Source organism: Schumannella soli (assembly GCF_006517435.1).
Taxonomy (GTDB): domain Bacteria; phylum Actinomycetota; class Actinomycetes; order Actinomycetales; family Microbacteriaceae; genus Schumannella; species Schumannella soli.
In genome coordinates this window covers 115,387-230,231 of record NZ_VHQG01000005.1, presented here as the reverse complement: position 1 = coordinate 230,231, position 114,845 = coordinate 115,387, and the positions used below count along the sequence as shown (strand labels likewise).

The 114,845-nt window shown below is 72.4% G+C and carries 99 protein-coding genes, 1 tRNA gene and 1 riboswitch (2 of these 101 only partly in view); of the genes, 46 read left to right on the top strand and 54 right to left on the bottom strand.

Annotated elements, in window-relative coordinates; all coding sequences use genetic code 11:
- Together FJ657_RS16085 and FJ657_RS16080 are read right to left on the bottom strand one after the other, a co-directional pair.
- Positions 1-908 carry the 5' portion of an ABC transporter permease gene (locus tag FJ657_RS16085; protein WP_141164731.1) on the bottom strand. The gene continues 124 nt to the left of window position 1, outside the view, so 908 of the gene's 1,032 nt are visible here — the first part of the coding sequence; it begins with the start codon at positions 906-908; the stop codon falls past the left edge of the window.
- Complete coding sequence (locus FJ657_RS16080) at positions 905-2,380, bottom strand: sugar ABC transporter ATP-binding protein (protein ID WP_255447425.1); 1,476 nt, start codon at positions 2,378-2,380, stop codon at positions 905-907. The genes FJ657_RS16085 and FJ657_RS16080 overlap by 4 nt, the downstream gene beginning before the upstream one ends.
- Before the next feature lie 291 nt (positions 2,381-2,671).
- On the opposite strand from FJ657_RS16080, the gene FJ657_RS16075 reads away from it, so the two are divergent.
- Positions 2,672-3,706 (top strand): LacI family DNA-binding transcriptional regulator, encoded by a 1,035-nt coding sequence (locus FJ657_RS16075; protein ID WP_141164730.1) that lies wholly within the window; start codon positions 2,672-2,674, stop codon positions 3,704-3,706.
- Here FJ657_RS16075 and FJ657_RS16070 read toward each other — a convergent pair.
- Positions 3,685-4,581 (bottom strand): NmrA family NAD(P)-binding protein, encoded by an 897-nt coding sequence (locus FJ657_RS16070; RefSeq protein ID WP_141164729.1) that lies wholly within the window; start codon positions 4,579-4,581, stop codon positions 3,685-3,687. The genes FJ657_RS16075 and FJ657_RS16070 overlap by 22 nt on opposite strands.
- Before the next feature lie 147 nt (positions 4,582-4,728).
- Between FJ657_RS16070 and FJ657_RS16065 the strand changes: the two genes are divergently transcribed.
- The 3 genes from FJ657_RS16065 (at position 4,729) to FJ657_RS16055 (ending at position 7,599) form a co-directional block, all read left to right on the top strand.
- The gene (locus FJ657_RS16065; RefSeq protein WP_141164728.1) at positions 4,729-5,817 is read left to right on the top strand and encodes a methionine ABC transporter ATP-binding protein; all 1,089 of its coding nucleotides are present in this window, start codon (positions 4,729-4,731) and stop codon (positions 5,815-5,817) included.
- Entirely contained in the window at positions 5,814-6,545 is a 732-nt protein-coding gene (locus FJ657_RS16060) for a methionine ABC transporter permease (RefSeq protein ID WP_255447395.1), read from the top strand. Before FJ657_RS16065 ends, FJ657_RS16060 begins: the two co-directional genes overlap by 4 nt.
- 100 nt (positions 6,546-6,645) lie before the next feature.
- Entirely contained in the window at positions 6,646-7,599 is a 954-nt protein-coding gene (locus FJ657_RS16055) for a MetQ/NlpA family ABC transporter substrate-binding protein (protein ID WP_141164727.1), read from the top strand.
- A 427-nt stretch (positions 7,600-8,026) separates the two neighbouring features.
- Here FJ657_RS16055 and FJ657_RS16050 read toward each other — a convergent pair whose 3' ends face one another.
- Positions 8,027-9,052, bottom strand: coding sequence for a LacI family DNA-binding transcriptional regulator (locus FJ657_RS16050; protein ID WP_141164726.1), 1,026 nt, complete (start codon positions 9,050-9,052; stop codon positions 8,027-8,029).
- 436 nt (positions 9,053-9,488) lie between these two features.
- On the opposite strand from FJ657_RS16050, the gene FJ657_RS16045 reads away from it, so the two are divergent.
- Together FJ657_RS16045 and FJ657_RS16040 are read left to right on the top strand one after the other, a co-directional pair.
- The gene (locus tag FJ657_RS16045; protein ID WP_141164725.1) at positions 9,489-11,111 is read left to right on the top strand and encodes an L-serine ammonia-lyase; all 1,623 of its coding nucleotides are present in this window, start codon (positions 9,489-9,491) and stop codon (positions 11,109-11,111) included.
- A 325-nt stretch (positions 11,112-11,436) separates the two neighbouring features.
- Complete coding sequence (locus FJ657_RS16040; RefSeq protein ID WP_255447394.1) at positions 11,437-17,325, top strand: GH92 family glycosyl hydrolase; 5,889 nt, start codon at positions 11,437-11,439, stop codon at positions 17,323-17,325.
- A gap of 108 nt (positions 17,326-17,433) precedes the next feature.
- Here the strand turns inward: FJ657_RS16040 and FJ657_RS16035 are convergent, their stop codons facing one another.
- From FJ657_RS16035 to FJ657_RS16015, 4 genes are all read right to left on the bottom strand, one after another.
- Positions 17,434-18,510 carry an FUSC family protein gene (locus FJ657_RS16035; RefSeq protein WP_141164724.1) on the bottom strand — a complete coding sequence of 359 codons (1,077 nt, stop codon included), beginning with the start codon at positions 18,508-18,510 and terminating at the stop codon, positions 17,434-17,436.
- A 138-nt stretch (positions 18,511-18,648) separates the two neighbouring features.
- Complete coding sequence (locus FJ657_RS16030; protein WP_181409013.1) at positions 18,649-19,599, bottom strand: M23 family metallopeptidase; 951 nt, start codon at positions 19,597-19,599, stop codon at positions 18,649-18,651.
- Between the two features lie 319 nt (positions 19,600-19,918).
- The gene (locus FJ657_RS16020; protein WP_141164722.1) at positions 19,919-20,824 is read right to left on the bottom strand and encodes an inositol monophosphatase family protein; all 906 of its coding nucleotides are present in this window, start codon (positions 20,822-20,824) and stop codon (positions 19,919-19,921) included.
- Positions 20,825-20,915: 91 nt separating this feature from the next.
- On the bottom strand, positions 20,916-21,560 hold the full coding sequence (locus FJ657_RS16015) for a GrpB family protein (protein ID WP_141164721.1): 645 nt from the start codon (positions 21,558-21,560) through the stop codon (positions 20,916-20,918).
- A 117-nt stretch (positions 21,561-21,677) separates the two neighbouring features.
- Between FJ657_RS16015 and FJ657_RS16010 the strand changes: the two genes are divergently transcribed.
- Entirely contained in the window at positions 21,678-22,361 is a 684-nt protein-coding gene (locus FJ657_RS16010) for a cupin domain-containing protein (protein ID WP_141164720.1), read from the top strand.
- Positions 22,362-22,540: 179 nt separating this feature from the next.
- Here FJ657_RS16010 and FJ657_RS16005 read toward each other — a convergent pair whose 3' ends face one another.
- Positions 22,541-23,692, bottom strand: a complete 1,152-nt coding sequence (locus FJ657_RS16005) for an FAD-dependent oxidoreductase (RefSeq protein WP_255447393.1) — start codon at positions 23,690-23,692, stop codon at positions 22,541-22,543.
- Positions 23,693-23,916: 224 nt separating this feature from the next.
- Between FJ657_RS16005 and FJ657_RS16000 the strand changes: the two genes are divergently transcribed.
- Entirely contained in the window at positions 23,917-24,411 is a 495-nt protein-coding gene (locus FJ657_RS16000; RefSeq protein ID WP_141164719.1) for a VOC family protein, read from the top strand.
- A gap of 38 nt (positions 24,412-24,449) precedes the next feature.
- On the opposite strand, the gene FJ657_RS15995 is transcribed toward FJ657_RS16000, so the two are convergent.
- Together FJ657_RS15995 and FJ657_RS15990 are read right to left on the bottom strand one after the other, a co-directional pair.
- Positions 24,450-24,992 (bottom strand): GNAT family N-acetyltransferase, encoded by a 543-nt coding sequence (locus tag FJ657_RS15995; RefSeq protein WP_439653947.1) that lies wholly within the window; start codon positions 24,990-24,992, stop codon positions 24,450-24,452.
- A gap of 165 nt (positions 24,993-25,157) precedes the next feature.
- A tRNA-Tyr gene (locus FJ657_RS15990) sits at positions 25,158-25,239 on the bottom strand.
- A 132-nt stretch (positions 25,240-25,371) separates the two neighbouring features.
- On the opposite strand from FJ657_RS15990, the gene FJ657_RS15985 reads away from it, so the two are divergent.
- From FJ657_RS15985 to FJ657_RS17460, 7 genes are all read left to right on the top strand, one after another.
- Positions 25,372-25,863, top strand: coding sequence for a YajQ family cyclic di-GMP-binding protein (locus FJ657_RS15985; protein WP_141164717.1), 492 nt, complete (start codon positions 25,372-25,374; stop codon positions 25,861-25,863).
- Between the two features lie 159 nt (positions 25,864-26,022).
- Positions 26,023-26,967, top strand: coding sequence for an N-acetylglucosamine kinase (locus FJ657_RS15980; protein WP_141164716.1), 945 nt, complete (start codon positions 26,023-26,025; stop codon positions 26,965-26,967).
- Positions 26,968-27,435: 468 nt separating this feature from the next.
- Positions 27,436-27,530: riboswitch (TPP riboswitch) on the top strand.
- On the top strand, positions 27,522-28,364 hold the full coding sequence (gene thiM, locus FJ657_RS15975; RefSeq protein WP_181409012.1) for a hydroxyethylthiazole kinase: 843 nt from the start codon (positions 27,522-27,524) through the stop codon (positions 28,362-28,364). Its footprint overlaps the riboswitch before it by 9 nt.
- Positions 28,361-29,203 carry a thiamine phosphate synthase gene (gene thiE / locus FJ657_RS15970; RefSeq protein ID WP_141164715.1) on the top strand — a complete coding sequence of 281 codons (843 nt, stop codon included), beginning with the start codon at positions 28,361-28,363 and terminating at the stop codon, positions 29,201-29,203. The genes thiM and thiE overlap by 4 nt, the downstream gene beginning before the upstream one ends.
- Positions 29,200-30,906: a bifunctional hydroxymethylpyrimidine kinase/phosphomethylpyrimidine kinase gene (locus tag FJ657_RS15965; protein WP_141164714.1), complete on the top strand. Its 1,707-nt coding sequence runs from the start codon at positions 29,200-29,202 to the stop codon at positions 30,904-30,906. Before thiE ends, FJ657_RS15965 begins: the two co-directional genes overlap by 4 nt.
- Positions 30,907-31,050: 144 nt before the next feature.
- Positions 31,051-32,520 carry a cardiolipin synthase gene (gene cls / locus FJ657_RS15960; protein ID WP_141164713.1) on the top strand — a complete coding sequence of 490 codons (1,470 nt, stop codon included), beginning with the start codon at positions 31,051-31,053 and terminating at the stop codon, positions 32,518-32,520.
- 8 nt (positions 32,521-32,528) lie between these two features.
- Positions 32,529-32,654: a hypothetical protein gene (locus FJ657_RS17460; RefSeq protein ID WP_255447391.1), complete on the top strand. Its 126-nt coding sequence runs from the start codon at positions 32,529-32,531 to the stop codon at positions 32,652-32,654.
- 76 nt (positions 32,655-32,730) lie between these two features.
- Here the strand turns inward: FJ657_RS17460 and FJ657_RS15955 are convergent, their stop codons facing one another.
- Positions 32,731-33,279 (bottom strand): hypothetical protein, encoded by a 549-nt coding sequence (locus FJ657_RS15955; RefSeq protein WP_141164712.1) that lies wholly within the window; start codon positions 33,277-33,279, stop codon positions 32,731-32,733.
- Positions 33,280-33,371: 92 nt separating this feature from the next.
- Entirely contained in the window at positions 33,372-33,563 is a 192-nt protein-coding gene (locus tag FJ657_RS15950; protein ID WP_141164711.1) for a hypothetical protein, read from the bottom strand.
- 241 nt (positions 33,564-33,804) lie between these two features.
- On the opposite strand from FJ657_RS15950, the gene FJ657_RS15945 reads away from it, so the two are divergent.
- The gene (locus FJ657_RS15945; RefSeq protein ID WP_141164710.1) at positions 33,805-34,851 is read left to right on the top strand and encodes an endonuclease/exonuclease/phosphatase family protein; all 1,047 of its coding nucleotides are present in this window, start codon (positions 33,805-33,807) and stop codon (positions 34,849-34,851) included.
- 350 nt (positions 34,852-35,201) lie between these two features.
- On the opposite strand, the gene FJ657_RS15940 is transcribed toward FJ657_RS15945, so the two are convergent.
- From FJ657_RS15940 to FJ657_RS15930, 3 genes are all read right to left on the bottom strand, one after another.
- Positions 35,202-36,557: an FAD-dependent oxidoreductase gene (locus FJ657_RS15940; protein WP_141164709.1), complete on the bottom strand. Its 1,356-nt coding sequence runs from the start codon at positions 36,555-36,557 to the stop codon at positions 35,202-35,204.
- 51 nt (positions 36,558-36,608) lie between these two features.
- Positions 36,609-37,673, bottom strand: a complete 1,065-nt coding sequence (locus FJ657_RS15935) for a polyprenyl synthetase family protein (RefSeq protein WP_141164708.1) — start codon at positions 37,671-37,673, stop codon at positions 36,609-36,611.
- Between the two features lie 67 nt (positions 37,674-37,740).
- The gene (locus FJ657_RS15930; protein WP_255447390.1) at positions 37,741-38,502 is read right to left on the bottom strand and encodes a class I SAM-dependent methyltransferase; all 762 of its coding nucleotides are present in this window, start codon (positions 38,500-38,502) and stop codon (positions 37,741-37,743) included.
- 107 nt (positions 38,503-38,609) lie between these two features.
- Here FJ657_RS15930 and FJ657_RS15925 point away from each other — a divergent pair, with 107 nt between their 5' ends.
- Positions 38,610-39,845: an isochorismate synthase gene (locus FJ657_RS15925; protein ID WP_181409011.1), complete on the top strand. Its 1,236-nt coding sequence runs from the start codon at positions 38,610-38,612 to the stop codon at positions 39,843-39,845.
- A 17-nt stretch (positions 39,846-39,862) separates the two neighbouring features.
- On the opposite strand, the gene FJ657_RS15920 is transcribed toward FJ657_RS15925, so the two are convergent.
- The 5 genes from FJ657_RS15920 to FJ657_RS15900 all read right to left on the bottom strand — a co-directional run bounded on the left by FJ657_RS15920 (position 39,863) and on the right by FJ657_RS15900 (position 50,638).
- Entirely contained in the window at positions 39,863-40,702 is an 840-nt protein-coding gene (locus tag FJ657_RS15920) for a polyphosphate kinase 2 family protein (RefSeq protein ID WP_141164707.1), read from the bottom strand.
- Positions 40,703-40,762: 60 nt separating this feature from the next.
- Positions 40,763-41,263, bottom strand: coding sequence for a GNAT family N-acetyltransferase (locus tag FJ657_RS15915; RefSeq protein WP_141164706.1), 501 nt, complete (start codon positions 41,261-41,263; stop codon positions 40,763-40,765).
- Between the two features lie 227 nt (positions 41,264-41,490).
- Positions 41,491-48,009: a tandem-95 repeat protein gene (locus tag FJ657_RS15910; protein WP_141164705.1), complete on the bottom strand. Its 6,519-nt coding sequence runs from the start codon at positions 48,007-48,009 to the stop codon at positions 41,491-41,493.
- 420 nt (positions 48,010-48,429) lie between these two features.
- Entirely contained in the window at positions 48,430-50,277 is a 1,848-nt protein-coding gene (menD, locus tag FJ657_RS15905; protein ID WP_141164704.1) for a 2-succinyl-5-enolpyruvyl-6-hydroxy-3-cyclohexene-1-carboxylic-acid synthase, read from the bottom strand.
- Positions 50,255-50,638 carry a PLD nuclease N-terminal domain-containing protein gene (locus FJ657_RS15900; RefSeq protein ID WP_141164703.1) on the bottom strand — a complete coding sequence of 128 codons (384 nt, stop codon included), beginning with the start codon at positions 50,636-50,638 and terminating at the stop codon, positions 50,255-50,257. Before FJ657_RS15900 ends, menD begins: the two co-directional genes overlap by 23 nt.
- A gap of 136 nt (positions 50,639-50,774) precedes the next feature.
- On the opposite strand from FJ657_RS15900, the gene FJ657_RS15895 reads away from it, so the two are divergent.
- Positions 50,775-51,128 (top strand): DUF4229 domain-containing protein, encoded by a 354-nt coding sequence (locus tag FJ657_RS15895; RefSeq protein ID WP_141164702.1) that lies wholly within the window; start codon positions 50,775-50,777, stop codon positions 51,126-51,128.
- Here the strand turns inward: FJ657_RS15895 and FJ657_RS15890 are convergent.
- The 4 genes from FJ657_RS15890 to FJ657_RS15875 form a co-directional block, all read right to left on the bottom strand.
- On the bottom strand, positions 51,084-52,268 hold the full coding sequence (locus tag FJ657_RS15890) for a 1,4-dihydroxy-2-naphthoate polyprenyltransferase (RefSeq protein WP_255447389.1): 1,185 nt from the start codon (positions 52,266-52,268) through the stop codon (positions 51,084-51,086). The genes FJ657_RS15895 and FJ657_RS15890 overlap by 45 nt on opposite strands.
- A 147-nt stretch (positions 52,269-52,415) precedes the next feature.
- A complete protein-coding gene (locus FJ657_RS15885) occupies positions 52,416-53,678 on the bottom strand; it encodes an AMP-binding protein (RefSeq protein WP_141164701.1) in 1,263 nt (420 codons plus the stop codon).
- 76 nt (positions 53,679-53,754) lie between these two features.
- A complete protein-coding gene (locus tag FJ657_RS15880) occupies positions 53,755-54,765 on the bottom strand; it encodes a 1,4-dihydroxy-2-naphthoyl-CoA synthase (protein ID WP_141164700.1) in 1,011 nt (336 codons plus the stop codon).
- Positions 54,765-55,736, bottom strand: a complete 972-nt coding sequence (locus FJ657_RS15875; protein ID WP_141164699.1) for a hypothetical protein — start codon at positions 55,734-55,736, stop codon at positions 54,765-54,767. Before FJ657_RS15875 ends, FJ657_RS15880 begins: the two co-directional genes overlap by 1 nt.
- A gap of 91 nt (positions 55,737-55,827) precedes the next feature.
- Here FJ657_RS15875 and FJ657_RS15870 point away from each other — a divergent pair, with 91 nt between their 5' ends.
- Positions 55,828-56,985 carry an o-succinylbenzoate synthase gene (locus FJ657_RS15870; RefSeq protein WP_141164698.1) on the top strand — a complete coding sequence of 386 codons (1,158 nt, stop codon included), beginning with the start codon at positions 55,828-55,830 and terminating at the stop codon, positions 56,983-56,985.
- A complete protein-coding gene (locus FJ657_RS15865; RefSeq protein ID WP_141164697.1) occupies positions 56,982-57,206 on the top strand; it encodes a hypothetical protein in 225 nt (74 codons plus the stop codon). Before FJ657_RS15870 ends, FJ657_RS15865 begins: the two co-directional genes overlap by 4 nt.
- Before the next feature lie 156 nt (positions 57,207-57,362).
- On the opposite strand, the gene ccsB is transcribed toward FJ657_RS15865, so the two are convergent.
- The 6 genes from ccsB to FJ657_RS15835 all read right to left on the bottom strand — a co-directional run bounded on the left by ccsB (position 57,363) and on the right by FJ657_RS15835 (position 63,903).
- Positions 57,363-58,430, bottom strand: a complete 1,068-nt coding sequence (gene ccsB, locus FJ657_RS15860) for a c-type cytochrome biogenesis protein CcsB (RefSeq protein ID WP_141164696.1) — start codon at positions 58,428-58,430, stop codon at positions 57,363-57,365.
- Positions 58,431-58,469: 39 nt separating this feature from the next.
- A complete protein-coding gene (gene resB, locus FJ657_RS15855; RefSeq protein ID WP_255447388.1) occupies positions 58,470-60,251 on the bottom strand; it encodes a cytochrome c biogenesis protein ResB in 1,782 nt (593 codons plus the stop codon).
- 16 nt (positions 60,252-60,267) lie between these two features.
- Positions 60,268-61,005 carry a cytochrome c biogenesis CcdA family protein gene (locus FJ657_RS15850; RefSeq protein WP_141164694.1) on the bottom strand — a complete coding sequence of 246 codons (738 nt, stop codon included), beginning with the start codon at positions 61,003-61,005 and terminating at the stop codon, positions 60,268-60,270.
- The gene (locus FJ657_RS15845; RefSeq protein ID WP_181409010.1) at positions 61,005-61,643 is read right to left on the bottom strand and encodes a TlpA family protein disulfide reductase; all 639 of its coding nucleotides are present in this window, start codon (positions 61,641-61,643) and stop codon (positions 61,005-61,007) included. Before FJ657_RS15845 ends, FJ657_RS15850 begins: the two co-directional genes overlap by 1 nt.
- Entirely contained in the window at positions 61,640-62,269 is a 630-nt protein-coding gene (locus FJ657_RS15840) for a histidine phosphatase family protein (protein ID WP_141164692.1), read from the bottom strand. The genes FJ657_RS15845 and FJ657_RS15840 overlap by 4 nt, the downstream gene beginning before the upstream one ends.
- Positions 62,270-62,337: 68 nt before the next feature.
- Entirely contained in the window at positions 62,338-63,903 is a 1,566-nt protein-coding gene (locus FJ657_RS15835; RefSeq protein WP_141164691.1) for a SulP family inorganic anion transporter, read from the bottom strand.
- Positions 63,904-63,994: 91 nt separating this feature from the next.
- Here FJ657_RS15835 and FJ657_RS15830 point away from each other — a divergent pair, with 91 nt between their 5' ends.
- Entirely contained in the window at positions 63,995-64,435 is a 441-nt protein-coding gene (locus FJ657_RS15830) for a MerR family transcriptional regulator (RefSeq protein WP_141164690.1), read from the top strand.
- Positions 64,436-64,519: 84 nt separating this feature from the next.
- The gene (gene aspS, locus FJ657_RS15825; protein ID WP_141164689.1) at positions 64,520-65,845 is read left to right on the top strand and encodes an aspartate--tRNA(Asn) ligase; all 1,326 of its coding nucleotides are present in this window, start codon (positions 64,520-64,522) and stop codon (positions 65,843-65,845) included.
- Positions 65,846-65,984: 139 nt separating this feature from the next.
- Here aspS and FJ657_RS15820 read toward each other — a convergent pair whose 3' ends face one another.
- The 3 genes from FJ657_RS15820 to FJ657_RS15810 all read right to left on the bottom strand — a co-directional run bounded on the left by FJ657_RS15820 (position 65,985) and on the right by FJ657_RS15810 (position 68,281).
- The gene (locus tag FJ657_RS15820) at positions 65,985-67,259 is read right to left on the bottom strand and encodes an amidohydrolase (RefSeq protein ID WP_141164688.1); all 1,275 of its coding nucleotides are present in this window, start codon (positions 67,257-67,259) and stop codon (positions 65,985-65,987) included.
- A gap of 90 nt (positions 67,260-67,349) precedes the next feature.
- The gene (locus tag FJ657_RS15815; RefSeq protein WP_141164687.1) at positions 67,350-67,604 is read right to left on the bottom strand and encodes a hypothetical protein; all 255 of its coding nucleotides are present in this window, start codon (positions 67,602-67,604) and stop codon (positions 67,350-67,352) included.
- 431 nt (positions 67,605-68,035) lie between these two features.
- Entirely contained in the window at positions 68,036-68,281 is a 246-nt protein-coding gene (locus tag FJ657_RS15810) for a glutaredoxin family protein (protein WP_141164686.1), read from the bottom strand.
- 20 nt (positions 68,282-68,301) lie between these two features.
- On the opposite strand from FJ657_RS15810, the gene FJ657_RS15805 reads away from it, so the two are divergent.
- Positions 68,302-69,156 (top strand): HAD family hydrolase, encoded by an 855-nt coding sequence (locus FJ657_RS15805; protein ID WP_141164685.1) that lies wholly within the window; start codon positions 68,302-68,304, stop codon positions 69,154-69,156.
- An 84-nt stretch (positions 69,157-69,240) separates the two neighbouring features.
- On the opposite strand, the gene FJ657_RS15800 is transcribed toward FJ657_RS15805, so the two are convergent.
- The 3 genes from FJ657_RS15800 to FJ657_RS15790 all read right to left on the bottom strand — a co-directional run bounded on the left by FJ657_RS15800 (position 69,241) and on the right by FJ657_RS15790 (position 70,316).
- Positions 69,241-69,339: a 30S ribosomal protein bS22 gene (locus FJ657_RS15800; protein ID WP_003792170.1), complete on the bottom strand. Its 99-nt coding sequence runs from the start codon at positions 69,337-69,339 to the stop codon at positions 69,241-69,243.
- Between the two features lie 104 nt (positions 69,340-69,443).
- Positions 69,444-69,638: a helix-turn-helix domain-containing protein gene (locus FJ657_RS15795; protein ID WP_141164684.1), complete on the bottom strand. Its 195-nt coding sequence runs from the start codon at positions 69,636-69,638 to the stop codon at positions 69,444-69,446.
- Positions 69,639-69,851: 213 nt separating this feature from the next.
- Positions 69,852-70,316 carry an ArsR/SmtB family transcription factor gene (locus tag FJ657_RS15790; protein ID WP_141164683.1) on the bottom strand — a complete coding sequence of 155 codons (465 nt, stop codon included), beginning with the start codon at positions 70,314-70,316 and terminating at the stop codon, positions 69,852-69,854.
- Positions 70,317-70,402: 86 nt separating this feature from the next.
- Between FJ657_RS15790 and FJ657_RS15785 the strand changes: the two genes are divergently transcribed.
- Both FJ657_RS15785 and FJ657_RS15780 read left to right on the top strand, forming a co-directional pair.
- Positions 70,403-71,830, top strand: a complete 1,428-nt coding sequence (locus tag FJ657_RS15785; protein WP_141164682.1) for a TrkH family potassium uptake protein — start codon at positions 70,403-70,405, stop codon at positions 71,828-71,830.
- Positions 71,823-72,491 carry a potassium channel family protein gene (locus FJ657_RS15780; RefSeq protein WP_141164681.1) on the top strand — a complete coding sequence of 223 codons (669 nt, stop codon included), beginning with the start codon at positions 71,823-71,825 and terminating at the stop codon, positions 72,489-72,491. The genes FJ657_RS15785 and FJ657_RS15780 overlap by 8 nt, the downstream gene beginning before the upstream one ends.
- 39 nt (positions 72,492-72,530) lie before the next feature.
- On the opposite strand, the gene proC is transcribed toward FJ657_RS15780, so the two are convergent.
- Positions 72,531-73,364 carry a pyrroline-5-carboxylate reductase gene (gene proC, locus FJ657_RS15775; RefSeq protein WP_255447387.1) on the bottom strand — a complete coding sequence of 278 codons (834 nt, stop codon included), beginning with the start codon at positions 73,362-73,364 and terminating at the stop codon, positions 72,531-72,533.
- A 52-nt stretch (positions 73,365-73,416) separates the two neighbouring features.
- On the opposite strand from proC, the gene FJ657_RS15770 reads away from it, so the two are divergent.
- Together FJ657_RS15770 and FJ657_RS15765 are read left to right on the top strand one after the other, a co-directional pair.
- A complete protein-coding gene (locus tag FJ657_RS15770; RefSeq protein WP_141164679.1) occupies positions 73,417-74,379 on the top strand; it encodes a cation diffusion facilitator family transporter in 963 nt (320 codons plus the stop codon).
- Positions 74,380-74,503: 124 nt separating this feature from the next.
- Complete coding sequence (locus FJ657_RS15765) at positions 74,504-75,772, top strand: LCP family protein (protein ID WP_141164678.1); 1,269 nt, start codon at positions 74,504-74,506, stop codon at positions 75,770-75,772.
- A 29-nt stretch (positions 75,773-75,801) separates the two neighbouring features.
- Here FJ657_RS15765 and tadA read toward each other — a convergent pair whose 3' ends face one another.
- On the bottom strand, positions 75,802-76,233 hold the full coding sequence (gene tadA / locus FJ657_RS15760) for a tRNA adenosine(34) deaminase TadA (RefSeq protein WP_141164871.1): 432 nt from the start codon (positions 76,231-76,233) through the stop codon (positions 75,802-75,804).
- A gap of 134 nt (positions 76,234-76,367) precedes the next feature.
- Here tadA and upp point away from each other — a divergent pair, with 134 nt between their 5' ends.
- The 14 genes from upp to FJ657_RS15690 all read left to right on the top strand — a co-directional run bounded on the left by upp (position 76,368) and on the right by FJ657_RS15690 (position 89,262).
- Positions 76,368-77,000, top strand: coding sequence for a uracil phosphoribosyltransferase (upp, locus tag FJ657_RS15755; protein WP_141164677.1), 633 nt, complete (start codon positions 76,368-76,370; stop codon positions 76,998-77,000).
- Between the two features lie 432 nt (positions 77,001-77,432).
- Positions 77,433-78,155 (top strand): winged helix-turn-helix domain-containing protein, encoded by a 723-nt coding sequence (locus tag FJ657_RS15750; RefSeq protein WP_141164676.1) that lies wholly within the window; start codon positions 77,433-77,435, stop codon positions 78,153-78,155.
- 87 nt (positions 78,156-78,242) lie between these two features.
- Positions 78,243-78,581, top strand: a complete 339-nt coding sequence (locus FJ657_RS15745; protein WP_141164675.1) for a hypothetical protein — start codon at positions 78,243-78,245, stop codon at positions 78,579-78,581.
- Between the two features lie 66 nt (positions 78,582-78,647).
- Positions 78,648-79,595 carry an NADP-dependent oxidoreductase gene (locus FJ657_RS15740; protein WP_141164674.1) on the top strand — a complete coding sequence of 316 codons (948 nt, stop codon included), beginning with the start codon at positions 78,648-78,650 and terminating at the stop codon, positions 79,593-79,595.
- Between the two features lie 121 nt (positions 79,596-79,716).
- Positions 79,717-80,160 (top strand): hypothetical protein, encoded by a 444-nt coding sequence (locus tag FJ657_RS15735; protein WP_141164673.1) that lies wholly within the window; start codon positions 79,717-79,719, stop codon positions 80,158-80,160.
- A 92-nt stretch (positions 80,161-80,252) separates the two neighbouring features.
- Positions 80,253-81,392: a mevalonate kinase gene (gene mvk / locus FJ657_RS15730; RefSeq protein WP_141164672.1), complete on the top strand. Its 1,140-nt coding sequence runs from the start codon at positions 80,253-80,255 to the stop codon at positions 81,390-81,392.
- Complete coding sequence (mvaD, locus tag FJ657_RS15725; RefSeq protein WP_141164671.1) at positions 81,389-82,366, top strand: diphosphomevalonate decarboxylase; 978 nt, start codon at positions 81,389-81,391, stop codon at positions 82,364-82,366. The genes mvk and mvaD overlap by 4 nt, the downstream gene beginning before the upstream one ends.
- Complete coding sequence (locus FJ657_RS15720) at positions 82,363-83,472, top strand: phosphomevalonate kinase (RefSeq protein WP_141164670.1); 1,110 nt, start codon at positions 82,363-82,365, stop codon at positions 83,470-83,472. The genes mvaD and FJ657_RS15720 overlap by 4 nt, the downstream gene beginning before the upstream one ends.
- On the top strand, positions 83,462-84,562 hold the full coding sequence (locus FJ657_RS15715; protein WP_141164669.1) for a hydroxymethylglutaryl-coenzyme A reductase family protein: 1,101 nt from the start codon (positions 83,462-83,464) through the stop codon (positions 84,560-84,562). Before FJ657_RS15720 ends, FJ657_RS15715 begins: the two co-directional genes overlap by 11 nt.
- The gene (locus tag FJ657_RS15710) at positions 84,559-85,764 is read left to right on the top strand and encodes a hydroxymethylglutaryl-CoA synthase (protein ID WP_255447386.1); all 1,206 of its coding nucleotides are present in this window, start codon (positions 84,559-84,561) and stop codon (positions 85,762-85,764) included. Before FJ657_RS15715 ends, FJ657_RS15710 begins: the two co-directional genes overlap by 4 nt.
- A gap of 38 nt (positions 85,765-85,802) precedes the next feature.
- Positions 85,803-86,219, top strand: a complete 417-nt coding sequence (locus FJ657_RS15705; RefSeq protein ID WP_141164668.1) for a pyridoxamine 5'-phosphate oxidase family protein — start codon at positions 85,803-85,805, stop codon at positions 86,217-86,219.
- A gap of 301 nt (positions 86,220-86,520) precedes the next feature.
- Complete coding sequence (locus FJ657_RS15700; RefSeq protein WP_141164667.1) at positions 86,521-86,946, top strand: hypothetical protein; 426 nt, start codon at positions 86,521-86,523, stop codon at positions 86,944-86,946.
- Between the two features lie 325 nt (positions 86,947-87,271).
- The gene (locus FJ657_RS15695; protein ID WP_369407414.1) at positions 87,272-87,910 is read left to right on the top strand and encodes a MarR family winged helix-turn-helix transcriptional regulator; all 639 of its coding nucleotides are present in this window, start codon (positions 87,272-87,274) and stop codon (positions 87,908-87,910) included.
- On the top strand, positions 87,907-89,262 hold the full coding sequence (locus FJ657_RS15690) for a cryptochrome/photolyase family protein (RefSeq protein ID WP_141164666.1): 1,356 nt from the start codon (positions 87,907-87,909) through the stop codon (positions 89,260-89,262). Before FJ657_RS15695 ends, FJ657_RS15690 begins: the two co-directional genes overlap by 4 nt.
- A gap of 142 nt (positions 89,263-89,404) precedes the next feature.
- Here FJ657_RS15690 and FJ657_RS15685 read toward each other — a convergent pair whose 3' ends face one another.
- The 5 genes from FJ657_RS15685 to FJ657_RS15665 form a co-directional block, all read right to left on the bottom strand.
- The gene (locus FJ657_RS15685; protein ID WP_255447385.1) at positions 89,405-91,162 is read right to left on the bottom strand and encodes a pectate lyase-like domain-containing protein; all 1,758 of its coding nucleotides are present in this window, start codon (positions 91,160-91,162) and stop codon (positions 89,405-89,407) included.
- Positions 91,163-91,386: 224 nt separating this feature from the next.
- Entirely contained in the window at positions 91,387-92,280 is an 894-nt protein-coding gene (locus FJ657_RS15680; RefSeq protein ID WP_141164665.1) for a carbohydrate kinase family protein, read from the bottom strand.
- Between the two features lie 191 nt (positions 92,281-92,471).
- On the bottom strand, positions 92,472-94,139 hold the full coding sequence (locus FJ657_RS15675; protein WP_141164664.1) for an FAD-binding oxidoreductase: 1,668 nt from the start codon (positions 94,137-94,139) through the stop codon (positions 92,472-92,474).
- Positions 94,136-94,978, bottom strand: coding sequence for a lysophospholipid acyltransferase family protein (locus FJ657_RS15670; RefSeq protein WP_141164663.1), 843 nt, complete (start codon positions 94,976-94,978; stop codon positions 94,136-94,138). The genes FJ657_RS15675 and FJ657_RS15670 overlap by 4 nt, the downstream gene beginning before the upstream one ends.
- A gap of 43 nt (positions 94,979-95,021) precedes the next feature.
- A complete protein-coding gene (locus FJ657_RS15665; protein ID WP_141164662.1) occupies positions 95,022-95,801 on the bottom strand; it encodes an SDR family NAD(P)-dependent oxidoreductase in 780 nt (259 codons plus the stop codon).
- A 68-nt stretch (positions 95,802-95,869) separates the two neighbouring features.
- Here FJ657_RS15665 and FJ657_RS15660 point away from each other — a divergent pair, with 68 nt between their 5' ends.
- Genes FJ657_RS15660 through FJ657_RS15650 form a run of 3 tightly spaced genes read left to right on the top strand, consistent with a single transcriptional unit; the run spans position 95,870 to position 99,946 of the window.
- Complete coding sequence (locus FJ657_RS15660; protein ID WP_141164661.1) at positions 95,870-96,694, top strand: hypothetical protein; 825 nt, start codon at positions 95,870-95,872, stop codon at positions 96,692-96,694.
- Positions 96,691-99,093, top strand: a complete 2,403-nt coding sequence (locus FJ657_RS15655) for an SDR family oxidoreductase (protein ID WP_141164660.1) — start codon at positions 96,691-96,693, stop codon at positions 99,091-99,093. The genes FJ657_RS15660 and FJ657_RS15655 overlap by 4 nt, the downstream gene beginning before the upstream one ends.
- Positions 99,094-99,109: 16 nt before the next feature.
- Positions 99,110-99,946 (top strand): ferritin family protein, encoded by an 837-nt coding sequence (locus tag FJ657_RS15650; protein ID WP_141164659.1) that lies wholly within the window; start codon positions 99,110-99,112, stop codon positions 99,944-99,946.
- A gap of 91 nt (positions 99,947-100,037) precedes the next feature.
- Here the strand turns inward: FJ657_RS15650 and FJ657_RS15645 are convergent, their stop codons facing one another.
- Positions 100,038-100,490: a hypothetical protein gene (locus FJ657_RS15645; protein WP_141164658.1), complete on the bottom strand. Its 453-nt coding sequence runs from the start codon at positions 100,488-100,490 to the stop codon at positions 100,038-100,040.
- Positions 100,491-100,919: 429 nt separating this feature from the next.
- Here FJ657_RS15645 and FJ657_RS15640 point away from each other — a divergent pair, with 429 nt between their 5' ends.
- Positions 100,920-101,648, top strand: coding sequence for a glutamine amidotransferase (locus FJ657_RS15640; RefSeq protein ID WP_141164657.1), 729 nt, complete (start codon positions 100,920-100,922; stop codon positions 101,646-101,648).
- Positions 101,649-101,745: 97 nt separating this feature from the next.
- On the opposite strand, the gene msuE is transcribed toward FJ657_RS15640, so the two are convergent.
- From msuE to FJ657_RS15605, 7 genes are all read right to left on the bottom strand, one after another.
- Entirely contained in the window at positions 101,746-102,330 is a 585-nt protein-coding gene (gene msuE / locus FJ657_RS15635; RefSeq protein WP_141164656.1) for an FMN reductase, read from the bottom strand.
- 46 nt (positions 102,331-102,376) lie between these two features.
- Positions 102,377-103,828: an LLM class flavin-dependent oxidoreductase gene (locus FJ657_RS15630; RefSeq protein ID WP_141164655.1), complete on the bottom strand. Its 1,452-nt coding sequence runs from the start codon at positions 103,826-103,828 to the stop codon at positions 102,377-102,379.
- A 136-nt stretch (positions 103,829-103,964) separates the two neighbouring features.
- On the bottom strand, positions 103,965-105,998 hold the full coding sequence (acs, locus tag FJ657_RS15625) for an acetate--CoA ligase (RefSeq protein WP_141164654.1): 2,034 nt from the start codon (positions 105,996-105,998) through the stop codon (positions 103,965-103,967).
- 72 nt (positions 105,999-106,070) lie between these two features.
- Positions 106,071-106,355, bottom strand: a complete 285-nt coding sequence (locus FJ657_RS15620; protein ID WP_141164653.1) for a hypothetical protein — start codon at positions 106,353-106,355, stop codon at positions 106,071-106,073.
- 4 nt (positions 106,356-106,359) lie between these two features.
- Complete coding sequence (locus FJ657_RS15615; protein ID WP_141164652.1) at positions 106,360-108,297, bottom strand: M3 family metallopeptidase; 1,938 nt, start codon at positions 108,295-108,297, stop codon at positions 106,360-106,362.
- A gap of 109 nt (positions 108,298-108,406) precedes the next feature.
- A complete protein-coding gene (locus FJ657_RS15610) occupies positions 108,407-109,648 on the bottom strand; it encodes a methyltransferase domain-containing protein (protein WP_141164651.1) in 1,242 nt (413 codons plus the stop codon).
- 45 nt (positions 109,649-109,693) lie between these two features.
- Positions 109,694-110,155: a MarR family winged helix-turn-helix transcriptional regulator gene (locus tag FJ657_RS15605; RefSeq protein WP_141164650.1), complete on the bottom strand. Its 462-nt coding sequence runs from the start codon at positions 110,153-110,155 to the stop codon at positions 109,694-109,696.
- A gap of 61 nt (positions 110,156-110,216) precedes the next feature.
- Between FJ657_RS15605 and FJ657_RS15600 the strand changes: the two genes are divergently transcribed.
- A complete protein-coding gene (locus FJ657_RS15600; RefSeq protein ID WP_141164649.1) occupies positions 110,217-111,452 on the top strand; it encodes an FAD-dependent monooxygenase in 1,236 nt (411 codons plus the stop codon).
- A 21-nt stretch (positions 111,453-111,473) separates the two neighbouring features.
- On the opposite strand, the gene FJ657_RS15595 is transcribed toward FJ657_RS15600, so the two are convergent.
- Positions 111,474-113,288, bottom strand: a complete 1,815-nt coding sequence (locus FJ657_RS15595; protein ID WP_141164648.1) for a YhgE/Pip family protein — start codon at positions 113,286-113,288, stop codon at positions 111,474-111,476.
- 106 nt (positions 113,289-113,394) lie between these two features.
- Positions 113,395-114,845, bottom strand: the end of a protein-coding gene (locus FJ657_RS15590) for an MMPL family transporter (RefSeq protein WP_141164647.1). Its footprint extends 1,759 nt past the window's final position; only the last 1,451 of its 3,210 coding nucleotides appear in the window; the start codon falls outside the window, past its right edge; the stop codon is at positions 113,395-113,397.

Below are 114,845 nucleotides of genomic sequence, written 5' to 3'. Positions count from 1 at the left end.
CCGAGCACCGGCAGCGCCCGGTTGATCGTGAGCAGCAGCACCGCGCCGAGGGCGGCGCCGCCGACCGAGCCGCTGCCGCCGAAGATCGCGACGCCGCCGATGACGGCCGCGCCGACGGCCTGCAGCTCGAGGCCGTAGCCGGCCTGCGAGTCGACCGTGCCGTAGCGCGCGGTGTAGAGCACGCCGGCGAGTCCGGCGAGGGTGCCGCTCGCGACGAAGGCCCAGAGCACGCGGCGCCCGACCTTGAGGCCGTAGAGGTGCGCGGCGTCGGGGTCGGATCCGATCGCGTAGAGCTCGCGCCCGCTGCGCGAGCTGCGCAGCACGAGGGCGGCGATCACGAGGACGACCACGGCGATGAGCGTGATCACGGGCAGGACCCACAGTTTCGCGGTGCCGATCGCGAGGAAGTCGCGGGGCATGTCCGAGGCGTTGATGCGGTTGCTGCCCGTCCAGACGACGTTGATGCCGCGATAGGCATACAGAGTTCCGAGCGTGATGACGAGCGACGGCACCTTGGCCACCGAGACGAGCACGCCGTTGACGAGACCGAGGCCCGCGCCGAACAGCACAGCCAGCAGCATGACGACCGGGATGGGCAGCCCGGGGTTGTACTTGAACAGCACGCCGGTGAGGTAGGCGGTCAGGCCGATGATCGAGCCGACCGAGAGGTCGACGTTGCGGGTGATGATGACGATCGCCTGGCCGACGGCGATGAGCACGAGCGTCGAGGGCGTCAGCAGCAGGTCGCGGAAGCCGTCGGCGCTGAACAGGAAGCTCGGGCTCTTCGCCGTCGTGACGACGAGCACGAGCACGAGCGCGAGGAAGATGCCGGTCTCGCGGGCGGCGGCGAGCGCACTGAGACGACCCAGCACGCCGCGGCGGGCGAAGGAGGTGGTGGCGGCGCTCACGCGGCGGCCCCCGCTCCGGTCGCGGCGCTCATGACCGACTCGGGGTTCGCATCCGCTCGGCTCAGCTCGGCCGTGACGCGGCCTTCGCGCATGACGATGACGCGGTCGGCCATGCCGAGCACCTCGGGCAGCTCCGACGAGATCATGAGGATGCCGAGCCCCTGACCGGCGAGCTCGCTCAGCAGGCGGTGCACCTCGCTCTTCGTGCCGACGTCGATGCCGCGCGTGGGCTCGTCGACGATGAGCACCTTGGGGTTCGTGGCCAGCCACTTGGCCAGCACGACCTTCTGCTGGTTGCCGCCGCTGAAGGTGCCGACCTCGGCGTCGAGTGCACTCGACTTCACCTCGAGCCGGCTGGCCCAGACGCGGGCGGCCTGGTTCTCGGCGGCGCGGGTGAGGATGCCGGCCTTCGTGAGCTTCGAGCGGATCGCCATGGTCAGGTTGCGGGCCACGGTCGTGCCGAGCACGAGCCCCTGGGCGCGGCGGTCTTCGGGCACGAGCGCGAGGCCGGCGCGCATGGCGGCGGTCGGGTCGTGCGGCGCGAGAGCGCGTCCCTCGACGGTGACGGTGCCCGAGTCGTAGCGATCGACGCCGAAGACGGCGCGCACGACCTCGCTGCGTCCGGCGCCGACGAGGCCGGCGAGCCCGACGATCTCGCCCGAGCGCACGCTGAGGTCGACGTCGGCGAACAGCGGGGAGGTCAGTCCTTCGACCCGCAGCAGCTCGTCGCCGATCACGGCCTCCTGCTTCGGGAACAGCTCGGCGACATCCCGGCCGACCATCTGCCGCACGAGCTTGGCGGTGTCGGTCTCGGCGATCGGCTGGGTCGCGATGTAGGCGCCGTCGCGCATGACGGTGACGGTGTCGCAGAGGGCGAACACCTCGTCGAAGCGGTGCGAGATGAAGAGCAGGGCCCGTCCCTCGTCGCGCAGCGCGCGGGCGACGGCGAAGAGCCGATCGACCTCGACGCCGCTGAGGGCCGCGGTCGGCTCGTCCATGACGAGCACGCGGGCGTCGAGCGAGATGGCCTTGGCGATCTCGATGATCTGCTGGTCGGCGATCGAGAGGCCGCGCGCGGGACGGTCGGGGTGGATGCGCACGCCGAGCCGCTGGAACAGGCCGAGCGCCTGCTCGCGCATGGCCGCGCGATCGATGCGGCGCAGTCCCTTGAGCGGCTGACGCCCCATGAAGATGTTCTCGGTCACGCTGAGGTCGGGGAAGAGCGTGGGCTCCTGGTAGATGACGGCGATGCCGGCCGCCTTCGACTCGGCGGTGGAGCGGAAGTCGACGCTCTCGCCGCCGAGCAGGAACTCGCCCGCGTCGCGCTGGTAGAGCCCGGCGATGATCTTGACGAGCGTCGACTTGCCGGCGCCGTTCTCGCCGATGAGGGCGTGGATGCTGCCCGACTCGAGGCGCAGAGTGCCCGAGCGCAGGGCGATCACCTGGCCGAAGGCCTTGGAGATGTCGCGCAGCTCGAGCGCGGCGGGGGCGCTCGGCGCTGCCGGCGCGGTGGATGCGGCGGCTCCGCTCGGGGCGCCGGCGGACGGCGTGCTGCCGGTCGCGGGCGCGGCGGGTGGGATGTCGTCGGGCACGACCGGCCTCCTCGTCGAGGGTCTCGTCTGGGTCGTCTCGGAGTTGCTTTGAAACGATTCAGATGCGGTGTCGTGTCACTGTAGACGCGTCGCGCCGTCGAGCGCAAGCCGTCGTCGCCGAACCGTGATTCACACGATTCATTCCGGCCCGTCAGGCTCTAGTCTGTGCGCATGACCGTGAGCGTGAAAGAGGTCGCCCAGCGCGCGGGCGTCTCGGTCGGCACGGTCTCGAACGTGCTCAACCACCCCGAGCGCGTCAGCGAGGCGGCCCGCCGCAAGGTGACCGACGCCATCCGCGACCTCGGCTTCGTGCGCAACGACGCCGCGCGCCAGCTGCGCGCCGGCCGCAGCACCACGCTCGGCCTCGTCGTGCTCGACGTGCGCAACCCCTTCTTCACCGACGTCGCACTCGGCGCCGAAGACGCGGCCGCCGCCGCCGGGCTGAGCGTGCTGCTCGGCAACAGCGACGAGAACCCCGAACGCGAGTCGACCTACCTCGACCTCTTCGAGGAGCAGCGCGTCTTCGGCGTGCTCATCTCCCCCGTCGGCGACGTCGGCGAGCGCCTGCACCGCCTGCGTGAACGCGGCACCCCGGCCGTGCTCGTCGACCGCGTCAGCGCCGACGAGACCACCAGCTCGGTGTCGGTCGACGACGTCGAAGGCGGCCGCGTCGCCGTCGAGCACCTCATCGCCCAGGGGCGTCGCCGCATCGCCTACGTCGGCGGACCGTTCGCGATCCGGCAGGTCACCGACCGGCTCGAGGGCGCCCAGCGCGCGATCGACGCGAGCCCCGACGCGGCCCTCGAGGTGCTCACAACCCACGGACTCACCGTGCTCGAAGGTCGCCGCATCGGCGAGCAGATCGCCGCCCGCCCCGCCGCACGCCGGCCCGACGCGGTGTTCGCGGCGAACGATCTGCTCGCGATGGGCCTGCTGCAGGCGCTCGTCATGCAGGGACGCGTGCGCGTGCCCGACGACGTGGCGCTCATCGGCTTCGACGACATCGACTTCATGACCGCGGCCGTCGTGCCGATCTCGTCGGTACGTCAGCCCAGCCGCCTCATCGGCGAGACGGCCGTCAGGCTGCTGCTCGCCGAGAGCGAGGATCCGAGCGTCGAGCGTCAGCGCATCGAGTTCACGCCCGAGCTCGTGGCGCGAGCCTCGACCGGAGTCGTCGCCGAGGATCAGCGGAACAGCGGCGCGTAGTCGCGCGCGAACGCCGCGAACGGCAGGGCCGGGTGCCCGAGGATGCGGGGCACCGCATCCGACACCCGCTCGGCCGCGCCCCCGGCATCATGGGCGAAGTCTTCGAGCGTCGCCTCGACCTGCCAGGCGGGCAGCGCGACCCGCAGCGCCGCCGCGAAGATCTGCGGCGGCGCGTCGAGGAACCGGATCGGCCGGCCGAGCGCGGCGCCGAGCTGCTCGGCGACGACCGGGAAGCCCAGCGCCTCGGGGCCGGTCAGGTCGATCGCGCCGAGCGGACGTGCGGCGAGCAGCGCCGTCGCGGCGACCGCCGCGAGGTCGCGCACGTCGAGCAGACTCACCCGGGCTCCGGCGACCGGGGCCGCGAGCAGCCCCTGACCGCGCACGACCGGGGCGAGCGCGAGCAGCGCCTGCGCGAGCAGGTTCGCGCGCAGCACGGTCGCCCCGAGACCCGACGCGGCCAGCGCCGACTCGACGGCCGCATGGGCGCGGCGGTTGCGTGCCGGGGAGTCGTCGGACGCATCCAGCTGCGACAGCAGCACGACATGCTCGACGCCGGCCTCGGCCGCGAGCTCGATGAACCGGATGCGCTGCTCGGCCGACCGCTCGGTCGGGGGCGCGGCCAGGTAGACCGCGTGCACCCCGTCGAGCGCGCGCCTCAGCGCCTCGACGTCGTCGAGTGAGGCCAGCACCCGCTCGACGCCGTCGGGCAGCGCGGCCCGCGGTGCTGTCGTCAGCGCGCGGATGCGGTGCGAAGGCGGGGCGGGCTCTCCGGCCGGACCGGCGTCGGACACGGCGGCCGCGCCGGCCGCGAGGGAGGCGAGCACGGCGGCTCCGGTCGCTCCGGACGCATCGGTGATGAGCAGGCGCGCGGTCATGCGCCCATCCTGTCGCGGCGCGGCGACGAGCGCCCGATCATCGACAGCTGTCGCGCAGATCGTCATATGACGACACCCGACGTCACGTGTCGTCGCATGCCGACACCTGTCATCGGCGTCGGCCCCGCATCCGCCTATCGTCGCCGCATGATCCGCCTCGACCAGCTCAGCAAGGTGTACGGCACCGCACCCGACGCCGTCACCGTGCTCGACCGGCTCGACCTCGCCGTCGACACCGGTCGCGTCTTCGCCGTCGTCGGCCCCTCCGGCGCCGGCAAGTCGACGCTCGCGCAGTGCGTGACGCTGCTCGAGAAGCCCACCTCGGGTCGCGTCGTCGTCAACGGCGACGACCTCACCGCCCTCGGCGCCCAGGACCTGCGCGTCGCGCGCCGGCGCATCGGCACGATCTTCCAGCAGGACGGCCTCTTCTCGCGCCGCACCGCCGCCGACAACGTCGCCCTGCCGCTGCAGTACCTCGGCGTGACGAAAGCCGAGACCCGCGCCCGCGTCGCCGAGCTGCTCGACCGCGTCGGGCTCGCCGACAAGGCCAAGCACTACCCGCACCAGCTCTCCGGCGGTCAGCGGCAGCGCGTCGGCATCGCCCGCGCCCTCGCCCTGCGCCCCAGCGTGCTGCTCAGCGACGAGGCCACCTCCGGTCTCGACCCCGACTCGACCGCGTCGATCGTGCGCCTGCTGCGCGAGCTGCGCGACGACCTCGGCCTCTCGATCCTGTTCATCACCCACGAGATGGACACCGTGCTGCAGGTCGCCGACTCGGTCGCGCGCCTCGACCACGGCCGCATCGTCGAGCAGGGCGAGCTGACCGCGCTGCTGCGCGACCCCGACTCCGCCCTCGGCGCCCAGCTGCGCCCCGAGCGGCTCGCCCTCCCCGCCACCGCGGGCGACCGCGTCTGGTCGGTCGCCTACGCCGGCGACGTGCCCGGCGACTGGGTCCTGCGGCTGGCCACCCGCCTCGACGCGCCCGTCGCCCTGCTCGGCGCGAGCGTGGAGCAGATCGACGGCGCCGCCATCGGGCGGGCGACCCTCGGCATCCCCCAGACCGTGGATGAGGCGGGCGTCGACGCCGCGCTGCGCGAGCTCGGTCTCGCGGTGCGCGGGGCGGCGATCCCGGCTTCGGCTGCCGCCGCTTCCGCCGCCGCCGACGACGCCGCCGCTGCCGCCTCGGACATCCGCGATTCCGACGACCTCCCCGAGCTGATCGGAGCCCGCCCGTGAGCCTGCACAGCAGCAACCTCGTGCCGCTGCCCGACATCCCCGCGCTCGTGTTCCCGGCACTCGGCGACACGCTCATCATGGTCGGCGTCACGATGGCGATCGTGGTCGTCGTCGGCATCCCGCTCGGCGCGATCGTGCACAACCTCGGGCCCGACGGACTGTTCCCGCACCGCGTCGGGCACCAGGTGCTCAGCTGGGTCATCAGCGTCGGACGCTCGCTGCCGTTCCTCGTGCTGATGGCGTCGATCATCCCGTTCACGCGGCTGCTGACCGGCACCAACATCGGCATCCCGGCCGCCGTCGTGCCGATGTCGATCGCCGGCATCGCCTTCTTCACCCGCATCGTCGAGAACTCGCTGCGCAGCGTGCCCCGCGACTACGCCAAGGTCGCGATCGCCTCCGGCGCCTCGACGTTCCAGGCGATCGTCACCGCGCAGCTCGCCGAAGCGGTGCCGTCGATCATCGGCGGACTCACGATCAACACGATCGCGATGATCGAGTACTCGGCCATCGCCGGCACGATCGGCGCCGGCGGCATCGGCTACGTCGCCGTCACCTACGGCTACCAGCGCTTCGACCACGCCGTGATGATCGCGACCATCGTCATCCTCATCGCGACCGTCGCCGCCACCCAGCTGCTCGGCGACCGCGTCGCCCGCGCGCTCACGCCCGCCTCGCGGGATCGGCGCCGCAGCGCTCGCGCCGCGCGCGTTCCGGTCGCCGCCTAGCGCCGACTCGGCCGCGCGTCCGGATCGCTCCCCCTCCGCACCACACCGCACCTTCCGCCCTGCCCTGCCCGCACTGCACAGCACCCTGGAGAGATCACTCATGTCCGACTCCGAGAACACCGCCCCGGCGGCCGACTCCGCAGCCGCCACGACCGCCGCATCCACGGCCGCCGCCTCCGATCACGGCTTCACCGTGAAGAAGCGCCGCCGCTGGCCCTGGGTCGCCGGCGCCGTCGTCGTCGTGCTCGGCATCGCCGCCGCGATCGTCGTGCCGCGCTTCGCCGCCCCGGCCTCCGCCAACGACACCGAGGGCGCCACCCTCACGGTCGTCACGGCCGAGGGCAACGCGACCGAGGAGGCGCTGGTGAAGTTCGTCGGCGAGAAGGTCGCGCCGAAGTACGGCATCAAGGTCGAGTTCAAGGGACTCAGCGACAGCACCACCCTCAACCGCGCCGTCAGCGAGGGCGAGGTCGCCGCGACCGTCTACCAGCACAAGCTCTGGCTCAGCCAGGTGCTCGAGGCGAACCCCGACTTCGAAGAGACCGCGGCGACGCCCGTGTTCCGCTGGGGCTTCGGGCTCTGGAGCGACAAGTACAGCTCGGTCGACCAGATCCCCGACGGCGCGAACATCTCGCTCTACTCCGACCCGGCCAATGAGGCCCAGGGTCTGTGGATCCTCGAGCGCGCCGGGCTCATCACCCTCAAGGACGGCGTCGACAAGGCGAAGGCCACGCAGAACGACATCGCGACGAACCCGAAGCACCTGAAGTTCACGCTGCTCGACTTCGCCGCCCAGTCCCGTTCGCTGCCCGACCTCGACGCGGCCGTCGGCTACACGGAGTACTACCTCGCCGCCGGCATCCCGATCGAGAAGCAGATCTTCGCGCCCGCGGCGCCCGACGAGTTCGCCGGCCAGCTGACGGTCGGAACGAAGTACCTCAAGAGCAAGAACATCCAGCAGCTCATCAAGGCCTTCAAGGACCCGGCCGTGCAGGAGTTCCTGGCCACGAACAAGGACGTGAAGAACATCCTGCTGCCGCTCGACGCGAAGTAGGCCCTCGGCCGGCGGGAGGGCGGCCGGCTGCGCTTCGCCGCGGCCGCTCTCCCGCCGGCCATCCTCCTCGCGGCTCTTCCGCCCGGGAAGGTCTCCTGAGTTGCCCGCTTCCGCGGTGTGTCCCCGACGACATGCCGCGGAGGCGGGCAACTCGCGTGTGCGGGTCAACGAGTTGCCCACTTCTGCCGGGTCACGCGCCCCGAACCCGACCGAAGTGGGCAACTCAGCGCGCAGCACCGGCACCCGCGCTCGAGTGGATGCCTGACTTGCCCACTTCCGCGGTGTGTCCCCCGCGACATGCCGCGGAAGCGGGCAACTCGCGTGTCCGGATGGGTGCGCTCGACAGCGCGACGGGTGCGCTCAGTCGGCGGATTCGGGGCGCCAGGTGCGCGGACGGTCGCGCGTCAGGTGCGCAGGACGGGCGCGCTCAGGCGCGCGGCGCGCGCTCGCCCGAGCCGCGGGTCACGAGCCGCGTCGGCAGGCGCACGAGCTCCGTGTCGCGGCGGGGGTCGGCGAGACGCTCGACCACGAGCCGCGCGGCCTGCGCGCCCATCGCCCGGGCGTCGTGCGCGACGACCGTGACGCCGAGCACCTCGGCGAGGTCGAAGTCGTCGAAGCCGACGAGGGCGGTCGTCGTGTCGCCGCGGCGGGCGAGCTCGCGCAGCACGCCGAGCGTCGCCCGGTTGTTGCTCGCGAAGATCGCGGTCGGCGGGTTCGCGGCGTCGAGCAGCTCCCCCGTCACGCGGGCCGCGACCTCGGGGTCGTGGGCTCCCTCGCGCACGAGCTCACGCCATCCGGCGTCGACCGCGCCGGTTGCCGCATCCATCGCCGCCGTGAAGCCGTCGAGACGCTCGCGGTAGGTGGGCAGACGCTCGAAGTCGCCGAGGAAGGCGATGCGGCGGTGGCCGCCGGCGAGCAGATGCTCGGCCGCGGCGCGGGCTCCGCCGGCGTTGTCGAGCACGATCGAATCGGCATCGAGGTCGGTCGGCGCGCGGTCGACGAAGACGACGGGCACGCCGCGACGCTGCAGCGCCGCGTAGGGCGCGTGCGAGGTCATCGCCGACGCCGCGATGACGGCGCGCACCGATCGGCGGGCGAGCTCGTCGACGAGCACCTCCTCCTGCGCGGATGACTCGTCGGAGCTGCCGAGGGTGACGCTGAGCTGGTGCGCGCGCAGCTCGCTCGCCGCGCCCTGCGCGAGCATGGCGTAGAAGGGGTTGGCGAGGTCGCCGGTGACGACGCCGACGAAGCTGGATGCGATGCCGCGCGCGAGCAGGCTCGCCGAGGAGTTGAGCTGGAAGCCGAGATCGCTCGCGGCCGAGAGCACCTTCGCCCGGGTCTCCTCGCGCACGTGCTGCTCGCCGTTGACGGCTCGCGATGCCGTCTTGAGGCTCACGCCCGCGCGCGCGGCCACGTCGGCGAGCGTCGTCGCGCCCGAGGCGGGAATACCCACGGTGTCCTTCTCTCGATCTTCCCGACGCGGTGCGTCGCGCCCGTCGCGAGCATCCTCGCCTGATTCGAGGATGCGTCACGCGTGCACTCGGGCGGCCCAAGTCTGCCACCGCGGTGACAACGCTGTCACCGAACGCGCTGAGCGGGCCGCGCTCCGGTCACGACCGAGGATCGTGCTTTCGCGTCGGCATGGCGGCGTCATAGCGACGCGACGGCACGATCCTCGGCTCCGCAGCGGCTCCTCAATGGCTCCGCGGCGGCTCCGCGAACGAATGCCCGACGGACTCCGCGACGCCACGGGACGCGCACGCCTCGGGCGGGTAGCCTTCCCCTGCGACGACGCCACCAGCGTCATCGCCGCCATGGTCGCCCCGCCGGAGCCGCCGCGGCGTCACCGCGCCGCGCATCCCTGCGGCGTCCGGCGACGAGGCCAGCCCATGCACCGCAGCAGCGCATCCACCCCCGGCGGTTCGGCCGCGCCCGACGCTCCCGGATCCGCCGCCGCCGCTCCCCTGCCGACGCCGAGCCTGCGCCGCATCCCCGCTCCGTTCATCCCGCCCGCCGAGTCGGGCAGCCTCGGCGGACGGCACTCCCTCACCACCGACCCCGGCACCCCCGACCGGCGCGGCGTCGCCGCCGCCGGCACCGCCTACGTCTCGGCCCTCGAGCTGTTCTCGATCGGGATCGGCCCGTCGAGCTCGCACACGGTCGGTCCGATGCGCGCGGCGCGCGACCTGGTCGAGCGGATGCGCGCCGCCGGCACGCTCGACGACACGGCCCGCATCACGGTCGAGCTTTTCGGCTCGCTCGGGGCGACCGGCATCGGCCACGGCACCCCCGACGCGATCCTCGCCGGACTCACCGGAGCCGAACCCGAGACCGTCGACCCGGATGCGGTGCGCGCCGCCTGGAGCGGCTGGACCGACGGCGAGCACCTGATGCTCGGCGGCACGCGGCCGATCGCCTTCGCCCGCGCCGACGTCGTCTTCTCGCCGTTCACCCGCCTGCCCGGGCATCCGAACGCGCTGACCTTCGTCGCGCTCGACGCCGACGGCGCGGAGCTCGCGCGCGAGACCTACTTCTCGGTGGGCGGCGGATTCATCCGCCGCGAGGGCGACGACGGCGAGGACGCCCCGCGCGACGTCCCCGCCGCGGCCGTGGCCGCCGCGACGTCCGCATCCACCCCCACCGCCTTCCGCACCGCCGACCAGCTGCTCGCGCTCTGCGCCTCTGAAGGCGCCACGATCGCCGAGCTCGCCCGCCGCGCCGAGCTCGAGACGCACCCCGACCGCACCGAGGTCGAGCTGGATGCCGGACTCGACGCGATCTGGACGGCCATGACCGAGTGCATCGACGCGGGCCTGCACCACGACGGCCTGCTGCCCGGCGAGCTGAAGGTGCGCCGCCGCGCGGCGGCGATCCGCGGTCAGCTCGAGGCGGAGCCCGCGACGGCGCTGCCCGGCGACTGGCTCGGCATCTACGCGCTCGCGGTCAACGAGCAGAACGCCGCGGGCGGCCGCGTCGTGACGGCGCCGACGAACGGGGCGGCCGGCATCCTGCCCGCGGTCGCCCGCTACTGGCTCGACTTCCTCTGCGCGCGCGAGGGGGCCGAGGCCGCCCGCGCCGGCATCCGCGAGTTCCTGCTGACGGCGACGGCACTGGGATCGCTGTTCCGCGCGAACGCGTCGATCTCAGGAGCGGAGGGCGGATGCCAGGCCGAGGTCGGCTCGGCGAGCGCGATGGCGGCGGGCGGCCTCACGGCGGTGCTCGGGGGGACGCCGGCGCAGGTCGAGAACGCGGCCGAGATCGCGATGGAGCACCACCTCGGCCTCACCTGCGACCCCGTCGGCGGCCTCGTGCAGATCCCGTGCATCGAACGCAACGCGATCGCCGCATCCACCGCCGTCACCGCTGCGCGGCTGGCGCTGCGCGGCGACGGCACGCATCACGTCTCGCTCGACACCGTGGTCGAGACGATGCGGCAGACGGGCGCCGACATGTCGACCAAGTACAAGGAGACGAGCGAGGGCGGTCTCGCCGTCAACGTCGTCGAGTGCTGAGCCGCGTCGACAGTCCCGCCGTCGGCCCGGATCGCAGGCGGATGCGGCCCTGAACGCCCGGCGACGGATGCGTTAACGGCAGAACACGCGGCAACGGCTTGACAGCGTTGTCAGGTTCCCCACAGACTCACCTGTGACAGCGCTGTCATCACCAGGCGGCGCACTCCACCCCCGAAACACCCGGAGCCAGACAATGCCGTCGATCTTCTCTGCGCTCACGCCACGGCGTGCCCGCACCGTCCACCGCTCACGCGGCGCCACACCGCCCGGAGGCCCCGGCGCCTCCGCCGCGGCGAGCGCCGCGAACACCGCCGACGCCCCCACCATGGCGCCGCGCCTCACCCCGGTCGCCGCGATCGCGCTCGTCGCCGCCGTCGCGACCGCCGCATCCGGCCTGGCGCTCACCGCGCCGACCCCGGCCGCGGCCGCCGCCGGCACGCCGCTCTTCCTCAGCTCCTTCGAGCAGGCCGACCCGCAGCCGCAGGCGAGCACCCCGTGGGGCGACCAGACCAACATCTCCGGGTCGACCTTCGGCAAGGGCAGCAAGCTCGCCACGGTCACCAAGGTCGACGCCTCGGCCGAGAACGCCCCCGGCGAGGTCGCCGCGAACGCCGCCGACGGCTCGAGCAGCACCAAGTGGCTCGCGTTCCAGAGCACCGGCTGGCTGCGCTACCAGCTCTCCGGCGCGCAGAAGATCGACTCGTACACGATCACCAGCGGCGGCGACGCCCCCGAGCGCGACCCGAAGAACTTCACCGTGCAGGGGTCCAACGACGGCAGCACGTGGACCGACGTCGACACCCGCACGAACCAGACCTGGTCCGGCCGCCTGGTCAAGAACAGCTACCAGCTCAGCGCGCCCGTGAGCTACAGCTGGTACCGCCTCAACATCACCGCCAATGGCAGCGGCAACATCATCCAGCTGTCCGACTGGGACATCCTCGACTCGACGCAGCAGACTCCGCCGGCGACGCCGATGGTCACGACGGTCGGCAACGGACCCGTCTCGGCCTACAACATCAAGCCCAACGCGGGCTTCAGCGGCCTGAAGGCGCTGCGCTACGGCGGCAGTCCGGTCGCGAACGGCGAGACGACGGCGCAGAACGTGCTGTTCGACAAGCTGAACCTCACGGTCGGCGCCGACACGCAGCTGAGCTACAAGATCCTGCCCGTGCTGGATGACGCGCTCACCTACTCGGCCACCTACGCCGCGATCGACCTCGTCTTCAGCGACGGCTCGCGCCTGTCGAAGAAGGGCCTGCTCGACGCGAACGGCTTCGGCGCCTCGGCGCGCGAGCAGGGCACCAGCAAGGCGCTCTACGCGAGCCAGTGGAACTCGGTCAAGATCGACCTGAAGGGCCTCGAGGGCAAGGTGATCGACAAGATCCTCTTCGCCTACGACGACCCGAACGGCCAGTCGGGCCACGGCTTCTCGGGCTGGGTCGACGACATCGCCCTCGCCCCGAAGGTGGCCGTCGACGGCTCGAGCCTCGTGAACTGGGTCGACACCCGCCGCGGCACGCTCTCGAGCGGCGGCTTCTCGCGCGGCAACAACTTCCCCGCCACCGCGGTTCCGAACGGCTTCAACTTCTTCACGCCGATGACGAACGCGAACACCGACTCGTGGCTCTACAACTATGCGAGCGACAACACCGCGAACAACCTGCCCCGCCTGCAGGGCATCGGCATCTCGCACGAGCCGAGCCCCTGGATGGGCGACCGCAACCAGCTCGCCGTCATGCCCGGCACCTCGGCCACGCCGAGCTCGACCCTGACCGCACGTCAGCTCGAGTTCAGCCACGGCACCGAGATCGCCCGCCCCGACCTCTACAGCGTGAAGTTCACGAACGGCATGATCGCCGAGGTCACCCCGACCGACCACGGCGGCGTCTACCGCTTCGCGTTCACGGGCAACACGGGCAGCGTGCAGCTCGACAAGGTCGCCTCGAACTCGCTCTCGGGCCTGAACGTGGATGCCGCGGGCAAGGTCACCGGATGGGTCGACGGCGGCAGCGGCCTCAGCGCCGGACGCAGCCGGATGTTCATCTCGGGTCAGTTCGACAAGACCCCGACCGGCGTCGGAACCTCGAGCGGCGACCGCAGCGCCTCCGCCCGCTACGCGGCGTTCGACACGAGCGGCACGGGCGACGCGAAGATCGTGACCCTGCGCATCGCGACGTCGTTCATCTCGCAGGCGCAGGCTCAGAAGAACCTCGACCTCGAGGTCACCGGCAAGAGCTTCGACCAGGTGCAGCAGGCCGCCGCGGCGCAGTGGAACACCCGCCTCGGCGTGATCACGATCGAGGGCGGCACCGACGTGCAGAACCAGAACCTGTACTCGAACCTCTACCGCCTGAACCTGTACCCGAACTCGCAGTTCGAGAACACGGGAACGGCTGACGCCCCGAAGTACCAGTACGCCAGCCCGGTCGCGCCGAAGGTCGGCGACGCTACGGCGACGACGACCAACGCCCAGATCAAGGACGGCAAGGTCTACGTCAACAACGGATTCTGGGACACCTACCGCACCGTCTGGCCCGCCTACTCGCTGCTCTACCCGCAGATGGAGCAGGAGCTCGTCGACGGCTTCGTGCAGCAGTACCGCGACTCCGGCTGGGTCGCGCGCTGGTCGTCGCCCGGCTACGCCGACCTCATGACCGGCACCAGCTCCGACGTGGCCTTCGCCGACGCGTACCTCAACGGCGCGCTCGACACGAAGACCGCGCTCGAGGCCTACGACGCCGCGCTGAAGAACGCGACCGTGCTGCCGACCTCGAGCGCCGTCGGGCGCAAGGGACTCGACACCTCCACCTTCCTCGGCTACACCTCGGCCTCCACCGGCGAGAGCGTCTCGTGGGGTCTCGAGGGCGGCACGAACGACTACGGAATCGGACGGATGGCGGCGAAGCTCGCCGACGACCCGGCCACGCCGGAGTCGCGTCGTCAGACGCTGAAGGAGGAGTCGGAGTACTTCCTCGCCCGCTCGTGGAGCTACGTCAACCTGTTCGACAAGGATGCCGACTTCTTCCAGGCCAAGAACGCCGACGGAAGCTGGCACATCCCGAGCGACAAGTTCGACCCGAAGTCGTGGGGTGACGCGTTCACCGAGAGCGACGGCTGGAACTTCGCGTTCCACGCCCCGTTCGACATCGACGGCCTCGCCGCGCTCTACGGCGGCACCGCCGGCCTCGACGCCAAGCTCGACCAGTTCTTCTCCACCCCCGAGAAGGCGGACACCCCCGGCGGCTACGGCGGGGTCATCCACGAGATGCTCGAGGCGCGCGACGTGCGCATGGGCCAGCTGGGCATGAGCAACCAGGTCTCGCACCACATCCCGTACCTCTACGCCGCGGCCGGCGACCCGGCCAAGACGCAGAAGGTCGTGCGCGAGATCACCCAGCGTCTCTTCGTCGGCAGCGACATCGGCCAGGGCTACCCGGGCGATGAGGACAACGGCGAGACCAGTGCCTGGTACATCTTCTCGGCGCTCGGCTTCTACCCGGAGGCCGTCGGCTCGGGCGAGTACGTGATCGGATCGCCGATCTTCACGAAGGCGACGGTGCACCTGGCGAACAACAAGAGCCTGGTCATCAACGCGCCGAAGAACAGCGAGAAGAACATCTACATCCAGTCGGCGACCTTCAACGGCAGCGCGCTGAACTCGGCCGTCATCCCGACGACCACGCTCAGCCAGGGCGGCACGCTGGACTTCGACATGGGCGCCACGCCCAGCGACTGGGGCAAGCGCACCTCCGACCAGAGCGCGCGCGTCCCGCACGTCGACGCCACGAAGACCGGCTTCGGCACCACGAAGATCTCCGACGAGACGGATGCCGCGAAGCTCACCGACGACAACTCCCGTTCGTCGGCGACCTTCAACTCCGCCACGCCGTCGATCGAGTGGACCTCGGCCAGCGGCCCCGTGCAGCTGACCTCGTACACGCTGACGAACGGCGCCACCGGGTCGACCCCGACCGCCTGGACCCTCGAGGGCTCCAGCGACGGGCAGACCTGGCTGAAGCTGGATGAGCGCACGGGTGAGAAGTTCGCCTGGGCGACGCAGACGCGTCCCTTCGTGATCCCGACGGGTGGCGCGTCGGGCGGCACCGGATCGAAGTCGGCCCCGGCCGCCTACGACCACTACCGCCTGCACATCACGGCCACGAGCGACGGCAAGCCCGCCACTCTCGCCGAGATCGAGCTGCTCGCCGACCCGGCCGCGGCCGCCGGCGAGTTCGCCCTCAACGCCGCGCCCGGTGTCACCGGCACCGTCGGCGCGACCGTGACCGCCCCGCTCGCCACCCTCTCGGGCGGCACCTCGGCCGACGCCGCGGACTACACCGCGACCGTCGACTTCAAGGACGGCAAGGCCGCGCAGAAGGCGACGCTCACGAAGGCGCCGCTCGGCGGATGGCAGATCACCGCTCCCCACACCTTCGACAAGGCCGGCGTCTACACGGCGCAGGTCACGGTCGGCGAGGGGATGAAGCAGGCCAGCACCACGGCCACGATCACCATCACGCGCGACGCCTCCTTCACGGGAGCGCTCGACAGCGTCTGCATCGGCGACACCCCCGTGGGCACCACCCCGGGAACGGCCGCGAACTGCGACACGCTCGGTGCGGGCTTCATCCGCGCCAAGCTCGCCGCGAACGGCTTCGTGCAGGGCACCACGGTGAAGGTCCCGAACAGCGACCTCACCTTCGACCTGCCGGCGATCCCGGCCGGTCAGCCCGACAACGTCACCGGCCGCGGTCAGACGATCGCGTTCGACGCGGGCACCGGAGCGACGAGCCTGTCGTTCATCGGCACCGCGACCGAGAAGAACCTGTCGCGCACCGGCGGCAAGGTGAACTACACCGACGGATCGTCCGACCCGCTGACCATCGCCCTGGGCGACTGGACCGCGGCCGCGACGACCCCGCAGTTCGGCAACACGATCGTGGCGAAGTCGGAGGGCCGCACTCAGGGCGCCTCCAACACCGACACGGCCGTGGCGGCGATCTACGCGACGGCGCCGTTCACCATCCCCGCCGGCAAGACGGTCGCCTCGGTGACCCTGCCCAAGGAACCCGGCTCGGCCAAGCCCGACGGACGCCTGCACATCTTCGCGATCGCCTCGAACGGCACGCGCACGGCCGAGACGGCGCCGCTCGCGGCGACCGGATCGACCGTCGCGGGTCAGACGAGCGGCGTCGAGTTCACGGCGGCACTCGCCACGGCGACCGGCGGCCACGCCGGTGCGTCGAGCACCGCCACCGTGAACTGGGGCGACGGAACCGGCACGACCGCCGGCACCGTCACGGCCGGCTCGTCCGGTGGTGCGTCGATCGCCGGAACCCACACCTACGCCGCGGCCGGGAAGTACACGGTCACGGTCACGGTGGATGACGGCATCCGCAGCGCGGCCACGACCACCACGGTCGAGGTCACCGACCCGGTGCACTACACGCCGAGCATCCAGGTGCCCGCGTCGGCGAAGGCCGGCGACAGCGTCACCGTCACCGGAAGCGGATTCGCCGCCGGCGAGGATGTCGCGGTCACGCTGGCGAGCACGCCCGCCGTCACCACCACGGTGAAGGCGGACGGCGCCGGTGCGATCAGTGCGAGCATCACGGTGCCGGCGAAGGCCGACACCGGCACGTACCCGGTCACCGCACTCGGATCCGTCTCGGCGGTCGAGGCCCGTGCCGACCTGAAGGTCACGGCGAAGACCACCACCCCGCCCGAGGGCGGAACGTGCTCGGTCAGCATCTCGGTGCAGATCATCCGCGCGGGCGGTTCGTTCCAGTTCTCGATCAGCGGCTTCGGCCACGGAGAGCGCGTGCGGGTCATCCTGCACTCCGACCCGGTCGTGCTGGGCGAGTTCCAGGCCAACCAGGACGGCGTGCTGCAGAACGTCACGGTCAGCATCCCCGCTGACGTGCCGGTCGGTCAGCACACCATCGAGGTGCTCGGTCTCACGTCGGGGCTCAGCGCCACGACGCCGCTGACCGTCGCCGCCTCGGTTCCGCAGGCCGACGGCCAGGCGCCGATCCTGCCCGGGGCCTACGACGGTCTCGCGGCGACCGGCGTCGACGGAGCCCAGCCGGTCGGAGCGCTCGCGCTCGGCGCGATCGGCGCGGGCGTGCTCGCGGTCGTCGCCGGCGGATGGCTGCTGCGCCGCCGCCGCCACGGTGACCACGACGTCACCGGCATGACCGAGGAGGGCTGACACCACCGGCACTCCTCCCGCCCTCAGCCTGTTTCTTCGGGTGAGCTGAGCTGAGGGCCCCGGACGGCGTCCGCACCGATAACGGTGCGGGCGCCGTCCCTTTTCAGGTCAGCGGCCGGCGGCGTCGGCCGCGGCGGCGCGGTTCGCGAGGGGGCGCGTCGCGAGACCGACGAGCACTGCCACCGCCGCGCCCACGATCGTCTCGGCGAGACGCTGCAGCGCGATCGGAACCGGGTCAGACGGATGCGCGGCATGCGCGATCAGCAGCACCAGCGGGGTGATCATCACCAGGGCGAGCGCGTAGTGCCGCACGACGGTCATCTCGACCCCGAACTGCAGCAGCCCCAGCACGAGCGCGAGCACGAGACCCGGAGGCACCCCGACCTCGTCGAGGTGCAGAGCCGCGATCCCGATGAACAGCCCGGCCCCGACGAGGGTGCCCAGCACGCGGTGCACCGCCCGCGACAGGGTCACGCTGCTACCCCGCGCGATCGCCAGCACCGCGAGAGCCGACCCCGCCGACCAGTAGGCGTGCGAGAGATCGAAGGGCACAGTCACGAGCGTCGCGACCGTGCCGGCGATCACCTGGCGCAGCACCTCCACGCGATCCGCGCGGGCCCGCAGCCGCGGCAGCCGCACGACCGGGATCGGCCCCGTCTGCCACTTCACGCGCGGAACCCGCATCACGATCGCGGCGATCAGCCACGAGATCACGCACCCCAGCGCCACCAGCCCGATCACCAGCAGCCCGTCCCGACCGCCGCCGCCGAGCTCGACCGGACGCGCCGACTGCGCCGCCACTCCGTAGACCAGCGTGAAGAACAGCGGACCGGGCGGCCCCAGCCGGGTCGCCGAGCACAGGTACGCGGCCGCGATCGTCACCACGACGACGCCGACCACCGACAGCACGTCGTCGAAGCTCAGCAGCACCCCGGCCGCCGCCGACGCGATCAGCCCGAGCGCCACGAACGCGATCGTGCGCATGCGGTGACGACGGGGCAGCGAGCCCGCGTAGATCGCGGTGAAGGCGCCGAGACTCGCGGCCGCCCCCAGCGACAGCTGCCCGGCGAGCGCGAACACGGTGACCGGGATGAGCATCGACAACCCCGCCTGGATGGCGACGGGCCAGCGACGCGGCGATGGGTTGACGGCGACGAGGCTCCGAGCCAGGTCGGAGAACTTCATCGCTCCGATTGTCTCACCCGGATGGCGACGGGGCCGCACCCCCGAGCCGACGCGGCGATGGGTTGACGGCGACGAGGCTCCGAGCCAGGTCGGAGAACTTCATCGCGGCCATCCTCTCACCGCGAGATGGATGCGGGGTCAGCCGGTGACGTTCGCCTGCAGCCAGGTGTGCGGGTTGACCTTGGTGCCATTCAGCTGCAGTTCGAGGTGCAGGTGCGGCGCCGTGACCGAGCCGGTCGATCCGGTCAGCGCGATGAACTGCCCGACCTGCACGGTGTCACCCACGTTGACGGCGATCGATCCGGTCTGCGTGTGCGCGTAGAGGAACGACACCGTCTGCCCGTTGACCGTCGACGTGATGACGAGGTGGTTGCCCCAGCCGTAGCTGTCCTGCTGCTTCTTCGTCACGACGCCGGTCGCGATGCTGTACATCGGGGTGCCCTCGTGGGCGAGGTAGTCCTGGCCCTGGTGCACCGACATGCAGGTGGAGCAGGTCGCGGGGGCGCCGAACCCGGGCCCGAGCTTCGGCATCACCGGGTACGGCCAGCGCACCGGGCCGATGCCGGGATTCCAGGTGCTCGAATACCGGGATGCGCTCGCCTGCGCCTTCTTCGCGGCCGCGGCTGCGGCGGCGGCCGCGAACTGCGCCCGGCTCGTCGCGCCGTAGGCGTCGCGGGTGGTGTCGTCGGCGGCGGCCTCGGCCGAGACCTGGAAGCTCTGGGTGTCGGCGGCGCTGCCGACGAGCGGGGCGCCGGAGGTGGCGGCGTTGGCGCTCGGGGTGCCGAACACGGACGCCGGCACCGAGACGGAGACGACGAGCGCGAAGACGGCGACCAGCACGCCGACCGAGAGCACCTGACGGGCGATGCCGCGGTGCACGACGCCGAGCCCGCCACGCTGACGGGGGCGCTGGTTCAGGGGCACGCGCGTCGCGACCGCGGCGCTGCGGGTGCGTGCGTCGCGGGTGCGTGCGTCGCGGGTGCGTACGTCGCGGGTGCGCTCGGCGCGGCGGGCCGCCTCGGCGGTCTGCTGACGGGCCCGCAGGTCACGGCGGGTCGGAGCAGAGCTGTCGGAGGCGGCGGGGCGCATATCAGACGCCCTCGCTGAGGGGCGAAGCAGCGGGGATCGCCGTGGTGGCCGAACCCGCGATCGGGCTCGACAGGATGACCACAGGGCAAGCGGTCATCGTGGAGCTCCAGGTCATGAGCGGCTCAGCCGAGCCGGCGACGCGCTTCCGGACTCGGGTTCGGACGCGCGATGTACCCCGAAAGTGTAAAAGGGCGACGCGGATGCCGCCACCCCTCGGCCGGGGTGCGCATCCATCCGCGTCCGCGTTCTCAGCTGATCGGCCCGCGATCGTCGGCCCGCCCGCAGCAGCCGACCGGGCTCTCGGCAGCCGACCGGACCCTCAGTAGTCGACCTCCGCGACGAGCGGCGCGAGCTGCGCGACCAGGTCGGGATGCCCGCCGAGCACGAGCCGGGTGTCGGGCTCGGCGCCCTCGTACCCGACCACGGCCGCGCCGGCCTCGCGGGCGATGAGCACGCCGGCGGCGAAGTCCCACGCGTTCGTCTGCCGTTCGAGGTAGGCGTCGATGCGTCCGGCGGCGAGCGCGGTCAGGTCGAGTGCGGCGGCGCCGAACCGGCGCAGGTCGCGCAGGTGCGGCATCAGCGCCGACACCGCCGCGATCTGGTGCGCGCGCAGTTCGGCGTCGTAGCTGAACCCGGTCGCGAGCAGCACCTGGCCGAGCGGGGCCGCGGGCCGCACCGCCAGCTCGCGCACCTGGCCGATCGCGCCGGGCGCGAGCGGAGCATCCACGCCCGCCCGCGGCAGTACCTCGAGGCGGGCTCCTCCGCCGCGCGCGGCCGAGAACAGCTCGCCCTCGCCCGGGGAGTAGACGACGCCGGCGAGCGCTGTCCAGGTCTGTGCGTCGGCGGGTGCGTCATCGGGCGAGCTGACGACCGCGATGCTGACGGCGTAGTGCGGGATGCCGTAGAGGTAGTTGACGGTGCCGTCGATCGGGTCGACGACCCAGGTGAGTCCCGAGCGCCCGGCGGCCGTGCCGCCTTCCTCGCCGAGGATCGCGTCGTCGGGTCGCGCGGTGCCGATGCGCGCCCGGATGAGCTGCTCCACCTCGCGGTCGGCGGCCGTGACGATGTCGACCGGGCTCGACTTCGCGGCGGCGACCTCGACGCCCTCGGCGCGGCGCCGAGCGGCGAGAGCACCCGCCTCGAGCGCGATGTCGCGGGCGAGGGCGAGCAGCCCGGCGGGGTCGACGGGGGTGCTCGAGGCGGCGGATGCGGCGGCGTCGGTCATGCCCCCAGCCAACCACGGGCCCCGGACGTGTGCGCGGGCTCTCGCGCCACGTCGCGCGACCGACGGCGCGGCAGCGGCGAATCGGCGCGGGTCAGAGCAGTCCGTGCGCCCGGAACATGCGGTCGAGGATCTCGCGGATCACCGGCTCCTTGCGCTGGTTGTACGCCTGCACGAGTTCGGGATCGTCGGCCGTCTGCGCGGCCGCGGCGCGCTTCGCGGCCGCGGCGCGCTTCGCGGCGGCGTACAGCGCGCGGTCGTCGGCGTGCTCGCTGAGCCAGTCGCGCAGCATCCGGTGCCGCACCGCCTCCGCCCGATCGGAGCCCCAGACGTGGAGGTTCGCCCGCGGCGCGGCGTTCGTGAACAGCCGATGCTCGTGCCAGTTGCGCTCACGCAGCACGAACACGAAGCCGGCGGCTTCGAGCGCGGCGACGTAGGCATCCTCATCGCGGCTGTCGGCGACCGTGAGGTCGATGTCGATGATCGGCTTCGCCGGCATGCCCGGCACCGAGGTCGAGCCGACGTGCTCGACCTCGAGGGCGGCATCGCCGAGGGCGGCGCGGATGCGGTCCGCCAGCTCGCGGAAGCGCTCCGGCCACGCGGGGTCGGGCTCGGCGATGACGACGTGCTCGGGCTGCGCGGGCACGAGCCAGTCGGCGTCGTCGGGATCGAAGTCGCTGTGGGCTGTGATGGCGGTCGCGGCGGGAGCGGGGTCGCGGGGCTGGGCTTCATCGACCATCCCTCCACGCTACGCGTCGGCCGGCGACGCGTCGCCGCGGTTCGCGCCGACGTCACCTCAGGTCACGGCTCGCCGGGAACCGTGACGGGATGGGGCGCGCGGTGGCAGGGTGGGGTCATGGCGGACGAGCCCATCGAACGCACCCTCGCGGGAGTGGGCGAGCGCCTGCGCCGACTCCGCGTCAACCGCAATCTCACGCTCGCTGACGTCTCGGCGGCGACGTCGATCTCGACCAGCACGCTCTCGCGGCTGGAATCCGGATCGCGGCGGCCCGCGCTCGAGCTGCTGCTGCCGCTCGCCCGCGAGTACGGGGTGCCGCTCGACGACCTGGTGGGGGCGCCGCCGACCGGCGATCCGCGCATCCACATCCGCCCGGTGCGTCACAGCGGGCGGACGATCCTGCCGCTCGGACGCGGCGCGAACGGCGTGCAGGCGGTCAAGTTCGTGCTGCCGGGCCGCACCGCGCAGGAGGTGGAGCAGCGTCGCGAGCACCATGGATGGGAGTGGCTCTACGTGCTGCAGGGCCGGCTGCGCCTCGTGCTCGACGACGAGGAGTTCGTGCTCGGCTCGGGCGAGGCGGCCGAGTTCGACTGCCGCACCCCGCACTGGCTGGGCAGCGCCGACGGCGAGACGGTCGAGTTCCTGGGGCTGTTCGACGCGGAGGGGCGACGCGTGCACGGGGTTCCGCCGGTCGCGGCGGCCGTGCCGGTTCCGCTGCCGTCGCGCGAGGAGAGCGGATCGAATGGGCCCGACGGGTCGGGCGGGCCGGATGACGCCGAGGCGGCGACGCCCGAGGCGTGACCCCGGGGGTCGCTCGAGGCCTGACCCCCGGGCTCGCCGGGACCCGGCGCGCGATGCGGCCCGCGGGCGCATGCCTCCGTACCGCGCTCGCATCCCCGAGTTCCGACGTCACAGGCGGGCGAGGGATCGATCGGTCGGCTTCGATGCGCAGGGTCCCGGACCCGGGCGCGCCCGACCGCTCAGGAGTCCGCGACAGCGACGGCCGCGCGCACCTCGGCCACGACGAGCGCCGCGTTGACCTGCGCGCCGACCATCGCTCCGGCGGCAGCCGCCGCGCCCACCTGCGCCATGATGTCAGTCGCGTTGCCGGCGACCCAGACGCCGGGAATCGCGGTCACGCCGAACGGCGTCGCCGGCAGCTGCTCGCCGCGGCCCATCGGATGCGTCTCGGCGTGCAGTCCGAGCGGCGCCAGGAACTCGACGTGCGCGACCGGAACCGACGCGACGACGAGCGCATCGATCGGCACGAGCGTGCCGTCGGCGAGCCGCGCGCCCGTCAGTCGACCGGGGGCAGCGCTCGTGTCATCCCCTGCACCGCGCGCGCCCGCGTCCCCTTCGCTCACGAGCTCGACGACCTCGCCCGCCACGACCCGGATGCCGCGCGCGGCGAGCCCCCGCGCATCCGCCTCGTCGAAGGGCGCCGAGCTGTGCTGCAGCACGACGACGTCGGCGCTGAGCTGCCGGAACAGCTGCGCCTGGTGCACGGCCGCCGCCGGCACCTCGGCGAGCACGGCGATGCGCTGATCGCGCACCTCCCAGCCGTGGCAGTAGGGGCAGTGCACGACCCCGCGGCCCCACTGCGCGGCGAGTCCGGGGATGTCAGGCAGCGCATCCGCGACGCCGGTCGCGACGACGACGTGGCGCGCGGTCAGGCGGACCGGGCTCATGGATGCCGCCGCGCCGGCAATAGCGGCCTCGGCGTCGGCTCCGGCGGATGCGGTGCCGAAGTTTCCCACCTCGACGAGGAAGTCGCCCTCGGCGCCGCCGACCGCGGTCACCCAGCCGGAGCGGACGACGCCGCCGTAGCTCTCGACCTCGGCCCGGCCCTGGGCGACGAGGTCGAGCGGGGGGACGTCCTCGCGTCCGAGGACCCCGTGCACGCCGTCCGCGAAGCGGTTGCGGGGGGCTCCGGCGTCGACGACGAGCACGCGCCGGCGCGAGCGCACGAGCATGAGCGCGGCGTTCAGGCCGGCCGCGCCGCCGCCGATGACGACGGCATCCCAGCGCTCGGCGGCGTCGGCTGCGGTCAGTGCGGGGATCACGCGAGCGGCGGGCGCGGAGCCCGGGATGCGGTCGGGACTGGTGGCGGCGGGGCTCTCGACGGGATTCACGCGACTACCGTGCACCGGGCGAGCCCGAACGGCAAGCATTATTGCCACTACGGCAAGAATCGCGTTCGAGTGATCGAGCGATCGGACTACCCCGCCGTCGAGAGATCCGAGCGCTCGACTATCGGGGCGTCGAGAGGTCGACGTGCCGGAGTACGAGGCAGACGAATCATCTCTGACCGGACGGCGCCGACCGCGGTGTCGGTGGTGCGCGCGAGCCTCCATCCATGACCGAGATCACGCTGTCCGGCGCCAGGATCACCGGACGAGGAAGCTCCCTCACTCCCTTCGTGCTGCTCGACGACGCAGCCGGGTTCATCGACTTCGCCTCGGCCGTGTTCGGCGCCGTCGAGGTCGACCTGGCCCGCACCGCGACGCCGAGCGGTCTGCTCATCCACGCCGAGCTGCGCCTCGGCGACGCGCTGCTGCTGCTCGCCGACCGCCAGCCCGGCTGGCCGTCGCGCCCGGGGCTGCTGCAGCTCTGGGTCGCGGATGCGGCGGACGTGATCGCCAGGGCCGAGCCTCGCGGCGCGACGGTCGTGACGCCGCCCACTCCGTTCTACGGATCGCTCACGCTCGCCCGCCTGCTCGACCCCTGGGGAAACCTGTGGTGGCTCTACGAGCCGGTGCCCGGCCAACCGGATCCGCGCCCGGCCTGGGAGGGCGGCGACGACACCGTCTTCCGCACCCTCGACGAGCACCTGCGCGCGAGCGCGGGGTGAAGAGAGCGACCGGATCGGTCGACGCGCGAAAGTCCGACTCAGAGCTCCCGCGTCATGAACCGCGACAGCGGATCGGGGCGGTAGTCGGCGAAGGACCCGCAGTCGACGAAGCCCTCGCTCGCGTAGAGACGATGCGCTGGCACGAAGGCCTCGCCGGCGCCGGTCTCGAGCCAGAGGCTGCGGATGCCGGCCGCCCGGGCCTCGGCGACGATGTGACGCAGGATCGCGCGGCCGACGCCGGTTCCGCGGAACTCGTCGGCGACGCGCATCGACTTCAGCTCACCGCGGTCGCCGCCCGCCGACGCGAGCGCTCCCGAGCCGCCGCCCTCACCATCCATGCCGTCGGCGCCGGCCGCACTGCCCGTGCCGAAGCGCTTGAGCGCGCCGATCCCCGCGATACGCTCGCCCGACCAGGCCGACCAGACCGTCATGCCGGGCGCGCGCAGCCCGTCGAGGTCGAGGGCGTGGATGCTCTCGATCGGCGAGCCGTCGTGCATCCCCGCGAGGTGGAGGGCGATCAGCTCGCGCGTCGCCTCTCCGCTGAGGTCGTCGACGCGGATCTCGAGGGGCACGCTGCTCACGCGCCCATCCTGGCGGAACGCAGCGCCCTCGCGACGCCGGCTGAGGATCGTGCGGTCGCGTCGGTATCGCGCCGGCATACCGACGCGACGGCACGATCCTCGAGACCCGTCGGCGCCGGCCCCGGAAACGACGAAGGCCCCGGCGAACCGGGGCCTTCGTGAATGTGGCGGGTGAGGGATTCGAACCCCCGAATGCAGTGCAGTCTGATTTACAGTCAGATCCCTTTGGCCGCTTGGGTAACCCGCCGAGGCGCTCCCGACCGATGTGCTCATCGACCGAACGCGCTCGGAACAGAATACTAGGTCGCGAGGGGTGCCGATGACCATCGGCCCGCCCCCGATCACGGGCGGCGTCCCCGGTCGGCTCTACCATGGGCGCATGGCTGATTCCTCTTTCGACATCGTGAGCAAGGTCGACCACATGGAGGCCCAGAACGCGGTCGGGCAGGCGCAGAAGGAGATCGCGCAGCGCTACGACTTCAAGGGCGTGAACGCGTCGATCGAGTGGTCGGGCGACGAGAAGATCCTGCTGAAGGCGAGTGCCGAAGAGCGCGTGAAGGCGGTGCTCGAGGTTCTCGAGGCGAAGTTCATCAAGCGCGGCATCGGCATCCGCTCGCTCGACGAGGGCGACCCCTACGCGAGCGGCAAGGAGTACCGCATCGAGGTCGGGCTGAAGAACGGCATCTCGAGCGAGGACGCGAAGAAGATCTCGAAGATCATCCGCGACGAGGCGCCGAAGAGCGTCAAGAGCCAGATCCAGGGTGACGAGCTGCGCGTGCAGTCGAAGAGCCGCGACGACCTCCAGTCGGTCATCGCACTGCTCAAGGGCAAGGACCTCGACGTCGCCCTCCAGTTCGTCAACATGCGCTGAATCCTTCCGCGCGGATCACGCGCGACGACCTGCCGGCGGCGGGTGGATGCGGTCGGCTCGTCCGCGCATCCCCCCGTCGTTTGCGCGTTTCACGCGAAAACAGTGCGCGTTTCGCGCAGGATCTTGCCGTCGGCCCGCAGGGACCGCGAGGCTGACCGCATGGCGCGGTATCTCGGCATCGACGGCGGCGGCACGAAGACCGCGTTCCTGCTGATCGACGAGAGCGGCGCGACGCTCGCCGAGTCGCGCCAGCGCACCAGCTACTACTTCGGCTCGGAGCGCGGCATCGACCTCGTCGGCGACGTGCTGAGCGAGGGCCTCGCCGACATCAGCGCACAGAGCGGCGTCGGCGCCGACGACCTCGACTTCGTCTTCTACGCGATCCCCGGTTACGGCGAGGCCAGCGCCGACGTGCCCGTGCTCGACGCGATCCCGCGCCGCATCCTCGGCCACGACCGCGTGCGCTCGGGCAACGACATGATCAGCGGATGGGCGGGCTCGCTCGGCGGCGCCGACGGCATCAACGTCGTCGCCGGCACCGGATCCATCGCCTACGGCGAGCGCGCCGGCATCGGGCATCGCGTCGGCGGCTGGAGCGAGCTCTTCGGCGACGAGGGCTCGGCCTACTGGATCGCGACCCGGGCCCTCGGGGCCTTCAGCCGCATGGCCGACGGCCGCCTGCCCCGCGGTGCGCTGCACGAGCTCATGCGCGAACGCCTCGGCGTCGACGACGACCTGGATGCGATCGGGGTCGTCGTCGACGACTGGTCGGCCGAGCGGGGCCGCATCGCCGATATCTCCAGGGTCGCGACCGCAGCCGCGGCGGTCGGCGACCCGGTCGCGCAGCGCATCCTCGACGAGGCGCAGCGCGAGCTGGTCGACCTGGTCGTCGCCACCCGCGCCGGCCTGGACGCGCCGGCCGATGAGAGCATCCCCGTCTCCTACTCGGGCGGGGTGTTCTCGGCGCCGGGATTCCTCGACGGCTTCGCGCGCCAGCTCGCGGCGACCGGCATCCCCTTCGACCTCCGGGCTCCGCTGCACGACCCCTCGGTCGGGGCGGCGCTGTACGCGCGCAAGCTCGGGCTCGCGGCCGCGCAGGGCTGAGCCCGCGCGCTCTCCGCGCGCTGCGGGCCGCTGGCCGCCGCTGNCCGCCGCCCGCCGCCCGCCGCCCGCCGCCCGCCGCCCGCCGAGCACAGTGTCGGCTGAGGAGGTCGGCCGTGCACCAATCTGCTGTGCACCGGTGCGAGAGCCGACACCGTGCGCCGTCAGATCTGCTCGCGCTGGGGTCGGCGGAACCGGGCCGCCGCAGCAGACTCGGGCGGGGCGCGGGTCGCCCATCGAACCCGGCGTCGGTTCGCTGACGCCAGTGCGCCTCATTGCGCCGCGACCTGGCGCACGAACCGACGCTGTGCACCGTCGGACCGGATCGTGCTCGCGCCGACGCCCCGACCCGCCCGCCACCCGCAGCAGCCCGCGCGACCCGCCCGCCCGCCGCAGCCCGCGCCGGGCTGAGTCCGCGCGCCCGCCGCATCCGGCCCGGCTTGTGCTCGCCGCGCGCCCGCGGCTAGCGTCGTGAACGACTCGGGGTGCCGCATCCGCGGCTGAGATCACACCCGCCGAACCTGCTCGAGGTCATTCTCGCGAAGGGATTGTCAGCGATGAACGCTGTTCTGTCATCGACCCTGCCGCCGCACGCGGCCCTGCTCGCGCTGCGCGAGCGCGCGCCGCTGGTGCAGTGCGTCACGAACGCCGTGGTCACGAACTTCACCGCGAATGTGCTGCTCGCGCTGGGCGCCGCTCCCGCGATGAGCGACCTGCCGGGCGAGGCCGGGGTGTTCGCCGGCGTCGCCGACGGCAGCCTCGTGAACCTCGGAACCCCGACGCCCGTGCAGGCCGACGGCGCCCGCGAGGTCGTCGCCGCGACCCGGCGCTGGGTGCTCGACCCGGTCGCGGTCGGCGCACTGCCGGTGCGCACGGCGCTCGCGCACGAGCTGCTCGACGCGCGGCCGGCGATCATCCGCGGCAACGCCTCCGAGGTGCTCGCGCTCGCGGGCGCGGGTGCGGGCGGGCGCGGGGTCGACTCGGTCGACGGTCCGGATGCGGCGCGCGCCGCCGCCATCCACCTCGCCCTGGCGACCGACAGCGTCGTCGCGGTGTCGGGCGAGATCGACCTCGTCACGGATGGCCGCGAGATCGTACGGGTTCCGGGCGGCGACGTGCTGCTGACGAAGGTGACCGGCGGCGGATGCTCGCTCGGCGCGACGATGGCGGCCTTCCTCGGCGTGGCGGACGCCCTGTCGGCGGCCGTGGCGGCCTCGCTCGTGCACGCCGTCGCCGCCGAGCGGGCGGCCGTGCGGACCACCGGACCGGGGTCGTTCGCGACGGCGTTCCTCGACGACATCGCGGCGCTCGAGCCGCGCGACCTGGAGCGCGCCGAACCGCGACTCGTCCGCACATCGGCGGACCTGCCGGCAGAGGTCGGGGCCGAGGTGACTCGATGAGCGCGACGATCGTCGATCGGGCGACAGGCCCGTGGGATCTGCGCCTGCAGCTCGTCACCGACGAGCGCGTCGAGCGGCCGCGGCTGCGGCGCGCGGTCGACGCCGCGGTCGACGCGGGCGCGGGCGTCGTTCAACTGCGGGCCAAGGGCGCGAGCGCCCGCGAGCAGCTCGATCTGCTCGCCGAGCTCGATGCGGTGATCGCCGGTCGCGCGGCGCTCATCGTCGACGACCGCCTCGACGTCGCACTCGCCGCACGCGACGCCGGGCTCCGCATCGCCGGCGTGCACCTCGGCCAGAGCGACGTGCCGCCGACCACCGCGCGCCGGCTTCTCGGCGAGGGTGCGCTCGTCGGCTGGACGGCGAACACGCTCGAGCACTTCGCCGCGGCGGCCGTCCTGCCCGCCGGCACGCTCGACTACCTGGGCGTGGGCGTCATCCACCCGACCGCGACGAAACCGGGGCATCCTCCGGCACTCGGGGTCGACGGGTTCCGGGCTCTCGCCGCCCACGCCCCGCTCCCCTGCGTCGCGATCGGCGGCGTGACCGAGGTGGATGCGGGCGAGCTCGTCGCGGCGGGCGCGGCCGGCGTCGCGGTCGTGTCGCGCATCTGCGCCGCCGACGACCCGGCGGGCGCAGCGCGCGCGATCGCCGACGCGGTCGGGATCGGGGTCGGGGTCGGGGTCGGGGTCGGGGTCGGTATCGAGGCCGCAGTCGGGACTGCAGCCGAGGCCGGGCCCCGGATCGCGGCCCAAGTCGGGATCCTGGCCCGTGCCGATGGCAGTCCCGGCACCGGCGCTGGCGATCCTGTCTCCGCGGCGAACGAGGGGATCGTCCGATGACCGACACCGTCACGAGTCCTGCCGCCGCGCTCGCACCGCACCCGGCCGCATCCTTCGTCGTCGCTCCCACCCCGTCCGCCCCGCGCGTGCTCAGCATCGCCGGAACCGACCCGACCGGCGGCGCCGGCATCCAGGCCGACCTGAAGACGATCGGCGCGCTCGGCGGCTACGGCATGGCCGTCGTCACCGCGCTCGTCGCGCAGAACACGCGCGGCGTGCACAGCGTGCATGTTCCCGACGTCGGCTTCCTGGTCGAGCAGCTGGATGCGGTCAGCGACGACGTCGCGATCGATGCGGTCAAGCTCGGCATGCTGCACTCGACCCCGCTCATCGACGCCGTGAGCGACTGGCTGGAACCGGTGCGCCCGGCGATCGTGGTGCTGGATCCGGTCATGGTCGCGACGAGCGGCGATCGACTGCTCGACGCCGCCGCGGAGCAGGCCGTGCGCGAGCTCTGCCGACGGGTCGACCTGGTGACGCCGAACCTCGCCGAGCTCGCGGTGCTCGTGAGCACCGACCGCGCCCACGTCGCCCGCCCCCGCACCTGGTCCGACGCGATCGCGCAGGCGCGCCACCTCGCGACGACCACCGGCACGACCGTGCTGCTCAAGGGCGGCCACCTCGACGGCGTGGACTGCCCGGATGCGATCGTCACCGCATCCGCCGTCGACGAGGTGCCGGGGCGTCGCATCGCGACGACGAACACGCACGGAACCGGATGCTCGCTCTCGTCGGCCATGGCGACGCTGGCGGCCGAGCAGCTGCGGCAGGCTCCCGACGAGGAGGTCGACTGGGTGGCGGCGCTGCGCGCGGCGAAAGCGTGGCTGACCGGAGCTCTCGAGCACGGCGCGGCGCTGCTCGTCGGCGAGGGGAACGGGCCGCTCGATCACTTCCACGCGACGCGCGCCGCGCTGCGGGCGGTCACGGCGCACGAGGATGCGGGACTCGCGGACGCCGGCCTCGCGGATGCGGGGCTCGCGGATGCGGAGCGCGGCGCCGCCGGTCTCGGTGACGGATCCGACTCTCCCGCACTCGCGGCCGCGCTCGACCCCGACGCCGACCGGCGCGACTGGGCCGCCCGCCAATGGACCGCCACCACCGCCCTGCGCGCCGAGGTCGACGCGCTCGACTTCCTCGTCGGTCTGCGCGACGGCACCCTCGACGAGAGCGCGTTCCGCTGGTATCTCGCGCAGGACGCGCTCTACCTCGGGCAGTACGCGCGCGTGCTCGCCCGGGCCAGCGCGCTCGCGCCGACCGCCGACGAGCAGGAGTTCTGGGCGCGCAGCGCCGCATCCGCGCTCGAGGAGGAGGCTTCGCTGCACCGCGCGCGGCTCGGCGACGACCCGGATGCGCATCCCGAGCCGAGCGCGACGACCCTCGCCTACGTGAATCACCTCGCGGCCGCCGCCGACTCCTACGGCGAGCTCGTCGCGGCCCTGCTGCCCTGCTTCTGGCTGTACAGCGACGTCGGCATCCGGCTCGCCGCGGCGAACCGGGAGGGGCATCCCTTCGGCGACTGGCTCGGCGCCTACGGCGACCCGGCCTTCGCGGCGGCGACGGCCGAGGCGATCGCGATCGTCGACCGGGCGGCGGCCGCGACGGGAGCCGCGGAACGCGGGCGGATGCGCCGGGCCTTCGCCCGCTCGATGCAGCACGAGCGCGACTTCTTCGCCGTGCCGACGACCGGCATCGGCGCCGCCTGATCTGGAGAGCGCCGCACGATATCGCGCGGCGCGGCCAGGATCGCGCGGCGATCCTGCATCCAGCGGAGGGCCGGAGGGCGACCGGCGCTGAGCGCGGGCTGGTGCCGACGCCGTCGTGTCCGAGCGGACCTCTAGAGTTCAGACATGCGCGAGGGCCTGGTCGGATGGATCACGCTGCTCGTGCTGATCGCGCTCATCCTCATCGATCTGGGCGCGCGCATCGCGGCGCTCGTCGTGATCCCGCGCAACCGCCGACCGCAGACGGCGATGGCCTGGCTGCTGGCGATCTCGCTGCTGCCCTACATCGGCATCCTGATCTTCCTGCTGTTCGGCTCGCACCGGCTGCCCCGCCGTCGCCGGCAGAAGCAGCGTGAGATCAACCAGTACATCGTCGAGCAGACCGAGGGCATCGAGAAGGTCACCGAACGCGACCCGTGGCCGCCGTGGCTCGGGCCGATCGTCGAGCTGAACCGCACCCTCGGCGCGATGCCGCTGGTCGGCGGCAACCGGGCCGAGCTGTTCGACGACAACGCCCGCTCGCTCGCCGCGATGACGGCCGACATCCGTGCGGCGAAGCGGCTCATCCACTGCGAGTTCTACATCCTCAGCCTCGACAGCACGACCGAGCCCTTTTTCCAGGCGCTCGAGGATGCGGTGGCGCGCGGCGTGAAGGTGCGGGTGCTGCTCGACCACCTGGGCAACGTCAAGTACCCCGGCTTCGGCCGCACCAAGCGGCGCCTGACCGAGATGGGCGCCGACTGGCACCTCATGCTGCCGGTGCAGCCGCTCAAGGGGCACTGGCGCCGGCCCGACCTGCGCAACCACCGCAAGCTGCTCGTGATCGACGGCGAGATCGGCTGGACCGGATCGCAGAACGTGATCGAGACGCCCTACCAGGTGCGCAAGAACCACCGTCGCGGCCTGCACTGGAAAGACTTCATGTCGCGCTTCGAGGGGCCGATCGTCGCCGGGATCGACGCGCTGTTCGTGACCGACTGGTACAGCGAGACGGATGTGCTGCTCGAGCGCGAGGCGGCCGACGCGCGCGACACCGTGCACGGCCCGATGGACTGCCAGGTCGTGCCGAGCGGCCCCGGCTTCCCCGGCGAGAACAACCTGCGCCTGTTCAACTCGCTGCTCTACGCGGCGAAGCACAAAGCCATCGTCGTGAGCCCCTACTTCGTGCCCGACGACTCCATGCTCTACGCCATCACGACGGCCGCGCAGTCGGGCGTCGAGGTGCAGCTGTTCGTGTCGGAGATCGGCGACCAGTTCTTCGTGTTCCATGCGCAGCGCAGCTACTACGAGGCGCTGCTGCGCGCGGGCGTGCGCATCTTCCTCTACGAGAAGCCGACCATCCTGCACGCCAAGCACATGACGATCGACGACGAGGTCTCGGTCATCGGATCGAGCAACATGGACATGCGCTCGTTCACCCTCGACCTCGAGATCTCGGTCATGGTGCGCGACCGCGACTACACCCAGCGCCTGCGCGCCGTCGAAGACGACTACCGCGCGCACAGCCGCGAGATCACCCTCGACGAGTGGAACGCCCGCCCGCTGCGCCGCAAGGTGCTCGACAACTTCGCCCGCCTCACGGCGGCGCTGCAGTAGGAGCCCCGATGACGATCCTGCTGCTGCTCGGGGCGATCGTCGCCTGCGCGCTGGTCTCCGTCGGCATCGGCGCGCTCATGACCGTGCTCGTGCGACTGCGACGTCGGATGCTGGCGCGGCGCGGCATCCGCTGAGCGCCCGTCCAACGGTCGCCGACCTGGAGGCCGCCGAGACGCGCGCGGCGCCGGGCCCGAGCAGGCACCAGGCCGGTCAGAACAGCCCGGTCAGCATCCCGCCGATCGAGGCGTCGACGCTCGACTCGAACCAGGCCGTGCCGATGAGCAGCAGCACGGCGACGACGGTCGAGCCGATCGCCCACGGCACCGGGGCGTAGGCCGTGCGGTCGTGCTGCGAGCAGACCCGGCCGCGCAGCACGAGGTAGAGGATCGGGCTCACCAGGGCGAGCGCCGACGGCGCCGTTCCGACGAAGCCGCGCGAGCGCAGCAGCGCCGCGTCACGGCTCGCGACGACGAACTGGGCGACGCAGGTCACGGCGACGCAGATGAGCAGCAGCGGGATGCTCCACGGCACCATCGCCTGGGTCGCGACGATCGCGAGCACGGGGGCGAGCAGCGGCAGCAGCTCGAGGATGACCGCGTCCCGGGTGTCGGCGCGCGGGCGCAGCACGAGGGTCGGCCGGTGGAGCTGCGGACGGGTGGGGAGCGCCGTCGACGGGTCGAGCGACCCCCCCGCGCGCGCGGCCGCCGCGGCCGCGGCGCGCGCGGCGTCATCGGGGTGCGCTCCGAACTGCCAGGTCACGCGGTGACGCTACGCCGCGTTCATCCCCTCGTCGCGCCCCACTCGGGGTGACAGGTCGAGCATCGTCCGGCGATCGTGCTCCGGCCTGCGCTTCACCGCGTCGCGCGGGCCCGGCTCGTGACCCGGCCCCGGCTCCGGCTCCCGCGGACGAGCGCGTGCAGCCCGATCCCGCCGATCGCCCCGATCACGAGGATGCCGCCGATCGATCCGATGGCGAGGATCGCGCCCATCGACCCCACGCCGAAGAGCGAGCCGACGCTGCCGACCGACCCGATCGATCCCATCGACCCGATGCTCCCGATCGAGCCCACGCTGCCGATCGACCCGATGCTCCACGCCGACCCGATCGATCCGATACTGCCCACCGAGCCGATCGATCCGATCGACCGGCTCGATCCGTGACGCTGTCGGGATGCCATGCCGCCCATCCTGCGCCGCAGCCCGTCCCGACGCCAGGCCACCTCGCCCCGCGCGGTTCGCTACCGCGCCGTGACGCGATCCGCGAGCCTGCCTAGGCTCGAGGGGATGCCCCAGCCCGACGCCGCGAACGCCCCCGCCCCCGCCCCCGGATCCTTCGCCGCCGCAGCCGATCCCGACCAGACGGCTGCCCGCCCCGACCCCGTCCTCGACGCCGACTCCGACTCCGCCGCGCTGCTGCGTGTCGCGACCGCGAACGTGCGCATCCCGGTCGATGCGGGCGCCGCGAGCTGGTCGGCCCGCGGCGAGCTGCTCGCGCGGGTGCTGCGCGAGAGCGGCGCGCACGTCATGGGCGTGCAGGAACTGCGCAGCGGTCCCGCCCTCGATCTCCTGAGCTGGATGCCCGGCACGGCCTGGTTCGGACGCGACCGGCACGGCGGCCACGACGACGAGCACGTCGGTCTGCTCTACCGCCCCGACCGGGTCGAGCTGCTCGACGGCGGGGACTTCTGGCTCTCGGACACCCCGGATGCGGCCGGCAGCATCACCTGGGGCAACCTCTACCCGCGCATGGTGACCTGGGCGCGCTTCCGCGACCGGCACGCGTCAGCCTCGTCCGGTCGACAGAACGCCGAGTTCATCGCCGCCGTCACCCACCTCCCGTACCGCCCGGAGGACGAGTCCGCCCGCCTCCGCTCGGCGCAGCTCATCGGCGACCGGCTGAGTGCGCTCGCCGCGTCGCGGGCCGTCACCGGCGAGGATGCCGACCCTGCCGTCGAGCCCGGATCCCGCATCCCGCTCGTCCTCCTCGGCGACATGAACGTCTCGCCCGAAAGCCCCGTGCATGCCGCCTTCACGGCCGCTCTGGGCGTCGAGGATGCGCGGCGCGCGCCCGCACCGGCGACGCACACCGGCCCCGACGGCACGTTCCACGGCTTCACCGGAGACGCCGAGCCGCCGGTCGGCGACGGCCGCATCGACTGGATCCTGCAGCGCGGCTTCACCGTCATGGCGACGGCGACGCTCGACGCCCGCGCCGAGGAGGCGCACGACACCGCCACCGCGAGCGCCACCGCCACCGCCACCGCCACCGCCACCGGCACCGTCTGGCCGAGCGACCACTTCCCCGTCACCGCTGACCTCATGCGGGCCTGAGGCGTCGCGGCTGCCGACCTCCCCATCCGTCGCAGCCCAAGCCGCCGCTGCCCGCTGCCCGCTGCCCGGCGATCCTGCTCGCGTCCTCCGCGGATACTGGTCCACCCGTCGGCCGACCCCTCCGATGGTCCTGCCCTGCTCGCTCGCCAGTATCCGCAGTGCTGCCGAGGCGGCATCCCGACGCACGTCACCGACGGATGCCCTCGACGGCCTCGACACGACGTCCCGATTCCCCTGTCGCGGACCCCGAACGAACGCAGACGAAACGGGCCCGGCGGGCGCCGAAGCGCCCCACCGGGCCCGAGGTCATCGGTCGCGGCGCGCGACGGCAGCGCGCCGGCCGCGCGAGATCACTCCCCGCGCGACACCTTCACCATCTCGTCGCGCGGCACGACCTTGATGCGCGCGCGCTCCTGCGGGGCGCCGAGCGCGATCTCGTGCTCGTCGAGGCGGTGCCAGCCGTCGAGGTCGGTGTACTGGATGCCGCGCGCGTCGAGCAGCTCGACGACGCTCTCCTCCGACGGCGACTCGGGGGTCCACCACGACGCCTGGTCGTTGACGAGGTGCGAGACGGTCTCCATCGCATCCGACTTGGTGTGGCCGATGAGGCCGACCGGACCGCGCTTGATCCACCCGGTCGCGTAGACGCCGGGCACGATCTCGTTGTGCTCGTTCAGCGCCTGGCCCTCATGGTTCGGGATGACGCCGCGCTCGGCGTCGAAGGGCACGCCGTCGAGCTGCGAGCCGAAGTAGCCGACCGCGCGGTAGAGCGCCTGGATCGGCACCTCGCGGATCTCGCCGGTTCCGCGCACGCCGCCCTCGCCATCCGGCTCGGTGCGCTCGTACCGGAACGCCGAGACGCGGCCGGAGTCGTCGCCGACGACCTCGAGCGGCTTCGCGAAGAAGTGCAGGTGCAGTCGGCGGGATGCCTCGCCCACCGAGCGGGCGCGCCACTGCTTCAGCACCTTGTCGATGACCATGACCTGCTTGTTGGTCTTCAGCGCCGCCTCGGAGGCCTCGTCGTAGTCGAAGTCCTCCTCGTGCACGATCATGTCGACGTCGCGCAGCTCACCGAGCTCGCGCAGCTCGAGCGGGGTGAACTTCACCTGCATGGGTCCGCGGCGGCCGAAGACGTGCACGTCGGTGATCGGCGACTTCTTCAGACCCTCGTAAACGTTCGCGGGGATCTCGGTCGGCAGCAGGTCCTCGGGGTGCTTCGCGAGCATGCGCGCCACATCGAGGGCCACGTTGCCGTTGCCGATCACGGCCAGCGACTGCGCCTCGAGCGGCCACTCGCGCGGCACATCCGGGTGGCCGTCGAACCAGCTGACGAACTCGGCGGCGCCGTAGCTGCCGTCGAGATCGATGCCGGGGATGTCGAGCGGCGCATCCTTGACGGCGCCGGTCGCGAAGATGACCGCGTTGTAGTGCTTCTTCAGATCGTCGAGCGTGATGTCGACGCCGAAGCGCACGTTGCCGAAGATGCGGATGTCGCCGCGGTCGAGCACGTCGCGCAGGGCGTTGATGATGCCCTTGATGCGCGGGTGGTCGGGGGCGACGCCGTAGCGCACCAGTCCGTAGGGCGCCGGCAGGTGATCGAAGAGGTCGATCGACACGTCGAAGGCGCGCTCGTGCTTGAGCAGGATGTCGGAGGCGTAGATCCCGGCAGGGCCGGCGCCGATGACGGCGAGGCGGAGCTTGGGCACGGTGGTGTCTCTTCTCTGGGTAGGTCGGTCGAGGCGGATGCGGCGCGCAGCTCAGTTCGAGCGCGTCACCACCGCTTCGGCGAACTTCGTCAGGGCCTTCTTCACGGGCCCCTCGGGCAGGGGAGCGAGCGCGGCCACGGCGTCGTCGGCCCAGCGCTGCGCCTCGGCGCGGGTCTGGGCGGTGACGCGGTGGTCGCGCAGCTCCGCGATCGCCGCGGCGAAGGCGACGCCGCCGGCGTCGCTGTCGTCGGCGGCGGACTGCTCGATGCGCGCGAGCAGCTCGGCCGAGGCCGCATCCGTCGGCGCCTCGCGGCGCAGATAGAGCAGCGGCAGGGTGGAGACGCCGGCGCGCAGGTCGGTGCCCGCGCTCTTGCCGGTCTTTCCGGTCTCGGCCGAGAGGTCGATGACGTCGTCGATCAGCTGGAAGGCGACGCCGATGCGCTCGCCGAACTCCGTGACCGCCGAGCGGTAGTGCTGGGGAGCGCCGCTGTGCAGCACGCCGATCTCGGCGGCGGCGGCGATGAGCGAGCCGGTCTTGTCGGCGAGCACCTGGATGTAGTGGGCCACCGCATCCTCGTCGCCCTGCGGGCCGACGGTCTCGTGCAGCTGGCCGAGGCAGAGCCGCTCGAAGGTCAGCGCCTGCAGTCTCACGGTCTCGGTGCCGAGCTCGGCGACGAGGGCGGCGGCGCGGGCGAAGAGCAGGTCGCCGGTGAGGATCGCGACCGAGTTGCCCCACACGGTCTGCGCGCTCGGCACTCCGCGGCGCAGGTCGGCGTCGTCCATGACGTCGTCGTGGTAGAGCGAGGCGAGGTGGGTGATCTCGACGGCTTTCGCGCCGGTGAGCACGTCATCCGTCGTGCCCTCGCCGAGCTGGGCGGTGAGCAGCGCCAGGGTGGGGCGGATGCGCTTTCCCCCGGCCTCGAAGAGGTAGCGGCTGGTGGTGTCGGCGAGGGCGTCGGCGTAGCCGAACTGCTCGGCGAGACCGTGTTCGACCTTCTCGAGCCCGTCCTCGATCGCGGCGGCGAAGCGGCGCTCCTCGGCCGAGGAGAACAGCTTCTCGCCGAGGCCGAGCGACGCGCTCAGGCCGCGACGGCGGGCGACGGGCGTGGAGTTCACTTCTGGCCTTCGGTTGACTCGGGGCGCGACGCGGCCGCCCCGGCGGGGCGGTGCACGTCACGCACGATCATGATTCGGTGCCGGCGCGCTGTCGGCTCGCCCGGCGGCGGGCGGCGGAGGCGCGCACGGCCGGGTCGACGGGCTTGCGGCCGCGGTGCAGCGCGACGACGCCGCCCGTGAGGTTGCGGTGGGCGACGCGCGTGAACCCGACACCGCGGATCCAGCCGCTGAGCGTGCCCTGGTCGGGCCACTCCTCGATCGATTCCCGGAGGTACAGGTAGGCCTCCGGGTTGGAGCTCGCGAGCCGCGCGATGGTCGGCGCGAACCGCTTCATGTAGATGTCGTAGCCGAGGCGCATGACGGCGAGCGGCGGGGTCGAGAACTCGCAGATCACGAGCCGTCCGCCCGGCTTGAGCACGCGGTACATCTCGGCGAGGGCGACCTCGGGGTGCACGACGTTGCGCAGCCCGAAGCTGATCGTGACGGCGTCGAACTCGTCGTCGCCGAAGGGCAGCTTCGTGGCGTCGGCCTCGACGAACTCGATCTCGGGGTGCCGGCGGCGTCCCTCCGCGATCATGCCGGGCGAGAAGTCGGCGGCGATGACGGTGGCGCCGCTGCGGGCGAAGGTGGCCGACGAGGTTCCGGTGCCGGCGGCGATGTCGAGGATGCGCTCGCCGGGCTTCGGGTCGACGGCCTTCTGGGTGGCGATGCGCCACAAGCTGTCGTTGCCGAACGACATGAGCGCGTTCGTGCGGTCGTAGCCCTTGGCGACCTTGGTGAACATGCCCGACACCTCGTCGGGGTTCTTGCTCAGATCGGCTCGACTCACGATCGTCCATCCTACTTGGGCCGACGACCCCGTATCTGGCCCCGTTGCCAGGGTGGACAGGGGTGCGCGGGGCGGAGTCGCCCGACGCTCGGGCGTAGGCTCGGGGCGTGACCGATCCCGCGGTGCCCGTTCCTGCTCTCCGGGTCGAGACGACCCCGGTCGCCCAGTTCCCCTCGCTGCTGCCGCTGCTCGACGGCGTGAACCCGCTCGTGTTCATCCGCCGCGGCGACGGCGTCGCCGGGCTGGGCGAGGCGCTGCGTCTCGAGTTCCGCGGGCCCGACCGCATCCGCGACGCCGCCGCGGCGTGGAAGCGCATCGTCGCCGCCGCATCCATCACCGACCCGGTGCGTCTCTCTGGTTCGGGCCTGATCGCCTTCGGCGCCTTCAGCTTCGCCGACGAGAGCGCGCGCACGAGCGTGCTGATCGTGCCCCGCGTCATCCTGGGTCGCCGCGACGGCGTCAGCTGGGTGACCCGCATCGACGGCGCCGACGACGTGGTCGGCGCGACCCCGCTGGGCGCCGAGTACCGCCTGCTGTTCAAGCCGGGCGCCCTCGGCCCGGACGCCTACCGCGACGCGGTCGCCTCGGCCGTGCAGCGCATCCAGGCGGATGACGGGCTCAGCAAGGCCGTCATCGCACGCGACAAAGTGGGCCGCCTGCCCGAGGGCGCCGACCTGCGCCGCGTGCTGACCGAGCTGGCGCTCGGCTACCCCGACACCTGGACCTTCGCCGTCGACGGCCTGATCGGCTCGAGCCCGGAGACCCTCGTGCGCGTGAAGCGCGGCACCGTGAGCGCGCGCGTGCTCGCCGGCAGCGTCGGACGCGGGTCGGATGCGGAGAGCGACCACGCCGCGGCCGTCGCCCTCGCGACCTCGCAGAAGGACCTCGACGAGCACCGCTTCGCCGTGCAGAGCGTGCTCGACTCGCTGCGCCCGCACACGCCGTCGCTCGTCGCGAGCGAGCTGCCGTTCACGCTGAAGCTGCCGAACCTCTGGCACCTGGCGAGCGACGTCGAGGGCACCCTCGCCGACGGCTCGACCGCCCTCGACCTGGTGTGCGAGCTGCATCCGACCGCCGCCGTCGCCGGCACGCCGCGCGACGCCGCGCTGGCGGAGATCGGCTCGCTGGAGCCGTTCGACCGGCAGCGCTGGGGCGGACCCGTCGGCTGGGTCAACGCCGACGGCGACGGCAAGTGGGCGATCGCGCTGCGCTCGGCCGAGATCGCCGCCGACCGCACGATCACCGCCTACGCGGGCGCCGGCATCGTCGCCGAGAGCGACCCGGATCGGGAGCTCGCCGAGACGACGCTGAAGTTCCGCCCGATCGTCGAGGCCTTCGGCTAGGCCCGCTCCTCCGCGAGTCAGCTCGCCGCGAGCCGCGCCTTCTCGGCCTCGACGTCGTAGTCGGCGGCCGGCCAGTCGAGGTCGAGCCGCTCGAGCGCCTCGATCAGCAGCGTCTGCACCGCGAGCCGCGCGAACCACTTGTGGTCGGCGGGGATGACGTACCAGGGCGCGCTGTCGGCATCCGTGCGGTCGAGGGCGATCTGGTACGCCTCCATGTACTGCGGCCAGAAGGCGCGCTCGTCCAGGTCGCCGGGGTTGAACTTCCAGTGCTTCGCCGGGTCGGCGAGCCGGTCGGTCAGACGCTGCTTCTGCTCGTCGGCGCCGATGTGCAGCATGACCTTGATGACGGTCGTGCCCGCATCCACCAGCTCCTGCTCGAAGTCGCGGATGGTTCCGTAGCGCTGCTCGATCACCTCGGGCGTCGAGAAGCCGCGCACGCGGTGGATGAGCACGTCCTCGTAGTGCGAACGGTCGAAGACGCCGAGGCGGCCCGCCGCGGGCAGCTGCTTGCGGATGCGCCAGAGGAAGTCGTGCGCCTTCTCCTCGTCGGTCGGCGACTTGAAGGCGTGCAGCGCGACGCCCTGCGGGTCGACGGCGCCGACGACGTGGCTGACGACGCCGCCCTTGCCGGCGGTGTCCATGGCCTGCAGCACGAGCAGCACGCTGCGGGTGCCGTCGGCGGTCGACTCGGCGAAGAGCTTCTCCTGCAGCTCGGCGAGGCGCGCCTCCCCCGATTCCAGAGCCGCACGGCCGGCCTTCTTGCCGCCGTCGAAGCCCGGCGTCGAGCTCGTGTCGATCGCGGCCAGGTCGAGGGGGTGGGATGCGCGCAGCAGCTGCGTGTCGAGCTCAGACGTCATGCCGTCACGGTAGCGGCGTCCTCGCGCATCGCCTAGGGATGCTCGGTATCGCGCATCCGCTCAGATCCGCTTGACCATCTCGATCTCCTTCGCTGCCGGGTCGAAGGGATACGGACGGGTGCGGCCGGTGGGCACCCAGCCGCGCTGCTCGTAGTAGCGGCGGGCACGCGCGTTGCCATCGTGCACCTCGAGCACGAGCGTGTCGGCGCGCTGGCGGGCCCAGTCCTCGCAGGCGGCGAGCAGCGCATCCGACACCCCTCGGCCGCGGCCGCGCTCGCGCGGGGTGACGTAGACGGCGACGAGGAAGGGCAGCTTGCCGCCGGCCGGGATGTAGACGCCCATCGTGCCGACCCAGCGGCCGTCGAGGATGGCGGCGTAGGTGACGGCGTTGAGCGCGCTGGAGCCGCGGGCGGCGCGCATCCGCCACTCCTCTTCGCTGCGGCGCTCGGCCGCCTCGAGGTGCTCCTCGAAGGCGATCGGGGTATCGGCGAGCATCTCGAGTCGCAGGTCGCGCACCTCGGCCCAGTCGGACTCCTCGGTCGGACGGATCTCGAGCGCCATGCCCCCGAACCTACCGCGCGCTCTCGACGCCGCCGGCGGGTCACAGCGGGACAGGGGGAAGCCCCTCTCCGCGGCCCGAAACGCTCGCGGGAGGGGCTTCCTGCGGCTCCTCATCACACCGAATAGATGCGGAGCCGGATGCGGGCGGCCGGTCAGGGGACGTTCCGTCCGACCCGCGGTCTGTGCGGCCGGGGAGCCGACGAGCGGCTCCCCGGCAGGTCAGCGCGTCACGCCTCCTCGCCAGCGGGGCTGCGGCCGAAGCCGAAGCCCTGGCCGTGCTCGGCGCGGCGGCGGCGCACCGCGAGCAGCACCATCGCGAGGCCGGCGAACAGGCCGAGCAGGCCGAGCGCCAGAGGCAGGATGCCGTCGACGCCGGTGTGGGCGAGCGAGGCCAGGCCCGAGCCGCGGGTCGTGCTCGCGCCGCCGACGGCCGAGCCGCCGCCGAGGCCGGTGTCGCTGCCGGCCGGCGCCGCCGGGTCGACCGTGAAGACGACGACGGCGGGGGCGCTCGCGAGCCCGCTCGCATCCACGACCTCGTAGAACACCGCGGCGTCGCCAACGAAGCCGGCCGCGGGCACGAAGGTGATCTGGCCGGTGGCCGGGTCGATCGTCGCGATGCCCTGCTGCGCGGTGGGCGGCGTGCTGATGCGGTAGGTGAAGGGCGCGGTGCCGATCGGGCTGACCGGGGTCAGCTTCTGCGTGGCGCCGGCGATGCCGCGCGAGCGGCCGCCCTCGGCGGTGGGCGCCGCGAGCGGGTCGACGTCGACGTGGAAGACGCCGCTCTTCGAGACCCCGTTGCCGTCGGTGACGGTGAAGGGGATGTCGACGCCGCCGCTGAAGCCGGGGGCCGGGGTGAAGGTGATCTCCCCCGTCACAGGGTCGATCTCGGTCGTGCCGGCGCTCGCCGGGGGCACGTCGCTGCCGAGCGCCCAGGTGCGCGGGCCGCTGCCGGTGGCCTTCGGGGTGGCGTGCACGGGGTGCGCGCTGCCGCCGGGAGCCGTGGCGGTGGTCGTCCCCGGGGCGACGGGCACGAGGGTTGGGTCGACCGTGACGGTCACGGTGGCCGGGGCGCTCGTGACGGCGTCCGCGCCGCTGCCGCTCGTCACCGTGTAGGTGAACTGCGCGGTGCCGCTGAAGTCGTCGTCGGTCGTGACCGTGACGCGGCCGGTGGCCGGGTCGACGCTCGCCGACGAGATCCCGACGGGCAGCGGCGAGCTGACGGCGACGGTCAGCGGTCCGCTGCCGACGGGCGCGCCGAGCGCGGCCGAGCTGGTGCCGCCGCTGGCGACCGTGATCGAGCCGCTCTGGGCGACCGGCGCGATCGTGAGCGTCGCGGTCGCCGGAGCGCTCGCGTTGCTCGATCCCGGCCCGGCGACGGCGCGGTAGCCCACGGGGAGCTGTCCGCTCACACCGGATGCCGGGGTGATGACCAGGTCGGTGCCGTCGATGACCGCGGTGCCGAGCTCGGCCGCGAGCGGCGTGGTGATCTCGTAGTGGTCGATCGTGCCGGTGCCGGCGAGCGGGATGCGGATCGGCTGCGGGTCGGTCGAGGCCGTGGCCGACTCGCTGACGGGGGCGACGACCGGGTGCACGTGCACGGTCAGCGTGACCGTGGTGCTCGCACCGCGCGCGTCGGCCAGCTGCAGCACGATCGCGTCGTCGCCGGCGTAGCCGTCGGCGGGCGTGTAGACGACCTGGCCGGTGGCGGCGTCGAGCGAGGTGACGGCGCCGTGCTGCGGACCCGACTGCACCGTGAAGGTGAAGGGCTGCGAGCCGATGGTGACGGGCGCATCCAGCTCGATCGCCTGGTTCACGGTGGTGCTGCCGGTGACGCCGGCCGCGTACGGCTTCACCGTGATCGTCGCGGTGTGCTCGGCGCTCGTGGCGCCGCCCTCGGTGACCGTGTACTTCACGGTGAAGACGCCGGAGACGCCGTTCGCCGCGGTGTAGCTGATCGTGCCGGTGGTCGCGCCGATCGTCGCGGTGCCCTTCGCGGGGCCGCTCGTGATCTGGAAGTGCTTCGTGCCGCCGTCGCTCGAGTCGAGTCCGGTCGGGGTCGCAGTGGTCGCGGCGTCGCCGTGCTGGTCGAGGCTCGTCGTCGCGGCGGCGTCACCGGCGGTCGGCACCACGGTCACGTCGACCGTCAGCGGGTCGGCGGCGCGGTTGCCCTGCGCGTCCACCGGCGTGTAGGTCCAGCTCGTGGTGCCGGCGAAGCCGGTCGCCGGGTGGAAGACGGCCTTGCCGGTGCTCTGATCGATCGTCACGGTGCCGCCGGCGGCGGGCTGGGTGATCTCCCAGTGCAGGCTCGTGCCCTTCGAGAGCGCCGCGAGGTCGAGCGGTGCGGAGTCCTGGCCGGCGGCCGTGGTCTGCGTGGTGTCGGCGCCGATGGGCAGCACGTGCAGCGTGATCGTCTGCGGGGCGCTGTCGACGCCGTCGCTGGTGACGATGTACGAGCCGGTGAAGGTGCCGCTCTGGCCCTCGGTGCTGTGCACGGTAAGCGCGCCGCTGTCGCTGACGGTGGCGAGGATGCCGTCGCCGAAGCCCTCGTCGAGGCGGTAGGTCGGGGCGGTGCCGGTGGCGGCGGGCAGCTGGTGCGTCGCGCTGTCGCCCGAGTTCACGGCGAGCTCGTCACCGGTCGCCGCCGGGGCGACGTGCAGCGTGGCGGTGGCCTTCGCGCTCGAGCTGGTGCCGTCGGCGACGGTGTAGTCGACCGCGATGGTGCCGCTGGCGACGGGCGCGAGGGCGATCTGCAGTGCCCCGTTCGCGACGGTCACCCCGGTCACGCGCGGGTCGGCGGATGCCGCGGGCACGACCGAGAGGCCGGTTCCGGTGGCGTCGGCCGCGACCGAGACGGTCTGCGCGGCGACGGTCGCGGTGGCGTCCTTCTGCACGTCGCGGGCGACGGGCTTCGTCGTGACCGCGGCGGTGATCGCCTGGCCGGCGACGGCCGAGGATCCGGTGCCGCTCGTGACGCTGAGGGTGACGCTGTCGGCGCCCGACCAGCCGTCGGCGGGCACGTAGTGCACGACGCCGGTGGTCGCGTTCACCGTGGCGGAGCCGTGAGCCGGACCCGCGGTGATCGCGAAGCTCACATCCGTGCCCTGCTTCGCCGGAGCGGGCAGGTCGACGGCGGCGCCGTTCGGGGTGCCGGCGGTCGTGGCGCCGCTCACGCCCTGCGCGGTCGGCCGCACCGTGAACACGGCGTGCTGGGTCGCGCTGGTCTGGCCGCCCGCGGTGACGCGGTAGCCGACCGTCGAGACGCCGGAGTGTCCGTCGGCCACGCTGAGCGTGATCTCGCCGGTGCTCGCGTCGATGGAGGCGGTGCCGAAGGTGGCGCCGCCGACGAGCTCGTAGACGGGCGAGCCAGGCTGGGTCGCGGGCTGCGCGCTGACCGTGGCGACGCCGTCCTGGTCGAGCGTGGTCTCGGCGGCGAGGTCGGCGAGCACGGGCACGACCTTCACCGTCACGGTCGCGGGCTGAGCCGCGGCGTTGCGCTGCGCATCCACCGGGGTGAAGGTGTAGCTGATCGTGCCGGTGTAGCCGGTCGCCGGGGTGAAGGTGGCGACGCCCGCCGAGGTCACGCTGACCGAGCCGGTGCCGGTCGCGGGCTGCGTGACCGTCCAGTGCAGACCGGTGCCGGCGCTGAGCGCGCTCAGGTCGGTCGTGACGGCCTGGCCGGCGTCGGTCGACACGGTGGTCGACTGCGCGGTCGGCAGCACGTGCACGGTGATCGTGGCCGGGTCGCTCGTGAGACCGTCGGTCGTGACCGTGTAGGTCGCGGTGCGGTCTCCGCTGGTGCCGGCGGGCTGCGTGGGCACGACGAGGCTCGAGCCGCTGATCGTGCCGACCGTGCCGGAGACGAGCGTGTAGCTCACGGGGCCGGTTCCGGTCGGGGCGGGGAGGCCGAAGCTCGCGCCGGTGCCGTTGTCGAGGCTGAACTCGGCGTCGGCGGCGACCGGGGTCACGTCGAGCGTCGCGGTGGAGGTCGCGGTGCTGGTGCCGTCGCTGACCGAGTAGCTGGCGACGAGCTTGCCGCTCGCGCCGTCGACGGGCGTGATGCGCACGGCGCCGTTCACGACGCTGACCGAGGCGATGCGGGCGTCCGAGGTGGTCGCCGACACGCTCAGCGGCACGGCGGACGTGCCGCCGGTGGCGTCGATCGCGATGTCGACGGCGCTCGGGTGCGCCGCGGCGACCGTGTTCGCGCTGACGGGGCGGGCGATCGGGGTGACGGTGACGCTCGCGGTGACCGGGTCGCCGGCGACGGCGTTCGGGCCGGTGCCGCTCGTCGGGGTCAGCACGAGGCTGTCGGGGCCGGAGTAGCCGGCGGCCGGCACGTAGTGCACGACGCCGGTGGAGGCGTCGACCGTGGCGGTGCCGTGGGTCGGTGCGGTCGTGATGGCCCAGTGCAGGTCGCTGCCCTTCTGGGCCGGCTTCGGCAGGTCGATCGAGGTCTCCGCCGGGGTGGATGCGCTGACGCCGTCGGCGTAGGGACGCACCGTGAAGGTGGCGCTGTGCTCGCTGCTCGCGCCGCCGTCGGCGGTCACGGTGTAGCGCACCGAGAACACGCCGCTCTCTCCGTTCGCGGCGACGTAGGTGACCTTGCCGGTCGCGGCGTCGATCGAGAAGGTGCCGTGCGCGCCGGTGGAGGCGCTGCCCGCGACGAGCGCGAAGGTCTTCGTGCCGGCGGCCGCGGTGACCGGCGCGGCGGTGACGAGCGTCGCATCCCCGCTCGCGTTCAGCGTGCCCGTCTGCGCGACATCGGCCGTGGTCGGCGCGACGTGCACGGTGACGGTCTTCCAGCCGCTGACGCCGCCCGCGGGCGAGTCGGTCACCTGGTACTGGAAGGTCGCGTCGCCCGAGAAGCCGGAGGCCGGGGTGACGGTGGCGAGGCCGGCCGCGGTGACCTGCAGCTGGCCGATGCCGGCGGAGGGGTTGCGGGTGGCGTAGCTCAGCGACGAGCCGGCGCTGAGCGCGGCGAGGTCGATGCTGACGGCGGTGCCGGCCGTGGTGCTGGCGCTGGTCGCGGCGTTGCTCGGCGTGATCGTGACGCTCGCGGTGGCGGGCGCGCTGGTCTGGCCGTCGGCGGTCGCCGTGTACGTGAAGGAGTCGGCGCCGCTGTAGCCGTCGTTCGGCGTGTACTTCAGGGTGCTGCCGCTGACGACGACCGTGCCGTGCGTCGGGTTCGTGGCGACGGCGTAGGTGGTGGATCCGGTGGTCGCGCTCGAGGTCGTCGACGCGGTCAGCGACATGGCGGCCGGGTTCGTCGCCGCGGCGACGCCCGTTCCCGAGACGTTCTCGGCGACCGGCGCGAAGGGCGCGTTCGCGCTGGCGGTGCGCTGATTCGCATCCGTGACCGTGTTGTTCGTCGCCGCGACGACGGCCGTGACCTTGACGGCCCCACTCTTCGTCGAGGTGACGGGGATGCTGAGCGCCGGGGTGGTCGCGCCGGGCACGTCGAGCGAGGTGTCGGGGGTGAACGTGCAGACGAGCGAGGTCGCGCCGGCGGCCGGCGTCGGGCAGCTCCAGCGGGTGCCGGTGGGAGCGCCGGCGAAGGCGCCGGAGTCGAGCGACACGGTGACAGAGATCGGGCTGGTGGCGGGGCCGTCGGTCGCGGCGAACTTCAGTGCCGCGCTGGCCGCGCTCGTCGTGACGCCGTCAGCGGCGACGGCCGTCGTCGGCGCCGAGATCGTCGGGGTGACGCCGGGCTGGATCGGGTTGATCGTCGAGATGCTGAGCGCGTTGACCTCGTGCACGTCGTTCGAGCCGCCGGTCGACGAGGCCCAGCCGAACTTGAAGGTGGATGCGGCCAGCAGCTCGGCGGGCTCGGGCACCTCGATGGTCGGGGTGGTCGAGGCGGCGCTGTAGTTCCAATAGACGCGCACCTTCGGGTCAGCGACGGTCGGCGGGTCGACAGTGATGCGCACGGGCACGCCGGTTCCGCGGGTGGCGGGCTTCGGGGTCTGCGCGGCGGTCGTCGCGAGCGGGGCTCCGGCGATCGAGGCGAGCTGCACGCGCGGGGCGAGGAGGCAGTAGCCGGTGGTCGAGCCTCCGGCGGCGGTGACGTCGCCCGCGGGACCGCGCACGGCGATGACGTTCTTGACGACGTCGGTGCCGCCCGAGGCGTTCTTCGCGGGGATGTAGCTCTGGTTGCAGGTGCTGGCCGTGCGGGTGTCGTTCGTCTCGACCGGGAAGTTGCCCCAGGCGTCCAGACCGATGCCGAGCAGGGCGTGGGCGAGTCCGGGGACGCCGGCGCGGGTGTTGTAGCCGAGCGAGCCGCCGACCGGGCCGACGCTCGTCAGCTGGTACTGCCCGTCGGTCAGGAAGAACGAGATGCCGTCGGCGCCGTTGCCGCCGTACTGGTACTGCGTGAACTGGATGTCGAGGCCGGCGCGCGAGGGAAGCGGGCTGTTGTAGAGGAAGTAGCTCGACAGGTTGCCGGTGTTGGTCGTCAGGCGCAGGGCTCCGGCGCCGTTGGCGTCGTTCGGGCCGACCGCGCAGCTGGTGGGCTTCTGCGCACTGTCGGCGCCCGTGACCGTGAGGCAGGGCGTGTAGCTGCCGCCGTAGACGTAGTACGGGTTTGCGACAGTCTTCGTGGTGAAGGTGTCGGTGAGCAGCGGGGTGCCGGCGGCGTGCGCCGGGGTGACGGCGACGAGCACGGCCGCGAGGGCGACGACGCCGGCGACGAGCGCGGCGGTGAGCGCGCGGGCGCGGCGGGAGAGCGGGATGCTGCGGAGGGCGGGCATGGTGTGCCTTCGGTGTCGGGTTCCTGATCGACCCGGATGCTCGGGGCTGGTTTCGGGTCAGGGCCCGAGCATCCGGACGTCGGCGGCGCGAATCGGGTTGCGCTCCGCAAACGTTTTACTCAGTGTGCGGTCGATCGGGGTACGTTACGTAGTCCCCATGCAGGGGGACTTCCGACAAGTTCGGGGTACGAACGGGGTACGAAATGCCGACAGCACTGCGAGATGGGCGTCACGCGTCGAAGAACGCGCGTTCTGCACCGGAAAAACGGGCAGAAGAGTCCGTTCGGAGCCGTGGGCGAAACGGATTGCCCGCGATCTCGATGCTGGCAGGGCCTCGCCGGCCTCGCTCGGACGGGGTACGGAGTGAGGATCGAAGGTGGAACGCTCGGTCTGTCGACCGCGGGTCAGCGGGTCAGCGGGTCAGCGAGTCAGCGGCACCGCGATCAGCGTCGGACCCGGCGACGCCGTGAACGCCTCATCCAGCTCGCCGCGGTTCGCGATCCGGCGGAACTCCCAGCCGTAGGCCCGGGCGAGCGCCTCGAGGTCGACCGGCTGCGGTGTCAGCTGCACACGGTCGAAGAGCTGCGCGTCCGCCGAGCGCGCGACCTCGAGCCCGTCGAAGATCGTGCCGCCCCCGTCGTCGCCGACGATGACCTGGATGCGCGGCCTCGACTCCCCCGCCGGCAGCGCGAGCGATCCCGCGTCGTGCAGCAGCGCGAGGTCGCCGATGATCAGCCGGGTCGTGCCGACGGCGGCACGAGCGGCAGGCGCCGCCGGGTCGTCGGCGCCTGCTCCGCGCGGGGGGCGCTGCGATGCCGCCGCGATGCCGAGCGCGGTCGCGACCGTGCCGTCGATGCCGGCGAGACCGCGGTTGGCGTGCACGCGGATGCGACGCCCCGGCACCGTGTCGTCGGCGACGCGGATCAGGCGCGACGCCGCGAGCACGAGTCGGTCGTGCGGCCAGGTGGCCGCCCAGACCGCGCCGACGAGCTCGTCGCGGGTGACCGGGCGCCGCATCCGCTCGAGCTGCGAGCGGGCGAACGCCGCGCGCTCGCGGTAGTCGGTGCTGTCGATCGCGGCGGGCGGATCGATCGCGCCGGCCTCCTCGGCGCGCTGCTCGAGCAGGGCGCGCGAGGCGAAGACCCAGCGGCCGACCCAGGCGCGGGTGTCGGCGGGCAGCTCGCCCTCGACGAGGATCTCGGCCGAGCCGTCGAGGATGCGTGCAGTGCCATGCGGGTCATAGGCGTCGCGCCCCGGGGCGCGCACGACGATCGTCTCGACGTCGGACCGGCCGAGCAGCGCGGGCACCTGGCGGCTCAGCGTCGGCTGGCCGAGCACGATCGCGCGGCGGATCTCGTCGCCGAAGCCGGGCTCGTCGAGCAGCGCACGGTAGGCGGGCACGGCGTTCGGTCCGAAGCGGGCTCCGCTCGACACCTCGGCCAGCAGCGGCGCTCCGAGCTCGCGGGCGAGACGCTCGGCGCGCGCCCCCGCGCGTGCCCCCGCGATCACGACGGTGCCCGGCTCGGGGTGCAGCACGAGGGCTGCGGCGGATGCGCGGGGCGCTGCGGCTTCGGGCGCGACGTCGGCGTCGACCGCGGCGGCGAGCTCGCGCGCGAGCCGCAGCTGCTCCGCCGGGAGCGCGCTCGACAGCGGCTCGCGGAACTGCAGATTCAGGTGCAGCGGTCCCGGTCCGACGCCGGTCCCCTCGGGTGCCGCCGCGCCGTCCCCGTCGAGGTCGGCGACGCGGGCGCCGCCGACCGGCGCGGCGAGCGCCGCCTCGACCCGGGCGACCAGCGCATCCACCTCGCCCGCGATGTCGGTATCGGCATCGGGCGCCGGCACATCCCACGCGGCCCGCACCGCAGAGCCGAACAGGCCCGGCTGCACCGTCGTCTGGTTCGTGCCGCGCCCGCGCAGCTCGGCGGGCCGGTCGGCGCTCAGCACGAGCAGCGGAACGCCGGAGTGCGAGGCCTCCAGCACGGCGGGATGCAGCTCGGCGACGGCCGTTCCGCTCGTCATGACGACGGGCACCGGGCGTCCGGTCTCGACCGCGAGACCGAGCGCGAGGAACCCGGCTCCGCGCTCGTCGATGCGCACGTGCAGCGTGAGGGCTCCGGCCCGTTCGAACTCGGCGGCGGCGAGCGCCAGCGCCTGCGATCGCGAACCCGGGCAGAGAACCAGATCGCGCACGCCGAGGCCGATCAGGCCCCGCAGAAGTCGTGCCGCGAACGCGCTCGCCGGCGCGTCAGTCCTTCGGCTTGCTGTCATCGTCGAGCTCGGCGAGCTTCTCCTCGAGCTTGCGGATGCGCTCCTCCTGCTCGTGCTCCTTGCGCAGCTGGAGCAGGAAGTCGGGGTCGTCGTCCGGGGCGACGACACGGGTCAGTCGCAGCGAGCCGGTTCCGACCGGGTGACCCGACTCGCGGGCCTGGCGGGCGGCGCGACCGGCAGAGCGCTCGCGGCCGACGAGGAACCACAGCAGGGGGCCGACGATGCTCAGCAGGATCGAGATCACGATCCACACGAACTTCGGCAGGTGCTGCACCCGGTTCTCTTCGATCCGGGCGATATCGACGATCGCCGCCACCGCGAGCACGATCGAGAGGATCGTCAGCACGGCGTAGAACTTCATGGGCGCATCCTACGCGGCGCCCATGGGAGCGGCGTCCGGGATGTCCCGCGGGACCGGACCATCCGCCTGTCGAGCGTGAGTCCGCCCGGCGGCGGCGCCGGGCGGACTCCCTGCTGCGGGTTCCTACACTGGGGGGATGCCCGCCTGGTTGCGCTACGCCCTCATCCGCGTCGGCGTCTTCGCCCTCGTCTTCGCCGTGCTCCTCCTGCTCGGCTTCCACTACCTGTGGGCCGGGCTGATCGCCGCGGTCGTCGGCTTCTGCGTCGGCGTCATCTTCTTCCGCGGGCAGCGCGACGCGGTCGCGACGCAGCTCGCGAACCGGAAGCCGCGCCGTGCGACCGACGAGTCGGTGGAAGACGACGCCGAGGACGATGTCGAGGATGCGGCGGGCCCGGCGTCCGAGGCGGCCGCGACGCCCGCGTCCGACGCGGCGACCGCGCCGGCGTCAGAAGGAGATCGCCGCGGCGAGCGCCAGCCCGAAGGCGAGTGAGCTCAGCACGCTGAGGCGCAGCGCCAGCACCAGCTCCTTCGACGTCTTCGCGGTCAGCGTGATGACCACGGCCGGCACAGCCGCGATCAGCACGAAGAAGACGTAGAGCGCGTTGTCGAAGAGCAGCAGGAAGAAGACGTTGATCCCGAACGGCGCGAGCAGCAGCACCGCGAAGGCGATGCGCGACGGCAGATCGCCGATCAGCACCGCCAGCGTGCGCTTGCCGGCCTTCGCATCCTGCTCGCGGTCGCGCAGGTTGTTGACCATGAGCACGGCGCAGGCGAACAGCCCCGCCGCGACGCCCGCGATCCACGCCTCCGGCACGACCGTGCCGACCTGCACGAACATCGTGCCGACCGTCGCGACCAGGCCGAAGAACACGAAGACGAACAGCTCGCCGAGCGCGTTGTAGCCGTACGGACGCTTGCCGCCCGTGTAGAACCAGGCGGCGACGATGCAGACCGCGCCGACGGCGATCAGCCACCACTGGCCGCTGCGCCAGGTCAGGAACAGACCCGCCAGCGCGGCGATGCCGAAGAACACGAAGGCGACGTTGCGCACCGTGCGGGGCTTCGCGCGACCCGAGCCGACCAGACGGGCGGGGCCTTGACGCACCGCGTCGGTTCCGCGCACGCCGTCGGAGTAGTCGTTGGCGTAGTTCACGCCGATCTGCAGCGCGAGGGCGACGACGAGGCAGGCGAGGGCACGCACCCAGTGCTGCGACCATCCGCCGGCCGTGAGCCCGGCGATCGCGGTGCCGAGGGCGACCGGCGCGATCGCGAGAGCGAGGGTCTGCGGGCGGGCTCCGCCGATCCAGTCGCCGACGGTGGCCTTGCGAGCCGACGGGGCTCCGGGCAGCGGCCCTCCGGGGCGTCCGCTGCGGCTGGGGCGCACGGCCGTCGCGGTCACGGCGCCCCGCGCCTCCCTGTTCTCGGCGCGCCCGGCGCGGGCGGCGGCCGAGGCCGGGCCTGCGGCGGTGCGGCGGGTCTTCGTGACGCCGCCGTTCGCCTTCGGCGTCGCGCCGCCCTTCTTCGCGGTCGAGGCGCTGCCCTTCGGGGCCGGCGGGGTCTTCGCGGATGAGTCGCTCATCGCGTCGTCGAGCTTGCGGGGGTCGATGCGCTGCTGCTTCGGTCGTGCCACGAGGGGAATCCTAGGCGGTGCGTCGATGACCCCCACGAGCTCCGCCCCGGGCTCGGTGCAGGATCGCGCGGCGATCCTGGCTTCGCCGCACGATATGGTGCGGCGCCGCCGAGATCGCGCGGCGCTCGGCCGAGTGGCGGCGACGCGTCAGCGCGCGGCGGCCTCGCGGCGCAGCGCCGCACGATCCGGCTTCCCGCTCGCCAGCAGCGGCAGGGGTGCACGCCGCACGATCACGCGCGGACGCGACGCCGCCCCCAGACGACGCCCCACCTCGGCGATCGCGTCCGCGAGCGCGGCGTCGTCGACCAGTTCGGCGGCCGCGGCGGTGAAGGCGACGGGGACCTCGCCCCAGCGCTCGTCCGCGGCGGCGACGACCACCGCATCCGTCAGCCCCGGAAGCTCGCGCAGCGCTCGCTCGACCGCCGCGAGCGCCACCTTGACGCCGCCGGAGATGATCACGTCATCAAGGCGGCCGGTCACGACCAGGCGCACGAGGGCGGATGCGGAGGCCGGCGCGGCGGCGGACGGCGCTGCGACGTCGAGCCGCGCTGCCACATCGGACGCCTTCTCGGGCGCGGGCCCGGACGTCGACCCGGTAGCGGCATCCCCCAGCGGCTCGAGGCGGCCGCCGTCGGCCGTGCGGTACCAGCGCTGGCCCGCGTCGGTCACGAAGCGGTCGGCGGTGAGCTCGGGATCGCCGAGGTAGCCCTCGGCGAGGCTCGGCCCGCCGAGCTGCACCTCGCCGTCGACGATCCGCACGGCGGTCGTGCCGATCGGCACGCCGTCGTAGACGCAGCCGCCGCTCGTCTCGCTGGAGCCGTAGCTGCGTGAGACGGCGACGCCGGCATCCTCGGCCCGCTCCAGCAGCGCGCGGGGAGTCGCCTGCCCGCCGACGAGCACCCGCTGGAAGCGCCGCAGTTCGGCGAGCGCCGCCCGGTCGTCGAGCAGCGTCTGCAGCTGCGCGGGCACGAGGGCGACGAAGCGCTCGGGGATGCTCAGCGTGCGCGCCGCCGCGACGAAGCTCGCCGCGGTGAAGTGCTCACCCGGCACGGTGACCGGCTCGGTGCCGGCGGCGAGGGAGCGGCTGAGCACGTTCAGCCCGGCGATGTAGTGCGTGGGCAGGGCGAGGATCCACTGGCCCGGTCCGCCGAGCGCGGCCTGGCTGGCGCCCGCGTTGGCGAGGATCGCATCCGCCGAGAGCGCGACGCGCTTCGGACGGCCGGTCGATCCGCTCGTCTGCACGACGAGGGCGACCTTCTGCTCGACCTCGGCCGGCAGGTCGGCGAGCGCGGGCGCGTCGGCGCGCTCCCCCGCGGCCAGGGGCAGGATCGCGGGGCCGCCGGAGAGCGCTGCCCGCAGCGCCGCGAACACGTCAGCGCCGTGCTCGAGAACCTGCAGCGGGCGGGTCATGAGCGGGGGCTCAGCAGTGCCTCGGGGACAGCGCCCAGAACCGAGACCCGACTCGCGCCGCGCGCGATCGCCCGGCTCAGTAGTGCCACGGGAACGGCGCCCAGTCGGGCTCGCGCTTCTCGAGGAAGGAGTCGCGCCCCTCGATGGCCTCGTCGGTGCCGTAGGCGAGGCGGGTCGTCTCGCCGGCGAAGATCTGCTGGCCGACCATCCCGTCGTCGGTCGCGTTCATGGCGAACTTGAGCATGCGGATCGCGGTCGGGCTCTTGCCGAGGATCGTGCGCGCCCACTCGACCGCCGTCGACTCGAGCTCGGCGTGCGGCACGACCCGGTTCACGGCGCCCATCTCGAGCGCCCGCTGCGCGTCGTAGGTCTCCGCGAGGAAGAACACCTCGCGGGCGAACTTCTGCCCGACCTGCTTCGCGAAGTAGGCGCTGCCGTAGCCGGCGTCGAAGCTGCCGACATCCGCATCCGTCTGCTTGAAGAGGCCGTGCTCGCGGCTCGCGATCGTGAGGTCGCAGACGACGTGCAGCGAGTGGCCGCCGCCGGCCGCCCAGCCCGGAACGACCGCGATGACGACCTTCGGCATGAAGCGGATGAGCCGCTGCACCTCGAGGATGTGCAGGCGGCCGGCGCGCGCCCGCCCCTCGGGCGTGACCGCGGCCTCCTGATCGGAGTACTTGTAGCCGTCGCGGCCGCGGATGCGCTGGTCGCCGCCGGAGCAGAACGCCCATCCGCCGTCTTTCGGGCTCGGCCCGTTGCCGGTGATCAGCACGACGCCGATGCGCGGGTTCTGGCGGGCGTCGTCGAGCGCCGCCGCGAGCTCGTCGACCGTGTGCGGGCGGAACGCGTTGCGCACCTCGGGGCGGTCGAAGGCGACGCGGGCGATGCGTCCGGTCGTGTCGTGGTGGTAGGTGATGTCGGTCAGGTCGCCGAAGCCGTCGACCTCGCGCCAGAGCTCGGCGTCGAAGAGGTCGGAGACGAAGCGGGGCGAGGCGGATGCGGCGCTCGACTCGGCGGAGCTTCGGTCGGTGGCGTTCGGGTCGGCGCTGTTCGGGTCGGCGGCGTTCGGGTCGGCGGTGTCGCTCATCAGCTCCCCAGATTCGTGACGAGAGCGACGACCGGCGGGTTGAGCACCACGCCGAGGATCATCGCGAGGATGCCGAGGGCGCGCCCCCGGCCGAGGATCGTCGCCGTCAGCCCGACCGCGATCGCGGCGACACCGCATCCGATCGCGATGATCGACCACACGATCGCGGCCGTGGCCGACTCGGCCGCGACGCCGATGCCGATCACGGTAGCGAGCACCATCGCGAGCACGAAGAGGATGGCGATCACTCCGGTCGCGCGCTTCGGCTTCGCGGCGCTCGTCGCCGCGTCGGCGTCCGCGCTCGGATCGACGGCCGTACCGGATGCGAGGGACGGCTGCGGCCCGGTGAACTGCGGCGTCGCCTGCAGCAGCGGGGCCCGCGGCGCCTCCGGAGCGCGGTACTGCGCCGGGGCGGGGCCGGTGCGCTGGACGGGGGCGGTGTGCGGGGCGGGACCGGTGTGCTGGGTAGGGGCGACGGGCGCCGGCGCAGCCGGCTGCACCCCGAATCCCTCCGGGGCGACCGCGGTGACCCCGCGCGCCGGCGTCGCGGGAGCTGCGGTCGGATGCGGCACGGGCTGGTGGGGCACGGGCTGCTGGGGCGCGGCCTGCTGCGGGAAAGGCTGCTGGGGCGCGGCCTGCTGCGGGAAAGGCTGCTGCGGGAACTGCCCCGCCGCAGGTGCGGCGAACTGGGGCGCGGGGCCTGGCTGGCTCGGCGGAGCGGAGAACTGCGGCTGGGCACCCGGCTGCTGTACAGCGCCCGGCTGACTCGGCGCCGCCGAGAACGGCGGCTGGGTCGGCTGCGCGGGCGCAGGCTGCGGCACCGACTGCCCCCATCCGGCCTGCTCGGGCTGGGACGGCGCCACGGGTAGCCCGTCGGGGCCCACCGGCGGCTGCGGCCCGGTGAACTGCGGAGCGGCGTAGCGCTCGTGACCGGGCTGCGGCGCCGGCGCGTTCGACTGCTGATCGCTCATCGCATCCAGCCTACTTCCGTCGCCCCGAGCCCCCTCCGGCCCGCGCAGGCCGGACTCCGGCGCGGTGGGCGCGCGTGGCACACTGACTCGCATGTCCGATGCTGCGCAGTCCGGGGCCGCCGCGCTCCCCCCGCTCGACGAGCTGCTCGCCGCGGCGCGCGTCGTGGCACTGCCGCTCGCGACGCGGTTCCGCGGGATCGACGTGCGCGAGGCGCTGCTGCTGCGGGGCCCCGCCGGCTGGACCGAGTTCTCGCCCTTCGCCGAGTACGACGACGCGGAGGCCGCGACCTGGCTCGCCGCCGCGCTCGACTTCGGCTGGAGCGACGTCGACGCCACCCCAGACCACCCCGCCCTTCTCCGCGACCGCATCCCCGTCAACGCGACCATGCCGGCCGTCGACGCGGACCGCGTCGCCGAGATCCTCGCGCGCTACGACGGCTGCCGCACGGTCAAGGTCAAGGTCGCCGAGCGCGGCCAGACGCTCGCCGACGACATCGCCCGCGTGCGGGCCGTGCGCGCCGCGATCGGTCCGGAGGGCCGCATCCGCCTGGATGCCAACGGCGGCTGGAACATCGACGAGGCCGAGCACGCCGCGCACGAGCTGGCCCCCTTCGACCTCGAGTATCTCGAGCAGCCCTGCGCGACCGTTCCCGAGCTGGCCGAGCTGCGCTCCCGCCTGCACGACTGGGATCTGCCGATCGCCGCCGACGAGAGCGTGCGCAAGGCCGAGGATCCAATCGCGGTCGTGCGCGAGGGCGCCGCCGACCTCGTCGTCGTGAAGGCGCAGCCGCTCGGCGGGGTGCGCGCGGCGTTGCGGATCGTGGCGGAGGCCGGGGTGCCGGCCGTGGTGTCGAGCGCCCTCGACACGAGCGTCGGGCTCGCGATGGGCGCGCACCTGGCCGCCGCGCTGCCCGAGCTCGACTACGACTGCGGTCTCGGCACCGCATCCCTGCTCGCCGCCGATGTGACGCGCGAGCCGCTGCGCGCCGAGGGCGGCTCGATCCCCGTGCGTCGGGTCGAGGTGGATGCCGGCCTGCTCGAGGCGCACGCCGCCGCCCCCGAGCGCGACGCCTGGTGGCGCGCCCGCCTCACCCGCTGCCACGCCGAGCTCGAGGGCCGCGCCGCCGCTGCGTCCTCCGCGGATACTGGCGAGATCGCCGCGGATACTGCTGAGGCGGATCACCGCGGTCACCCGCAGCGCGCAGCGTCAGCTGAGCAGTATCCGCGTCAGAGCGAAGGCCGCGCGTGAGGGGCGACCTGCTCCCGTTGCTGGTGCTGCTGGCGAGCGCCCTCGCGGTCGTCGGCGGCGTCGCCCTGACGGCGACCGGCGGCGGCTACGGGATCGTGCTCGCCGCGGCCGGCATCGCGGCGCTCGTGCTGTGCGTGCGGGCGCTCGTGCGCAGCCTGCGCGAGCACCAGATCCGGCTGCTCGCCCCGCACGACGACCTCAGCGACAAGCCGACGCACTGACAGGCCGGCGAACGGCCCGGCACCACGCCGGCTGACGCGACGACGTCCCGTCCCTGCGCCCGAGGTGGCGTGCACGCGCCCGCACACGAGGTCGCGCGCGAACCCGGCCGAAGACGTCCCCGCCGCCCCGAGCGGCTCACACCGCCCGGCCCGCACTCACATGCCGGTGTCGAGCCCCGAGTACGAGTGCAGTCCCTTGAAGAACAGGTTCACGATCGTGAAGTTGAACAGCACGGCCGCGAAGCCGATGATCGCGAGGTACGCGGCGCGGGAACCGCGCCATCCCTTCGTCGCCCTGGCGTGGATGTAGCCGGCGAAGACGACCCAGATCACGAAGGTCCAGACCTCCTTCGTGTCCCAGCCCCAGTAGCGGCCCCAGGCGCGCTCGGCCCAGATGGCTCCGGCGATGAGGGTGAAGGTCCAGAACGCGAAGCCGACGACGAGCACGCGGTAGGCCATGCTCTCGAGCGCCTCCGACGACGGCAGGGTGCGCAGGAAGGGGATGCGCTTCGCTCCGCCCTCCTCGCGCTTCACCTGCAGCAGCTGCATGATCGACAGTCCCGCTCCGACGGCGAAGAAGCCGGTGCCGAGCGTGGCGACGAAGACGTGGATGACGAGCCAGGCCGACTGCAGGGGCGGCGGCAGCGGGGTGACGGCGACGTAGAAGTTGACCGTCGCGAGGCCGAGCAGCAGGGCGACGATGCCGGTGACGTAGGCGCCGAGGAAGCGGAGGTCGCGCCAGAGCTGCACGGCGAGGAAGACGGTGACCATGATGCCGGTGCCGGTCATCGCGAACTCGAACATGTTCGCCCAGGGCACGCGGCCGGCGGCGAGACCGCGCAGCACGATCGCGGCCGCGTGGATGAGCCAGGCGATGATCGTCAGGGCGAGGCCGGTGCGCTGCCAGCGGCTGCCGATGTTGACCTCGTCGTCGTCATCCGCGCCGCGTCCGGCGCCGGACGCCCGCTCGAGCACGGCCGCCGTCGCGGCGGTCGCTCCGGCTGCGGCGCCGCGCACGGCGGCGCCGGCCTTCGCCAGCTGGCCGCTGTGCGCATCCGCCCCGACGGCGTCGGCGGCGCGGGCCGCCCGCTCGGAGTCGAGGCGCTGCGCCTGCGCGCTGCGGGCCGAGAGGTCGAGCACGAAGGCGATGAAGGCGAGCACGTACACCGCGATCGCGGAGTACACGGCGACGAGCGAGAGCGTCGCGAGGGAGTCGGAATCCACGGGCGAGATCCTACGCCCGCGCCCTGAGCGCGCCGGACGTCAGGAGGCCGCGCCGTCCCCGGCCTCCCGCGCGCGGGCTCGCAGGCGTTTCGCGAGCTGCTTCTCGATGTCGAGCACGGCGTCGTCGAGGCGCGGGTCGTCGCCGCGGGCGAGCGCCGCGTACTCGAGCACGGCGCCGCCGTCCTCACCGGTCGTCGCGGCCACCCACACGCGCCGACGCGGGATGAACAGGCTGATGAGCAGACCGAGGATCGAGATCACGGCCAGCGCGAGCACGTACCCCTGCACCGGGTCGTGGTGGATCGAGACGCCGATGTAGCGCTTGATGCCGGTGAACTCGATCGTCCCGAGTCCCTCGGGCAGGGTCGCCTTCTCGCCGAGGCGCATCTGCAGCGTGTCGGTGTCGGAGTCGCGCCCGGCGACCTGGGTGAGCTTGTCGAGGTCGAGGTCGTAGGCGTTCACCGGAGCGCCGGTGTCGAGACCGAGGTCGCCCACGTACATCTGCAGGCTCACGAGGCTCGACGAGCTCGTGCCCGGGTAGACCGACTCGAATCCGCCCGTCGTCGTCTCGACCGGGGTCGGGTAGAAGAACCCGATGAAGCCGGCCTGCTTCTTGAGTCCGTCGGGCACCTTGAGCACGCCGAGGCCCTTGAGGTTCGAGTCCTGGCTGCGGAACGGCACGGCGTCGTCGAACACGACGTTGCCGTCGGCATCCGTCACCTTTAGCACCGGCGCGTAGCCGTTGCCGAGCAGGTAGACCTGAGTGCCGCCGACCGCGAGCGGCTCGTTGACCTTGATCTCCTGCTTGGTCCAGGTGCCGTCGAGCGAGCGCGTGCTGACCTTCGCCGTGTAGTCCTCGGGATGCGAGACGCCGGTGAGCTTGTCGACCGAGTACTTGTCGTCGAAGCCGTCGAGGCGCAGCGAATAGGGGTTCAGCTGCGACTCGTCGAAGAAGCGGCCCGGGCTCCAGGTGTCGTAGCTGGAGAGGGTGTTGGTGAAGCTCTGCCCCTGCACGAGCAGCTTCTCGCCCGTGTAGATGAAGCCGCCGCCGACCGCGACCAGCAGCAGGATCAGCAGCAGCCCGGTGTGGAACACCAGGTTGCCGGTCTCGCGCAGGTAGCCGCGCTCGGCCGAGACGCTGACGCGCCCGCGGCGGTCGTAGCGCTCGACGCGGTAGCCCTGGCGCTTGAGCAGCTTCGCGGCCTCGTCGATCGCGGTCTCGGGCGTCGCGTCCGCCGTCGTCTGCAGGTGCGCGGCCAGGCGCGAGAGCCGCGCCGGCGTGGTCGGCGGCTTCGTGCGCAGCGCCTTCAGGTGGTGCGTCGTGCGCGGGATGATGCAGCCGATGAGCGAGACGAACAGCAGCAGGTAGATGGCCGAGAACCAGAACGAGGTGTAGGTGTCGAAGACCTGCAGCGCGTCGAGCACCTTCGACAGCTCGGGGTTCTGCTGCTGGTACTGGATGACGCCGTTCGGGTCGGCGCTGCGCTGCGGAACGAGCGATCCGGGCACGGCGGCGAGGGCGAGCAGAAGCAGCAGCACGAGGGCCGTGCGCATGCTGGTCAGCTGACGCCAGAAGAAGCGGACCCACTCGAGCGGGTTGAGCTTCGCGGCCGTCGGGGCGTCGTCGGCGCCGGCCGTGTCGGCGCGCGCGGTGCGGGCGGGCTTCGCCGGCGCCTCCTCGTCGCTGCCGATGTAGTCGGCGGGGCGCAGCGGGTCGCCGCTCGAGCGGCCGGCGGGCTTCGCCGCCTTCGCGGGCTTGGCCGGCTTCGCCGCCTTCGCGGGCTTCGCCGCCGCAGCCGCCGCCGTCTCGTCGCGCGTCACGTCATCCTCGGAGCTCTCAGAGCGTGGGGACATAGTCGTCGATCACCGCCCCCAGGCTCGTCGTGAACTGCAGCCACAGTCCGGTCACCATGAGCAGCCCGATCGCGATGAGCAGCACGCCTCCGATGATGTTGACCAGGCGGATGTGGCGGCGCACCCAGCGCACGCTCGTCCCGACCCAGCCGAAGCCGAGCGCGACGAGCAGGAACGGCAGCCCCAGCCCGATGCAGTAGGCGGCGCCGATGAGCAGCGAGCGCCCGACATCCCCCGTGTTCAGCGCCAGAGACTGCGCGGCGACGAGGGTCGGGCCGATGCAGGGCGTCCAGCCGACGGCGAAGACGACGCCGAGCAGCGGGGCGCCGATGAGGCCGGTGCGCGGCTGCCAGCTCGACTTGATCGTGCGCTGCAGAAAGCTGATCTGCCCGATGAAGACGATGCCGAGCAAGATCACGACGACTCCGGCGACGCGCAGGATCATGTCCTGCCAGCGCAGCAGGAAGGTGCCGAAGGAGCCGAGCACGAGGAAGGCGAGCAGGAAGACGACCGAGAAGCCGAGCACGAACAGCCCGGCGCCCGCCACCATCCGCCCCCGCGACTGCGGCTTGCCGCTCGTGACGCCGCTGACGAAGCCGAGGTAGCCAGGAACGAGCGGCAGCACGCACGGCGAGAGGAAGGAGATGAGGCCCGCGGCGAGCGCGATCGGCAGGGCGAGCCAGAGACCGCCGCTGTAGACGATCTCGCCGGGAGAGCCCACTACTTCGCCTCGGCGACGGTGTCGTCGATGATCTGCTTGAGCACGTCGGGGCTCTGGATGCGTCCGCTGAAGCGGGCGGCCACGCGCCCCTGCTGGTCGATCACGAGGGTCGTCGGCACGGCGTTGGCCGACACCGAGCCGGCGAAGGCGAGCTGCACCTCGTTGTCGCCCGCGTCGAGCAGGGTCGGGTAGGCGAGGTCGTACTTCTTCTCGAAGGTCTGGGCGGTGGCGCCGTCGTCGCGCACGTTCACGCCGAGGAACGAGACCGTGTCGCCGTACTCGTCCGACAGCTTCTTCAGGTCGGGCGCCTCGATGCGGCACGGGCCGCAGGAGGCGTACCAGAAGTTCAGAACCGCGACCTTGCCCTCGAGGCTCTTCGACGTGATCGTGTCGCCGTCGGGGGTGGTCCCCTCGTACGACACCGCGTCCTTGCGCTTGTCGGGGCTGAAGGTCTGCGTCGACCCGTCGGAGGAGACGTAGTTCTTGCCCGCGTTCTCGCGGTACTGCTTCGACAGGCTGTCGCCCTGCGCGGTGCAGCCGGCGAGCACGAGCGCGGCGGCCGCGGCGAGCGCCGGAACGGCGACGAGGATGCGGCGGCGACGCGTCACGCGGGCGGCGGGGCGGGTTCGGGCGTTCACACGGCTCCCAGATCGGTCGACTGCGCCAGCAAGTCTCGCGCGGGTTCCTGATAGTCGACTTCCACGAAGCGGCCGTCGCGGCGCTCGAGGCTCGTGATGCTCGACAGGGTGCAGCGGCGGGCGCGCGGGTCGTGGGCGAGGCGCTGGCCGGCGACGGTGCGGGCGACCATCCAGATCGGCAGCTGGTGGCTGACGAGCACGACCTCGCCGGAGTCGACCGAGTTCCAGGCCGTGTCGACGGCGCGCATCATGCGGGTCGCGATCGACGAGAAGGCCTCGCCCCAGCTCGGACGCCAGGGGTTCACGAGCCACGGCCAGCTGCGCGGGTCGCGGATGGCGGTGCGCACGTTCGTGCCCTCGAAGCGGTTGGCGGGCTCGATGAGGTCGGCGTTGTCGACGATCTCGAGGCCGTAGCGCTCGGCCCAGGGCGCGGCGCTCTCCTGCGTGCGCTGGAGCGGGCTCGCGAAGAGCTTCACCGGCGGGTGGTCGGCGTGCGACGCGGCGGCGGCATCGGCCATCCGCTCACCCAGCTCGCTCAGCCGGTAGCCGGGCAGTCGGCCGTAGAGCACGCGCTCGGGATTGTGCACCTCACCGTGGCGAACGAGGTGGATGCGGTCGGCGGGCACGCCGGAATCCTACGCGTTCCGCACTGGACGCCCGCCCCAGCATCCGCTATGCGACGCCACAGCAGACCTCAGCGCCCGGGCAGCACCGCGCCGAGCCGCTCGCGCAGCGCGGCGCTCGGGGCGTTGAGCCCGACGACGCGCGGCTCGATGCCGTGCGTGCGGTAGCGCTGGGCGACCGCGTCGAGCGCGACGACGGTCGACGCATCCCAGATGTGCGAGCCGGAGAGGTCGATCTCGACGGCCCCGTCGATCACCGCCCCGTCGATCACGGCGCCCTCATCGCCGACATCGCCGGTCGCGCCCCCGCTCGCGCCGACGGCGAGCTGGTCGGCGGCGTAGTCGAAGCGGGTGACGAGGTCGCTGCTCGACGCGAAGAACAGCTCCCCCTCGACGCGGTAGCGCACGAGAACGCCGTCGCCCGACGGCTCCGGGGCGTCGCGGTGCACGGTCGCGAAGCGGGCGACCCGGCGCGCGAAGATCAGCGCGGCCGCGAGCACGCCGACGCCCACGCCGATCGCGAGGTTGTTCGTCGCGACGACCACGACGACGGTCGTGACCATCACCAGGGTCTCGCCCAGCGGCATCCGCTTCAGCACCTTCGGGCGGATGCTGTGCCAGTCGAAGGTGGTCGCCGACACCATGATCATGACCGCGACGAGCGCCGCCATCGGGATCTGCCCGACGACGCCGCCGAGCGCGACGACCAGCACGAGCAGGAAGACGCCGGCGAAGAAGGTCGACAGCCGGGTGCGGGCGCCCGCGGTCTTCACGTTGATCATCGTCTGGCCGATCATCGCGCAGGTGCCCATGCCGCCGAAGATCCCGGTGACGAGGTTCGCGACGCCCTGACCCCAGGCCTCGCGGGTCGACGACGAGCGCGTCTCGGTGATCTCGTCGACGAGACGCGCGGTCAGCAGCGACTCGAGCAGGCCGACGGCGGCCATGCCGAGCGCGTAGGGCGCGATCACGCCGAGGGTCTCGAGGGTCAGCGGCACGTTCGGCCGCCCGGGCAGGGGCAGCCCCTCGGGCAGCGCGCCCTCGTCGCCGACGGTGGGAACGTGGATGCCGGCGATCAGGACGGTCGCCGTGATCGCCACGATCGCGATGAGCGGCGACGGCACCGCGCGGGTCAGCTTCGGCAGCAGCACGATGAGAGCGACGCCGACCGCGACGAGCGGGTAGACGGCCCACGGCACATCGATGAGGTGCCGCAGCTGCGCCAGGAAGATCAGGATCGCGAGCGCGTTGACGAAGCCGACCATGACGCTGCGCGGCACGAACCGCATGATCCTGGCGAAGCCGGCGAGTCCGACGGCGACCTGGATGACGCCCCCGAGCAGCACGGCCGCGATCAGGTAGTCGAGCCCGTGCGAGGCGACGAGAGGCGCCATGACGAGCGCGACCGAGCCGGCGGCGGCCGAGATCATCGCGGGGCGTCCGCCGACGATCGAGATCGCGACCGCCGTCGTGAAGCTCGCGAACAGCCCGACGCGCGGGTCGACTCCGGCGACGATCGCGAAGGAGATGGCCTCGGGGATGAGCGCGAAGGCGGTCACGAGGCCGGCGAGCGCCTCGCGGGTGAGCAGGCGGGGCGAGCGCAGGGCGTCGAGCACACGGGTGGGCGCGGCGGACACGGGGACTCCGTTCGGTACGGTGACGGCGGATGAGCCGCGCCCCGTTGCGCCGCATCCTCGACCCTACCCTCACGTAACGTCAGGTTTAAACATGAGCGGACTCGCCGAGCCGGATGCGGCTGCCGGTGTGCCCGGCGCGCACGCCGAGCCCGGCTCTCCCGCGCCGCGCGCCTACCGCATCGGCGAGGTCGCCGAGGCGAACGGCCTCTCGCTGCGCTCCCTGCGGCACTGGGACGAGATCGGACTCCTCGTGCCGAGCGGACGCACGGTCGGCGGGTTCCGTGAGTACACCGACGCCGACCTCGAGCGCCTGCTGCTCATCCGCCGCATGAAGCCGCTCGGCTACAGCCTCGAGCAGATGGGCGAGCTGCTCGACGTCGTCGACGAGGTGGATGCGCCGGGCCGCCCCGCCGCGCTCGCCGCCTGGCTCGACGACGCCCGCGAACGGCAGGCCGAGCTGCGCCGCAAGGCCGGCATGGCCGACGAGTTCGTCGAGCGCCTGGCGCACGTCGTCGCCGACGCCTCCGCCTGACGGTCTGAACAGGATCGCGCGGCGATCCTGCCGAGGAACGCCGCCGGGCGCGCGAGTCGCGCGCGCTCAGTAGACTCGGCCCCCGTGACCGAACGCACCCTCGTCCAGAAGCTCGCATCCACCCCCGACGGACCGGTCCGTGTGGCCGGATGGGTCGAGACGGTGCGCGATCAGAAGAAGGTGCAGTTCATCGTGCTGCGCGATGAGACCGGCGCCGTGCAGCTCGTGCACCCGCGCACCGACGTGGGCGAGAACCCCGTCGACGACCCGATCGCCGCTCAGATCTCCGCCCTCACCCACGGCACCTTCCTGTCGGTCGAGGGCGAGCTCAAGGCCGACGAGCGCGTCAAGCTCGGCGGGCTCGAGGTCAAGATCGGTTCGGTGGATGTCGCCGGCGTCGCCTTCCCCGAGCCGCCCATCGCCGACGACTCGTCGATCGACAAGCGCCTCGACTGGCGCTTCCTCGACCTGCGCCGCCCCGAGCAGAACCTCATCGCCCGCGTGCAGACGACCTTCGAGCACGCGCTGCGCACCTGGTGGATCGACAACGACTTCATCGAGATCCACACCCCGAAGCTCATGGCCAGCGCCTCCGAGAGCCGCGCCGAGCTGTTCGAGGTCGGCTACTTCGAGACCAAGGCGTACCTCGCGCAGAGCCCGCAGTTCTTCAAGCAGATGGCGCAGCCGGCCGGCTTCGGCAAGGTGTTCGAGATCGCCCCGGCGTTCCGCGCCGACCCCTCGTTCACGAGCCGCCACGCGACCGAGTTCATCAGCGTCGACAGCGAGTTCAGCTGGATCGACTCGCACGACGACGTCATGAAGGTGCACGAGCAGCTGCTCATCGCCGGCCTGACCGCGGTCAAGGAGAAGCACGGCGAGGCCATCACGGCCGCGTTCGGCGTCGAGTTCGAGGTGCCGACGGCGCCGTTCCCGCGCATCCCGCTCGCCGAGGTGCGCCGCATCGTCGCCGAGGGCGGCTACGAGATCCCGCGCGCCGACGGCGACCTCGACCCCGAGGCGGAGCGCCGCATCAGCGAGTGGGTCAAGGCCAACCACGGCTCCGACTTCGTCTTCGTCACCGACTACGACTCGAGCATCCGCCCCTTCTACCACCAGCGTCACGAGGGCGACGGCTCGATCACGAAGAGCTACGACCTCATCTACAACGGCGCCGAGATCTCGACCGGAGCGCAGCGCGAGCACCGCGTCGACGTGCTGATCGAGCAGGCGAAGGAGAAGGGCCTCGACCCGGAGGAGCTCGAGTTCTACCTCGACTTCTTCCGCCACGGCGTGCCCCCGCACGGCGGCTTCGGCATGGGCCTCGCCCGCGTCATCATGCTGCTGCTCGGCCTGCCGTCGATCCGCGAGGTCATCTACCTCTTCCGCGGCCCGAACCGCCTGGAGCCGTAAGCCGGTGCGGGCGCATCGCCGCCCGCAGCCGCAGCCAGATACACAGACGAAGCCCCTCGCCGATCCGCTCGGCGAGGGGCTTCGTCGTTCCGCGGCCCTCGGACTGACGAAGGCGGCGGAGGCGGCGGATGCGACGACGTCAGCCGGCGAAGCGCTCCGCCCGCTCGACCGTGCGTCCGTAGCCGAGCTCGGCATTCCAGGCGTAGACCTCGACGCCCTCGACGAACACCTGCTCGGCGCGCGAGTTCACGTCGAGCGGGTCGCCCGACCAGAGCACGAGGTCGCCGTCGAGTCCGGTCTCGAGCGCGCCGACGCGGTCGTCGAGGCCGAGGATGCGCGCCGGGTTGATCGTGAGCGCCTCGAGGGCGGTCTGCGCCGGCAGTCCCTCCTTCACGGCGAGCGAGGCCTGGTGCACCAGGAAGTCGATCGGCACGACCGGGTGATCGGTCGTGATCGCGACCTGCACGCCGGCGCGGGCGAGGGCGGCGAGGTTCTTGATCGCGCGGTCCTTGAGCTCGACCTTCGAGCGGCTCGTGAACATCGGCCCGAAGATGACCGGGATACCCTTCTCGGCCAGCACATCGGCGACCTTGTCGCCCTCGGTGCCGTGGTTGACGACGAGCTTGTACCCGAACTCCTCGGCGAGGCGGATGGCCGTGGCGATGTCGTCGTGACGGTGCACGTGCTGATCCCAGACGAGCTCGCCGTCGAGCACGGCGGCGAGGGTCTCGAGGGCGAGGTCGCGCTTGAACGGCTTGCCCTCGGTCGCCGCCTCGGCCCGGGTCGCCGCGTAGTGCCGCGCATCCTCGAAGGCCTGACGCAGCACGTAGGCGACGCCGAGGCGGGTCGACGGCGTCTGCGACTTGCCGGCGTAGACGCGCTTCGGGTTCTCGCCGAGCGCCGACTTCACGCTCACATCGGGCCGCAGCAGCTGCTCGTCGATCGTGCGCCCTCCCCAGCTCTTGATCGCGACCGTGCGCCCGCCGATCACGTTGCCGCTGCCGGGCTTCACGACGATGCTCGTGATGCCGCCGCGCAGCGCGTCGCGGAAGCCCTCGTCGTCGATGTCGATCGCGTCGATCGCCCGCACGCCGGCCGTGTTCGGGTTGGTCATCTCGTTGGTGTCGTTGCCCTCGACGCCGACGCCCTCCTCGTGGATGCCCACGTGGCCGTGCGCCTCGATGAAGCCGGGCACGAGCCAGCGGCCGGCCGCATCCACGACCGTCGCGCCGTCGGGGATGTCGACCTGATCGGCGGTGCCGATCGCCGTGATGCGTCCGCCCTCGACGACGACCGTGCCGCCGGGGATCGGCTCTCGCGTCACCGGCACGACGTGTGCGCCGACGATCGCGAGCGGCGGCCGGGCGGCGGCGGATGCGGGACGGAACGGGAGCGGAGCCTGCGATTCGGTCATGCCTCCACGCTAGGCCGCGCACCCGACGGCGCGCCCGTAATCGGCCAGGTGCCTCACGGCGTGCCCGTCCGGGCCGCGGCGAGCGTTCTCCTAGTCGGCCAGCGGCGTGCGCAGCGCGACCCGCGCGGCCTTGAGCATGAGCCAGCCGCCGCGGAACACCGCGTAGCCCGAGAGGCCGACGAGCACGAGGCCGATCGTCGCGACCGTGACATCCGGCTTCGGCGCCGCGGGCGTCTCGAGCCAGATGCCGATGCCGACGAGCGACAGCGTGACGGCGAGCCCGGCGATCGCGAGCAGGATGCCGAGGCCGAGACCGACCCTGGCGAGCAGACGTGAGCGAAGCATCCGGATTCCCCCTCCGATCGGATGACCGCATCATGGTCACCCGATCGGTCTACCCCGGTCCACTCCCCCGTTCACGGGGCCGTGACCTGCGATTGCTCAGCAGAAACCGTCGAGACCGCCGCTGAGACAGCGAGGGCAGCGGATCGTGCTGAGAAACCGACGCCGTTGAGACCGTCGGCTACGTCTCGAGAGCTGGAGGCGGATCCGAGTACCCCGAACGACACCCATACGGCCCGATCGCCGGGACGGCGATCGGCGTTGGCGTCGCGGCGGAGGCCAGAAATGGCCTCCGCTTTCAGCTCCAGCGCGCCATCCGACCGGGGCCGCACCGATGCGGCTCTCTTGCCGCTGAAACGAGACCCGCCGCATCCCCGACCGGTAGACCCCGTGGGCATACGCGGCCTGAACAGCGGATGCCGTCAGCGACGAGCTCAGCCGGCGGCGGCGAGGGCGGTGCGCAGACGGTCGGCGTCGACGCGCCAGATCGTGTGCACCCGATCGTCGATCAGCACGACCGGGATCTCCTCGACGTACTTCTCCATCAGCTCCGGGTCGTCGAGGATCGACAGCTCGCCGATCTCGACGTCGGGGAACTCGGGCAGCACCCGATCGATGACCGAACGGGCGTCGTCGCAGAGGTGACATCCGGGCTTGCGGACAAGGGTCAGACGCGTCACCCGTTTAGACTAGGCCGACGATGAGCGACGAGACCGGAGCGACCTCGCCGGCCGGCGCGGAGCCCTCGAGCGACCGCCCGATCGTCGCGTTCTTCGACGTCGACAACACGCTGATGCGGGGCACGAGCCTCTTCCACGTGGGTGTCGAGGCGTTCCGCCGCAAGGTCATCACCTGGCGCGACATCGCCCCCTTCGTCTGGCACCAGATGCGCTTCACGCGCGTGGGCGAGAACGACGCGCACCTGGCCTCGGCCCGTGAGCGGGCGCTCGAGCTCGTCGCCGGCAAGACGCCGGAGGAGATCGCGCACCTCGCCGAGTCGATCTGGGAGGACCGCATCAACCCGCGGCTCTGGCCCGAGACGGTCGCCCTCGCGCAGGCGCACATCGCCAAGGGCCACGAGGTCTGGCTCATCTCGGCGACCCCGTGGGAGGTCGGTGACGTGATCGCCCGACGGCTCGGACTCACGGGAGCCCTCGGCACCCGCGTCGAGGTCGTCGACGGCCAGTACACGGGTCGCCTCGTCGGCCACGTGATGCACGGCGAGCGCAAGGCGGTCGCGGCGCGCGAGCTGGTCGGGGCGATCGGCGCCGACCTCGAGGACTGCTGGGCCTACTCCGACAGCCGCAACGATCTGCCGCTGCTCGAGCTGGTCGGCAACCGCATCGTCGTGAACCCGGATGCGGCGCTCGAACGTCATGCCGCCGAGCACAGCTGGCCGGTGCTGCAGCTCAAGGCCGCGAGCCTGCGTGAGGCGCAGAAGCGGGTGAAGCGCGAGGCGCGCGCCGTGCGCAAGAGCGCTCGTCGCGCATCGCCGACGGCGCCGCTGCAGAACCGTCAGCCCGGCGAGGCCGCGGCGGCCGATCCCGCCGACTGACCCGGGCATCCCGCCGCCCGACCCCGGGCACGAAGAAGGGCGCCGGACCTCACGGTCCGACGCCCTCACGACTTCAGTGAGTCGTCACTTCTTGTTGCGACGCTGGTGGCGCGTCTTGCGAAGCAGCTTGCGGTGCTTCTTCTTCGCCATGCGCTTGCGGCGCTTCTTGATGACGGAACCCATAGTTCACCTCGAATCATTCGGTCGCGGACATCCAGGTCCGTACCGAACCTCGGAAAAAAGCCAACCGCGACATTCTAGCCGAGGCGGCGGGGTGCTGCGACCGCTCAGCCGACCTGGCTGTCGCCGAGGCCGATCGCCGACGAGACCGCCGACTCGGGGATGCGGTACGACCGGCCGAAGCGCACGGCGGGCAGCTCGCCCGCGTGAACCATGCGATAGACGGTCATGTTCGACACGCGCATCATCTCCGCCACCTCGGCGACGGTGAGGAAGCGCACGTCGGAGAGATCCCCTGCCATTCGAGCCCCTGTGGTTGCGGTCGGTCGAGCTCCTGCGAGTGCGGCGCACCCGGAGCACGAGCACGCTGTGACCAGTGTGACTGGAGTGCTCGAGCGTGAGCATAGGGGCTGATGAGGATGCGCGTCTAGGGCTTCCCTCAGTGCCGGCTGTGTGCGGCCGACCCCAGTGCGAGTGCCGCGCGTGACCTCCGCGAGAACGCCCCCGCAGCGGCCTCAGCCGCGCTTGGCCCAGGGCAGCGCCTCGCCCAGTCGCTCCTGCGCGCCCTGGATCGCGGATCGCGCCCCGAAGGCGGTGTTCGCGGCGACGCGGCCGATGCGGCTGCCGACCTCGGTGCCGGCCCAGGCCGCGTGCACGGCCGCCAGCGGGTCGGGCTCGCGGTCGGCGGCCGAGTAGCCGGCGAGCTCCGCGAAGCGGCCGACGAACTCCTCGACCTCGATGAGCGGGGCCGGGTACAGCCGGTAGTAGCGGTGCTGCCCCTCCTCGCGCACCGTCACGAGGCCGTGCTCGCGCAGGGTCTTGAGGTGCTTCGACACGGTGGGCTGACTGATGCCGAGCTCGGTCACGAGCTGCCCGACGCTGATCTCGCCCGCCACTCCGGGGCGAGGCGCCAGCTGCAGCAGCCGGCTGAGCAGCTGCCGCCGCGTGGGATCCGCCACCACGTCGAAGATGTCCGCCATGCCTCGAATCTAGTCGGGCATCCCTCGGGGATACCATGGCCCGCGTCGCCGGGAGACGCCCGATCGACCGAGAGCCGGGGGTCTGAATGCGCGCGAAGCCCGTGCAGCGCGACCCTCTGCTGTTCCGTCTGCGCGAAGGCGTCGAGGACTTCGCGGCGTCGACGCCCGCGCGTTTCGCGATCACGGTGTTCGGCATCCTCGTGCTGATCTTCACCGGCCTGTTCCTGCTGCCGATCTCGACGACCTCGGGCGAGACGCCGCCGATCATCGACGCCGTCTTCACCGCCGTCTCGGTGATCTGCGTGACCGGTCTCGCGACGGTCGACATGGCGACCTACTGGTCGGGTTTCGGTCACGCGGTGATCTTCATCGGCGTCGAGATCGGCGGAATCGGCGTGCTGACGCTCGCGTCGATCCTCGGCCTCGTGATCAGCCGCAAGCTCGGACTGCGCACCCGACTGCTCGCCGCCGGCGACGCGAATCCGCTGCGCATGCGCAAGGGGCCGATCTCCGAGGGGCAGGCCGTGCGCCTCGGCGAGACCGGCCAGTTGCTGCGCACCGTCGCGACGAGCGTGCTCGTGATCGAGCTCGGCGTCGCGGCGCTGCTGTTCCCGCGCATGCTCATCCAGGGCGTCGACCCGCTGAGCGCCGCGTGGCAGTCGATCTACTACTCGGCGATGGCGTTCACGAACACCGGGTTCGTGCCGACGGCCGAGGGGCTGACGCCGTACGAGACGGATCCCTGGTTCCTGACGGTGCTGATGATCGGGGTGTTCCTCGGGGCGATCGGCTTCCCCGTGATCTACGTGCTCGCCCGCAACATCCGCCGGCCGAAGCGCTGGTCGCTGCACGTGAAGCTGACGATCGTGACCTCGCTGCTGCTGCTCGTGGGCGGCGCGGTGCTGTTCTTCTTCCTCGAATACGACAACCCGTCGTCGATGAAGGGGATGGATCCGGGCCAGCGCATCCTGCAGAGCTTCTTCATCTCGTCGATGGCGAGGTCGGGCGGCTTCGCGACGCTCGACATGCACCAGTTCGACGGTTCGAGCCTCATGGTCGTCGACATGCTGATGTTCGTCGGCGGCGGCTCCGCGTCGACGGCCGGCGGCATCAAGGTCACGACGATCGCGATCCTCTTCCTCGCCGCCTTCGCCGAGGCGAAGGGCGTCGACGACATGGAGGCCTTCGAGCGCCGCATCCCGCCGGACGTGCTGCGCCTGGCGGTCAGCGTGGTGCTGTGGGGCGCGACGACCGTCGCGGTGTCGACCGTGCTGCTGCTCTGGATCACGCCGGATGAGCGGCTCGACTACATCCTGTTCGACGCGATCAGCGCCTTCGCGACCTGCGGGCTGTCGTCGGGCTTCACCCAATCCGCCTCGGAACCGGCACAGTGGATCCTGGCGGGCACCATGTTCTTCGGGCGCATCGGCACGGTCACCCTGGCCGCCGCGCTCGCGTCGTCGACCCGGCGACGCCTCTACAAGCGACCGGAAGAGAGGCCCATCGTTGGTTGACAAGATCGCAGCGGACGCCCCCGTGCTGGTGATCGGGCTCGGCCGCTTCGGCGCCGCGACCGCCGGTCAGCTCTCGCGCCTCGACCGCGACGTGCTCGTCGTCGACGAGGATGCGACGCTCGTGCAGAAGTGGTCGGAGCGCGTCACGCACGCGGTGCAGGCGGACGCCCGGTCGATCGACGCGCTGCGGCAGATCGGCGCGCAGGAGTTCTCGATCGCGGTCGTCGCGGTCGGCTCGTCGATCGAGGCGAGCGTGCTCATCACGGCGAACCTGGTCGACCTCAAGATCCCGCAGATCTGGGCGAAGGCGATCAGCCAGTCGCACGGCAAGATCCTGTCGCGCATCGGCGCGAACCACGTGATCTACCCCGAGGCCGAGGCGGGCGAGCGCGTCGCGCATCTCGTGAACGGCCGCATGATCGACTTCATCGAGTTCGACGACGACTTCGCGGTCGTGAAGATGTACCCGCCGAAGCCGATCCGCGGAATGACGCTCGCCGACTCGCAGGTGCGCCGCAAGTTCGGCGTCACGGTCGTCGGGGTGAAGAGCCCGGGCAAGGACTTCACCTACGCGACCGCCGAGACGGTCATCTCGAACCACGACCTCATCATCGCGAGCGGCAACTCGAAAGACATCGAGCGCTTCGCCCAGGCGACCTGACCCGACCGCATCCCGAGCGGCTCGGCGCCGGCCGCGCGCCTAGCGGCCTTCGGCGATCTCCTGCGTGCGCTGGATGGCGGCCTGCGAGGCGCGGAAGAACAGGTCGGCCAGGTCGCCCGACTCGAGCACCTCGACGGCCTTCTCGGTGGTGCCCTTCGGGCTCGTGACCCGGCGGCGCAGCTCGGCCGCGTCCACGTCGTCGTCGGCGACGGCCAGCAGCTCGCTCGCGCCGCGGAAGGTGCCCTCGACCATGGTCGTCGCCTGCTCGGCGCTGAAGCCGAGTCGCTGCGCGACCTCGATGTACTTCTCGATGAAGAGGAACACGAAGGCGGGGCCCGATCCCGAGATCGTCGAGAGGGCCGCGATCTGGTCCTCGTCGACGACCACGACCGAGCCGACCGTCTCGAACAGGCGGGCGACGAGCGCGACGTCGTCGTCGGAGGCCCGGGAACCGCCGGCGACCCCGGTCACGCCGAGTCCGACGGTCGACGGGGTGTTCGGCATCGAGCGCACCACCACGTTGGGGACGCGCTCCTCCATCGCGGCCGCGGTGACGCCCGCGGCGAGGCTCACGACGATCGCATCGGGCTCGAGGTGCGGGCGGATGTCGTCGAGCAGGTCAGCGACCATGTACGGCTTCACGCCGATCAGCACGATCTTCGCGCCGGCCAGCGCGCGGGCGCTGCCGTCGGGCTCGCGCTCGAGCGCGTAGGTCGTCACGCCGTCGCCGGCGAGGGCATCCGCCTTCGCGACGGTGCGGTTGGTGACGCGGATGCCGCCGTCGACATGCACATCGGGAGAGCGCAGACCGCTGAGGATCGCACCTCCCATCGAACCGGCTCCGAGGATGGCGATGGCAGGAAGATCAGTCACTCTCGCAAGTGTAGGTTTGGGGGCACTGTCGAGACGAGACGAGGTGCGGTTCGTGAGCGCGAGCGGTGGCAGCAAGGCGATCCTGGCGGCGATGGGGGCGAACCTCGGCATCGCGCTCGTGAAGTTCCTCGCCTTCCTCTTCTCCGGCTCGAGCTCGATGCTCGCCGAGAGCGTGCACTCGCTCGCCGACACCGCGAACCAGATCCTGCTGCTCGTCGGCGGCCGCCGCGCCAAGAAGAAGGCGGATGCCGAGCACCCCTTCGGCTACGGCCGCGCCCGCTACCTGTACGCCTTCGTCGTGTCGATCATCCTGTTCACCATCGGCGGCGTGTTCTCGATCTACGAGGGCATCGAGAAGCTGCAGCACCCGCACCCGCTCGAGAACGCCTGGCTGCCCCTGCTGGTGCTCGCCATCGCGATCGTGCTCGAGGGCTTCTCGCTGCGCACCGCGATCGTCGAGTCGCGCCCCTTCAAGGGCACCGGCACCTGGGTGCAGTTCGTGCGCCGCGCGAAGGCCCCCGAGCTGCCGGTCGTGCTGCTCGAGGACACCGCCGCACTCACCGGTCTCGTCTTCGCCGGCCTCGGCGTCGGGCTGACGGCGCTCACCGGCAACGGCGTCTTCGACGCGATCGGCACGCTGCTCATCGGTCTGCTGCTAGTGGTCGTGGCGATCATCCTCGGCATCGAGACGAAGAGCCTGCTCATCGGCGAGGGCGCGAACCCCGAGGATGTGACCCGCATCCGCGACGCCTTCAACGCGCACCCGCAGGTCGAGGCGCTGATCCACATGAAGACCCTCTACCTCGGCCCCGACGAGCTGCTCGTCGCGGCGAAGGTCGCGCTGCCGCGGGCGACCCGGCTGCCCGAGATCGCATCGGCGATCAACACGATCGAGTCCGACATCCGCGAGGCCGTGCCGCAGGCACGCACGATCTACATCGAGCCCGACATCTACATCCCGTCGGCGGCGGATGCGCCGTCGACCGACCGGATCATCATCAAGTCGGCCGACTGACCACGACCGCCGCGCGCGACGCCGCATCGGCGGCGCGCCCCGCGCCCCCAGTGCGCGGGGCGAGACGCCGGATTCCGGCGCGTTCCCAGGCGTCGTGCGGATGCGCGTTGTTACGGTCTCCCCCGTGGCCGGCAGACGAGACGACGAGATCGCGACCGCGAGCCCCCTCGCCCGGCACGGCCGGCAGCGGCGCCGCGGCGCGGCGCGCACGGTCGCGAGCCTGCTCGCGCTGACCCTCGCCGTCGGCGTCGTCAGCGCCGGCAGCGTCGCCGCCTTCGCCTTCTACCGCGTCACGAGCACGATCTCGAAGAACGCGGTCAGCATCACCCAGGAGGGGCAGAAGCCCCCGAAGGTCGGCGCCATCACGGGCCCCGTCAACCTGCTGCTCGTCGGCAGCGACTCGGGCGGCGGCAACAGCACCTACGGCGACCGCGGCGAGAACCTCAATGACGTCACGATCCTCGTGCACATCTCGCCGGTGTCGCACTCGGTCACGGCGCTGAGCATCCCGCGCGACCTCTACGGCCCGCAGGCCGCCTGCACCCGCGAGAACGGCTCGAAGGCCTCGGCCGTGAGCGCCGTCAAGTTCAACGAGGCGCTCTCGCGCGGTGGGCTCGGCTGCGTCGCCGCCGCCGTCACCGGACTCACCGGCCTGCAGGTCGACTACGCCGCCAAGATCGAGTTCGACGGCGTCGTCGCCATGTCGGATGCGGTGGGCGGCGTGCAGGTCTGCCTCGCCACCAAGATCGACGACCCCAAGTCGGGCCTCGACCTGCCCGCCGGCGAGAGCACCATCCAGGGCGCCCAGGCGCTCGCCTTCCTGCGCACCCGTCACGGCCTTCCCGACGGCAGCGACCTGATGCGCATCGGCAACCAGCAGGTCTTCATGTCGGCCCTGATCCGCAAGATCAAGAGCGCTGACACCCTCACCAACCCGGCGACGCTCTACAACCTCGCCACGGCGGCGGCCGACAACATGCAGCTCAGCACCGAGCTCGCCAACAGCGAGACGATGATCTCGATCGCCGTCGCCCTCAAGGACATCCCGGCCGACCGCATCTCCTTCGTGCAGTACCCGTCGACGCCGACGTACATCAACAACATCAGCGTGACGATCGCCAACAAGCGGGACGCGAAGATCCTGACGGACGCGATCGCCGCCGACCAGGCCGTCGCGGCCGGCCAGCTCGGCGGCGCGGCAGTCGACTCCGGCACCGACAGCACCGCGACGCCGGCGCCGACGGATGCGGCGAGCGCCCCCGCGTCGGGCGCGGCCTCCGGCGCCCCCGGCGATGAGGTCTCCACCGACCCGAGCAACCCGGTGGCACTGCCGACGAGCATCACCGGGCAGTCGGCGTCGCAGCAGACCTGCTCCCGCGGACAGACCGGCTGACGCCGGGTCGCGCCGCTTCAGCGGGACGCTCAGCGCTTCGCGCTGAAGAACCGCTCGAGCACGTCGCCGCACTCCCGCTCGAGCACGCCGGGCAGCACCTCGACCCGGTGGTTGCTGCGCCGGTCGCGCAGCAGGTCGTGCACGCTGCCGGCCGCGCCGGCCTTCTCATCCCACGCCCCGAACACGACGCGGGGGATGCGCGCCGCGACGATCGCCCCCGCGCACAGCACGCAGGGTTCAAGCGTGACCACGAGCGTCGCATCCTCGAGGTGCCAGTCCCCGCGCTGGGCGGCGGCGGAACGGATGGCGACGACCTCGGCGTGCGCGGTCGGATCCGTCGTGAGCTCGCGCTCGTTGCGACCGGTCGCGAGCAGCTCGCCGGCGCCGTCGAACAGCACCGCGCCCACGGGCACGTCACCGTGCCGCTCGGCCGCGGCGGCCTCGGCGAGGGCGCGGCGCATCCACGGCTCCCAGACGGTGAGGGATGACTCCACGCGCGCTCCTCGCCCGCGTCTCGCACCGAACGGCGTCGGAGCGACGGCGGGCCGCGTCGACGCCGGTGCCGGAGGTCTCCGGCGGCGGGTAGCCTGAGCCTATGCGAGTGCATGTGGCCGACCATCCGCTGATCACCCACAAGCTCACCGTGCTGCGTGACCGTGCGACGCCCTCGCCGACCTTCCGCGCGCTGGCCGAGGAGCTGGTGACGCTTCTCGCCTACGAGGCGACCCGCGACGTGCACGTCGTCGAGGTCCCCGTGACCACGCCGGTCGCCGAGACCACGGGCCTCGCGATCGCGACCCCCCGCCCGCTCGTCGTGCCGATCCTGCGCGCCGGACTGGGCATGCTCGAGGGCATGGTCAAGCTGCTGCCGACGGCCGAGGTCGGCTTCCTCGGCATGGTGCGCAATGAGGAGACGCTGCAGCCCGACATCTACGCCGAGCGCCTGCCCGACGACCTCAGCGACCGCCAGTGCTTCGTGCTCGACCCGATGCTCGCCACCGGCGGCTCGCTCATCGCCGCGATCGACTACCTGCTGGCGCGCGGCGCGAAGGATGTCACCGCCGTCTGCCTGCTCGCCGCCCCCGAGGGCCTGAAGGCCGTCGAGGAGGCGACCGCGGGCCGCGAGGTCACGGTCGTGCTCGGCGCGGTCGACTCGCACCTCGATGAGAACGGCTTCATCGTGCCGGGTCTCGGCGACGCCGGCGATCGCCTCTACGGCGTCGTCTGAGCAGCTCCCCGCTCCGACCCGCTGTGTGACGCTCTGTGACACGGCGGCCAGGATCCATAACGCCGGATGTTGACGAATCTTGCGTGAGTGCATGAAACTTGCGTTCATGACCGCGAACGTGCACACCCTGACCTCCCGCGAGGCCTCTGGGGATGCCGGCATGATGATGCCGGTGCGTGCGGTCATGTGCTGTCGAATGTGTGCCTGACCAGCGACCTTCTCGCCGGGTCCCGCCGATGACCGTCTCCCTGCTCTCGAGCGCGGCGCTTTCGAGCGTCAGCCTCCGCAGCGATACCGCCGGCATCGGGACCCCCGGGTTCTCCGCTCTCTCCGAGCGAACCCGTTCCCCGCACCCGCACCGCACACTCACTGAGGCCCATGTCTGACATCGACACCCCGACGGGGCCCCAGGCATCCGAAGGATTCGACACCATGTCCATCGCCGCTCTCGACGACTTCCGCACCACCCCCGCCGCTCCCCGTCTCCGCGCCGTGCCCCGCCCGGTCGCCGAGCCGCCCGTCAGCACTCCGGCGCGCGTCCGCGCCGTCCCCGAGGGCACCGAGGCCCGCGGCTTCGCGCTCTACATCGGGCTCGACGAGGCCAAGGCCCTCGCCGCCGGTACCGACCTCGGCGCAGTCGTGCGCGCCATCAAGGGTCTGCTCGGCGAGATCGCCCCCGAGGCGGAGGCCTACGCGGCCGTCGCCCTCGCCCCGGCCGGCGCCGGCGGACGCGACGTGGATGTCGTGCGCCGCGCGCTGCAGGACCCGTCGGCTCAGCAGAAGGCGCGCCCCGAGCCGGAGGCCGCCCCCGAGCCCCGCAGCGGCGTCGTCATCGACATCTCGCGCAAGCGCGTCGTGCTCGACGGCGAGACGGCTCCGCTCACCTACAAGGAGTTCGAGCTGCTGCAGTTCCTGGTGCTGCGGGAGGGCCGCACGGTCGAGCGGGCCGAGATCCTGTCGAGCCTGTGGTCGGAGGGCTCGGACGAGGATGTGCCGAACGAGCGCACGATCGACGTGCACGTGCGTCGTCTGCGCTCGAAGCTCGGCGCCTTCGAGGACATCGTGCGCACCGTGCGCGGCTCGGGGTACCGCTTCGACCGTCACGCCGACGTCGCGATCCGGTGGGCGTCGACGCCGTCGCCCGATATTTTCTGAGCACTTCCCGCCAGATCGGTGTCGTCGAAGTATCTTCTGAGCTCCTCCCGCCCGTCGGCTCCGTGCCGGCGCGGTTAGCATCGTCCCGTGCGACTCATCCGCCTTCACGACCTGCTCGAGCGCGACAGCGTCCATCCCGGAGCCCAGGGGGTTCAGGAGGGGCGACTCGCCGAGACCGGCACTCGCACCCGCCTCGTGCGGCTGGAGGCCGGCGGCAGCTGGTCGGGCGCGGTCGAGCCGGGCGAGCGCCTGTCGATCGTCGTGGCCGGCGACGTCGTGGCGGGCCCGGAGGGCGCCGAGGTCGCGGCCGGCGGCGCGATCCTCTGGGACGCGGGCGAGCACGCCGAGCTGCGAAGCGTCGATGGCGCGACGATCGTCGTGATCGCGTCGACCGACGGCGAGCCGCTGCCGATCGCGGCGCGCTGACCCGGATCCGTCTCCGCGCGCGATCCCGCGCTCGCCCCGCAATATCCCCTCGTCGAAGGAGCGAACATGGCCCACGCGATCGTCTACCGCACGAACGGTGGACCCGAGGTGCTCGAGTACGTCGAGATCGAGGATGCGACGCCCGGCGAGGGCCGGGTCGTCGTCGCGGTGCGCGCCGCCGGTGTCAACCCGATCGACTGGAAGCTGCGCTCGGGCATGCGCCCGGCGCCGACCGACGGCAGCGCCCGCCGTATCGGCAGCGACGCCGCCGGCGTGGTGACGGCGGTCGGACCGGGCGTCGAGGGCTACGCCGTGGGCGACGAGGTCATCGTGCTCAGCGCGGCCGGCGCCTACGCGACCGAGATCGTCGCCAAGGCCGGTCCCAAGACCTTCCCGAAGCCCGCCGGGCTCGACTGGACCCACGCGGCGGCCCTCGGCATCCCGACCGGAACCGCCTATCAGGCCGTCGCCTCGCTCGGAGTCGCCGAGGGCGACACGCTGCTGCTGCACGGCGGCGCGGGCGCCGTCGGCCAGGCCGCGATCCAGTTCGCCGTGCGCGCCGGCGCGAGCGTCGTCGCGACGGCGAGCGAGCGCAACCACGATCGTCTGGCTGCGCTGGGTGCGATCCCGGTGACCTACGGCCCGGGTCTCGCCGACCGCGTGCGGGCGGCTGCTCCGCAGGGTGTGACGCACGCGCTGGATGCCGCCGGCACCGACGAGGCGATCGAGGTGTCGCTCGATCTCGTCGCCGACCGCGACCGCATCGCCACGATCGTGCGGGGCGGCGAGGCGGCCGGCTGGGGCATCCGCGCCTGGAGCGGCGGAAGCCCGATCCCGCTCACCGACGAGGAGAACGCGCTGCGTCTCGCCGGTGTCGTGCTCGCGGCCCAGCTCGCCGCCGAGGGCGGTTTCGATGTCGAGATCGCCGGCACCTACCCGCTGGCGCAAGCCGCCGATGCGCACCGCGAGAGCGAAGCGGGCCACGTGCGCGGGAAGCTCCTGCTGCTGCCCTGAGCCGCGGCGGCTCGATCACGCCGATCCCCTCCCCGAGGATGAGGCGGGATCGTCCCGCAGGCCGACCTCGACCCGACCTGGGGTCGACGCCCGGACGGCCGCGGCCCGCTGAAGTGGAGGCATGAGCACCTCCCCCTCCCCGCGTCGCCTCATCCTCACCGCCGGCGGCCTGCTCGCGGTCGGCGTCGCCGCCTCCCTCGGCCTCGCCGCCTGCTCGGGCGTCGACATCGCGGGGCCGCACGGACGCGAGAGCGTCGCCTTCCGCGACATGCCGACGGCGTTGAAGAGCGACGAGTCGTTCCGCCTGCCGGCGCTGCTGCCCGAGGATGCGCGCGACATCCGTCTGCGCTACGACCTGCAGACGACGGGCGCATGGTTCCGCTTCGACAGCACCGGCGGCATCACGGCCGACTACTGCCGCACGGCCGACCTCAGCGGCGACCCGGACGGCGACGCCTCCTGGTGGCCGGACGACGTTCCGGCGCGCGGCTTCGAGTGCGGCAACTGGAAGGTCTTCAGCGCCGACGACCACTGGTACGCCTGGGATGCGCGCGACACGAAGTGAGGCGGACGCGGCGCCCGGCCGCATGCTCCCTGAACGCGGGATGACCGCGCGGCGTGAGCGGAGCCTGGAGGATTAGGCTGGCCTAACCCGCCATGCACCATATCTCCGACCCGCGCGGCGCCGACTCCGGCGCGGCCGACACCGCATCCTCGCCCGCCTCGTCGGGATCCGAGTCGTCGGCGCCGACACCCAGGTCGGCGCGCACCCACGGCAAGACGATCCTGCTCGGCGAGCACGCCGTGCTCTACGGCGCTCCCGCGATCGCCCTGCCGGTCGCCGAGCTCGGCGTGGTCGCGACCGTCACACCGCTCGCGCTCGGAGCCGAGTCGCGGATCGACTCCCGCGTCTACTCCGGACCCCTCGCCGACGCGCCCGAGCGTCTCGAACCCGTGCTCGCCGCGCTGCGCGGGACCCTCGCCGCGCGCTCCGCGCTCACCGCGCCGGAGCCGCCGCCGCTGCACCTGCGCATCGACAGCGACATCCCGGTCGCCCGCGGACTCGGCTCGAGCGCCGCGGTCGCCGGCGCCGTCGTCGACGCCGTCGCGGCCGTGTTCGGCGCGACGCTCGACCCCGAGACCCGGTTCGCGCTCGTGCAGGCGAGCGAGCGGATCGCCCACGGCACGGCGAGCGGGCTGGATGCACGCACGACCATCAGCACCGCGCCGATCTGGTTCGACCACGGCGTCGGTCGGCCGACGTCGGTCGGCGCCGAGCTGGCCTTCGTGATCGCCGACACCGGCGTGGCGAGCGGCACCCGCGAGGCCGTCGGCGCCGTGCGCGAGCGGCACGCGGTCGACCCCGCCGCCGTCGAGGGGCCTGTCGGCCGCATCGCCGCGCTGACCGGAGCCGGGCGCGGACTGCTCGCCTCCGGCGACGCGATCGGCCTCGGCGCGACGCTCGATGCCGTGCAGTCCGAGCTGCAGCAGCTCGACGTCAGCTCAGCCGAGCTCGACCGTCTGATCGACAGGGCGCGCGCCACCGGGGCACTCGGTGCCAAACTGACGGGCGGCGGTCGCGGCGGCTGCCTGCTGGCCCTCGCCGCGGATGCCGCGCACGCGACGGAGCTGGCGGCCACGCTGCGGACGGCGGGAGCCGCATCCACCTGGACGGTGCGGCTGCCGGCCACCTCGGTCGAGGGCGTCGCGCCGAACACCTCGGGCGACGACGCCGCCGGCGGCACCGCACCCGCTGCCGCACCCACGACCATGCCCGATCCGGAGGACGAGAGATGACCAGCGCCACGGCCATCGCGCATCCCAACATCGCGCTCATCAAGTACTGGGGCAAGGCCGACGAGACCCTGTCGCTGCCGGCGACCGGCAGCCTGTCGATGACGCTCGACGTGTTCCCGACGCGCACGACGGTGACGGTCGACGACACCGCCCGCGACACCCTCCAGCTCAACGGCCGCGCCGCGACCGAGGGCGAGCTGGCCCGCGTGACGAAGTTCCTCGACCTCGTGCGCGAGCTGGCCGGCGACACCCGCCCGGCCGCCGTCGTGAGCGAGAACACCGTGCCGACCGGCGCCGGCCTCGCCAGCTCGGCCTCGGGGTTCGCCGCCCTGGCGACCGCCGCGGCCGCCACCTACGGGCTCGACCTCGACACCCGCGATCTCAGCCGGCTGGCCCGCCGCGGCTCCGGCTCGGCCTCGCGCAGCATCCCCGGCGGCGTCGCGATCTGGCACGCCGGCGACGACGCCGCCTCGTTCAGCGAGACCGTCGCCGCTCCCCCGCTCGCCATGGTCATCGCGACGGTGGATGCGGGCGAGAAGCCGATCTCGAGCCGCGAGGCGATGCGCCGCACGATCGCGACCTCCCCGTTCTTCCCAGCCTGGATCCCCTCGACCGCGGCGAGCCTCGAGCTCATGGTCGCGGCATGCGCGGCGGGCGACGTCACGCGGATCGGCGAGCTCACCGAGAGCAACGCGCTGCGCATGCACGCCGTGATCCAGGGCTCCGAGCCGCCCATCCGCTACCTCACCGCCGCCTCCACCCGCGTCTTCGACGCCGTCGCCGGGATGCGCGCGCACGGCCTCGAGGCGTACGCGACGGCCGATGCGGGCCCGAACGTCGTCGTGCTGACGCGCCCCGAGGACGCCGCCGCGGTCGCCGCGACTCTGACCGCCGAGGCCGGCATCGCCGAGCCGGTCATCGCGCTGCCCGGGCCGGGCGCGTACCTCGTCGACGGCAGCGAGGCGCTGCGATGACGCCCGGCACGATCGAGACCCGCGCCCCCGGCAAGCTCTTCATCGCCGGCGAGTACGCCGTCGTCGAGCCCGGGCAGCCCTCGGTGCTCATCGCCGTCGACCGCTACCTCACGGTCACCCTCAGCGAGAGCGTCGGCCACGCCGCCGGCAGCGTGCACTCCCCCGAGTACGGCCTCATCCCGCTCACCTGGACGCGCGGCGACTCCGGTCTCACGATCGACCGCGAGCACCACCCCTACGACTACGTCATGGCCGTGATCGGCACGGTCGAGCAGCTGCGCGGCGAGCTCGGCATCCCGGCCCGCTTCTACGACCTGCGCATCGCGAGCGAGCTGGATGACGCGAGCGGCCGCAAGTTCGGCCTCGGCTCCTCCGCCGCCGTCACCGTGGCGACCGTGCACGCCCTCGACCGCTTCTACGAGCTCGGCCTCACCGCCCGCGAGCGCTTCAAGCTGGCGCTGCTCGCCACGATCCAGGTCAGCCCGAACGCCTCGGGCGGGGATGTCGCGGCGAGCACCTTCGGCGGCTGGATCCGCTACAGCGCCCCGAACCGCGCGACGCTGCGCGCCCAGCTCGACGATCGGCCGCTGCGCGAGGTGCTGAGCGGCGACGGCTGGGAGGGCTTCGACGTCGCCCGGCTCGCCCCGCCGCATGGCCTGCGCCTGCTCGTCGGCTGGACCGGTTCGCCCGCCTCGACCGAACGACTCGTCGGCGGCGTGCGACGCAGCCGACGCGACTCGGGCGTCGACTACCCGGCGTTCCTGCTCGAGAGCCGCGGCTGCGTCGACGACCTCGTCAGCGGGCTCGACGACGGCGACGACGACCTGACGCTGGATGCGCTGCGCCGCGCCCGCCGCCTGCTGCAGCGCCTCGGCGCGCAGTCGGGCACCCTGATCGAGACCGACCGGCTCGCCCGGCTGTGCGACACGGCCGAGGCCGCGGGCGCGGCCGGCAAGCCCTCCGGCGCCGGCGGCGGCGACTGCGGCATCGTGCTCGCGCCCGCCGACGCCGACCTGACCCGGATGCTGCGCTCCTGGGAGTCGCACGACATCCGCCACCTCACTCTCTCCGTGCATCCCCCGGAAGGATCCGTCGATGACCACTGAGTCCGACCGCGCCGCGAGTACGTCTCCCGAGTACGACGAGCGCGTCACCCCCATCCCGACCCGCTGGGTCGGCCCGATCCGCGTGAGCGGCAACGCCGTCGAGGGCGAGATCGAGGTGCCGCTCGCGACCTACGAGTCGCCGCTGTGGCCGTCGGTCGGCCGCGGCGCGCGCCTGTCGCGCCAGATCGAGGGCGGCATCGTCGCCACGGTCGTCGGCGAGCGGATGACGCGCTCGGTTCTGCTGCGCGCCCCGGGCGCCGGCGCCGCGCACCTCGCGAGCATCGACGTGCAGCAGCGCTTCGACGAGCTCGCCGCCGTCGTCGCCGCGCAGAGCCGCTTCGCCCAGCTCGTCGAGATCCACCCGGAGATCGTGGGCGACCTGCTGTTCCTGCGCTTCGCCTTCACCACCGGCGACGCGTCTGGGCACAACATGGTCACCGCCGCCTCCGAGGCGCTGCTGAGCACGATCCTCGCCTGGCACCCCGAGCTGGAGTACGGCTCGATCTCGGGCAACTACTGCAGCGACAAGAAGGCGACCGCGGTCAACGGCATCCTCGGGCGCGGACGCAGCGTCGTCGCCGAGATGCTCATCCCCGCAGCCCTCGTCGAGAGCACGCTGCGCAGCTCGACGCAGCGCATCGTCGACCTCAACACGGGCAAGAACCTCGTGGGCTCGACGATCGCGGGCGCGCTGCGCTCGGCCAACGCGCACTACGCGAACATGCTGCTCGCCTTCTATCTGGCGACGGGGCAGGATGCGGCGAACATCGTCGAGGGCTCGCAGGGCATCACCTACGCCGAGAACCGCGACGGCGACCTCTACTTCTCGACGACGCTGCCGCACCTCATCGTCGGCACCGTCGGCAACGGCAAGCACCTGCCGGGCGTGAACGCCGCCCTCGACCGGCTGGGATGCCGCGAGGAGCGCGAACCGGGAGCGAACGCCCGCCGCCTCGCTGCCCTCATCGCCGCGAGCGTGCTCTGCGGCGAGATCTCACTGCTCGCCGCGCAGACCAACCCCGGCGAGCTCATGGCCGCGCACGTCGCCATGGAGCGTGGCGCGGCTCGTCGCGGCGGGAGCGCGGCGTGAGCGGCGGCGCGGGCGTGCCCGCTGTCGCACCCGGCGCTGTGCGCGTCGGCATCCACGACCTCGCAGTGGCGACCGGGCACCACGTGCTCGATCTCGACGACCTGGCGGCCCGCAACGGCGTCGACCCGGCGAAGTACCACGTCGGCCTCGGGCAGGACGCCTTCAGCGTGCCCGCCGCCGACGAGGACATCGTCACGATGGGCGCCGCCGCCGCGCTGCCGCTGATCGAGCGGCACGGAACCGACGGCATCCGCACCGTGCTCTTCGCGACGGAGTCGGGCGTCGACCAGTCGAAGTCGGCCGCGGTCGTCGCGCACGGGCTGCTGGGTCTGCCGTCGACCGCCCGCGCGGTCGAGCTGAAGCAGGCCTGCTACGGCGGCACCGCCGCGCTCGTCGCCGCGCTCGGCATCGTCGCCCGCGATCCGCGCGAGCGCGTGCTCGTGATCGCGAGCGACGTCGCCCGCTACGACCTCGACTCGGCCGCCGAGCCCACGCAGGGCGCCGGCGCGGTCGCGTTCCTCGTCGCCGCCGATCCCGACCTGATCGAGATCGAGCCGGCATCCGGTCTGTTCTCGGCCGACGTCGACGACTTCTGGCGCCCGAACGACCGCTCGACGGCTCTCGTCGACGGCCGCCTGTCGGTCAGCGCCTACGTGGATGCGCTGCTCGGGTCGTGGGACGACCTCGCCGACCGCGGCGGCATCGCCCCGGCCGACATCGACCGCTGGCTGCACCACCAGCCCTTCACGAAGATGGCGCTCAAGGCGCACCGCGCCTGGTCGAAGCACGTCGGCGCCGAGTTCGATGAGACCGAGTTGGCTACCGGCTTCACCTACAACCGGCGCACCGGCAACTCGTACACGGCCTCGGTTTTCCTCGCTCTCGCGGCTCTGCTCGACCTCGACGACGACCTCGACGGCCGCCGTCTCGCCCTGTTCAGCTACGGCTCGGGCAGCGTCGGCGAGCTGCTGACCGGCATCGTGAAGCCGGGGTACCGCGCGCTGCGTCGCGCCGGTCAGGTCGCCGGCCTGCTGGATGCGCGCGTGCCGATCTCGGTCGACGACTACCGCGAGCTGCACGCCGCCACGTCGACCTCGAGCGAGGCCCGGCAGAACCCGGCCGTCACGACGGGTCCGTTCCGGTTCACCGGGGTCGAGGCGGGAGCCCGCCGCTACGCCCGCACCGAGCCCACCCCGAACTGATCCGGCGAGGCCCGGCAGCACCCGCCTACCCTGGCGGCATGCTGACCGACGCCGATCGCGCCCTGCTCTCCCGTCCGCTGCACGCCTACGTCGCCACGGTGGCGAAGGCCGATCGCCTGCCGGCCCCGCGTCCGGTCTGGTTCGACCTGACGCCCGAGGGCGACATCCAGCTGTTCTCGACGCCGACGACGGCCCGCGTCGCGCGGCTCCGTGCGGTGCCGCGGGCGACCGCGGTCGTGGCGACGCCGATCGGCGAGCCCGAGCACTGGGTCGCCGTCGAGGGGGACGTGACCCTGCACGACGACGGCGCGGGCGAGCTCGCCGAGAAGCTCGCGCACCGCTACTGGGGCGACGAGCTGGATGCCGCGCACGCCGCCGTGGTCGACGAGTGGCGCCGCTCTGCGCTCGTGCGCATCGTCATCCACCCGACCGCGGTGAAGCGCTTCGCCGACTGAGCGACGCCGTGTCACCGGCGCGAACTACCCTCACCCGTGACACCCCACTCCGCCGATCCGAGAGGCGCCGCCGCGGCGCCGACTCCCCGGCGATCGAGCGCTTCTTCGCCGCGATCGACGCCGTGGTCTCCAGCGAGGAGGGCGAACTCTGGCAGGAGTGAGCGCGTGAGATGCCGCGTCCCGGCCGGAGAGGTCGGTGCTATCGCCACGATGTGCTGGGAAGCCCCCGGGCCGGGTTGCACCTGAGCGATCCGCGTGCGGAACTGATCGGAGCTTTCGCCGCCGACGCTGAAGGATGCAGATGGTCACCACGACGACTTCGGTGGACGCACGTCCTCAGGTCCGCTCCCGACTTCCGCGGCGGGCGCTGCTCGTCGCCGCGGGCGTCATCGCCGTGGCCATCGTCGCGGCCGCCGTGGCGCTGCCGGGGTTGCGCGACAGCAGAGATCTGCGGAGCCTGCTCGCCCAATCGGAGTCGATCTCGCCGGTCGCGGCGACCTCCGAGCTGTGCACGGCCGAGCTGCCCTGCGTCGAGGCCTACCGCACCGACGCCGGCGACTTCCTGCGGTTCGACTCCGCCGCGGAGGCCGAGCGCTGGGCGCGCGAGCGGGGCGATTCGGCTCAGCGATCCGGCGCGACCGTGCTCGACCTGCGCGACGAGGATCTCTCCCCCGACCAGAGGCAGCTCGCGATCGACACGCTCCTCTCTCGCGAGGACCGGGGCTGAGAGCGCCCGGGGCGGCCGTGGGCGGCGCTCATCGGTGGCGCCGGAACAACGCTCGGCGAACGTCCAGCAAAAATAACGGTCTGGTAACTAGCGCGCCGTTACCTCGCCGTTATACATTGCAGGAGTTCCGGTTGTTTGCTGTGGCGACCGGGACGAATGTGATTGCAGGACACTCTTGGTGCAAGGGAAGAGGGCCGGTTCCACGCCTCTGGAACCGGCCCTCGAATCATGTCCGGGCACCTTCGCCCCGCCGCATCCTCCGCGCCAGCCCTGACACCGCAGGCTCTGCGCAACACGCGTCGGCGGGCCGCCCTAGTGTTGTCGCATGACCGAGCGACCCGAACCCACCTCGGCGGGCGCAGCGATGCGCCGCACCGACGCGGTCGCCGCCTGGGAGTCGCTGTACCGGGCCCAGGTGAGTGTGCTGCGCCACATCCGCGCCCGCTTCCCCGAAGGCGTGAGCTTCACCGAGTACGACGTGCTGTTCACGCTCTCCCGCGCGCCCGGCCGCGCCCTGCGCATCCGCGATTTGAACCGCCACATGCTGCTGACACAGCCGAGCGTGAGCCGGCTGATCGACCGGCTCGTCGCCCGCGGCCTCGTCAGCAAATGCTCCGACCCGGATGACGCGCGCGGCACGATCGCGACGCTCACCGACGACGGCTACGCGCTGTTCCGTCGCGTGGGCACCGAGCACGGGCGCGACATCGCCGACCGGATGCTGTCGTCGCTCGACGACGACGAGCTCGCCCAGCTGCGTCGACTGAGCGACAAACTGCGCGGCGCGAGCTATCCCGGCAATCCGGCCGACCTCGATCGGCTCCCGCCTCCGCCCGACCTGGATGTCGCGAACGGCGACAAGGCCTGCGACCTCGACGACCCGGGTGCTGTCGCGCCCGCCGGCGTGGATGACGGCACCGGAGCCGACGGCACCGGCCCGGCCGGCACCGGCGGAGACGCGTGAGTCCGCGGCATCCCGCCCTCGTCTGGCTGCGCGACGACCTGCGTCTGGCCGACAACCCCGCCCTGCGCGCCGCGGTCGACGGCGACCGGCCGGTCGTCGTGCTGTACGTGCTCGACGAGCAGAGCCGCGAGATCCGGCCGCTCGGCGGTGCGACGAGATGGTGGCTGCACCACAGCCTCACGGCCCTGCAGCAGCGGCTCGAGGAACGCGGCGGCTCGCTCGTGCTGCGGCGCGGCACGGCCGAGGACGTCATCCCCGCGGTCGTCGCGGAGACGCACGCCGAGGCCGTGTTCTGGAACCGCCGCTACGGGGCCGCCCGCGAGATCGACGCCCGGCTGAAGACCCGCCTGCGCGACGACGGCATCGAGGTCGCCAGCTTCTCGGCGAACCTGCTGGTCGAGCCGTGGGAGGTCACCACCGGCCAGGGCGAGCCGTTCAAGGTGTTCACCCCGTTCTGGAAGGCCGCGCAGGAGCGGCCGTTCCGCGATGCCGTGCCCGAGCCGCGCGAGATCGAGGGACACCGGGCCGACGGCGACCGCCTCGACGACTGGGGCCTGCTGCCGACGCATCCCAACTGGGCCGGCGGCCTGCGCGAGACGTGGGAGCCGGGCGAGCTCGGCGCACGCCACCGGCTCGAGGAGTTCGTCGAAGACCGCCTCGCCGACTACCACCGCCGCGACGAGCCGGCCGTGGACGCGACGAGCGGCCTGAGCCCGCACCTGCGCTTCGGCGAGATCAGCCCCATCCAGATCTGGGATCGCCTGCACGGCCCCCTCGACGGCGGAGCGCTGCGCAACCGCGCCAAGTTCCTCAGCGAGGTCGGCTGGCGCGAGTTCAACCACAGCATCCTGTTCCAGCAGCCGCGCCTGCACCGCGACAGCTTCCGTCCCGAATGGGATGCCTTCCCCTGGGAGAAGCCGCACGCCGCCGAGCTCGACGCCTGGAAGCAGGGGCGCACCGGAATCCCCCTCGTCGACGCCGGCATGCGCGAGCTGTGGCACAGCGGCGTCATGCACAACCGCGTGCGCATGGTCACGGCCAGCTTCCTCGTGAAGAACCTGCTCGTCGACTGGCGCGTCGGCGAGGCGTGGTTCTGGGACACCCTGGTGGATGCCGACGAGGCCAGCAATCCGGGCAACTGGCAGTGGGTCGCGGGCAGCGGGGCGGATGCGGCGCCGTACTTCCGGGTCTTCAACCCCGAGCTGCAGCGCGAGAAGTTCGACAAGCACGACCGCTACGTGAAGCGCTGGGTGCCCGAGCTCGGCACCGACGAGTACCCCGATCCGATCGTCGACCTGAAGCAGAGCCGCCAGGCCGCGCTCGACGCGTACCAGCATCTCCGCAACAGCTGACCTCGGCCGGCGACGGCGTTCGGCTCCGGCATCCCGGATCCCGTGTCCTCCGCGTCGTAACTCAGGAGATCCGACCCGAGGCGAGGCGTGCGCCCCGTCTCGAGCCGGATCTCCTGAGTTGCGTCACCGCATCGGGGCGGGATCAGCCCGGGTAGTTCGCCACCCGGCTCGGCGAGGTGTTGCCCGCCGGGTTCGGAACCGGTCCGCCCGTGTTGTTGACGACGTGGTTGATCGTGCCCACGTCACCGAGCGAGACAGTGAACAGGCCATGGCCGCGCACGCCGCCGTTGTCGGGGAACTCGAATCCGCGGTCGGCGACGACCGAGGGGTTCACGTTGAAGAACGAGTAGACGCCCGCTCCCCAGATCTCGTGCGAGCTCACGCCGTCGGCGACCTTGTAGGCCGCGTAGCCGGCGCCCGTCGGGCTCTGCCAGGAGGCGTTGTCGGGCACGTCGTAAGGCAGCTCGTTCTGGAAGAACACGGTCTTGCCGCCGTTGCCGTTCCAGATCACCTCGTGCTTCTGGTAGTGCTCGACGAACAGGCCCGTGGCGAGCACGTCGTCGCCGTTGACCTCGACGCCGGTCGCTCCCTTGTTGACGTTCCAGCCGGTCGGGGCGCCGCCGTGATCCGCGCGCCAAGCCCAGATGTGGTCGATGACTGTGTCGTCGGCGTTGACCTGCAACGTGGTGGTCGCGTTGCCCTGGATGCTCGAGCCGATGCGCACGAAGACGTCCTGGATGCTCTGCGGGTCACCCGAGTGGTCGTTGTGCGAGCCGGTCTCGCCGAGGCGGATCAGCACGTCGCTGTTCTGCGTGCCCGCATCCACGACCAGGTTCGACACGTTGACGCCGGAGACGTCGGCCGAGGTCAGCACGGCGTTGCCGTTCGTCGGGGTCAGCGTCGGGAAGCCGATGCCGGTGACGACGGTGCCGGCGCGCGTGACGTTCAGCGGCGCGTCGAGGGGGTAGGTGCCGGGGGTGAAGAACAGGTTGAGTCCCTGCTCGAGCGCCTGGTTCAGCGTGCCCGCACTGTCGCCCGGGTGGGCGACGTAGAAGTCGCGCATCGGCAGATCGGTGCCCGGGGTGTTCGGCCAGGTGACGCCGCGCGAGTTCTGCGCGAGCGAGGGCACGAACACGTGGTACTTGCCGTCGCCGTCGATGTAGAGGTACGGCTTCTCGCGGGTCGTCGGCGTCGTGTCGAGCGTCGTGTAGCTGCGGTCGAAGTCGTTGCCGGGGGCGCCGTCGACGCCCGAGAAGGTCATGTTCCAGTTGCCGCCCTCCCACGCGCCGAGCGAGGAGTTGCGGGTGTACCACTGCTGCTGCGAGCCCGAGCTGACGGTGCCGTCGACCTTGCTGTCGGCGATGTAGCCGCCCGAGGAGTAGCCCTGGCCGCCGTCCTGGTTCGAGGGGCCCATCGTCAGGTTGCCCTGGATGTGCACGCGGCGCATCGGCGCGGCCTGCGAGACGGCCCAGCGGTCGGTTCCCCCCTCGGGCACGATCGCGAGGTTCTCGACCGAGCGCCAGAAGTTCTGGGTGGCGTTCTTCTCGTCGCCGGCGTTCCAGCCGGAGTCGACGTTGACGGCGCCGTGGATGGTCACGTCGTCGGGATTCTTGCCGAGCCCGGCGACCGCCGTGTAGAAGCCGAGGTTGGCCCACACGCGGTCGTAGTCTCCCGGCTTGAACAGGAAGGTGTAGCGCTGCTCGCCGAACTGGGCTCCCGAATTGAGCAGCTGGGCGTTGAAGGCGGCGTCGACATCCGCCTGGATGGTCGACGTCGGCGTCGACGGGTCGTAGATCTTGACGCTGCTGCCGAAGTCGGGCGTATCGCTGGTGTCGAGCGCCTGCGCCGAGAGCGCGGGGGTCAGGACCCCGCCGAGTCCGACCGCGGCGGCCGCGATCACCGCGAGTCCGCGGGCACGGGATGCGCGACTCGCACCCTCGGCACGTCTCGCTGATCTGTGGATGGTGGTGTCTTTCACGAGGTCTCCCCTCTCGTGACAGCACGTTCGCTGCCGGCGGCTCCCTTGCCGCCGTGGACACCCTAGGGGAATCACGACCCCCGAACGGGGGTCATTCAGGGGTTATCCGGACAGGTTTCTGCGACGCAGGCGCCGGCGGACGCGGCTCAGACCCCTGGCCGGCCGCCGATCAGCATGATCGCCCGGGCGGCGAGCTGCACGGCCGACGTCATCGCCGAGTCGAGGTCGGGACGCTCGATCCACGAGGTGAGGAATCCCGCCGCGAAGGCGTCGCCGGCTCCGGTCGGGTCGACCACGCGCACCTTGGGCGCCGGCACCCGGACGACGGGCGCGCCCGAGCGGTGCTGCCCCATCGCGCCGTCGGGTCCGAGGGTCAGCACGACCGTCTCGGCGAGCTCGTGGAAGGCGGCGATCATCCTCTCGGGGCTGGTCTCGCCGGTCAGCAGCTCGCCCTCTTCGAGGTTCGGGAAGATCACGGAGGCGCCGCGCGCGGCCGTGCGGAAGGCGTCGACGCCGAAGTCGCGGATGTAGTCGGCCGAGCTCGGGTTCACGACGACGGGCACGCCCGCGGCGCTCGCCCGGTCGATCACGTCGCGCGCGCCGGCCACGCCGAAGCCGTCGACGAAGCTGTAGGCGCTGAGGTGCACGGCGGCGGCGGTCGACAGCAGCTCGGGCGTGACCGCGGAGGGCGAGAGCAGGGCGTTCGCGCCGCGCTCGGTGAACATCGTGGGGTCGTCGCCGCGCGGCGACACGATGATGATGATCGTGCCGGTGGTCACGCCGATCTCGCGCTGCAGGTGCGGCGTGACGCCGCAGTCCTCGAGCTCGGCGACGTAGCGGTCGAAGTCGCTCGACCCGATCGCCCCCACCAGGTCGACGGCGACGCCCGCCGAGGCGAGCCAGGCCGCCGTGTTCGCGGCGCTGCCGCCGGGCCGGAAGCGCACGGTCGAGGGGGTGTCCGACGCCGGTCGGACCGTGTGGTGCGGTGAGACGAGGATGTCGTGGTTGACATCGCCGACCGCGATCACCCGGCGCGTCATTGCTGAGGGTGATTCAGGGGTGAGGAGGCAGGCATCTCGATCACGCTAGCAATGCAGCAGGTGTCGACCCAGGCGGCACACAGGAAATATGCACCCCGATTTGTCCCCTATCCGGGGGACCGAGCGCAGGGACGCCGCGAGCCCGCCGTCGGAGCGCATCCGGCGGCGGGCTCGTGAGGTCGACACCTCGATCAGACGACGATCTTGCGCGGGTTGAACAGCCCATCCGGATCGGCCGACGAGAACAGCCCGCTCATGACGGCGACGCCCTCGGTCGAGATGTCCTGCTCAAGCCACGGCGCGTGCTCGAGGCCGACGCCGTGGTGGTGCGAGATCGTGCCGCCGGCGTCGATGAACGCCTGCTGGATCGCGCTCTTGACGACGTCGTACTCGCCCAGCGGGTCCTCGTCGCCCATCACGAAGGCGAAGGTGAAGTAGAGGCACGCGCCCGAGTGGTACGAGTGCGAGAGGTGCGACATGATCCAGCCCTGGCGGCCGATCTGCTCGTAGGCCGCGTTCGCCGCCGCGTACACCGCGTCGTGCACGCCGACGAGCTTCGACCACGGCGCCGCCGTCTCCGACACGTCGCCCGCCGCGCCCATGTCGAGCAGGAAGTCGCGCAGGTACGGGGTGTCGAACTTCTTCTGGTCGTAGAGCACGCCCGGGCCGGTTCCGACGCCGAGACCCGAGTTGCGCTTGACGATCTTGTCGACGATCGCCTTCGTGCGCTTCACGTGGTCGGGCGATCCCTCGAAGCCGATGAACGACAGGCAGACCTCGCCCGGCTTCCAGCCGCGGCCCTCGAGGAACGAGAACAGCGAGTCCTGCACGAACTTCGAGACGCCCTTCGACTCCTTGCTCGTCGCGAGCGAGAAGCCGGTCTCGTTGCCGTCGGAGACGCGGGTGATGCTCGGCGCGGCGTCGCTCTCCGAGATCTCCTGCATGGCCTTGATGGCGTGGTTCCAGTTCTTGAAGAAGTAGGCGTGGATGACGCGCTTCTCGGGGATGCGGTGCACCTGCACGGTGGCCTCGGTGATGATGCCGAGACGGCCCTCGCTGCCGACGACCATCTCGCGCACGCTCGGGCCGGTCGACGCGCTCGGGATCGGGCGGATCACGAGCGTGCCGTTCGGACGCACGACGCGGAAGCCGCGCACGATGTCGGCGATGTCGCCGTACTTGTCCGACTGCATGCCGCTCGAGCGGGTCGCGATCCAGCCGCCGAGGGTCGAGTGGGTGAAGCTGTCGGGGAAATGCCCGAGGGTCCAGCCGCGCTCGGCGAGCTGCGCCTCGAGGTCGGGGCCGAGGGCGCCGGCCTGGATGCGCGCGAGGCCGGAGTCCTCGTCGATGTCGAGCAGCAGGCGCAGGCGTCCGAGGTCGACCGAGATGACGGGACGCGTCTCGTCGGCGTGCGGCTCGAGGCTGCCGGCGATGTTGCTGCCGCCGCCGAAGGGGATCAGCACCGCACCGGCCGCGACGGCGGCCTTCACGACGCCGGCCACCGCGTCCTCGTCGCCCGGGTAGACGACGATGTCGGGCGCGCGGTCGATCTTCAAGGCGCGGATGCGCACCAGGTCGCGCAGGCTCTTGCCGAAGGTGTGCACGACGCGGTCGAGCTTGTCGGTCGTGACGTTCTCGTCGCCGACCGCCGTCTTCAGCTCGGCGAGCAGCGCGGCGGGCGCGATCGGGTCGGCCACCTGCACATCGGCGAAGTCGGGCTTCTCGGTGCGCTCGGCCGTCCACAGGTCGAGCCCCACCGCCTTCTTCACGAAGGGCGCGAAGCCGGGCTTGTCCTCGTGGTGGAACGCGACGCCGTCGACGCCCCATCCCCACCACTTCATGTGCTTGACGTCGGTCATCGAGCGGTCCCTTCGGGTGTCTCGGGGGTCGTGGTCTTCGAGGGCTTGCGCAGCCTCGACTTCTTCGGCGGCTTGGGGGCCTTCGCCGGCTTGGGTGTCGGCGGCAGAGGAGCGACGCCCGGGGCGATGCCGTGCAGCTCGGTCGCGACCTCGGCGCCGAGGATGGCGTCGCGCTCGGCCACGATCATGCGGGCGATCTCGTCGCGCACGCGCTCCATGAAGTCGGCGGCGCTCTCGTCGTCGCGCGGGTTCATCGGGTCGCCGACGACCATGCCGACCGGCATGCGGCCGGGCCCGGGCCACTTCGAGCCGCGGGGATGCGCGAGTCCGGCGCCGATGAGCGCGATCGGCACGCAGGGCGCGCCCACCGAGCGGGCGATCGCGGCCGCGCCGGGGTTGAAGGCGCCGAGCGTGCGGCCGCCGTTGCGCGAGCGGGTCGCCTCGGGGAACACCAGCAGCGAGACGCCGCGCTGCACGAGCACCTTCGCGCTCTCGCCGCGGCGCTGGCCGCCGGCGCGCTCCACGGCGAAGGCGTTGAAGAAGAGCTTCGTGAGGCCGCGGCGCCACCACACGTCGAAGAAGTAGTCGGCGGCGACGCCGGTCGAGAGGGTGCGCGCCTGCTTCCAGGGCAGACCGCCCATGATGAGCGGCGCATCCAGGTGGCTGGAGTGGTTCGCCACGACGACGAACGAGCCGTCGAGCTTCTTCACCTTCTCGCGGCCGATGACCGTCACGTCGGTGACGGTCCAGACGACCGGCTTGAGGATGAGGCGCTGCGCCACGAACCGGGCCACGGCCTGGGGTCGCGAGGTGAAGCGATCGCGCTTCATCGCTGCCATCGGCGTCCTCTCTCGACTGCGGGGCGGACGCATCCGCCTGCGGTCATTCCTTCAGACTATCGCGGCGCCCGGACGAAATCTTGCGGGAGACCGCGCGGATCGTGCTCTTCGGCAGGTGCCGGGCGAACCAGATGAGCAGGCGGTACCGAACACTCGGCAGAGAGATCACCCGACCGCGTGCGGCGTCGCGCAGAGCCGTCTCCACCAGGGGTTCGGCGTCGAGCCAGAGGAAGTTCGGAATGCTGGACTTGGCGATGCCCGCACGAGAATGGAATTCGGTATGAACCCATCCGGGACAGAGGGCCGTCACGGTCACGCCGGTGCCGTGCAGCTCATTCGCGAGCCCCTCGGTATAGCTCGTGACCCAGGCCTTGATCGCGCTGTAGCCGCCCATCGTGACGAAGCCGGCCGTGCTCGAGACGTTGAGGATGCGGCCGTGGCCGCGGGAGCGCATCGCCCGGCCGGCGGCGCCGCCGAGCACCAGCACGGCGCGCACCATCACCTCGAACGCGCGGTCATGATCCTCGACCGCGCGCGACGTGAGCGCGGTGTGCACGCTGAAGCCGGCGTTGTTGACCAGCACCTCGATCGGGCGCTCCGCATCCTCCAGACGCGCGGCGACGCGGTCGACGTCGGCGCGGTTCGAGAGGTCGGCGGGCAGCACCTCGACCTGCCGCCCGAGAGCGCGCAGCTCGTCCGCCATCTCCTCCAGGCGCGTGGCATCGCGCGCGACGAGGACGAGGTCGGAACCCCGGCGGGCGAGGGCGCGAGCGAAGGCGGCTCCGATTCCGGAGGTGCCGCCGGTGACCAGAGCAGTGACCATGACCGTTACGATACGGGTCGGGCCAATTGCGTGAGTACGCGCCTGCGCGCGGGAAAGCGGACGGATTCATGACCACCAACGACGAGGCGACGACCGTCGCCCCCGCGACGACGGTGTTCGACGTCAGCGAGTTCGCTCGCACCGCCAAGGGGTATCACCGCGACGAGATCGACCTCAGCGAGTTCGAGAAGCACGGGCTCGAGCCCGACGCCGCCCGCCTGGTGCGGGTGCTGCGCGACCTCGAGCGCTCGACGATGGCCCGCATGCGCAACCTGCTCGTCACCGCGACGCACAAGGACGCGCGCGTGACCGCCTTCCTCAGCACCTGGGCCTACGAGAAGTTCTGGCTCGCCGACGCCCTCGACGCCGTGCTCGAGGCCAGCCGCGCCGAAGAGGACCTCCCCGCCGACGAGGGCCACCACCGTCTCACCGCGAGCGAGCGCCGCGACCGCCGCGGCACCATCCGCCGGGCGATCTCGGCGAACTTCGCCGGACCGCAGATCGTCGCCGCCCACGTCACCGCCGGCCTCGCCGACGAGTGGATCACGCAGGCCGCCTACCGCCGTCTCTCGTCGATCGCCGGCACCCTGTCGACGGTCGTCGACACGGCGCTGCAGGTGAAGGACCGCCACCTCCGCTTCTTCCAGGAGGAGGCGGAGCGCCGCCTCGCCGCGTCGCCGAAGGCCCGGCGGCTGTCGCGCACCGAGCTGCTCGGAACGGCGTGGCCCATCGGCGCCGTCGAGCGGCCCGCCGAAGAGCGCAGCTTCTTCGAGCGCATCGTCTTCGGGGGCGCGGAGGGCCGCGAGGAGGCCCGCGGCATCGGCGCCCTCATCTCCGCACTGCCCGGCATGACCGGTGTCGGCAACTCCATCGAAGCAAAGTTGGTTCCGTGACCCCGAAACGCGCCAAGACCGATCTCGGCTCCGCGCACGTCTTCCTCACCGGCGCGACCGGTTTCGTAGGACAGGCTGTGCTCGAGCGGCTGCTGTCGCAGCATCCCGACACCCGGGTCTCGGTCCTGATCCGCGGCAAGGGCTCGCAGAGCGCCGAGCACCGCGTGCGCCAGCTGCTGAAGAAGCCCGTCTTCTCGAAGTGGCGTGAGGCCGTCGGCGAGGAGGCCGCGGCCGAGGCCTTCGCCGCTCGCATCACGGTGGTCGACGGCGGGCTCACCTCGATCCCGCAGCTGCCCTCGGATCTGGATGTCGTCATCCACTCGGCCGCGTCGGTCTCGTTCGACCCGCCGATCCAGCGCGCCTTCGAAGACAACGTCGGCGGCGCCATCGGCCTCTACGAGGCCGTGCTCGCGAGCGGCAGTGACCCGCACGTCGTGCACGTCTCCACCTGCTACGTCGGCGGTCTGCGCAAGGGCATCGCCCCCGAGGCCAGCCTCGTTCACGACGTCGACTGGCGCGCCGAGTTCGAGGCCGCACGGCAGACCGCGAAGGAGGTCGAGCTCGCCTCGCGCCGGCCCGAGGTGCTGCAGAAGTTCATCGCCGCCGCGCGCGCCAAACACGGCAAGCAGGGACCGCAGGCCGTCGCCGCCGCCGCCGAGGCCTCCCGCGTCGAGTGGGTCAACGACGAGCTCGTCTCCGCGGGCCGGATGCGCGCCCAGAGCCTCGGCTGGACCGACGTCTACACGCTCACCAAGGCCTTCGCCGAGCGCGCCGCCGAGACCATGTGGGGCCAGGCCGGCCACACCCTCTCGATCGTGCGCCCCACGATCATCGAGAGCGCCTTCCAGCACCCCTTCCCGGGCTGGATCGACGGCTTCAAGGTCGCCGACCCGCTGATCCTCGCCTACGGCCGCGGCCAGCTGCCCGAGTTCCCGGGTCTGCCCGACAGCATCCTCGACCTCATCCCGGTCGACTTCGTGGTCAACGCGATCATCGCCGCCGCCGCGAACCCCGCACCGAAGAGCGAGCCGGAGTACTTCCACGTCGCCTCGGGCGCCTCGAACCCCATCCCGTTCCACCGCATGTTCGAGAACGTGCGGCACTACTACACCGAGCACCCGATGCCGAAGGGCGACGGGCACGTCACGGTGCCGAACTGGAAGTTCCCGGGCGAGCGCAAGGTCGCCCGCGACCTCGCCCTCGCCAAGCGCTGGACGGGCCTGCAGGAGCTCGCGATCTCGCGCATCCCCTCGACCGACCGCACCCGCGAGTGGCAGGCCGAGCTGGCCAAGACCAAGGCCGGCATCGAGACACTGCAGAACTTCACCGACCTGTACCGCGCCTACGTGCAGTCGGAGATCATCTTCGACGACCGCAACACGCGCGCCCTCAACGCCGCCCTGCCGGCGAAGCTGCGCGACGACCGCGGCTTCGACGTCGAGCGGATCGACTGGGACGACTACCTGCAGAACGTGCACTTCCCGGCGATCACCGAGATGACGAACGCCTACCGCCGGCGCAAGCAGGCGGCCACGCGCATCGCGAACCGCCCGCAGACGCCCAAGGCCCTGCCCGAGCGCAGCGACGTCGTCGCCGTGTTCGACCTCGAGGGAACCGTCGTCGACTCGAACATCGTCGAGCAGTACCTCTGGGTGCGCTCCTCCGGTTTCCGCAAGGCCGCCTGGCCCGGCGAGGTCGCCCGCCTGCTCGGATCGGTGCCCGGCTACCTGCGCGCCGAGCGCCGCGACCGCGGCGAGTTCATCCGCGCCTTCCTGCGCCGCTACTCGGGCATGCCCGTCGAGCGCCTCGAGAAGATCGTGCGCCGCGGCTACGCCGACACCATGCGCCGCCACACCAGCGCCGACGCGATCGCCCGCATCAAGGAGCACCGCGCCGCCGGGCACCGCACCATCCTCGTCACCGGCTCGATCGGCCTGCTCGCGGCCCCGCTCGAGCACCTCTTCGACGAGGTCGTCGGCTCGACCATGCACGAGCGCAACGGCGTGCTCACCGGCTATCTGGCGAAGCCTCCGCTGGTGGATGAGGCGCGCGGCGCCTGGCTGCGTCGCTACGCCGACGAGCACGGCATCAACCTCAGCCAGTCGTACGGCTACGGCGACAACCACTCCGACCTCGGATGGCTCGGGCTCGTCGGCAACGTCACCGCCGTGAACCCCGACGCCGAACTCTCCCGCGAGGCGCTCCGAAGAGCATGGAGGATCGTCAAGTGGAAGTCGGGCGGTTCTGAGGCCAGTCGTGATGTGATGGCTTCGGCGTCGACCGCTTCCGCTGCGACGCCCGCCGCGGCTGCTGCCGCATCCGCTTCACCGGCCGCTCCCGCTGCCGCCGCTTCGCCCACAGACTCGCCCGCCGAGGAAGGAGAGCGCACCCCCGAGTAGGGTGCGCGCACCGCGCATGGCTTTCGACATCGTCAAGTACACCCGCGCCAGCGACGCCGTCGGCTGGGCCGACCTCGACTTCGACGAGTTCGAGCGCAATCCCCTCCCCGAGCACACGCTGCGCAGCCTGCGCTACATGTGCGACGTCGAGTACCACACGGTCTGCTACCTGCGCGACATGCTCACCACGCCGTCGCACAAGGAGCCCGAGATCGCGGCGTTCATGACGATGTGGAACCGCGAGGAGTTCTGGCACGGCGAGGCCCTCGCCGCGGTGCTCGAGCGCCACGGCATCCACGTCGACTACAGCGCCCTCAAGGCCAAGCGCCTCAAGCTCGGATTCAAGGACCGCCTCGACCCGATCAAGCAGTCGTTCGGCTCGAACCTCATCGGCCTCGACTTCGCCGCCGTGCACATGGCGTGGGGCGCCGCCAACGAGTGGTCGGCCAACGCCGCCTACCACCGCCTCGCCGCGCTCGAGGGCTCGGAGCACCCGGTGCTCGCCGAGCTGCTGAAGCGGATCGCGCAGCAGGAGACCAAGCACGTCGCCTTCTACGCCACCCAGGCCCGCGAGCGCCTCGCGAAGAGCAAGAAGGCCCGCGTGATCGCCCGCTTCGCGCTGCGCAAGTTCTGGGGTCCGGTCGGCTCGACCATCGCCGAGCCCGACGAGGTCAAGCACGTCATGGGACACCTGTTCCAGGGATCCGAGGGCCGCAAGCTCGTGCGCGGCATCGACACCCACATCGCCCGCCTGCCCGGACTCGACGGCCTCACGATCGTCGAGAACTCGCTCGAGGCGCGCGGCATCACCGCCGAGGACCTCGAGCCGACGCCGGAGCCGGCCGCCGCCTGAGGCGCGCACCGCGCTGCGCTGCGCTCGCATCGACGAGAAGAGCCCCGGACCTCACGGTCGCGGGGCTCTTCTCGTTCGGCCCGGGCGCGCGTCAGGCGCGGAGCATGTTGGTCGCCGTGGTCATGAGACCGGTGGCGTAGGTGCGGATGCCGTCCTCGGGCGAGGTGAGCGACGCCGCGATGAAGGTGATCACCAGCTGCTGGTGGGTGAGCAGGTTCGGCATGCGCCGGGCGACGGCCTCGGGGCCGTGGCGGTCGACGGTGCGCTTCATCGCCCAGAGCGAGTGGAAGGCGAGGTAGAGCGCGAGCAGCTCGACCGGCGCCTCGGCGGCGAGCTCGGTGTCGACGAGCTTCGCTCCGCCGTCGGAACCGCGGGCGACGAGCGTGAAACGGCTGTCGTTCTCGACGACGGTGACCGGCTCGGCGTAGGGGCTGCGCACGAGCACGCCATCGGCCTGGGCCCCCTGCACGACCTCGACGGTGTGCCCGATGCCGAGCTGCGCCAGACGTGCGGTGAGCTCCGAGGCGACGGCCCGAGCATCCATGCCGCGAGAGTACCGCGTGTTTCCCTCGACTTCACGGCCCTCATCGGCGGCGGAGCGGCCGGCCGGTGCGCCGGGGTACCACCACGACGGACCGTCGGGGCGGGCGGCCGCGTCGCGGCTCAGGGAGATCGAATCGTCAGCCATGCTCTTCTTCGTGGGAGGCGGCGGGTGCTGCGCGGATGACGCAGGCCTCGTGATATTACCGGACGGCAGAACGCTCGGTCGAGGGGTGCAGGCCCTGAGAACGGCACCGTTATCGCACTGTTTCCGGGGCGTCCCTCGCTCGGGGGCCACCGCGGCGATGCGAGCGCGACGGCCACGAGATCACCGGCGGAGCGGCCCTCGACCACGCGCCGCGCAGAACACGCTGTGTTGCGTCGCGCGACGCTCCGAGGCGCCCCGCGACGCCCCGCGTCCTAGGCTCGGCGCATGTCCTCCGTGCTCGTCATCACCTCGCGCGACGACGAGACCGCGCTCGCGGCGGAGGTGCGGGCGATCTCGAGCTTCGGCGGGGTGCCGACCGAGCGCATCCACCACCACCGCGCCGACCTGGCCAGTCTCGACGCGCTCGACGCCGCCGACTTCGCCGCGGTCGTCGTGACCGGCAGCCCGTTCACGGTCACCGACCCGGAGCACGAGAAGAGCGCGACCCAGAAGCGCGTCGAGGCCGAGCTGCAGCGGATGCTCGACCGGGTGCTCGAGCGCGACATCCCCTTCTTCGGCGCCTGCTACGGCGTCGGCACGCTCGGTCGGCACGAGGGCGCCGTGATCGACCGGCAGTACGGCGAGGACGTGGCCGCGATCCCCATCCGCCTCACCGAGGCCGGCCGCGCCGACCCGGTGTTCGGCGCGATGCCCGAGGTGTTCCACTCCTACGTCGGGCACAAGGAGGCGATCAGCGCGCTGCCGTCGCACGCGGTGCTGCTCGCGACGGGAGAGAACGCGCCCGTGCAGGCGTTCCGCGTGGGCGAGAACCAGTACGCGACGCAGTTCCACCCCGAGCTGGCCTTCGACGACCTCGCCTACCGGGTGCGCATCTACCGCGAGAACGGCTACTTCGAACCCGACGAGCTGGATGCGGTGCTCGAGCGCGCCGGGCGCGAGGACGTCAGCGCCTCGCACGACCTGCTGCGCGTGTTCCTCTCGCGCTACCTCTGACCGCGGGGGACGCCCTCATCGCCGCACGATCTCGCTCGCGCCGCACGATCTCGCGCGGCGAGACCAGGATCGCCGCGCGATCCTGCAGGAGCCCGGGTCAGAAGGCGTCGGCGCGGGAGGCGCCGGCCAGCGCGTCACGGTCGGCGGCGCCCGCGCGGATGAACGGCAGCGCGCGGCGGATCGACAGATCGATGCGGGCGCGCAGGTCGTCGCTCATGACCCGGTAGTTCTCGAAGTCGGCCTCGCTGGCGAAGATGCCGAGCGGCAGCGTGTGCGCCTGGAAGAAGCCGAACAGCGGCCGCATCTGGTGCTCGACGAGCAGCGCGTGCCGGTCGCTTCCGCCCGTCGCGGTCAGCAGCACGGGCTTGTCGACGAGCGCGTACTGGCCGATGTGGTCGAAGAACAGCTTGAACAGGCCCGTGTAGCTGGCCCGGTAGGCGGGCGAGCCGACGACGAGCACGTCGGCCTGCTCGACCGCATCCAGCGCCTCCTGCACGACGGGGTCGAGCTGGTCGCGCCACACCGCCTGGCCGAGCCCGCCGAGCAGCGGAGCGAGCTCGATGAGCCGGGCCTCGCCGTCGACCTGCTCGGCGACGTTGCGCGCCACGTCGTCGACGAGCGCCGTCGTGCGCGACGGCGCCGTCGGGCTTCCGCTCACGGCGACGATCTTCAGACCTGACATGGTGCGCTCCTGGTGGTCGGGTGCGGCCGGGCCGCGAGGATGAGGATCAGACCTGCGCGGCGACCGGCTCGGCAGCCGCATCCACGTCGTCGGAGGTCTCGGCGTCGCCGGCGCGGTAGCGGAACGAAGCGCCCTTGTGCTCCTCGGGCAGGCGGTCGCCACGCCCGTGCAGCTTCTGGCGCAGGGTGCCCGGCTGGTACTCGGTCGGGTACACGCCGCGCTCGCGCAGGATCGGGATGACGAACTCGACGATGTCCTCGAAGGTGCCGGGGGTGATCGCGTAGGCGAGGTTGAAGCCGTCGACGTCGGTCTCGTCGACCCACGACTGCAGCTCGTCGGCGATCTGCTCGCCCGAGCCGACGATGAACGGCCCGAGTCCGCCGATCGCGCCCTGGCGGGCGAGGTCGCCGACGGTCCACTCGCGGCCGAGATCCTTCTCCTGCTGCAGGTTCGTCAGCACCGACTGGATCGCGTTCGACTTCACGTTGCCGACCGGCTCGTCGAGCTCGTACTGCGACAGGTCGACGCCCATCCACCCGGACATGAACGTCAGGGCGCCCTCGGCGCTCGTGTACTGCAGGTAGTCCTCGAGCTTGGCCTGGGCCTTCTCGGGGGTCGCGTCGGTGATGACGGTCAGCAGCGTGTAGATCTTCGCCGAGTAGCGGTCGCGGCCGGCGGCCTCGAGCGCGTCGCGGATCTTGCTGACCGTCGAGCGCAGCACCTCCTTGGAGGGCGCGGCGACGAAGATCGCCTCGGCGTTGCCGGCGGCGAAGCCGATGCCGCGCGACGAGGCGCCGGCCTGGTAGATCACCGGGGTGCGCTGCGGCGAGGGCTCGGAGATGTGGATGCCGGGCACCGTGAAGTGCTTGCCCTGGTGCCCGATCTCGTGCACCTTCGCCGGGTCGGTGAAGATGCCGCGCTCGCGGTCCTTGACGACGGCGTCGTCTTGCCACGACCCCTCCCACAGCTTGTAGAGCACCTCGAGGTACTCGTCGGCGTGGTCGTAGCGGTCGTCGTGCTCGAGCTGGTCGTCGTGCCCCATGTTGCGGGCGGCGCTCGGCAGGTAGCCGGTGACGACGTTCCAGCCGACGCGGCCCTTCGTGAGGTGGTCGAGCGTCGTCAGGCGACGGGCGAAGGGATAGGGATGCTCGTAGGCCGTGCCGGCGGTGACGCCGAAGCCGAGGTGCTCGGTGACGAGCGCCATCGCGCTCACCAGCAGCAGCGGGTCGTTGACGGGCACCTGGGCGCCGTTGCGGATCGCGGCCTCGTTGCTCGATCCGTAGACGTCGTAGGTGCCGAGCACATCCGCGATGAAGATGCCGTCGAAGGTGCCCTTCTCGAGCAGCTTCGCCAGCTCGGTCCAGTACTCGAGGGTGTTGTAGGTGTCGGAGCGGTCGTCGGGGTGACGCCACAGGCCCGACGACTGGTGCGCGACGCAGTTCATGTCGAAGGCGTTGAAGCGGATCTGACGCGCACCGGTGGTGTCGGGAGAGGTCATGCGGCAATCGTGCGCGTCGACGCCCCGCCCGTCGAATCGGGTCGACACACGACGCAACAGAGCGACTGGTGGCGGGTAGCCGTGTGCGGGCGCGGCGCCCGGCGGACGGCGCAGGGCGGCGCGGAGGGCGTCGCGCTCAGCGGCTTGCGGCGACGACCTCCTGGATGCGCGCGGGCGCGGTCTCATCCTGCAGCGAGGTCGTGTCGCCGAGCGGGCGGGCGTCGGCGATGTCGACGAGCAGTCGGCGCATGATCTTGCCGCTGCGGGTCTTCGGCAGGTCGGGCACGAGGAAGAGGTGCTTCGGAGTGGCGACCGGGCCGATCGCGCGGCGCACGTGGGCACGCAGCTCGGTGGGGTCGGCATCCCCGTTGGCGATCACGAACGCGGCGATGGCCTCGCCGGTGAGCTCGTCGGCGACGCCGACCACGGCGGCCTCGCCGACCCGCGGATGCGCGACGAGCGCCGACTCGATCTCGATCGTCGAGAGGCGGTGGCCCGAGACGTTGATGACGTCGTCGACGCGGCCGAGCACCCACACATCCCCGTCGGCGTCGTACTTCGCGCCGTCGCCGGAGAGGAAGAAGCCCTGCGCGGCGAAGCGCGCCCAGTAGGAGTCGCGGTAGCGCTCCGGATTCCCCCAGACCGTGCGCGACATCCCGGGCCAGGTGCCCTCGACCACGAGGAGGCCGCCGGATCCGCGCGGCACCTCGGCGCCGCTCGCATCCACAATCCTCGTGGCGAAACCGGGCAGCGCGCGCAGCGACGAGCCGGGCTTGAGCACGTCGACGCCGGGCAGCGGCGCCTGGATCGCGGCGCCCGTCTCCGACTGCCACCAGGTGTCGACGATGGGCGCGTGAGAGCCGCCGAACTGCTCGCGGAACCACACCCACGCCTCGGGATTGATCGCCTCGCCGACCGAGCCGAGCAGGCGGATGCTGCTGAGGTCGCGCGACGCCGGCAGCCCATCCGGGAACCAGGTCATGAAGGTGCGGATGAGCGTCGGCGCCGTGTAGTAGGTCGTGACGCCGTAGCGCTCGATGATCTCGAGGTGCCGCTCGCGATCGGGGGTGTCGGGCGTGCCCTCGTAGATGACGCTCGTGACGCCGTTCGTGAGCGGGCCGTAGAGCACGTAGCTGTGCGCGGTGACCCAGGCCAGGTCGGCGGTGCACCAGTAGACGTCGGTCTCGGGCTTCGCGTCGAAGACCGACCAGAACGTCCAGCTCGCGTGGGTGAGGTAGCCGCCGCTGGTGTGCACGAGGCCCTTCGGCTTCCCGGTCGTGCCGCTCGTGTAGATGATGAACAGCGGCGTCTCGGCGTCGAAGAACTCGGGCTCGTGGATGTCGGGGGCGACGTCGACGGTGTCGTGCCACCAGACGTCGCGGCCCTGAGCCCACGGGATGTCCGGGGTCTGGTCGCCCGTGCGGCGCAGCACGAGCACGTGCTCGACCGAGTCGACGCCCGCGACGGCCTCGTCGACGGCGGCCTTCACCGGAACGGCCTTGCCGCGACGGAACTGCCCGTCGGTCGTGACGACCAGCTTCGCAGCCGTGTCCTCGACGCGGAAGCGCAGCGCATCCGCCGAGAAGCCGCCGAAGACGAGCGAGTGGATGGCGCCGATGCGGGCGATCGCGAGCGTGATGATCACGGTCTCGAGCAGCACCGGCAGGTAGACGACGACGCGGTCGCCCTTATCGATCCCGAGCTCGGTGAGCGCGTTGGCGGCCTTCGCGACCTCGCGCTGCAGCTCGGCGTAGGTGAGGCTGCGGCGATCGCCGGGCTCGCCCTCGAAGTGGAAGGCGACGCGGTCGCCGTGGCCGGCATCCACGTGCCGATCGACCGCGTTGACGGCGACGTTGAGGCGTCCGCCCTCGAACCAGCTCGTGCTCGGGATGCTGTCGCCGTCGGTCGGCTCGTGGCGGTGCGCGGTCGTCCACGGGGTGTGCCAGTCGAGGCGACGCGCGTGCTGCTCCCAGTAGGCGACGGGATCGGCGGCATGGGCGGCGCGCAGAGACGCGGCGTCGGCGGCCGTCACGTTCGCGGCCGCGGCGAACTCGGCCGTCGGGGCGAAGCGGCGCTCCTCGGTCGCGAGGCCGACGATCGTGTCGTCGTGGGCGGCGGCAGCGGGTGCGGCGGGCGGCGCGGGCGTGGTGGCGTCGTCGGGTGCGGGCATCGCTCCGACGCTAACCGCGCGCGGGAGCTCTGCCTGTCGCCGACGCAATCCGACGTAACACCGTCCGCGACGTCAGCGGATCAGCGGGCCCTGCTGCGAACGGCTCGCCACGATGCGGTTCATCCGGCGGAGACGTACGAGGAAATCATCCAGGGCGGCGTCCTCGTCGGCGTGCACCACCGGGTTGTAGTCCTCCCACGCGGCGCGCTCGTCGGTCACGTAGACGCGCCATCCACCGTCGACCGGCACGATCCCGGCTTCGTATGGGCGCGGGGTGCGCGACTCGTACCAGTTGAGGTAGTCGAGGCCCTCGCTCGAGATCGCCGCGGCGGCGCGGGCGCGCCCGTCGTCGCTCATCGCCTCACTCGCCCGCGAGCCAGCGGCCGTAGGCGCGCTCGTCGAAGGGGCGGCCCAGGAAGTCGGCGACGAGGTCGGCGGCATCGCGACGGCCGCCGGGGGCGAGCACGCGATCCCGATACCGGCTCGCCGGCTCCTCGGCGAACAGGTCGCTCGGATCGAAGGCCGAGAAGAGGTCCTTCGCGATCACGAGGCTCCACTGATACGTGTAGTACGCCGAGCTGTAGCCGCCGAGGTGCCCGAACGAGGCGTGCATGTGCGTGCCCTCGACGTAGCCGAACAGGTCGTAGCGCCCCTGCAGCTCGACCAGGCGCTCCGTGATGTCGGCGGGCAGCGCGCGGTGCAGCTCGTACGAGAGCGCCGAGTAGAAGAGCTGGGTGCGCACGTACAGCGCCGTTCCGAACTCGTCGGCCTCGCGCATCCGCCGCACCAGGTCGGCCGGGATCGGCTCGCCGTCGGCATCGAGGGCGAAGCCGCGCAGGATGTCGGCGTCCCATGCCCACTCCTCGAGCATCTGCGACGGCGCCTCGACGAAGTCCCACTCGGTCGCGACCCCGCTGAAACGAGCCCAGCGCTGGTCGCCGCCGAGCACGTGGTGCAGCAGGTGGCCGAACTCGTGGAACAGGGTCGTGACCTGGTCGTGGTCCATCAGTCCGCGAGGGAAGTTGCAGACCAGCACGCCCTCGGGCAGGCGGCGGTCGCGGATGCCGGCCGCGAGGTCGAACTGGGCGGCGTGCTTGTACTTGCCCTCGCGCGGGTGCAGGTCGAGGTGGATGCGGCCGATCCGCTCGCCGTCTTTGAGCACGTCCCAGCTCGCGACGTCCTCGTGCCAGGTCGTGTCGGCGACCGGTGCGTACTCGAGCCCGAAGAGGCGGCCGGTGACGTCGAGCAGGCCCGCGCGCACCCGGGTGAAGTCGAAGTAGCGGCGCACCTCCTGCGCATCCACGCCGAAGCGCTCGCGACGCAGCAGCTCGGAGTAGTAGGTGTTCGAGGCGGCGTCGAGGCCCGTCGCATCCGGCTCGTCCTGGCGGCGTCGTGCGAGGAGCTCGTCGAAGTCGCGCCGGGCGGCGTCGCCCGAGATCTCGGCGAGGCGCTCGATGAAGTCGCCGATCGCCGGGCCGCTGCCGATCATCTTGACCTCGGCGTCGTAGTCGGGCCAGCCGTCGTAGCCGAGCAGGCGCGCCTTCTCGTCGCGCAGGGCCAGCAGCTCGCGCAGCACGGCGTCGTTCTCGGGCCAGGCGCGCGTGAGGTACTGCTGCACGAGCGCGCGGCGAGCGTCGCCGTCACGGGCGTAGGTGCGGAAGGGCACGTAGTCGGGGTAATCGGTCGTGACCTCGACGAGGCCGTCGTCGCCGGCGGGGTGCGCGTCGATCCAGTCGCCCGGGAGCCCGTCGAGCTGCTCGGCCGCGACCCGGATCGAGCGGACGTCGTCGCGGATGCCGCGCGAGAACGTCTGGTCGAGAACCGTCGTGCGCTCGTCGATCTCGGCGAGGCGGGCGAGCGTGGCGACGTCGCGGTCGATGCCCGAGCGGCGGTAGTCGCGCAGGATGCGGTCGTGGAGGCGGGCGGCGGCGCTGTCGGCATCCGCGCTGTCGTCGGCGGCGAGACCCGTCGCGTCCGCGTCGCGCACGGCCGCGAAGACGGCGGCGTCCTGGCCGCGCGCGGTGCGGGCCTTGGCGACGTCCTGCTGCCGTGACTCGGCGCGCTCGCGCACGGCCGCGTCCGGGTGCACCTCGCTGAGCAGGGAGGTGATCGAGTCGGCGTCGCCGAGGGCGGCATCCGAGTCGTTCCAGAGCTCGAGCACGGCGAGCGCGTCCCTCGGCGGGGCGGTGCGCAGAGCGACGAGCGCGGTCGCGGAGGCGGCGAGGTCGGCGTCGACGTGGGCGTCGAGCCATCCGATCCAGTCGTCGGCGGGCAGGGCGAGCGGCTCGGGGAACGTCACGTTCCCGAGCCTAGGCGCGGCCCGTGGGCTCCGCGAGAGCACGTGCTCCGCAGGCGGAATCGGCCCGTGTCGGATGCAGACCGCGCACGCTCGCGGAGACCGGGGACGGTCAGCGCTCGAGACGCACGAGAACCTCGGAGTGCGGGGTCTGCGGGAACATGTCGAGCACCCGCCCCTCGCGCGCCGTGAACGACGGCATCGCGCGCAGGTCGCGGGCGAGCGAGTCGACGTTGCAGCTCGAGTAGACCACCGACCGCACCTCCGGCGTGCGCTCGAGCCAGTCGGCGAGCGGTCCGATCCCGCGCCGCGGCGGGTTCACGATCACGGTCTCGGGCGGGGTCAGCGCGGGGGATGCCGTCGCCCCCGGCGCGGCCGAGCGCGCCGACCCCGGTGCCCAGGTGGTCGCATCCGCGGCCTCGAAGCGCACTCCCGGGATCCCGCTCGCGACCGCGGCAGATCGCGCGGCCGCGATCGCCTCAGCGCTCACCTCGATGCCGACGACGTCGCGCGGCGGGCGGGCGTCCGAGCGCGGGCCTCCTGCGACATCCACGCCGCGGGGGCCGCCGACCGGAGTGTCCGCGGCCGCGCGCCCGGCGCGCGCTGCACTCAGCGCGAAGCCGCCGACGCCGCAGTAGAGGTCCCACACGCTCGACGGGTCGAGGTCGGCGATCCACTCCCCCGCGTGCCCGTACAGGCGCTCGGCGACGTGCGAGTTGGTCTGGAAGAAGCCCTGCGGCCGCAGGTGCAGCTCGAGCGCGCCGAGTCGCATCGGCAGGATCTGCTCGTCGCCGAGCAGGATCTCGGTCTCGCCCTCGATCGCGGCCCGGTGCTCGGGCAGCAGGTTCGCCGACACGACACGCAGCTGGGGCAGCTCGGCGCGGAGGGCGGGCAGGTGCTTGCGGATGCGCGCGAGCGACTCCTGCGAGCGCAGCACGAAGCGCAGCAGCAGCTCGCCGTCGGGCGAGACGGTCACGAGCAGCAGCTTCAGCTCGCCGCGGCGGGCGGGAACGTCGTAGGGCGCGAGTCCAGCGGTTCCGACGAAGTCGGCGAGCGCGGGCATGACGGCGGTCAGCCGGGAGTCGTGGATTCCGCAGCCGCGGAGGTCGACGCCGCGCTGCGCCGCATCCAGGATGCCGAGGGTCGGGTTCGCGACGCTGCCGCCGACGACCATCTTCGCCTTGTTGCGGTAGCCGCTCTCCGGGCTTGCGACCGGGTCGAGCCAGGCGAGGCCGGTGTGCTCGGCGAGCGTCTGCTCCGCGGCGTGTTGCTTGTCGACGAGCTGCTGAGCGTAGGGCACGCCCATGAGGGTGCACGCGCGGCAGACGCCCGCATCGAAGTAGTCGCACCGCACCTCGGAAGAGTACGCGCCCCGGGTGCTCGTCCCGTGCGCAGGGGGTCAGCCGCCCTCCGTGAGGCGCGCGCGGTGCCGATCGGTCAGCGCCGTGATCGCCTCGAGGTGGGTGCGCATGAGTTCGAGCTCGGCGTCGCCGAGCGCATCCATGAGGCCCTGCCCCTCTTCGACGAGCGGCCAGTAGAACGCCGCCGTCTCGCGCTGGCCCTGCTCGGTCATGCGCACGAGCACGCGGCGACGATCGGTCTCGGAGGGGATGCGCTCGACCAGACCGCGGGCAGCGAGGCGGTCGATGAGCGCGGTCGTCGCAGCGGGACGGAGCCCGGTGCCCGAGCTGAGCTGGCCGGCCGTCTTGGGTCCGTCGGCGAGCCAGTCGAGGCAGCGCAGGTCGGCCGGGCCGAGCCCGAGCCGACGGCCGACCTCGTCGTCGAAGGCCTGCACGCTGCGCTGGTAGCGCTGCATGGCCGTGCCGACGGCGAAGACGCGGGCTTGACGATCGTCGGCCATGCGCATACCTTTCGAATGTCGAAATATTCGAATCTCGTACTGACTCGTGAAGGATACCCGCATGAAGGCGCTCATCATCGGCGGCGGCGTCGCCGGCCCCGCCACCGCTCTCGCCCTCGCCCGCGTCGGCATCGACGCCGAGGTGCTCGAGCGCCGCCCGGCCGCCGACGCCGACGAGGGCTCGTATCTGACGCTCGCCCCCAACGGGCTGACCGCCCTCGAGTCGCTCGGCGCGCTCGAGCCGGTCCTCGCGGCCGGGTTCCCCACGCGGGCGAACCGGATGTTCGGCGCCCACGGCCGCCTGCTCGGCGAGCTCAGCCTCGGCATCGCGCGACCCGACGGACGCGTCGGCCTGACCCTCAAGCGCTCACGGCTCGCGACCGTGCTGGCCGAGCAGGCGGCGGCGGCCGGCGCGACGATCAGCTACGGCGCCGTGGTCGAGGAGATGCGCGAGCAGGGGCCTTCGGCGGATGCAACGGGCATCACCGTCCGCCTCGCCGACGGCCGCGAGCTGACCGCCGACCTGGCGATCGGCGCCGATGGCGTGCGCTCGCGCACCCGCAGCTGGATCGACCCGGGCGCGCCGGCGGCCCGCTACGTCGGGCTCACGAACTTCGGCGGCATCACGCACGACCCCGAGCTCGCCGCGAGCCTGCCGGCCGAGTCCTGGCACTTCACCTTCGGATCCGGGGCCTTCGTCGGCGCGCATCCCAGCCCCGACGGTGACGTCGTCTGGTTCGTCAACGTGCCCGAGCCGGAGATCGCGCGAGACGTGCGGGCGAGCACAAGCGAGGCCGAGTGGCGGGCACGGCTCGGCCGTCTCGTCGCCGGCGATGCCGGCCCGGCCGCTCGACTCATCGCGAACGGCCGCCTCGAGCTCGCCGGCGACAGCACCTACGACCTGCCGAGGGTGCCCCGCTGGTCGCGCGGACGCGCCGTGCTGATCGGCGACGCGGCGCACGCACCCTCGCCGAGCGCCGGACAGGGCGCGTCGATGGCACTGGAGGACGCGGTCGTGCTCGTGCGAGCGCTGCGCGACGCGAGGGCGGATACGGACCCGGCGACGCTCTCCGCGGCGTTCGCCGCGTACGCGTCGCAGCGTCGTCGGAGAGTCGAGCGCATCGTGGCGACGGCGGCGCGGTCGAGCAGCACGAAGATCCCCGGACCGGTGGGCCGGCGCATCCAGGAGGTCATGCTCGGCTTCCTGTTCCGCCATGTCGTCACCGAACACGCGAGCGCGTGGATGACCGGCTACGACGTCGGTGCGCTCACCCCGCTCCCCCGCCCGCGCAGCTGACCCGCGCGGGCGGCTTCGGGGCTACACGAGGGCGAGGATCGCGCGGCGGCGACGGGCGCGCACGGCCAGCGGCGTCAGCGCGAGCGACAGCACCGCGAGCGCGACGAGCACCGCGAGTGCTCCTGCGATCGGCGCGGTCGGTCCGCCGGCGATCGCCGACTGCAGCGCCGACACCGCGGCGCTGAACGGCAGGTAGGGGCTGAGCGCCTGGAACGGCTGGCCGAGCACCTGCACGGGCCACAGCCCCGCGGTCGAGGCGAGCTGCACAGCCAGCAGCACGAGCGAGATCACGCCGCCCGCGCGTCCGAAGCGCGCCGACAGCAGCCCGTGCAGCGCCGCGAACGCGACCGCGGTCACGAGCAGCAGCGGCAGGGTCGCGCCGATCCGGTCCCACGGAACCCCGAGCGCCGCGTGCAGCAGCGCCGCGACGGTCGCGCCCTGCACGAGCGCGACGACGAGCGGCTTCGACAGCAGCGCGCCGGCCACGCGGGTGACCGGGGCCGAGCTGGCGAGCAGGCGACGGCCGAGGCTCGGGCCGACGAGCAGCAGCACGAGCGCGCCCATCCAGAGCGCGAGCGGGATGGCCGTGGTCGCGACGATCTGCGAGGCCTCGGTGACCTCGTGGTCGCGCGACACCGTGACCTTGACCGGGTTCGCCGCGATCTCCGCGCTCTTCTTCGCCTGGCGCGTGTCGCTCGCGGGGATCTTCGCGGCGCCGTCGGCGAGCCCGTCGCTGAGCTGCTGCGCGCCGGTCTGCAGCTGTGCGATGCCGCCGGCGATCCCGGTCGCGCCCTCGTTCAGCGAGCCACCGCCGCGGGCGAGCTGCGCCGCCCCGGTCGCGCTCTGGGCGACGCCGGACGACAGCTGGGATGCGCCGCTCGCGAGCTGACCCCCGCCGGCGGCGAGCTGAGCGAGCTGGCCGGTGAGCGCATCCACGGTCGCCCGGGCGGTCGGGTCGAGCGGGTTCGCCTGCAGCTGCGCGTTCGCGGCGGTCAGCGCCTGCGAGAGCTGCGTGACGCCGCCGGTGTACTGACCGACGCCCGACGACAGCCCGGAGGCTCCGGTCTTGAGCTTGCCGAGGCCGGTCGAGAGCTGGCTCACGCCGGTCGTGTACTTCGCGAGCCCGGCGGTGAACTGGTCGGCGCCGCTCTTCGCCGCACCGGCGCCGTCGGCGATCTTCTTCGCGCCGTCGGCCGACTGCTGCAGCCCCGTGCCGAGCGAGCCGACGCTGGAGTACAGGCCCTGGATGTACTGCTCGGTCAGCTGCGTGCCGAGCGCCGACGCGAGCCCGTCGCCGACCTGCCCGGCGATGCCGCCCGAGAGGTAGGAGTGCGCGTCGTCGGTGCGCAGCTTCAGCGGCGCGACCGTCGGGGTGCCGCTCGAGAGCGAGACGACGGCCTTCGAGAAGCCCTTCGGGATGGTGAGCACGGCCTGCACGTCGCCGTCGGCGAGCATCTTCTTCGCGTCGCTGTCGTTCGTGACGGTCCAGCGGATGCCCGCCGTCGCATCCGAGTCGGGGTCGGTCAGCTGCGTGACCAGCAGACGCCCGGCGAGCACCGGGGTCTCGGTGCCGTCGGCGGCGGTCGTGGTGACCATCTCGTCGTCGTTCACGATCGCGGCCGGGATGCGCGCGGAGTCGTTCTTCGCGCTGCTGGTCTTCGCGCCGTCGGTGCCGTCAGAGCCGCCGACGCCGCCGACGCCGAGCGCCGACACGAACAGCGCCGTCAGCGCGACCGGCACGAGCGCCGCGATCACGAGCAGGGCGGCACGGCCGCGTCGACGTCCTCGGGCGGGGTCGCTCTCGAAGGGCGAGGAGTTGAGGTCGGGGCGACTCATCGCACGGCTCCTTCCGGGGCGAGGTCGAGTTCGGGATCGCGGTCGACGCGAGATCGACGATCGGCGCTCATGCCGGCCGGATCGGCCGGACGGTGCGACGCAGTATTCACAGCACGGCTCCTTCCGGGGTGAGATCGAGTTCGGTGACGGGTCGCGCGGTGCGTCCCAGCAGGGCGAGGCGGATGCCGGGGCGCACGCCCAGCACGAGCGTCGTCTCCGGCTCGGCGAGCGCCGCGGCCACAAGTGCGACGCGTGTGGCGGCGTCGGCGTCGAGGTCGCCCACGTCGAGCAGCACGATCGGCGTGCCCTCGGCGAGCGCGGCGGCGGCGAGCACGTCGGCCCGCTGCTCGGGGTCGAGCCCGCTGAGCCGGTCGGCGTCGCGCACGGTCGTGCCGGCGGCGCCGAGGCGCGCGATCGCGTCCGCCGTGCGGCGGCGCACCGAGCCGGCGCCACGGCGACGCGGCGCGAGGGCGATGCGGTCGCCGATCAGCTCGCCGACGGTCGCGTCGGCCTCGAGCCGGGCCGCGGCGAGGTCGCCGAGCGCGACGCGGCGGGCGACGTCAGCGGCCTCGGTCGGCAGCGTCCGTCCGGCGACGAGCGCGCGGCCCGCGACGGCCGGCACCCGCCCGGCGACGGTCGCGGCGAGCAGCCGGCGCCGCGCATCCTCGCCCGCGACGACGGCGATCCCGCCGCGCGGCACGGTCAGCGACACCGGCGGCGTCACCGGACGATCGCCCGCGTGCTCGCCGTGATCGCTCAGGTCGGTGCTCGCGGTCACGACCGAGCGTCCGGCCTCCGGCTGCGACGCCGGTGCGGCGACCAGCGCATCCAGCTCGATCGCGGCCGTGCGGCCCTCGGCCCAGCGGGCGTCGGCACGGTGCACCGCCAGGCTCGCGCCCTCGATGTCGACGTCGGGCAGGATGCGGTCGAGCCACTTCGGCAGGTACCAGGCGTGCCGGTGCGCGATCGCCATGACCGCCGGCACGAGCGTCATGCGGATGAGGAAGGCGTCGACGGCGATGCCGACCGCGAGCCCCAGTGCGATGACCTTGATGACGCCCATCCCCTCGGGCACGAAGGCCGCGAAGACGAAGAACATGATGAGCGCCGCGGCCGTCACCACGCGGGCGGCGCCGCGGAAGCCGGTGACGACGGCGCGCTTCGCGATCTGCTTGCGCTCGGCATCGGGCTTGCCGACGGAGCCGTGCACGTAGTCCTCGCGCATGCCCGAGACGAGGAACACCTCGTAGTCCATCGCGAGGCCGAACAGGATCGCCATGAGCAGCACGGGCATGAAGCTGAGGATCGGGCCCGGCTCGGTGTGCAGCAGCTCGGCGCCCCATCCCCACTGGAACACGGCCACCACCACGCCGAACGCGGCCAGCACCGAGAGCAGGAACCCGGCCGCCGCCTTGAGCGGCACGACGATCGAGCGGAACACGATCGCCAGCAGCACGACCGAGAGTCCGACGACGAGGATGCCGAAGGGCAGCAGTGCGCTGTCGAGCCGGTTCGAGACGTCGATCTGCACCGCGGTCGCGCCGCTGACCTGCATCG

Excerpts from the sequence above, each read along its gene's own strand:
- FJ657_RS16075 (WP_141164730.1), top strand. The coding sequence starts at position 2,672 with ATGACCGTGAGCGTGAAAGAGGTCGCCCAGCGCGCGGGCGTCTCGGTC.
- FJ657_RS16070 (WP_141164729.1), bottom strand. The coding sequence starts at position 4,581 with ATGACCGCGCGCCTGCTCATCACCGATGCGTCCGGAGCGACCGGAGCC.
- FJ657_RS16065 (WP_141164728.1), top strand. The coding sequence starts at position 4,729 with ATGATCCGCCTCGACCAGCTCAGCAAGGTGTACGGCACCGCACCCGAC.
- FJ657_RS16055 (WP_141164727.1), top strand. The coding sequence starts at position 6,646 with ATGTCCGACTCCGAGAACACCGCCCCGGCGGCCGACTCCGCAGCCGCC.
- FJ657_RS16045 (WP_141164725.1), top strand. The coding sequence starts at position 9,489 with ATGCACCGCAGCAGCGCATCCACCCCCGGCGGTTCGGCCGCGCCCGAC.
- FJ657_RS16040 (WP_255447394.1), top strand. The coding sequence starts at position 11,437 with ATGGCGCCGCGCCTCACCCCGGTCGCCGCGATCGCGCTCGTCGCCGCC.
- FJ657_RS16035 (WP_141164724.1), bottom strand. The coding sequence starts at position 18,510 with ATGAAGTTCTCCGACCTGGCTCGGAGCCTCGTCGCCGTCAACCCATCG.
- FJ657_RS16030 (WP_181409013.1), bottom strand. The coding sequence starts at position 19,599 with ATGCGCCCCGCCGCCTCCGACAGCTCTGCTCCGACCCGCCGTGACCTG.
- FJ657_RS16020 (WP_141164722.1), bottom strand. The coding sequence starts at position 20,824 with ATGACCGACGCCGCCGCATCCGCCGCCTCGAGCACCCCCGTCGACCCC.
- FJ657_RS16015 (WP_141164721.1), bottom strand. The coding sequence starts at position 21,560 with ATGGTCGATGAAGCCCAGCCCCGCGACCCCGCTCCCGCCGCGACCGCC.
- FJ657_RS16010 (WP_141164720.1), top strand. The coding sequence starts at position 21,678 with ATGGCGGACGAGCCCATCGAACGCACCCTCGCGGGAGTGGGCGAGCGC.
- FJ657_RS16000 (WP_141164719.1), top strand. The coding sequence starts at position 23,917 with ATGACCGAGATCACGCTGTCCGGCGCCAGGATCACCGGACGAGGAAGC.
- FJ657_RS15985 (WP_141164717.1), top strand. The coding sequence starts at position 25,372 with ATGGCTGATTCCTCTTTCGACATCGTGAGCAAGGTCGACCACATGGAG.
- FJ657_RS15980 (WP_141164716.1), top strand. The coding sequence starts at position 26,023 with ATGGCGCGGTATCTCGGCATCGACGGCGGCGGCACGAAGACCGCGTTC.
- thiM (WP_181409012.1), top strand. The coding sequence starts at position 27,522 with ATGAACGCTGTTCTGTCATCGACCCTGCCGCCGCACGCGGCCCTGCTC.
- thiE (WP_141164715.1), top strand. The coding sequence starts at position 28,361 with ATGAGCGCGACGATCGTCGATCGGGCGACAGGCCCGTGGGATCTGCGC.
- FJ657_RS15965 (WP_141164714.1), top strand. The coding sequence starts at position 29,200 with ATGACCGACACCGTCACGAGTCCTGCCGCCGCGCTCGCACCGCACCCG.
- cls (WP_141164713.1), top strand. The coding sequence starts at position 31,051 with ATGCGCGAGGGCCTGGTCGGATGGATCACGCTGCTCGTGCTGATCGCG.
- FJ657_RS17460 (WP_255447391.1), top strand. The coding sequence starts at position 32,529 with ATGACGATCCTGCTGCTGCTCGGGGCGATCGTCGCCTGCGCGCTGGTC.
- FJ657_RS15950 (WP_141164711.1), bottom strand. The coding sequence starts at position 33,563 with ATGGGATCGATCGGGTCGGTCGGCAGCGTCGGCTCGCTCTTCGGCGTG.
- FJ657_RS15945 (WP_141164710.1), top strand. The coding sequence starts at position 33,805 with ATGCCCCAGCCCGACGCCGCGAACGCCCCCGCCCCCGCCCCCGGATCC.
- FJ657_RS15920 (WP_141164707.1), bottom strand. The coding sequence starts at position 40,702 with ATGACGTCTGAGCTCGACACGCAGCTGCTGCGCGCATCCCACCCCCTC.
- FJ657_RS15915 (WP_141164706.1), bottom strand. The coding sequence starts at position 41,263 with ATGGCGCTCGAGATCCGTCCGACCGAGGAGTCCGACTGGGCCGAGGTG.
- FJ657_RS15910 (WP_141164705.1), bottom strand. The coding sequence starts at position 48,009 with ATGCCCGCCCTCCGCAGCATCCCGCTCTCCCGCCGCGCCCGCGCGCTC.
- menD (WP_141164704.1), bottom strand. The coding sequence starts at position 50,277 with ATGACAGCAAGCCGAAGGACTGACGCGCCGGCGAGCGCGTTCGCGGCA.
- FJ657_RS15900 (WP_141164703.1), bottom strand. The coding sequence starts at position 50,638 with ATGAAGTTCTACGCCGTGCTGACGATCCTCTCGATCGTGCTCGCGGTG.
- FJ657_RS15895 (WP_141164702.1), top strand. The coding sequence starts at position 50,775 with ATGCCCGCCTGGTTGCGCTACGCCCTCATCCGCGTCGGCGTCTTCGCC.
- FJ657_RS15885 (WP_141164701.1), bottom strand. The coding sequence starts at position 53,678 with ATGACCCGCCCGCTGCAGGTTCTCGAGCACGGCGCTGACGTGTTCGCG.
- FJ657_RS15880 (WP_141164700.1), bottom strand. The coding sequence starts at position 54,765 with ATGAGCGACACCGCCGACCCGAACGCCGCCGACCCGAACAGCGCCGAC.
- FJ657_RS15875 (WP_141164699.1), bottom strand. The coding sequence starts at position 55,736 with ATGAGCGATCAGCAGTCGAACGCGCCGGCGCCGCAGCCCGGTCACGAG.
- FJ657_RS15870 (WP_141164698.1), top strand. The coding sequence starts at position 55,828 with ATGTCCGATGCTGCGCAGTCCGGGGCCGCCGCGCTCCCCCCGCTCGAC.
- FJ657_RS15830 (WP_141164690.1), top strand. The coding sequence starts at position 63,995 with ATGAGCGGACTCGCCGAGCCGGATGCGGCTGCCGGTGTGCCCGGCGCG.
- FJ657_RS15820 (WP_141164688.1), bottom strand. The coding sequence starts at position 67,259 with ATGACCGAATCGCAGGCTCCGCTCCCGTTCCGTCCCGCATCCGCCGCC.
- FJ657_RS15815 (WP_141164687.1), bottom strand. The coding sequence starts at position 67,604 with ATGCTTCGCTCACGTCTGCTCGCCAGGGTCGGTCTCGGCCTCGGCATC.
- FJ657_RS15805 (WP_141164685.1), top strand. The coding sequence starts at position 68,302 with ATGAGCGACGAGACCGGAGCGACCTCGCCGGCCGGCGCGGAGCCCTCG.
- FJ657_RS15800 (WP_003792170.1), bottom strand. The coding sequence starts at position 69,339 with ATGGGTTCCGTCATCAAGAAGCGCCGCAAGCGCATGGCGAAGAAGAAG.
- FJ657_RS15795 (WP_141164684.1), bottom strand. The coding sequence starts at position 69,638 with ATGGCAGGGGATCTCTCCGACGTGCGCTTCCTCACCGTCGCCGAGGTG.
- FJ657_RS15790 (WP_141164683.1), bottom strand. The coding sequence starts at position 70,316 with ATGGCGGACATCTTCGACGTGGTGGCGGATCCCACGCGGCGGCAGCTG.
- FJ657_RS15785 (WP_141164682.1), top strand. The coding sequence starts at position 70,403 with ATGCGCGCGAAGCCCGTGCAGCGCGACCCTCTGCTGTTCCGTCTGCGC.
- tadA (WP_141164871.1), bottom strand. The coding sequence starts at position 76,233 with ATGCGCCGCGCCCTCGCCGAGGCCGCCGCGGCCGAGCGGCACGGTGAC.
- upp (WP_141164677.1), top strand. The coding sequence starts at position 76,368 with ATGCGAGTGCATGTGGCCGACCATCCGCTGATCACCCACAAGCTCACC.
- FJ657_RS15750 (WP_141164676.1), top strand. The coding sequence starts at position 77,433 with ATGTCCATCGCCGCTCTCGACGACTTCCGCACCACCCCCGCCGCTCCC.
- FJ657_RS15740 (WP_141164674.1), top strand. The coding sequence starts at position 78,648 with ATGGCCCACGCGATCGTCTACCGCACGAACGGTGGACCCGAGGTGCTC.
- FJ657_RS15735 (WP_141164673.1), top strand. The coding sequence starts at position 79,717 with ATGAGCACCTCCCCCTCCCCGCGTCGCCTCATCCTCACCGCCGGCGGC.
- mvk (WP_141164672.1), top strand. The coding sequence starts at position 80,253 with ATGCACCATATCTCCGACCCGCGCGGCGCCGACTCCGGCGCGGCCGAC.
- mvaD (WP_141164671.1), top strand. The coding sequence starts at position 81,389 with ATGACCAGCGCCACGGCCATCGCGCATCCCAACATCGCGCTCATCAAG.
- FJ657_RS15720 (WP_141164670.1), top strand. The coding sequence starts at position 82,363 with ATGACGCCCGGCACGATCGAGACCCGCGCCCCCGGCAAGCTCTTCATC.
- FJ657_RS15715 (WP_141164669.1), top strand. The coding sequence starts at position 83,462 with ATGACCACTGAGTCCGACCGCGCCGCGAGTACGTCTCCCGAGTACGAC.
- FJ657_RS15705 (WP_141164668.1), top strand. The coding sequence starts at position 85,803 with ATGCTGACCGACGCCGATCGCGCCCTGCTCTCCCGTCCGCTGCACGCC.
- FJ657_RS15700 (WP_141164667.1), top strand. The coding sequence starts at position 86,521 with ATGGTCACCACGACGACTTCGGTGGACGCACGTCCTCAGGTCCGCTCC.
- FJ657_RS15695 (WP_369407414.1), top strand. The coding sequence starts at position 87,272 with ATGACCGAGCGACCCGAACCCACCTCGGCGGGCGCAGCGATGCGCCGC.
- FJ657_RS15680 (WP_141164665.1), bottom strand. The coding sequence starts at position 92,280 with ATGACGCGCCGGGTGATCGCGGTCGGCGATGTCAACCACGACATCCTC.
- FJ657_RS15675 (WP_141164664.1), bottom strand. The coding sequence starts at position 94,139 with ATGACCGACGTCAAGCACATGAAGTGGTGGGGATGGGGCGTCGACGGC.
- FJ657_RS15670 (WP_141164663.1), bottom strand. The coding sequence starts at position 94,978 with ATGGCAGCGATGAAGCGCGATCGCTTCACCTCGCGACCCCAGGCCGTG.
- FJ657_RS15665 (WP_141164662.1), bottom strand. The coding sequence starts at position 95,801 with ATGGTCACTGCTCTGGTCACCGGCGGCACCTCCGGAATCGGAGCCGCC.
- FJ657_RS15660 (WP_141164661.1), top strand. The coding sequence starts at position 95,870 with ATGACCACCAACGACGAGGCGACGACCGTCGCCCCCGCGACGACGGTG.
- FJ657_RS15650 (WP_141164659.1), top strand. The coding sequence starts at position 99,110 with ATGGCTTTCGACATCGTCAAGTACACCCGCGCCAGCGACGCCGTCGGC.
- FJ657_RS15645 (WP_141164658.1), bottom strand. The coding sequence starts at position 100,490 with ATGGATGCTCGGGCCGTCGCCTCGGAGCTCACCGCACGTCTGGCGCAG.
- FJ657_RS15640 (WP_141164657.1), top strand. The coding sequence starts at position 100,920 with ATGTCCTCCGTGCTCGTCATCACCTCGCGCGACGACGAGACCGCGCTC.
- msuE (WP_141164656.1), bottom strand. The coding sequence starts at position 102,330 with ATGTCAGGTCTGAAGATCGTCGCCGTGAGCGGAAGCCCGACGGCGCCG.
- FJ657_RS15630 (WP_141164655.1), bottom strand. The coding sequence starts at position 103,828 with ATGACCTCTCCCGACACCACCGGTGCGCGTCAGATCCGCTTCAACGCC.
- acs (WP_141164654.1), bottom strand. The coding sequence starts at position 105,998 with ATGCCCGCACCCGACGACGCCACCACGCCCGCGCCGCCCGCCGCACCC.
- FJ657_RS15620 (WP_141164653.1), bottom strand. The coding sequence starts at position 106,355 with ATGAGCGACGACGGGCGCGCCCGCGCCGCCGCGGCGATCTCGAGCGAG.
- FJ657_RS15605 (WP_141164650.1), bottom strand. The coding sequence starts at position 110,155 with ATGGCCGACGATCGTCAAGCCCGCGTCTTCGCCGTCGGCACGGCCATG.
- FJ657_RS15600 (WP_141164649.1), top strand. The coding sequence starts at position 110,217 with ATGAAGGCGCTCATCATCGGCGGCGGCGTCGCCGGCCCCGCCACCGCT.
- FJ657_RS15595 (WP_141164648.1), bottom strand. The coding sequence starts at position 113,288 with ATGAGTCGCCCCGACCTCAACTCCTCGCCCTTCGAGAGCGACCCCGCC.